The 114,927-nt window shown below is 66.9% G+C and carries 99 protein-coding genes and 1 pseudogene (2 of these 100 running past the window's edge); 55 read left to right on the forward strand and 45 right to left on the reverse strand.

Annotated elements, in window-relative coordinates; all coding sequences use genetic code 11:
* Window positions 1–899, forward strand: the 3' portion of a protein-coding gene (gene argC / locus C507_RS0100820; RefSeq protein ID WP_018697744.1) for an N-acetyl-gamma-glutamyl-phosphate reductase. It extends 154 nt beyond the left edge of the window; only the last 899 of its 1,053 coding nucleotides appear in the window; its start codon lies beyond the left edge, outside the window; it ends in the stop codon at window positions 897–899.
* A 63-nt stretch (window positions 900–962) separates the two neighbouring features.
* Here argC and C507_RS0100825 read toward each other — a convergent pair whose 3' ends face one another.
* Window positions 963–1,511, reverse strand: a complete 549-nt coding sequence (locus C507_RS0100825) for a DUF2165 family protein (protein ID WP_245559629.1) — start codon at window positions 1,509–1,511, stop codon at window positions 963–965.
* A gap of 143 nt (window positions 1,512–1,654) precedes the next feature.
* Entirely contained in the window at window positions 1,655–3,463 is a 1,809-nt protein-coding gene (locus tag C507_RS0100830; protein ID WP_018697746.1) for a PHA/PHB synthase family protein, read from the reverse strand.
* Window positions 3,464–3,650: 187 nt separating this feature from the next.
* Between C507_RS0100830 and C507_RS0100835 the strand changes: the two genes are divergently transcribed.
* The 9 genes from C507_RS0100835 to C507_RS0100875 all read left to right on the forward strand — a co-directional run bounded on the left by C507_RS0100835 (window position 3,651) and on the right by C507_RS0100875 (window position 14,366).
* Window positions 3,651–3,950: a hypothetical protein gene (locus C507_RS0100835; protein WP_018697747.1), complete on the forward strand. Its 300-nt coding sequence runs from the start codon at window positions 3,651–3,653 to the stop codon at window positions 3,948–3,950.
* A 168-nt stretch (window positions 3,951–4,118) separates the two neighbouring features.
* Window positions 4,119–5,339 (forward strand): LL-diaminopimelate aminotransferase, encoded by a 1,221-nt coding sequence (locus tag C507_RS0100840; RefSeq protein ID WP_018697748.1) that lies wholly within the window; start codon window positions 4,119–4,121, stop codon window positions 5,337–5,339.
* Window positions 5,340–5,363: 24 nt separating this feature from the next.
* Complete coding sequence (locus C507_RS19945) at window positions 5,364–6,731, forward strand: homoserine dehydrogenase (protein ID WP_040400420.1); 1,368 nt, start codon at window positions 5,364–5,366, stop codon at window positions 6,729–6,731.
* The gene (glpX, locus tag C507_RS0100850) at window positions 6,721–7,722 is read left to right on the forward strand and encodes a class II fructose-bisphosphatase (RefSeq protein ID WP_018697750.1); all 1,002 of its coding nucleotides are present in this window, start codon (window positions 6,721–6,723) and stop codon (window positions 7,720–7,722) included. Before C507_RS19945 ends, glpX begins: the two co-directional genes overlap by 11 nt.
* A gap of 31 nt (window positions 7,723–7,753) precedes the next feature.
* Window positions 7,754–9,568 carry a single-stranded-DNA-specific exonuclease RecJ gene (recJ, locus tag C507_RS0100855; protein WP_018697751.1) on the forward strand — a complete coding sequence of 605 codons (1,815 nt, stop codon included), beginning with the start codon at window positions 7,754–7,756 and terminating at the stop codon, window positions 9,566–9,568.
* Between the two features lie 180 nt (window positions 9,569–9,748).
* Window positions 9,749–10,954, forward strand: a complete 1,206-nt coding sequence (locus tag C507_RS0100860) for an ABC transporter substrate-binding protein (RefSeq protein ID WP_018697752.1) — start codon at window positions 9,749–9,751, stop codon at window positions 10,952–10,954.
* 36 nt (window positions 10,955–10,990) lie between these two features.
* The gene (locus C507_RS0100865; RefSeq protein ID WP_018697753.1) at window positions 10,991–12,880 is read left to right on the forward strand and encodes an ABC transporter permease; all 1,890 of its coding nucleotides are present in this window, start codon (window positions 10,991–10,993) and stop codon (window positions 12,878–12,880) included.
* Window positions 12,877–13,638 carry an ABC transporter ATP-binding protein gene (locus C507_RS0100870; protein WP_018697754.1) on the forward strand — a complete coding sequence of 254 codons (762 nt, stop codon included), beginning with the start codon at window positions 12,877–12,879 and terminating at the stop codon, window positions 13,636–13,638. The genes C507_RS0100865 and C507_RS0100870 overlap by 4 nt, the downstream gene beginning before the upstream one ends.
* Complete coding sequence (locus tag C507_RS0100875) at window positions 13,635–14,366, forward strand: ABC transporter ATP-binding protein (RefSeq protein ID WP_018697755.1); 732 nt, start codon at window positions 13,635–13,637, stop codon at window positions 14,364–14,366. Before C507_RS0100870 ends, C507_RS0100875 begins: the two co-directional genes overlap by 4 nt.
* A gap of 21 nt (window positions 14,367–14,387) precedes the next feature.
* On the opposite strand, the gene C507_RS19950 is transcribed toward C507_RS0100875, so the two are convergent.
* From C507_RS19950 to C507_RS0100915, 8 genes are all read right to left on the reverse strand, one after another.
* Entirely contained in the window at window positions 14,388–16,694 is a 2,307-nt protein-coding gene (locus C507_RS19950; RefSeq protein ID WP_018697756.1) for a xanthine dehydrogenase family protein molybdopterin-binding subunit, read from the reverse strand.
* Window positions 16,694–17,176, reverse strand: a complete 483-nt coding sequence (locus C507_RS0100885) for a (2Fe-2S)-binding protein (RefSeq protein WP_018697757.1) — start codon at window positions 17,174–17,176, stop codon at window positions 16,694–16,696. The genes C507_RS19950 and C507_RS0100885 overlap by 1 nt, the downstream gene beginning before the upstream one ends.
* Window positions 17,173–18,030 (reverse strand): FAD binding domain-containing protein, encoded by an 858-nt coding sequence (locus tag C507_RS0100890; protein WP_018697758.1) that lies wholly within the window; start codon window positions 18,028–18,030, stop codon window positions 17,173–17,175. The genes C507_RS0100885 and C507_RS0100890 overlap by 4 nt, the downstream gene beginning before the upstream one ends.
* Before the next feature lie 155 nt (window positions 18,031–18,185).
* Window positions 18,186–18,407 (reverse strand): formate dehydrogenase subunit delta, encoded by a 222-nt coding sequence (locus C507_RS0100895; protein WP_018697759.1) that lies wholly within the window; start codon window positions 18,405–18,407, stop codon window positions 18,186–18,188.
* Between the two features lie 22 nt (window positions 18,408–18,429).
* Entirely contained in the window at window positions 18,430–19,248 is an 819-nt protein-coding gene (gene fdhD / locus C507_RS0100900; protein WP_018697760.1) for a formate dehydrogenase accessory sulfurtransferase FdhD, read from the reverse strand.
* Window positions 19,249–19,250: 2 nt separating this feature from the next.
* Entirely contained in the window at window positions 19,251–22,088 is a 2,838-nt protein-coding gene (fdhF, locus tag C507_RS0100905) for a formate dehydrogenase subunit alpha (protein WP_018697761.1), read from the reverse strand.
* A 31-nt stretch (window positions 22,089–22,119) separates the two neighbouring features.
* Window positions 22,120–23,685, reverse strand: coding sequence for a formate dehydrogenase beta subunit (locus C507_RS0100910; RefSeq protein ID WP_018697762.1), 1,566 nt, complete (start codon window positions 23,683–23,685; stop codon window positions 22,120–22,122).
* Between the two features lie 4 nt (window positions 23,686–23,689).
* Window positions 23,690–24,166 carry an NAD(P)H-dependent oxidoreductase subunit E gene (locus C507_RS0100915; protein WP_040400490.1) on the reverse strand — a complete coding sequence of 159 codons (477 nt, stop codon included), beginning with the start codon at window positions 24,164–24,166 and terminating at the stop codon, window positions 23,690–23,692.
* A gap of 274 nt (window positions 24,167–24,440) precedes the next feature.
* Here C507_RS0100915 and C507_RS0100920 point away from each other — a divergent pair, with 274 nt between their 5' ends.
* Window positions 24,441–25,715 carry a GGDEF domain-containing protein gene (locus tag C507_RS0100920; RefSeq protein WP_083923321.1) on the forward strand — a complete coding sequence of 425 codons (1,275 nt, stop codon included), beginning with the start codon at window positions 24,441–24,443 and terminating at the stop codon, window positions 25,713–25,715.
* Between the two features lie 18 nt (window positions 25,716–25,733).
* Here the strand turns inward: C507_RS0100920 and C507_RS0100925 are convergent, their stop codons facing one another.
* The 3 genes from C507_RS0100925 to ribA form a co-directional block, all read right to left on the reverse strand.
* On the reverse strand, window positions 25,734–26,645 hold the full coding sequence (locus C507_RS0100925) for a LysR family transcriptional regulator (protein WP_018697765.1): 912 nt from the start codon (window positions 26,643–26,645) through the stop codon (window positions 25,734–25,736).
* Between the two features lie 145 nt (window positions 26,646–26,790).
* Window positions 26,791–27,330, reverse strand: a complete 540-nt coding sequence (locus tag C507_RS0100930; RefSeq protein ID WP_018697766.1) for a cytochrome b — start codon at window positions 27,328–27,330, stop codon at window positions 26,791–26,793.
* 49 nt (window positions 27,331–27,379) lie between these two features.
* Window positions 27,380–28,564 (reverse strand): GTP cyclohydrolase II RibA, encoded by a 1,185-nt coding sequence (gene ribA / locus C507_RS19955; protein ID WP_018697767.1) that lies wholly within the window; start codon window positions 28,562–28,564, stop codon window positions 27,380–27,382.
* A 62-nt stretch (window positions 28,565–28,626) separates the two neighbouring features.
* On the opposite strand from ribA, the gene C507_RS0100940 reads away from it, so the two are divergent.
* Complete coding sequence (locus C507_RS0100940; protein ID WP_018697768.1) at window positions 28,627–29,394, forward strand: RibD family protein; 768 nt, start codon at window positions 28,627–28,629, stop codon at window positions 29,392–29,394.
* Window positions 29,395–29,408: 14 nt separating this feature from the next.
* Here the strand turns inward: C507_RS0100940 and C507_RS0100945 are convergent, their stop codons facing one another.
* From C507_RS0100945 to C507_RS0100960, 4 genes are read right to left on the reverse strand one after another with little or no spacing between them, the layout of a single operon-like run.
* Window positions 29,409–30,197, reverse strand: a complete 789-nt coding sequence (locus tag C507_RS0100945; RefSeq protein WP_026318732.1) for a class I SAM-dependent methyltransferase — start codon at window positions 30,195–30,197, stop codon at window positions 29,409–29,411.
* Window positions 30,194–31,249: a glycosyltransferase family 4 protein gene (locus tag C507_RS0100950; protein WP_018697770.1), complete on the reverse strand. Its 1,056-nt coding sequence runs from the start codon at window positions 31,247–31,249 to the stop codon at window positions 30,194–30,196. The genes C507_RS0100945 and C507_RS0100950 overlap by 4 nt, the downstream gene beginning before the upstream one ends.
* Window positions 31,246–31,650 carry a 6-pyruvoyl trahydropterin synthase family protein gene (locus C507_RS0100955; RefSeq protein WP_018697771.1) on the reverse strand — a complete coding sequence of 135 codons (405 nt, stop codon included), beginning with the start codon at window positions 31,648–31,650 and terminating at the stop codon, window positions 31,246–31,248. Before C507_RS0100955 ends, C507_RS0100950 begins: the two co-directional genes overlap by 4 nt.
* Before the next feature lie 11 nt (window positions 31,651–31,661).
* Window positions 31,662–32,654: a zinc-dependent alcohol dehydrogenase gene (locus C507_RS0100960; protein ID WP_018697772.1), complete on the reverse strand. Its 993-nt coding sequence runs from the start codon at window positions 32,652–32,654 to the stop codon at window positions 31,662–31,664.
* A gap of 296 nt (window positions 32,655–32,950) precedes the next feature.
* On the opposite strand from C507_RS0100960, the gene mdoH reads away from it, so the two are divergent.
* From mdoH to C507_RS0100980, 4 genes are all read left to right on the forward strand, one after another.
* On the forward strand, window positions 32,951–34,786 hold the full coding sequence (mdoH, locus tag C507_RS0100965) for a glucans biosynthesis glucosyltransferase MdoH (RefSeq protein WP_040400423.1): 1,836 nt from the start codon (window positions 32,951–32,953) through the stop codon (window positions 34,784–34,786).
* Between the two features lie 11 nt (window positions 34,787–34,797).
* Entirely contained in the window at window positions 34,798–35,655 is an 858-nt protein-coding gene (locus C507_RS19960) for a CE1 family esterase (RefSeq protein WP_018697774.1), read from the forward strand.
* 72 nt (window positions 35,656–35,727) lie between these two features.
* Window positions 35,728–37,011 carry a CaiB/BaiF CoA transferase family protein gene (locus C507_RS0100975; RefSeq protein ID WP_018697775.1) on the forward strand — a complete coding sequence of 428 codons (1,284 nt, stop codon included), beginning with the start codon at window positions 35,728–35,730 and terminating at the stop codon, window positions 37,009–37,011.
* On the forward strand, window positions 37,008–38,618 hold the full coding sequence (locus tag C507_RS0100980) for a thiamine pyrophosphate-binding protein (RefSeq protein ID WP_018697776.1): 1,611 nt from the start codon (window positions 37,008–37,010) through the stop codon (window positions 38,616–38,618). Before C507_RS0100975 ends, C507_RS0100980 begins: the two co-directional genes overlap by 4 nt.
* Window positions 38,619–38,716: 98 nt before the next feature.
* On the opposite strand, the gene C507_RS0100985 is transcribed toward C507_RS0100980, so the two are convergent.
* From C507_RS0100985 to C507_RS19965, 5 genes are all read right to left on the reverse strand, one after another.
* Window positions 38,717–39,682, reverse strand: a complete 966-nt coding sequence (locus C507_RS0100985; RefSeq protein WP_018697777.1) for a bifunctional enoyl-CoA hydratase/phosphate acetyltransferase — start codon at window positions 39,680–39,682, stop codon at window positions 38,717–38,719.
* Between the two features lie 119 nt (window positions 39,683–39,801).
* Window positions 39,802–40,584 (reverse strand): HpcH/HpaI aldolase family protein, encoded by a 783-nt coding sequence (locus C507_RS0100990; protein ID WP_018697778.1) that lies wholly within the window; start codon window positions 40,582–40,584, stop codon window positions 39,802–39,804.
* Window positions 40,585–40,698: 114 nt separating this feature from the next.
* The gene (locus C507_RS0100995) at window positions 40,699–41,841 is read right to left on the reverse strand and encodes an alpha-hydroxy acid oxidase (protein ID WP_018697779.1); all 1,143 of its coding nucleotides are present in this window, start codon (window positions 41,839–41,841) and stop codon (window positions 40,699–40,701) included.
* The gene (locus tag C507_RS0101000; protein WP_018697780.1) at window positions 41,838–42,734 is read right to left on the reverse strand and encodes an NAD(P)-dependent oxidoreductase; all 897 of its coding nucleotides are present in this window, start codon (window positions 42,732–42,734) and stop codon (window positions 41,838–41,840) included. Before C507_RS0101000 ends, C507_RS0100995 begins: the two co-directional genes overlap by 4 nt.
* Before the next feature lie 77 nt (window positions 42,735–42,811).
* A complete protein-coding gene (locus C507_RS19965) occupies window positions 42,812–43,975 on the reverse strand; it encodes a GGDEF domain-containing protein (protein WP_018697781.1) in 1,164 nt (387 codons plus the stop codon).
* Window positions 43,976–44,427: 452 nt separating this feature from the next.
* On the opposite strand from C507_RS19965, the gene C507_RS19970 reads away from it, so the two are divergent.
* Window positions 44,428–45,567: an acyltransferase family protein gene (locus C507_RS19970; RefSeq protein ID WP_018697782.1), complete on the forward strand. Its 1,140-nt coding sequence runs from the start codon at window positions 44,428–44,430 to the stop codon at window positions 45,565–45,567.
* Between the two features lie 52 nt (window positions 45,568–45,619).
* Window positions 45,620–45,937, forward strand: a complete 318-nt coding sequence (locus C507_RS0101015; protein ID WP_018697783.1) for a hypothetical protein — start codon at window positions 45,620–45,622, stop codon at window positions 45,935–45,937.
* Window positions 45,938–46,591: 654 nt separating this feature from the next.
* Here C507_RS0101015 and C507_RS0101020 read toward each other — a convergent pair.
* The 5 genes from C507_RS0101020 to C507_RS0101040 all read right to left on the reverse strand — a co-directional run bounded on the left by C507_RS0101020 (window position 46,592) and on the right by C507_RS0101040 (window position 51,899).
* Complete coding sequence (locus tag C507_RS0101020; protein ID WP_018697784.1) at window positions 46,592–47,347, reverse strand: ABC transporter ATP-binding protein; 756 nt, start codon at window positions 47,345–47,347, stop codon at window positions 46,592–46,594.
* Window positions 47,344–48,102 (reverse strand): ABC transporter ATP-binding protein, encoded by a 759-nt coding sequence (locus C507_RS0101025; RefSeq protein WP_018697785.1) that lies wholly within the window; start codon window positions 48,100–48,102, stop codon window positions 47,344–47,346. Before C507_RS0101025 ends, C507_RS0101020 begins: the two co-directional genes overlap by 4 nt.
* A gap of 117 nt (window positions 48,103–48,219) precedes the next feature.
* Complete coding sequence (locus tag C507_RS0101030) at window positions 48,220–49,377, reverse strand: branched-chain amino acid ABC transporter permease (RefSeq protein ID WP_018697786.1); 1,158 nt, start codon at window positions 49,375–49,377, stop codon at window positions 48,220–48,222.
* A 4-nt stretch (window positions 49,378–49,381) separates the two neighbouring features.
* Window positions 49,382–50,410, reverse strand: coding sequence for a branched-chain amino acid ABC transporter permease (locus tag C507_RS0101035; protein ID WP_018697787.1), 1,029 nt, complete (start codon window positions 50,408–50,410; stop codon window positions 49,382–49,384).
* 88 nt (window positions 50,411–50,498) lie between these two features.
* On the reverse strand, window positions 50,499–51,899 hold the full coding sequence (locus C507_RS0101040; protein WP_018697788.1) for a substrate-binding protein: 1,401 nt from the start codon (window positions 51,897–51,899) through the stop codon (window positions 50,499–50,501).
* Between the two features lie 209 nt (window positions 51,900–52,108).
* Here C507_RS0101040 and C507_RS19975 point away from each other — a divergent pair, with 209 nt between their 5' ends.
* Genes C507_RS19975 through C507_RS0101060 form a run of 4 tightly spaced genes read left to right on the forward strand, consistent with a single transcriptional unit; the run spans window position 52,109 to window position 57,136 of the window.
* Window positions 52,109–53,737, forward strand: coding sequence for a helix-turn-helix domain-containing protein (locus tag C507_RS19975; RefSeq protein WP_083923323.1), 1,629 nt, complete (start codon window positions 52,109–52,111; stop codon window positions 53,735–53,737).
* The gene (locus C507_RS0101050; protein WP_018697790.1) at window positions 53,724–54,131 is read left to right on the forward strand and encodes a response regulator transcription factor; all 408 of its coding nucleotides are present in this window, start codon (window positions 53,724–53,726) and stop codon (window positions 54,129–54,131) included. The genes C507_RS19975 and C507_RS0101050 overlap by 14 nt, the downstream gene beginning before the upstream one ends.
* Window positions 54,128–54,376, forward strand: a complete 249-nt coding sequence (locus tag C507_RS0101055; RefSeq protein ID WP_018697791.1) for a hypothetical protein — start codon at window positions 54,128–54,130, stop codon at window positions 54,374–54,376. The genes C507_RS0101050 and C507_RS0101055 overlap by 4 nt, the downstream gene beginning before the upstream one ends.
* A 3-nt stretch (window positions 54,377–54,379) precedes the next feature.
* Entirely contained in the window at window positions 54,380–57,136 is a 2,757-nt protein-coding gene (locus C507_RS0101060) for a sensor histidine kinase (RefSeq protein WP_018697792.1), read from the forward strand.
* A gap of 43 nt (window positions 57,137–57,179) precedes the next feature.
* Here C507_RS0101060 and C507_RS0101065 read toward each other — a convergent pair whose 3' ends face one another.
* Window positions 57,180–57,857, reverse strand: coding sequence for an HAD family hydrolase (locus C507_RS0101065; protein ID WP_018697793.1), 678 nt, complete (start codon window positions 57,855–57,857; stop codon window positions 57,180–57,182).
* A 203-nt stretch (window positions 57,858–58,060) separates the two neighbouring features.
* On the opposite strand from C507_RS0101065, the gene rpiA reads away from it, so the two are divergent.
* From rpiA to C507_RS19980, 4 genes are all read left to right on the forward strand, one after another.
* Window positions 58,061–58,771 carry a ribose-5-phosphate isomerase RpiA gene (gene rpiA / locus C507_RS0101070; RefSeq protein WP_018697794.1) on the forward strand — a complete coding sequence of 237 codons (711 nt, stop codon included), beginning with the start codon at window positions 58,061–58,063 and terminating at the stop codon, window positions 58,769–58,771.
* Window positions 58,772–58,817: 46 nt separating this feature from the next.
* Complete coding sequence (locus C507_RS0101075; protein ID WP_018697795.1) at window positions 58,818–59,360, forward strand: DUF2059 domain-containing protein; 543 nt, start codon at window positions 58,818–58,820, stop codon at window positions 59,358–59,360.
* A 104-nt stretch (window positions 59,361–59,464) separates the two neighbouring features.
* Window positions 59,465–60,853, forward strand: a complete 1,389-nt coding sequence (gene gor, locus C507_RS0101080) for a glutathione-disulfide reductase (protein ID WP_018697796.1) — start codon at window positions 59,465–59,467, stop codon at window positions 60,851–60,853.
* The gene (locus tag C507_RS19980) at window positions 60,850–61,476 is read left to right on the forward strand and encodes a gamma-glutamylcyclotransferase family protein (RefSeq protein WP_018697797.1); all 627 of its coding nucleotides are present in this window, start codon (window positions 60,850–60,852) and stop codon (window positions 61,474–61,476) included. Before gor ends, C507_RS19980 begins: the two co-directional genes overlap by 4 nt.
* Window positions 61,477–61,507: 31 nt before the next feature.
* Here the strand turns inward: C507_RS19980 and C507_RS0101090 are convergent, their stop codons facing one another.
* On the reverse strand, window positions 61,508–62,227 hold the full coding sequence (locus C507_RS0101090; RefSeq protein ID WP_018697798.1) for a VIT1/CCC1 transporter family protein: 720 nt from the start codon (window positions 62,225–62,227) through the stop codon (window positions 61,508–61,510).
* 140 nt (window positions 62,228–62,367) lie between these two features.
* Here C507_RS0101090 and C507_RS0101095 point away from each other — a divergent pair, with 140 nt between their 5' ends.
* The 4 genes from C507_RS0101095 to C507_RS0101110 all read left to right on the forward strand — a co-directional run bounded on the left by C507_RS0101095 (window position 62,368) and on the right by C507_RS0101110 (window position 67,983).
* Entirely contained in the window at window positions 62,368–63,753 is a 1,386-nt protein-coding gene (locus C507_RS0101095) for a class II 3-deoxy-7-phosphoheptulonate synthase (protein ID WP_018697799.1), read from the forward strand.
* A 155-nt stretch (window positions 63,754–63,908) separates the two neighbouring features.
* The gene (locus C507_RS0101100; RefSeq protein ID WP_018697800.1) at window positions 63,909–64,697 is read left to right on the forward strand and encodes a DODA-type extradiol aromatic ring-opening family dioxygenase; all 789 of its coding nucleotides are present in this window, start codon (window positions 63,909–63,911) and stop codon (window positions 64,695–64,697) included.
* A 239-nt stretch (window positions 64,698–64,936) separates the two neighbouring features.
* Entirely contained in the window at window positions 64,937–66,604 is a 1,668-nt protein-coding gene (locus C507_RS0101105; protein ID WP_018697801.1) for an NAD+ synthase, read from the forward strand.
* Window positions 66,601–67,983, forward strand: coding sequence for a glutamate--tRNA ligase (locus tag C507_RS0101110; RefSeq protein WP_018697802.1), 1,383 nt, complete (start codon window positions 66,601–66,603; stop codon window positions 67,981–67,983). Before C507_RS0101105 ends, C507_RS0101110 begins: the two co-directional genes overlap by 4 nt.
* Here C507_RS0101110 and C507_RS0101115 read toward each other — a convergent pair.
* Window positions 67,880–69,316, reverse strand: coding sequence for a DUF2865 domain-containing protein (locus tag C507_RS0101115; RefSeq protein ID WP_026318737.1), 1,437 nt, complete (start codon window positions 69,314–69,316; stop codon window positions 67,880–67,882). The two genes, C507_RS0101110 and C507_RS0101115, sit on opposite strands and share 104 nt — an antisense overlap.
* A gap of 306 nt (window positions 69,317–69,622) precedes the next feature.
* A complete protein-coding gene (locus C507_RS0101120; RefSeq protein ID WP_018697804.1) occupies window positions 69,623–70,147 on the reverse strand; it encodes a MarR family winged helix-turn-helix transcriptional regulator in 525 nt (174 codons plus the stop codon).
* Between the two features lie 281 nt (window positions 70,148–70,428).
* Between C507_RS0101120 and C507_RS0101125 the strand changes: the two genes are divergently transcribed.
* The 6 genes from C507_RS0101125 (at window position 70,429) to pyrB (ending at window position 81,673) form a co-directional block, all read left to right on the forward strand.
* Complete coding sequence (locus tag C507_RS0101125) at window positions 70,429–72,054, forward strand: FAD-dependent oxidoreductase (protein ID WP_018697805.1); 1,626 nt, start codon at window positions 70,429–70,431, stop codon at window positions 72,052–72,054.
* An 11-nt stretch (window positions 72,055–72,065) separates the two neighbouring features.
* Window positions 72,066–72,287 (forward strand): DUF2783 domain-containing protein, encoded by a 222-nt coding sequence (locus C507_RS0101130; RefSeq protein WP_018697806.1) that lies wholly within the window; start codon window positions 72,066–72,068, stop codon window positions 72,285–72,287.
* A 599-nt stretch (window positions 72,288–72,886) separates the two neighbouring features.
* Window positions 72,887–74,659 (forward strand): type I secretion system permease/ATPase, encoded by a 1,773-nt coding sequence (locus tag C507_RS0101135; RefSeq protein WP_018697807.1) that lies wholly within the window; start codon window positions 72,887–72,889, stop codon window positions 74,657–74,659.
* Window positions 74,659–75,972, forward strand: coding sequence for an HlyD family type I secretion periplasmic adaptor subunit (locus tag C507_RS0101140; protein WP_018697808.1), 1,314 nt, complete (start codon window positions 74,659–74,661; stop codon window positions 75,970–75,972). Before C507_RS0101135 ends, C507_RS0101140 begins: the two co-directional genes overlap by 1 nt.
* 483 nt (window positions 75,973–76,455) lie before the next feature.
* Complete coding sequence (locus C507_RS22205) at window positions 76,456–80,523, forward strand: Calx-beta domain-containing protein (protein WP_018697809.1); 4,068 nt, start codon at window positions 76,456–76,458, stop codon at window positions 80,521–80,523.
* A 133-nt stretch (window positions 80,524–80,656) separates the two neighbouring features.
* A complete protein-coding gene (pyrB, locus tag C507_RS0101150; RefSeq protein WP_018697810.1) occupies window positions 80,657–81,673 on the forward strand; it encodes an aspartate carbamoyltransferase in 1,017 nt (338 codons plus the stop codon).
* A 27-nt stretch (window positions 81,674–81,700) separates the two neighbouring features.
* On the opposite strand, the gene C507_RS0101155 is transcribed toward pyrB, so the two are convergent.
* The 4 genes from C507_RS0101155 to C507_RS22945 form a co-directional block, all read right to left on the reverse strand.
* Entirely contained in the window at window positions 81,701–84,829 is a 3,129-nt protein-coding gene (locus tag C507_RS0101155; RefSeq protein WP_018697811.1) for an efflux RND transporter permease subunit, read from the reverse strand.
* Entirely contained in the window at window positions 84,829–85,935 is a 1,107-nt protein-coding gene (locus tag C507_RS0101160) for an efflux RND transporter periplasmic adaptor subunit (protein ID WP_018697812.1), read from the reverse strand. The genes C507_RS0101155 and C507_RS0101160 overlap by 1 nt, the downstream gene beginning before the upstream one ends.
* 209 nt (window positions 85,936–86,144) lie before the next feature.
* On the reverse strand, window positions 86,145–86,693 hold the full coding sequence (locus C507_RS0101165; RefSeq protein WP_018697813.1) for a disulfide bond formation protein B: 549 nt from the start codon (window positions 86,691–86,693) through the stop codon (window positions 86,145–86,147).
* Window positions 86,694–86,700: 7 nt separating this feature from the next.
* On the reverse strand, window positions 86,701–86,856 hold the full coding sequence (locus C507_RS22945; RefSeq protein WP_018697814.1) for a DUF5993 family protein: 156 nt from the start codon (window positions 86,854–86,856) through the stop codon (window positions 86,701–86,703).
* Between the two features lie 145 nt (window positions 86,857–87,001).
* On the opposite strand from C507_RS22945, the gene C507_RS0101175 reads away from it, so the two are divergent.
* A complete protein-coding gene (locus C507_RS0101175) occupies window positions 87,002–87,568 on the forward strand; it encodes a hemerythrin domain-containing protein (protein WP_169508933.1) in 567 nt (188 codons plus the stop codon).
* Between the two features lie 34 nt (window positions 87,569–87,602).
* Here C507_RS0101175 and C507_RS0101180 read toward each other — a convergent pair whose 3' ends face one another.
* The 5 genes from C507_RS0101180 to C507_RS23215 all read right to left on the reverse strand — a co-directional run bounded on the left by C507_RS0101180 (window position 87,603) and on the right by C507_RS23215 (window position 92,186).
* Window positions 87,603–88,160 carry a TlpA family protein disulfide reductase gene (locus tag C507_RS0101180; protein WP_018697816.1) on the reverse strand — a complete coding sequence of 186 codons (558 nt, stop codon included), beginning with the start codon at window positions 88,158–88,160 and terminating at the stop codon, window positions 87,603–87,605.
* A gap of 236 nt (window positions 88,161–88,396) precedes the next feature.
* The gene (locus C507_RS0101185) at window positions 88,397–90,010 is read right to left on the reverse strand and encodes an FAD-dependent monooxygenase (protein WP_018697817.1); all 1,614 of its coding nucleotides are present in this window, start codon (window positions 90,008–90,010) and stop codon (window positions 88,397–88,399) included.
* Window positions 90,011–90,020: 10 nt separating this feature from the next.
* Window positions 90,021–91,034: an amidohydrolase family protein gene (locus C507_RS0101190; RefSeq protein WP_018697818.1), complete on the reverse strand. Its 1,014-nt coding sequence runs from the start codon at window positions 91,032–91,034 to the stop codon at window positions 90,021–90,023.
* Window positions 91,035–91,158: 124 nt separating this feature from the next.
* The gene (locus tag C507_RS19990) at window positions 91,159–91,734 is read right to left on the reverse strand and encodes a hypothetical protein (protein WP_018697819.1); all 576 of its coding nucleotides are present in this window, start codon (window positions 91,732–91,734) and stop codon (window positions 91,159–91,161) included.
* Window positions 91,731–92,186, reverse strand: coding sequence for a permease (locus C507_RS23215; protein WP_018697820.1), 456 nt, complete (start codon window positions 92,184–92,186; stop codon window positions 91,731–91,733). Before C507_RS23215 ends, C507_RS19990 begins: the two co-directional genes overlap by 4 nt.
* A 407-nt stretch (window positions 92,187–92,593) precedes the next feature.
* On the opposite strand from C507_RS23215, the gene C507_RS20000 reads away from it, so the two are divergent.
* The 6 genes from C507_RS20000 to C507_RS20005 all read left to right on the forward strand — a co-directional run bounded on the left by C507_RS20000 (window position 92,594) and on the right by C507_RS20005 (window position 99,145).
* Window positions 92,594–93,316: an IclR family transcriptional regulator gene (locus tag C507_RS20000; protein WP_018697821.1), complete on the forward strand. Its 723-nt coding sequence runs from the start codon at window positions 92,594–92,596 to the stop codon at window positions 93,314–93,316.
* A 175-nt stretch (window positions 93,317–93,491) separates the two neighbouring features.
* Window positions 93,492–94,427, forward strand: coding sequence for a cytochrome c oxidase subunit II (gene coxB, locus C507_RS0101210; protein WP_018697822.1), 936 nt, complete (start codon window positions 93,492–93,494; stop codon window positions 94,425–94,427).
* Window positions 94,427–96,961 carry a cytochrome c oxidase subunit I gene (ctaD, locus tag C507_RS0101215; RefSeq protein ID WP_018697823.1) on the forward strand — a complete coding sequence of 845 codons (2,535 nt, stop codon included), beginning with the start codon at window positions 94,427–94,429 and terminating at the stop codon, window positions 96,959–96,961. Before coxB ends, ctaD begins: the two co-directional genes overlap by 1 nt.
* Entirely contained in the window at window positions 96,958–97,359 is a 402-nt protein-coding gene (locus C507_RS0101220; protein ID WP_018697824.1) for a hypothetical protein, read from the forward strand. The genes ctaD and C507_RS0101220 overlap by 4 nt, the downstream gene beginning before the upstream one ends.
* The gene (locus C507_RS0101225; protein WP_040400510.1) at window positions 97,359–98,003 is read left to right on the forward strand and encodes a cytochrome c oxidase assembly protein; all 645 of its coding nucleotides are present in this window, start codon (window positions 97,359–97,361) and stop codon (window positions 98,001–98,003) included. Before C507_RS0101220 ends, C507_RS0101225 begins: the two co-directional genes overlap by 1 nt.
* Window positions 98,000–99,145 (forward strand): c-type cytochrome, encoded by a 1,146-nt coding sequence (locus tag C507_RS20005; protein WP_018697826.1) that lies wholly within the window; start codon window positions 98,000–98,002, stop codon window positions 99,143–99,145. The genes C507_RS0101225 and C507_RS20005 overlap by 4 nt, the downstream gene beginning before the upstream one ends.
* 22 nt (window positions 99,146–99,167) lie before the next feature.
* On the opposite strand, the gene C507_RS0101235 is transcribed toward C507_RS20005, so the two are convergent.
* From C507_RS0101235 to C507_RS0101250, 4 genes are read right to left on the reverse strand one after another with little or no spacing between them, the layout of a single operon-like run.
* A complete protein-coding gene (locus C507_RS0101235) occupies window positions 99,168–99,938 on the reverse strand; it encodes a VOC family protein (protein WP_018697827.1) in 771 nt (256 codons plus the stop codon).
* 54 nt (window positions 99,939–99,992) lie between these two features.
* The gene (locus tag C507_RS0101240) at window positions 99,993–100,460 is read right to left on the reverse strand and encodes a DUF1579 domain-containing protein (protein ID WP_018697828.1); all 468 of its coding nucleotides are present in this window, start codon (window positions 100,458–100,460) and stop codon (window positions 99,993–99,995) included.
* On the reverse strand, window positions 100,457–100,846 hold the full coding sequence (locus C507_RS20010) for a VOC family protein (protein WP_018697829.1): 390 nt from the start codon (window positions 100,844–100,846) through the stop codon (window positions 100,457–100,459). Before C507_RS20010 ends, C507_RS0101240 begins: the two co-directional genes overlap by 4 nt.
* 7 nt (window positions 100,847–100,853) lie before the next feature.
* Window positions 100,854–101,594, reverse strand: coding sequence for a DUF899 domain-containing protein (locus C507_RS0101250; RefSeq protein ID WP_018697830.1), 741 nt, complete (start codon window positions 101,592–101,594; stop codon window positions 100,854–100,856).
* 68 nt (window positions 101,595–101,662) lie between these two features.
* Here C507_RS0101250 and C507_RS0101255 point away from each other — a divergent pair, with 68 nt between their 5' ends.
* The 11 genes and pseudogenes from C507_RS0101255 (at window position 101,663) to C507_RS0101300 (ending at window position 113,094) form a co-directional block, all read left to right on the forward strand.
* Window positions 101,663–102,130, forward strand: a complete 468-nt coding sequence (locus C507_RS0101255; RefSeq protein WP_018697831.1) for a MarR family winged helix-turn-helix transcriptional regulator — start codon at window positions 101,663–101,665, stop codon at window positions 102,128–102,130.
* 101 nt (window positions 102,131–102,231) lie between these two features.
* A pseudogene (locus C507_RS23640) lies at window positions 102,232–102,408 on the forward strand (helix-turn-helix domain-containing protein); the annotation flags it as partial.
* Between the two features lie 51 nt (window positions 102,409–102,459).
* Window positions 102,460–103,128, forward strand: coding sequence for a substrate-binding domain-containing protein (locus C507_RS0101260; RefSeq protein WP_245559632.1), 669 nt, complete (start codon window positions 102,460–102,462; stop codon window positions 103,126–103,128).
* A gap of 84 nt (window positions 103,129–103,212) precedes the next feature.
* Window positions 103,213–105,273 carry an ABC transporter substrate-binding protein gene (locus C507_RS0101265; protein ID WP_156829117.1) on the forward strand — a complete coding sequence of 687 codons (2,061 nt, stop codon included), beginning with the start codon at window positions 103,213–103,215 and terminating at the stop codon, window positions 105,271–105,273.
* Between the two features lie 63 nt (window positions 105,274–105,336).
* Complete coding sequence (locus C507_RS0101270; RefSeq protein WP_018697834.1) at window positions 105,337–106,332, forward strand: ABC transporter permease; 996 nt, start codon at window positions 105,337–105,339, stop codon at window positions 106,330–106,332.
* On the forward strand, window positions 106,332–107,498 hold the full coding sequence (locus C507_RS0101275; protein ID WP_018697835.1) for an ABC transporter permease: 1,167 nt from the start codon (window positions 106,332–106,334) through the stop codon (window positions 107,496–107,498). Before C507_RS0101270 ends, C507_RS0101275 begins: the two co-directional genes overlap by 1 nt.
* Before the next feature lie 10 nt (window positions 107,499–107,508).
* Window positions 107,509–108,519, forward strand: coding sequence for an ABC transporter ATP-binding protein (locus C507_RS0101280; protein ID WP_210162069.1), 1,011 nt, complete (start codon window positions 107,509–107,511; stop codon window positions 108,517–108,519).
* A complete protein-coding gene (locus C507_RS0101285; RefSeq protein WP_018697837.1) occupies window positions 108,516–109,610 on the forward strand; it encodes an ABC transporter ATP-binding protein in 1,095 nt (364 codons plus the stop codon). Before C507_RS0101280 ends, C507_RS0101285 begins: the two co-directional genes overlap by 4 nt.
* Window positions 109,594–110,760 carry a TIGR03364 family FAD-dependent oxidoreductase gene (locus C507_RS0101290; RefSeq protein WP_018697838.1) on the forward strand — a complete coding sequence of 389 codons (1,167 nt, stop codon included), beginning with the start codon at window positions 109,594–109,596 and terminating at the stop codon, window positions 110,758–110,760. Before C507_RS0101285 ends, C507_RS0101290 begins: the two co-directional genes overlap by 17 nt.
* 13 nt (window positions 110,761–110,773) lie before the next feature.
* Complete coding sequence (phnX, locus tag C507_RS0101295) at window positions 110,774–111,571, forward strand: phosphonoacetaldehyde hydrolase (protein WP_018697839.1); 798 nt, start codon at window positions 110,774–110,776, stop codon at window positions 111,569–111,571.
* Window positions 111,568–113,094: an alkaline phosphatase family protein gene (locus C507_RS0101300; RefSeq protein ID WP_018697840.1), complete on the forward strand. Its 1,527-nt coding sequence runs from the start codon at window positions 111,568–111,570 to the stop codon at window positions 113,092–113,094. The genes phnX and C507_RS0101300 overlap by 4 nt, the downstream gene beginning before the upstream one ends.
* Before the next feature lie 12 nt (window positions 113,095–113,106).
* Here C507_RS0101300 and C507_RS0101305 read toward each other — a convergent pair whose 3' ends face one another.
* Window positions 113,107–114,321 (reverse strand): polyhydroxyalkanoate depolymerase, encoded by a 1,215-nt coding sequence (locus C507_RS0101305; protein WP_018697841.1) that lies wholly within the window; start codon window positions 114,319–114,321, stop codon window positions 113,107–113,109.
* A 214-nt stretch (window positions 114,322–114,535) separates the two neighbouring features.
* On the opposite strand from C507_RS0101305, the gene C507_RS0101310 reads away from it, so the two are divergent.
* Window positions 114,536–114,927, forward strand: partial view of a glutathione S-transferase gene (locus C507_RS0101310; RefSeq protein WP_018697842.1) — the 5' portion only. It continues 265 nt past the right edge of the window; 392 of the gene's 657 nt are visible here — the first part of the coding sequence; it begins with the start codon at window positions 114,536–114,538; its stop codon lies off the right edge, out of view.

Consider the following 114,927-nt stretch of genomic DNA (forward strand, 5'->3'; position numbering starts at 1 on the left):
TCGCCGGCGTCGACCTGCCGGTGTTGAAGAAAATTGGCGAAATCGATCTCGGTGGTATCGACGCCGTCTTCGGCGCGCTTCCGCACGGCACCACCCAGGAGGTCATCTCCGACCTTCTGGCGCGCAAGCCGGACCTGAAGATCGTCGATCTCTCAGCCGACTTCCGGCTCGCCGATCTGGACGCCTATGCCGAATGGTACGGTCATCCGCACAAGGCGCCGGCGCTCCAGGAGGAGGCCGTCTACGGTCTCGTCGAGGTGCACCGGGAAAAGATCCGCGGCGCTCGGCTGGTGGCAAACCCGGGTTGCTACACAACGACGGCCGAACTGCCCGTCATTGGCCTTCTGGAGGCCGGTGCCATCGATCCCGACGAGATCGTCATCGACGCCAAGACCGGCATGACCGGTGCCGGCCGGGCGGCCAAGGAAGGCATGCTCTTCTCCGAAGTCTCGGAGGGCATCCACGCTTACGGCGTCGGCAAGCATCGGCATATGGCGGAGCTCGACCAGGAGTTCGGCGTGGCAGCGGGCAAGCCGGTTTCGGCGACCTTCACGCCGCATCTCGCGCCCATGAACCGGGGCATCTATGCGACGATCTACGTGCGCACCATGGGTGGCGGCGACGCCGAGGGGCTGCACGATATCCTGGCACGTCGCTACGCCGACGAGCCCTTCGTCACCGTGCTGCCCTTCGGCCAGGTGCCGCAGTCGCGCCACGTGCGCGGCTCCAACATGGTGCAGATCGGTGTCGTCGCCGATCGGCGGCCGGGGCGCGCCATCGTCATCTCGACGCTGGACAACCTGGTGAAGGGGGCGTCCGGTCAGGCGCTGCAGAACATGAACCTTCTGTTCGACCTGCCGGAGACCGCGGGCCTGGAGCAGGGCGCCCTGTTCCCGTAAGCCGACAGGGCAGGGGCGGCCCGTTGCCGCCCCTCACCGGTATTTTGGCCTGCGCTGCCGGCTTCACAGATGCTGGGCGCGCTCGCCGTCATTGTCCATCAGCACGTAGATGCCCACCGCCAGAATGGTCATGTAGAAACGGAATGCCGGCTGCTGCCCGTTCCAGCTGTGCGATTGCCACATGGCGAACCATTCTCCGCCGATCGCCGTGAACCCGACGAACCAGGTCAGAAAGCCGAGCGTCACGCCCACTGCCGTGTAGGACTTGGCGCGCTGAAAGGCGGCCCGGGAGGACGTCAGCGCCCGCGCCATCGCGAGCGTCGCCACCACGAAGGCCAGGCAGGTGAGGCCCTCTGCAATGATGATCAGCGCATAGGCCGTGCGCTGCGCTTCCTCGCTGCGGATGGCCCGCCAGGTCAGGTTGGAGTCTGGCGGTACCGTGTCCATGGCCAGTACGTGGTGCACGAACATCCAGTTGCTGCCGTAATCGGTCAGGTTTCCGAACGTGGCCAGGAAGGCGAAGACCGCCAGTCCGCCGGTCAGAACGATCTTGGACAGCCTGATCAGGATCATGGGCCCACCCCGGTCGATGGTCTGTTCGCTGCGTCGCACGGCCACTCCGTGCGCGCTCGTCCGGCGCAATACAGCAAACCGTGTGCCAGCCGGCTGCAACGTGCGTCACAGCGAAGACGCTCCGCGTCAAGCACCGCTACGATGCGACGGTCGGTCGGGCGCAATCAATTCCGGGGCAGGGCCTAATAGCGGACCCGAACGAAACTGCCCGGCGCCTCTTCGATGGGATTGAAAGCATCGCCGCCCGGCTTGCGCGCCGGCACCTCCTCGCCCACGGCGTGCTCTTCCATCCAGGCCTCCCAGTCCGGCCACCAGGAGCCTGCCGTCTCACCGGCCTTTTCCACCCAGTCCTCATAGGCGCCGTCCACTTTCGGGCCGGACCAGAACTGGTACTTGCCTTTGGCCGGCGGGTTCACCACGCCCGCGATATGGCCCGACCCGGCCATCACGTAGCGCACATCGCCGCCGAAATGGCGCGAGCCCTCGTACACCGAGCGGGCCGGGGCGATATGGTCCTCGCGGGTGGCGAGGTTGTAGATCGGGATCTTGACGTCTTTCAGGTTCAGGCGCTTGCCGACGATCTCCAGCTCGCCCTTGGTGAACTTGTTCTCCAGGTAGAACTCTCGGAGATAGAAGGAATGGTTGGCAGCCGGCATCCGCGTGGAATCGGAATTCCAGTAAAGCAGGTCGAAGGGGAACGGCTCCTGACCCTTGATGTAGTTGTTGACCACGTAGGGCCAGATCAGGTCGTTGGAGCGCAGCATGTTGAAGGCAGAGGCCATCCGCTCGCCCTCCAGGTAGCCCTTCTCGCGCATGCGCTCTTCCAGCGCGAGCAGCTGTTCGGGATCCACGAACACCTTCAGGTCGCCGGCGTGGGTGAAATCCACCTGCGTCGCCAGGAAGGTCGCCGTGTCGACGCGGTCGTCGCCGGTGGCGGCCATGTAGGCCAGGGTGACCGCCGTTAGGGTGCCGCCGACGCAGTAGCCGATGACGTCGACCTTTCGCTCGCCGGTGGCCTTCTCCACCAGGTCGAAGGTCTCAAGGACGCCCTCGCGCATATAGTCCTCGAAGGTCTTCGCAGCGAGCCTCTCATCCGGGTTCACCCATGAGACCACGAACACCGTGAAGCCCTGGTCGACCATGTACTTGATGAACGACTTCTCCGGGTTCAGGTCGAGAATGTAGAACTTGTTGATCCAGGGCGGCACGATCACCAGCGGCTTCTTCTTCACCGTCTTGGTGGTCGGCTCGTACTGGATCAGCTGGCGCACATCGTTCTCGGCGATCACCTTGCCCGGTGTCATCGCCATCGTTTCGCCGACCTCGAAGCCGCCGATCGTGGTCTGGCGAATCCGCAGCGTCCCGTGGCCGCGCTCGATGTCTTCGGCCAGCATCTTCATGCCGCGCACGAGGTTCTCGCCATTCGAGGTGGCGGTGGCGCGCAGCAGCTCGGGATTGGTCAGGATGAAGTTCGAGGGAGACAGGGCGTTCGCCAGCTGCCGCATGTAGAACTCCGCCTTGTGGCGGGTGTGCTCGTCGATGTCCTCGGCGCCCTCGACGAGGTTCTCCGCCCACCGGCTGGTCACGAGGTAGAGCTGCTTCAGGAAGTCGAAGAAATTGTTCTCCGACCATTCCGGATCCTTGAAGCGCTTGTCCTGGGCATCCGGCGCGACGGCGGGGTCGGCTTCTTCGCCGGCCATGCGCTGCAGGGTGGAGTTCCAGACCGACATATAGCCCGTCCAGAGCTTCGTCTGGGCTTCCATGGCGCGCTGGGGATCGGACATCCAGTACTGGCCCACCCGCGACAGCGTCTTGACCCAGTCGTTGATCTCGTCCCCATAGTCGGGCTTCACCTCGCCCTTCTCGATGGGCTCGAGATAGGCGGCGAGCGCCTTGCCACCCTGTTCGAGAACGCGCGCGAGATTTTCCGCGAAGGTCTCGGGGTTGTTGACGATGTACTGCAGGATCGGGTCGGGTCTCTTGTCGTCCATCGGCCGTCTCCTCCCCGGCGTGTTCGAAAGGATCGTTCATCGATAAGGTCGGGGTATGGCCCCGGCGTGACAAGCACCCTACGATTCGAGCCTGGGGGTCCGGCTCGCCAACCCATCCGTTTGAAACCTGATCCTACGACAGATCCCTGTGATCTGCGCAACACGAGGCGATTGAAAAGCCTGCGCCATGGTGACCATTTTTTCCAACGTCAGAACCGTCTCGTCGTTCGCTCTTGCCGCCACCCTGGCCGCTCTGGCGCTCTCCGGCTGTTCCAGTCAGCCCGGCGCGCCGCTGCTTGGCGCCAAGTCGGCGCCGCCGATTCCGGCTCCGGCGACCGACAATCCCGTCCGCGCCGACGGCTATCCGAACCCGCTGGTCGATCCCGTCACGATTGACGGCACGCCGCTCACGGCCGCCGAGCAGGCGCAGTTGCAGACCGACCTGGAGACGCAGCGGGTCTCGGCGCAGGCACGGTCGAGCTTCTGACCGGTTTCCGGTCCCCTCGGCGGGCCGCAACGCCGAGAACGCGACTTCGGCGCGGGCATGAGGTTTCGGGTGCATCCGCACCCGTTGCGCATTATGGTGCCCGCCCCACGAACCATTAACCATCCGATGGTAGGGTGAGACTCCTCTATTCGGGCCAGGGTCCTTGCGATGACGAACGATTTTCACAAGATCAGGCGGCTGCCGCCTTACGTCTTCGAACAGGTGAATCGTCTCAAGGCCGCCGCCCGCGCTGAGGGTGCCGACATCATCGATCTCGGCATGGGCAATCCCGACCTTCCGACTCCCCAGTTCGTTGTCGACAAGCTGGTCGAAACGGTCTCCAGGCCACGCACCAACCGCTATTCCGCCTCCAAGGGCATCGGCGGGCTGCGTCGCGCGCAGGCGGCCTACTATGGCCGACGGTTCGGAGTGCGGCTCGACCCCGACACCCAGGTCGTCGCGACGCTCGGCTCCAAGGAAGGGTTCGCCAATATGGCCCAGGCGATCACCGCGCCGGGCGACGTCGTGCTGACCCCGAACCCGAGCTACCCGATCCACGCGTTCGGTTTCCTGATGGCAGGCGGCGCGATTCGGTCCGTGCCCGCCGAGCCGGGACCGGAATTCTTCCACGCGCTGGAGCGCGCCGTCGTCCACTCGATCCCGAAGCCGATCGCGGTGATCCTCTGCTACCCGTCGAACCCGACGGCCTGCATCGCCTCGCTGGATTTCTACAAGGACGTCATCGCCTTCGCGAAGAAGCACGAGATCTTCGTGCTGTCGGATCTCGCCTACGCGGAGATCTATTTCGATTCGCCTCCTCCGCCCTCGGTGCTGCAGGTGCCGGGCGCCATGGACGTCGCCGTCGAGTTCACCTCGATGTCGAAGACCTATTCCATGCCCGGCTGGCGCATGGGGTTCGCGGTGGGCAACGAGCGCCTCATCGCCGCGCTGGCGCGGGTGAAGTCCTATCTGGACTACGGTGCCTTCACCCCGATCCAGGTGGCGGCCGCGGCCGCGCTGAACGGTGGCGAGGAGCCCATCGACGAGGTTCGCTCGATCTACCGCAAGCGCCGGGACGCGCTGGTCGACAGCTTCTGCCGCGCCGGCTGGGATGTGCCGCCGCCGGCGGCCTCCATGTTCGCCTGGGCGCCGGTCCCCGAGCCGTTCCGCGAGCTCGGCAGTCTCGGTTTCGCGAAGCTGCTTCTGGAGCATGCCGACGTCGCGGTCGCTCCGGGCATCGGGTTCGGCGAGCACGGCGACGACTATGTGCGCATCGCGCTGGTGGAGAACGAGCAGCGGATTCGTCAGGCGGCTCGCAACGTACGACGCTTCCTTGAAACGGCTGGGGAAACGTTGCACAACGTCATCCCGATCGGCATGCGCCGTTAAGTTTTCCCAGAACACCGGGCTTTCATGGAACCTGTATTGAAAGTCGGCGTCGCCGGCCTCGGCACCGTCGGGGCATCGGTCCTGCGCCTACTTGATCACCGCCGCGACGAACTGAAGGCCGCCTGTGGTCGCTCGATCGAGGTCGTGGCGGTCTGCGCCCGCGACAAGACGAAGGACCGCGGCGTCGATCTCTCCACAGTGACTTGGTACGACGACCCCGTGGCGCTCGCCCGCGACGAGGATATCGATGTCTTCGTCGAGCTGATGGGTGGGGAGGACGACCCCGCCGCTGCCGCCGTGCGTGCTGCGCTCGGCGAAAAGCGCTCCGTCGTCACCGCCAACAAGGCGCTGCTTGCCAAACACGGCACCGAGCTTGCCCGCCTGGCCGAAGCCAGCGACGTGTCGCTTTCCTTCGAGGCGGCGGTTGCGGGCGGTATACCGGTGGTCAAGACGATGCGCGAGGGCATGCTCGCCAGCCGCGTCGATCGCGTCTACGGGATCCTCAACGGCACCTGCAACTACATCCTGACCCGGATGGAGCGCGACCAGCTCGATTTCGCCACGTGCCTGGCCGAGGCGCAGAGGCTGGGATACGCCGAGGCCGATCCGACCTTCGATATCGATGGCTACGATGCCGCCCATAAGCTTGCCATCCTGACGAGCCTCGCCTTCGGAACAGAGATCGACGGCGAGGCGGTGTATGTGGAAGGCATCCGCTCCATCGAGACCGCCGATCTGAAGGCGGCGGACGAACTCGGTTTCCGGATCAAGCTTCTCGGCGTCGCCCTTCGGACGGACGGTGGCATCGAGTGCCGCGTCCACCCGACCATGGTGCCGAAATCGTCGTCCATCGCGCGCATCGACGGTGTGCTCAACGCCGTGGCCATCGATGGCGACGCGTTGGGCGAGCTTATCCTCGTGGGCCCGGGTGCGGGCGGCGACGCGACTGCGTCGGCGGTCATCGCGGACCTCGCCGACGTGGCGCGCGGCAACGTCGTGCCGCCCATGGGCATCGCCGCGCACCGGCTGGAGCCCTATCCGCGAGCCCGCATGCGTCGCCATTCCGGCAGCTACTATATCCGCCTGTCCGTGGCGGACCGGCCGGGTGCCTTTGCCTCCATTGCCGGGCGCATGGCGGAAAAGGGGATTTCGCTGCAGTCTATCGTGCAGCGCCGCCAGCCGGTCGGAGAGAATGGCCGGGCCGACGAAAACGAGCCATCGGTTCAGCCGGTTGTCCTCGTTACCCATCAAACCACCGAGGAAGACGTGCGCGAGGCCCTTGCGGCCATTGCGGCGGACTCGGTAATTGCATCCGAGCCGCAGGTCATCCGCATCGAGCGGCTCGACGACACCACGCCTTCGGCGCGACGGGAGAAGAATGATGTCAGCTGATAAATCCGGACAGCACGGGGAAGGTGTTCTCGACCGCGTTCTGACGCTCGAAGTCGTGCGCGTCACCGAGCGCGCCGCCGTTGCCGCCGCGCGCCTGCGTGGCCATGGCGACGAGAAGGCCGCCGACCAGGCCGCCGTGGACGCCATGCGCCGCGAGCTCAACCATCTCGCGATCGACGGCAAGGTCGTCATCGGTGAGGGGGAGCGCGACGAGGCGCCGATGCTCTATATCGGTGAGGAAGTCGGAACCAAGCAGGGTCCGAAGGTCGATATCGCTCTCGATCCGCTGGAAGGCACGACGATCTGCGCCAAGAACCTTCCGAACTCGCTCGCCGTGCTGGCGCTTGCGGAAGGCGGCAGCCTGCTCAACGCCCCCGACGTCTACATGGAGAAGATCGCCGTTGGTCCCGGCTATCCGGAAGGCCTCGTCGATCTCGACACGCCGCCGGCCGAGATGATGGCCAAGGTCGCCAAGGCGAAGGGTTGCAAGGTCAACGAAGTCACCGCCTGCATCCTCGACCGGCCGCGTCACGCCAAGCTCATCGAGGAAGTCCGGGCCACGGGCGCCGCCATCCGCCTTATCGGCGACGGTGACATCGCCGGCGTGATCCACACGACCAACCCGGAAGACACCGGGATCGACATCTACATGGGTATCGGCGGTGCGCCCGAGGGCGTGCTGGCGGCGGCCGCACTGCGCTGCATCGGCGGTCAGATGCAGGGCCGGCTCGTCACCAACAAGGACGAGCAGCGCGAGCGTGCCGAGCGCATGGGCGTTACCGACATCAACAAGAAGTACTCGATGGAGGAGATGGCCTCCGGCGACGTGTACTTCGCGGCCACCGGCGTGACCGACGGCAACCTCCTGCAGGGCGTCCGCTTCGGCCGCAACACCATCACCACCCATACGGTCGTGATGCGCTCCTCCACCAAGACGGTCCGTTGGATCAAGGCGGAGCACGCGAATTTCGAGAAGTTCAAGCTCGATTGACCGAATCGCCCCCGTTTGCGATTCGAATGAAATGGCAAACGGGATCGATCTGATCGATGGTGGCGGCGCGACACCCGCGCCGCTTCTTGGCGTGCGCGCCTCGGCAACGGGACGCGTCTGGCGGGCGCGGCTCGACGCGCGCCAGGAGAACGAGGCGCGGGCGATCGCCCAGCAGCACGGCCTGCCGGAGATCGTCGGTCGCGTCCTGGCGGGCAGGGGAGTCGATACGGACGGCACGGCCGCCTTCCTCGATCCCAGCCTGAAGGCGCTGCTGCCCGACCCCTCAACGCTGACCGATTGCGAGTCCGCCGCCGAGCGCATCGCCGATGCCGTGATCCGTGGCGAGCGGGTCACCGTCTTCGCCGACTACGATGTCGATGGGGCCACCTCTGCCGCCCTGATGGTCCGGGCCCTGCGGGCCTTCGGCCTCGATCCCAGGATCTACGTGCCGGACCGGGTCACAGAAGGTTACGGGCCCTCCGTGGATGCCGTCCGTCGGCTCTGCGCGGATGCCGATCTTCTGATCGCGGTGGATTGCGGCAGTGCCGCCCATGACCCGCTGGACGAAGCCCGCAAGGCCGGCGTCGAGGTCGTGGTCATCGACCACCACCCCGTCGGCGAGACGCTCGCGCCGGCCCGGGCCATCGTCAATCCGAACCGCCAGGACGATCTCTCTGGCCAGGGCATCCTCGCTGCCGCCGGCGTCACCTTCGTCGTGCTCGTTGCGTTGAACAGGGCCGTACGCAGGCGCGGCGGGGCCGCAGCTGCCCGGTGTCCGGACCTGCTCGGCCTGCTCGATCTCGTGGCGCTTGGCACCGTCTGCGATGTCGTGCCGCTCGCCGGGCTGAACCGGGCCTTCGTCGTGAAGGGTCTCAAGCTCATGCGCAGCCGGGTGAACCCCGGCCTGACCGCGCTCTGCGACTGCGCGCGGCTCTCCGCGCCGCCCGCCGCCTATCACCTCGGCTTTCTGCTCGGCCCACGCATCAACGCTGGCGGTCGTATTGGAGACGCCGGTCTCGGGGCACGGCTTCTCACCACGGATGACCCGGCCGAGGCCGGCCGTATCGCCGTTGAGCTGGATCGGCTGAACCGGGAGCGCCAGACGCTGGAGACCGCCGCCCTGAAGGAGGCGGAGGCCATGCTCCTGCCCCAGGAGCTGGAGGGCGGTCTGCCCCCGGTCGTCTGCGTGTCCGCACCGGGCTGGCATGTCGGCGTCGTCGGGCTGGTGGCGTCGCGCCTCAAGGAGCGCCATCGCCGGCCGGCTCTGGCGATCGCCTTCGACGAGGCCGGCATCGGTGTCGGGTCGGCGCGCTCGGTGCCTGGGGTCGATCTCGGCGCCGCGATCCGCGCGGCTGCGGAGGAGGGGCTGCTGATCAAGGGCGGCGGCCACGCCATGGCGGCCGGCTTCACGGTCGCCCAGGACCGGCTCGAGGCCCTCAACGCCTTCCTGTGCGAGCGCCTGGGCGACGACGTCCTCGCGGCGCGGGCTTCCGACGGGCTTGCCATCGACGGAGTGCTCTTTGCCGGTGGCGCGAACGAAAGCCTTGTCGGTCTGCTGGAGCGTGCCGGACCGTTTGGGGCGAAGCATCCCGAGCCGACCTTCGCCTTCGCCAACCTCCTTGTCGACACCGTCACCGAGGTGGGAGAAACGCATTTCAGGGTCGGGCTGAAGGCGGAAGACGGCGCAAAGCTCGATGCCATGGCCTTCCGCGCCCGGGGCACCGCGCTCGGCAACCGGCTGGTTGCGGCAAAGGGCGGCCCGGTCCACGTCGCCGGCGGCCTGATGCTGGACACGTTCCGCGGCATCCCGAAGGTCCGACTGAAGCTTTCCGACGTATCCGCCTGAGGGGCCCCCGGGAATGGGTCGTATTGCTGCGTTGCACCCGCGGCCTTGCGTCCGTGCCCGCCCGGAGGGATGGTGCCGCTCGAGGCGCTGGGACGCAGGGTCCGGCGAGAGGGATGACGGCCCGGAGAGGGCGGGAACCGGTGCGCGGGACCGCACGGGTTCGCCAGGGAGACGCACGACATGAACGCACGCTTTGCACGGGTGGCGGCCGCCGCCGCGCTGGCCGGCACGCTCGGTATTGGCGCGGCTTCGGCCCAGGACACCATCACCATCGGCGAGCTGAACAGCTACAAGGCGATCCCGGCTTTCCTGGAGCCCTACCAGAAGGGCATGGAGCTTGCCGTCGCCGAGGTGAACGAGGCGGGTGGGGTGCTCGGTCGGGAACTGCGCATTGTGACCCGCGACGACGGCGCCAATCCGGGTGATGCGGTCCGCGCCGCGGAAGAGCTGGTCACCCGCGAGGGCGCCGATGTCATCGCCGGCACCTTTCTTTCCAACATCGGTCTTGCGGTGTCGGAATATGCCAAGCGTCGCAAGGTCTTCTTCCTGGCCTCCGAGCCTCTGACGGACAAGCTGACCTGGGACAACGGCAACCGCTACACCTTCCGCCTGCGGCCCTCCACCTACATGCAGGTGGCCATGCTCATGGATGCGGCCGAGGCTTCGGGCGCTAAGCGCTGGGCGCTGGTCTATCCCAACTACGAGTACGGCACGTCTGCCGCCGAGACCTTCAAGCAGCTTCTGAAGGAGCGCGTTCCGGACGCCGAGATCGTGACGGAACAGGCGCCGCCGCTGCGCGGCATCGACGCCGGCTCGGTCGTCCAGGCGATTGCCGACAGCCAGCCGGACGGCATCTTCAACGCGCTGTTCGCCGGCGATCTTTCCCAGTTCGTCCGCGAGGGCCAAACGCGCGGCCTGTTCGACGAGACCGCCGTCGTCAGCCTGCTCACCGGCGAGCCGGAATATCTCGATCCGCTCGGCGCCGACACGCCCACCGGCTGGGTGGTGACCGGGTATCCGTGGTCGGCCATCGACACGCCCGAGCACGCGGCGTTCCTTGCCGCCTATCAGGATCGCTTCGACACCTATCCCCGGCTTGGCTCGGTGGTGGGTTACGCCACCATCAAGTCGCTTGCCGCCGGCATCGAGAAGGCCGGCTCCACCGATCCGGAAGCGCTGGTGGACGCCTTTGAGGGGCTCGATGTCGAAACGCCATTTGGACCCATCACCTATCGGCCGAGCGACCACCAGTCGACCATGGGCGCCTTCGTCGGCCATCTCGATCTCGTCGACGGCAAGGGGCAGATGGTCGACTTCCGCTACGTCGCCGGCGAGGACGTGCTGCCGGCCGAGGACGTGGTGAAGGCGCTGCGTCCGGCCGACTGACGCCGGCGCAACCTTCCGCAGGGACCGCAGCGCGCCATGAGCCTCGAAGCGCTCCTCTTTCAGGGGCTCAACGGTCTCGCCCAGGCCTCGACCCTGTTCATGGTGGCGGCGGGCCTGTCGCTGGTCTTCGGCGTCACGCGTATCGTCAACCTGGCCCACGGCTCTTTCATGATGCTGGGGCTTTACGCGGCGTGGACGCTGGCCACCAGCCTCGGCGGCGCGCTCGGCTTCTGGGGCGGCATCGTCGTGGCGGCGCTCGGCGTCGGCCTCCTGGGTGCCGTTCTGGAAGTCGCCATCCTGCGCCGCCTCTATCGCGCGCCGGAGCTGTTCCAGCTCCTGTCGACCTTCGCCATCTTGCTGGTCCTCAACGACCTGGCGCTCTTCCTGTGGGGGCCGGAAGACCTGCTCGGCCCCCGCGCGCCGGGCTTGTCGGGTGCCGTCACGATTCTGGACCGCCGCTTCCCGAGCTACGACCTCTTCCTCATCGCCGCCGGGCCGCTGGTGCTTCTTGCCCTGCACCTGGTCGTCACCCGCAGCCGCTTCGGCCGCCTGATCCGTGCCGCCACGGAGGATCGCGAAATGGTCGGCGCGCTCGGCGTCAACCAGGCGCTCCTCTTCACCGCCGTCTTCGCGCTTGCGGCAGCGCTTGCCGGCCTCGGCGGAGCGCTTCAGCTTCCCCGTCAGCCGGCGACGCTGACCCTTGATCTCGAGGTCATCGCCGACGCCTTCGTCGTCACCGTGGTCGGCGGCATGGGCTCGCTGCCTGGTGCCTTCCTCGCCGCCATCCTGATCGCCGAGATCAAGGCGCTGTGCATTGCCATCGGCCAGGTCTCGGTCTTCGGCGTGGCACTCAACCTCTCAAAGTTTACCCTGGTCGCCGAGTTCGTGGTGATGGCCGTGGTGCTTATCGTCCGGCCCTACGGCCTGCTCGGGCGGCCGCCGGTCCACGTCCGCGAAGGCGGCGAGCCGGAGGCGCCGCTGCGCCCCGCTGGCACCCCGGCCCGGATCGCCGCAGTCGCCGTGCTGGCGTGTCTTGCCGCACTGCCGCTGGCGGCCACTGGCTCGCCCTACACGCTGGTTCTGGCCACCGACATCCTGATCGCCGTGCTCTTCGCCGCGAGCCTTCATTTCATCATGGGGCCGGCCGGCCTGCATTCCTTCGGCCACGCGGCCTATTTCGGCCTCGGCGCCTACGCCACGGCCATCGCCGTCACCCGGCTTGGCCTGCCGATGGGGCCGGCCATGCTCATTGCGCCGACCGCCGGTGGGGCAGGGGCGGCACTCTTCGGTTGGTTCTCGGTGCGGCTCTCCGGCGTCTACCTCGCCATGCTGACGCTGGCCTTCGCGCAGATCGTCTGGTCGATCCTCTACCAGTGGGAGGGCCTGACCGGCGGCTCCAACGGCATCTTCGGGGCGTGGCCTGCCGCCCCGTTCGACAGCCGGGCCGGCTTCTACCTCCTGGCGCTCGGCGTTACCGTTGCGGGCCTTCTGGCGCTCAGGACCGCGCTCTTCTCGCCCTTCGGCTATGCCATGCGGGCCGGTCGGGATTCGCCGCTCCGGGCCGAGGCGATCGGCATCGGCGTCTTCCGGGTCCACTGGCTTGCCTTCATCCTGGCCGGTGTCTTCGCCGGGCTCGCCGGCGCGCTGTTTGCCTTCGCCAAGGGCTCCGTCTCGCCGGAGATCGCCTCCATCGCGGAATCGGTGGACGGCCTCGCCATGGTGCTCCTCGGCGGCGTTCACTCGCTGCTGGGCCCCATCGTCGGGGCCAGCGTCTTCACCTGGCTCTCCGACACCGTGTCACGCACGACCGATTACTGGCGCGCCGCGCTCGGCGGCATCATCCTGCTCATCGTGCTGGTTCAGCCCGGCGGCATCATGGGCGGTGTCGGTGCACTCGGGCGGCACCTGCGGAGGGCGCGGCCATGAGCCTCCTCCACGTTGCGGGCCTGACGAAACACTTCGGCGGTGTCGTCGCGCTCGATGGCGTCGGCTTCACAGTCGAGGCCGGCGAGGTCGTCGCGCTCATCGGTCCGAACGGTGCCGGCAAGTCGACCTGCTTCAATCTTATCAACGGCCAACTCGCGCCGGATGCAGGCGGCATCTCCTTTGATGGCGCCAGCATTGTCGGCATCGGCCCGCGCCGTCTGTTCCGCATGGGCATCGGGCGCACGTTCCAGATCGCGGCCGTCTTCCAGAGCATGACCGTGGTGGAGAACGTCCAGATGGCGCTTCTCTCGGCGAACCGCGAGATCTTCCGCTTCCTGCGAGGCGTGCCTCGCCGCCGCCGGGGCGAGGCGCTGGCGCTGCTGGATCGCGTCGGTCTTGCCGGTGAGGCCGATCGGGCGGCGCGCACGCTCGCTTATGGCGACCTGAAGCGCCTGGAGCTCGCCGTGGCATTGGCCAACCGGCCACGGCTTCTCCTGATGGACGAGCCGGCCGCCGGCATGGCACCGCAGGAGCGCGCCGATCTCGTCAGCCTGACCCGGCGGGTGGTGGACGCGGACGGCACGGCCGTTCTCTTCACCGAGCATTCCATGGACGTGGTCTTCGCTTTCGCCGATCGGATCCTGGTGCTCGCCGAGGGACGGCTGATCGCGCAAGGCGCGCCCGAGGCGGTCCGCGCCGATCCGCTCGTCCAGGCGCACTATCTCGGCACGACGACGGACACGGAGGACGGCCCATGAACGGCGATCCGGTCCTGCAGGTGACGGGCCTCGAAGCCTCCTACGGCGCGGCGCAGGTGCTGTACGGCCTGGATCTCGCCGTGGGTCGCGGCGAGGTCGTCGCCCTCATGGGCCGCAACGGCGCCGGCAAGTCCACGACGCTGAAATCCGTCATGGGCCTGATGGGGACGGTCAAAGGCGACGTGCGCCTGTTCGGTCACTCCATCCTCGGGCTTTCGCCGCACCGCATCGCCCGGGCCGGTGTCGGTTACGTGCCGGAGGACCGGCGCATCTTCGCCGGCCTGACCCTGGAGGAAAATCTCGACGTCGGCCGCCATCCGCCGCGCACCTGGCCGGACGGCACGCCGGCTCCGAGCTGGACGCCGGAGCGGCTCTACGACCTCTTTCCGAATCTCGGCCGGATGCCGGGCCGCGCGGGCGGCCAGATGTCGGGCGGCGAGCAGCAGATGCTCACCGTTGCCCGCACGCTCATGGGCAATCCGCTGCTTCTGCTCCTGGACGAACCGTCCGAAGGCGTCGCGCCCCTGATCGTGCGCGAGATGGCGCGCACGGTCCGGGAGATGAAGGAGGCGGGGCTGTCGGTGCTGGTCTCGGAGCAGAATCTCGGCTTCGCGACCGAGGTCGCCGACCGGGTCTATGTCCTCGAAAAGGGCGAGGTCCGCTACACCGGCCCCATGGCCGATCTCGCTGCCGATGCGGATGCGCAGGCCCGGTATTTAGGCGTCTAATCGATGGCGTGATGCCGGCAGTCAGCTCACGCCGCGCAGAACCGCGCGCAGCCGGGCCGGCGTCACCGGCAGGTGCGTGACCGCGCCCGGCGTACCGATGGCCTCGTCGATGGCCGCCGCAATCGCCGCACCCGCACCGTTGATACCGAGTTCGCCGGCCCCCTTGAGACCGAGCGGCGTCAGGGGCGAGGGGGCGTCGTCGGTGATCAGGCACTCGATGTCCGGTACCTGGTCGGCGGTGGGCAGAGCATAGTCGGCAAAGCTGATGGCGACGGGCTCGCCGGTTGCGGTGAACAGAAGCTCTTCCGACAGCGCGCCGCCGATCCCCTGGACCGCGCCGCCGGCAAGCTGGCTCTCGACGAGTTTCGGATTGACGGCGTTGCCCACGTCGGCGGCGACGAAGAAGCGCTCGACCGTCGCCGCTCCGGTCTCCTCGTCGACGGCAACCACGGCGGCGGCGAGCCCGTAAGGATAGGTCGGGCTGTCGAGCGACACCCAGGCTTCGGCGGACAGGCCGGCGCTGTCCGGCGAATGCGGCAGGGCCAGGGCCGCGGCGCGGTCGGGCCTGAGGGCGTGGGCGATGGCACCGATGGGCAGGCCCGGAGCGTCGGAATGCTCGATGGGGCGCACCTCTCCCTCGTCCAGCATCAACCGGTCGGCCGACACGCCGATCAGGGCGGCGGCGGCGGCAAGTGCCTTTTCGCGGACCTTTTCGGCCGCCTGCTGGGCTGCCGTGCCGGTCATCACCGTGCTGCGCGAAGCCTCTGCCCCCTGGCCGAAGCCGATGGCATCGGTGCGGCCGTGGACCACACGCACGTCGGTGTAGGGAACCGCAAGAATGTCGGCGACGATCTGGGCCACCGCAGTTTCCAGCCCCTGGCCGAGATCGGCAGCGCCGGTGACGACCTCCACCGTGCCGGTATCGTCGACGGAAATGCGCACGCCGTCGCCGCTGCCGCCGCCCGACCGGTCCACGAAAAAGGCCAGTCCGAAGCCGACGGCTTCCCCCTTGGAGCGCCGCGTCCGGGTGCGCTTGCGCAGCCGTTCCAGAGCGAAGGTCTGTTCGGCCCGCTTGAGAAGCAGCGCATAGTCGCCGGAATCGTAGACCACGGGGACCTCGCCCAGCGTCACGCCCCGCGCTGCCGGCATCTCCTCGGCGGCGACCAGGTTGCGCCGTCGCACGGCAACGGGATCTAGGCCCAGCCGGTCGGCCACGGCATCGACAAGACGTTCGCGCACGAAGGTGCCCTCGACCCGTCCGGCGCCGCGATAGGGGCCCGCCGGTGTCTTGTTGGTCAGCCGTACGTCTCCGAGCGCGCGGAAGGCATCGAGCCGGTAGGGGCCCTGCAGCATCGCGGCGGTCAGTTCGGCGATGCGCAGCCCGTCAGGCCTCAGATAGGCGCCCTGGTCGATCATGAACGTCACGTCCATGGCCACCAGCCGGCCGTCGTCCTGTGCCGCGACGCGGGCGATATGGCGCTGGCCGCGCGCCTGCGGGGCGGCGGTCATGTGCTCGCGCCGGTCCTCGAGCCAGGCGACCGGCCGCCCGAGCCGCAGGGCGCCGAGACAGGCGAGAACGTCCTCCGGGCCGATCTCGCCGCGTGCGCCGAAACCACCGCCGACATGACCTTCCGCCAGCACGATACGAGAAGCAGGTCGCCCGATCTGGTCGGCCAGGAGATCGCGGTCGATGTGCGGGATCTTGGCCGCGCCCGTGATCTCCAGAAGATTGCGCGCGCCGTCCCACCGCGCGATGAGGCCACGTGGTTCCAGGGGCATGGCGGCCTGACGGCCGACTTCCAGCTCCAGTTCCACGACGATGTCGGCGCTGGCGATGGCGTGCTCGACGTCGCCGAAACCCTGCTCGACGAGCGCTACCGTTGCGTGGTCGCTGCTACCGCCCAGCGCGCTCGTCACCGGATGGATGAAGGCGTCGAGAAGCTCTGCGCGGAAGTCCACCTGGTCCGCCGCATCCTCGGCAGTGGCCGGATCCTCGGCAAAGACCACGGCGATGGGTTCGCCGACATAGCGGACGAGGTCGCTTGCCAGAACGGGTTGGCGGAAGCCGTCGAGGCGGCCGGTATCGCCAGTGCGGTAGCTGATCGGCGGCAGGTCGCCGAGGTCCGACCAGCTCCAGGCGGCGACCACGCCCGGCAGGGCCAGCGCACCCGACACATCGACGCTTGTGACCCGGGCATGAGCGAAGGGCGAGCGCACGAGCCGCATGGCGAGATGGTCGCCGGCCTGCATCGAGCCGGTGAACAGGCCACGGCCGGATACCAGCGGACTGGCCTCGAGGCGGGGAAGGGGGCGTCCGAGATGGCGCATCAGGTGGCCCGCCGCGTCGTCTTGGCCGCCTTGCGCACGGCGCGGCGGATCGGGCCGTAGCCGGTGCAGCGGCACAGGTTTGCGGAAACCAGCGCATCGATCGCCTCATCCTCGATGAAGGGATCGCTCTCCAGTGCCGCTGCTGCCAGCACCAGAAACCCGGACGTGCAGAAGCCGCACTGGACCGCGTCCTCCTCCACGAAGGCTTCCTGCAGCGCCTGGATGCTGCCGTCGCGCGCGAGGCCCTCGATGGTGCGCAGTTCGCGGCCCTCCAGCTGAACGGCGAACAGAGTACAGGCGCGCACCGGTTCGCCGTCCACGATCACCGTGCAGGAGCCGCAGGAGCCCTGTTCGCAGCCGACGGTCGTGCCGGAAAGCCGCAGGTCGCTGCGCAGCATCTCCGCCACGGTGCGGCGCGGTTCGACGGTCACGCTGGTGTCGACGCCGTTGAGGCGGAAGCTGAGCGGTCGTATCTGGCTCATCGTGTCGACCGCTGCAGGGCTCGAAGCACCATTTCCCGCACCAGTTCGCGTCGGTGCAGGGCATCGGACAGCGGATCCTCCAGCGGTTCTACGATCTCCGAGGCGATTTCGGCGGCCTGTTCGAAGCGCACCTTGCTCGGCGCGGCCCCTTCCAGCGCCTCTTCCGCCGGACCGAGCCGACGCGGCACGTCCTCCACCCCACCCACGGCAATGCGAACGCCGGTCATCCGTCCGCCCTTCAGCTCGTGCACCACGAGGGCCAGCACGGTGGCGAAGTCGCCGGTGCGGCGGCCGAATTCCGCGAAGCCCCAGCGCGCGGTTGCGGGCAGCGCCGGTATGGTTACCGCGGTCAGCATCTCTTCCTCGCGCGCCGCCGTCATCTGCATGCCGGCGAAAAACTCCGACGCGGGAACCGAACGGGGTCCGTCCGAGGCGCTTTCCAGCGTCAGGTTGGCGTCGAGGGCCACCACCGCCAGGCCCCATTCGGATGCGGGATCTGCGTGGGCGAGGCTGCCGCAGAAGGTGCCGCGCGTGCGCACCGGCCAGGTGCCGATATGGTCGGCCAGGTGGGCAAGCACCTCCCCGAGCGGTGTGCGCGACGGCATCCGGCGCAGCGTCTCATGGCGCACCAGCGGGCCGATTTCCAGCCGGTCGCTTTCCTCCACCAGACCCGGCGCGTCGGTGAGCCGGTTGATATCAACCAGCACGGACGGCTGCGCCAGCCGGAACGCCATGGCAGGCACGAGGCTCTGCCCGCCGGCCAGGATGCGGGCGTCGCCGCCGGCCTGAGCCAGCAGGCCGAGCGCCTCGTCGATGGTCCTGGGCGCGTGATGATCGAAGGAAGCCGGGGTCAATTCACCCGTGTCCGGTCAGCGGTCGAACGGCGCCTGCGCGAATCGCAGGAGCGCGGAAACCCTCCGATTTTGAGGCTGGAGCCCCCGATGGCAATGCGGAAATGTTGCACCGGGGAGGCGGACGCCGCATCGAGAGCCCGGATGGGCGCTCCGGATCAGGCGTCGGCGGGCATGGTGAGCTGGCGCGCGGCTTCCATCACCAGCGGGTCGAGCTCGGCCCCGCCGGCCTCGATGTGGGCCAGCAGCCCCCGGCGCATGCGCGGATCCCAGAATTTCTGGATGTGATCGGCAATGCCGTCCACGGCTTCCGCGTGGGTGTAGGCGGAAAAGTAGTCGGCGATCTGGTTCGCCATGCGGACGAGGTCTTCAGTGTCCATCGCTTGGTCCTCCTGTCCGGCGTCAGTCGATTACCACGACACTGTCGTCCGGCCCGGCGGCGGCAAGCTTCACGCCGGCCTGGCGTGCGCAGTCGAGCGCCAGCGTCGTCGGTGCCGATACCGACGCGATCAGCGGCGCACCGGCGACGGCTGCCTTCAGCACCATTTCGAAGCTCGCCCGGCTGGACAGCACGATGAAACCATGCACCGGAAGCCGTCCGTCGCGCGCCAGCGCGCCGATCAGCTTGTCGAGGGCGTTGTGCCGGCCGACATCCTCGCGTGCCTCGACGATGGTCCCGTCGGGCGAAGCGAGGGCGGCGGCGTGCACGGAATGGTTCACCCGGTTCAGCGGCTGGTGACCCGAGAGCGCGGCAAAGGCGGCCGCGATGGCCCCGGGTGCGATCGCCGGGCGCGCCGACACCGGCTTTGGCGCGCGCACCGCATCGCCCAGTGCCGTGACGCCGCAGACGCCGCAGCCCGAGCGGCCGGCGAGACCGCGGCCGCGCTCGATGCCGGCAGACAGCGCCGTTTCGGGGATCGTCAGCCGGGCGATCATGCCGTCGGTCTCGCTCGTGATGGCAATGTTTTCGATCGCGGCCACGTCATCGACGATGGCCTCCGTCAGCGCGAAGCCGATGGCGAAGTCCTCCAGGTCCGCCGGCGTCACCATCATCACCGCGTGCGGCGTGTCGTTGACGCGGACCTCCAGCGGGATTTCCTCCGCGAGCGCCCACACGCCCTCGGTGGTGGTTCCATCCGGGCGCGACACCCGCGTCTTCACGCGCGCGCCGGCGGATCGCGCGCCGGTCATCGGCGAAAGCGGCCGGGCAGGGACGGCCATCCTCACTCCGCCGCCTCGATGACGACGGTCTCGGACCTGCGCCGGTCATGCTCCAGCTGCCAGTCCGACGGCTGGTTGGACAGCGTCACCTGCACCGCCGTCACCTTGTATTCCGGGCAGTTGGTGGCCCAGTCGGAGTTCTCCGTGGTGATGACGTTGGCGCCGCTCACCGGGTGGTGGAAGGTCGTGTAGACCACGCCCTGCGGCATCCGGTCGGTGATCTTCGCGCGCAGCGTCGTGGCGCCCTTGCGCGAGGCGATGGAGACCATCGCCCCGTCCTCGATGCCACGCACCTCCGCGTCATGCGGGTGCAGCTCCAGCATGTCCTCCGGGTGCCAGACCGAGTTCGCCGTGCGCCGCGTCTGGGCGCCGACATTGTACTGCGACAGGATGCGGCCGGTGGTCAGGATCAGCGGGTAGAAGCGGTTGGTGCGCTCCTCCGTCGGCACGAACTTGGTCAGCGAGAACTGGCCGCGCCCGCGCGAGAACCCGTCCACGTGCATGGTCGGCGTGCCGTCCGGCGCATTCTCGTTGCATGGCCACTGCAGCGATCCGGCCGCGTCGAGGCGCTCGAACGAAACCCCGGCGAAAGTCGGCGTCACGGCGGCGATCTCGTCCATGATCTCCGCGCCGGACGCGTAGCTCATGTCATAGCCCATGGCGCGCGCGATGCGGGCGATCACCTCCCACTCCTGCAGGCCGGTCTTGGACGCCATCACCGGCCGCACCCGGTTGATGCGGCGTTCTGCGTTGGTGAACGTTCCATCCTTTTCCAGGAATGAGGTCCCGGGCAGGAAGACGTGGGCGTAGGCGGCTGTTTCGTTCAGGAACAGGTCCTGCACGACCACGCACTCCATTGCCTCCAGCCCAGCCGTCACGTGCTGGGTGTCGGGATCCGACTGGGCGATATCCTCGCCCTGGACCAGAAGCCCCTTGAAGGAACCGTCGAGCGCTGCCGCCAGCATGTTGGGAATGCGCAGGCCCGGCTCGGCATCGAGGGCCACGCCCCAACGCGCCTCGAACAGATCGCGCACCGCCGTCTCGCCGACATGGCGGTAGCCCGGAAACTCGTGCGGGAAGGAGCCCATGTCGCACGAGCCCTGCACATTGTTCTGGCCACGCAGCGGGTTCACGCCGACGCCTTCGCGGCCGAGATTGCCGGTGGCCATCGCCAGGTTCGCCATGGCCATCACCATGGTGGAGCCTTGGCTGTGTTCGGTGACGCCCAGCCCGTAATAGATCGCGCCGTTGCCGCCGGTGGCATAGAGCCGGGCGGCGGCGCGCAAATCTTCCGCCGGTACGCCGGTGGTCTCCTCCACGGCCTCCGGGCTGTTCTCCGGACCGGCGATGAACGCCTCCCAGCGGCCGAAGGAGACCGGGTCGCAGCGCTCCTCCACGAAGGCGCGGTCGACGAGGCCTTCCGTCACGATGACGTGGCCGATGGCGTTCATCACCGCCACGTTGGTGCTGGGACGCAGCTGCAGGTGATGCGCGGCGCTGATGTGCGGCGAGCGCACCAGGTCGATCCGGCGCGGGTCGACGACGATGAGCTTCGCACCCTCGCGCAGGCGCTTCTTCATCCGCGAGGCGAACACCGGGTGCCCGTCGGTGGGGTTCGCGCCGATCACCATCACCACGTCGGTCGTCTCCACCGACTTGAAGTTCTGGGTGCCGGCGGAGGTGCCGAAGGCCGTCTTCAGCCCGTAGCCCGTCGGCGAGTGGCAGACCCGGGCGCAGGTGTCGACGTTGTTGTTGTGGAAGGCGGCGCGCACCAGCTTCTGGACGACGTAGACTTCCTCGTTGGTGCAGCGCGAGGAGGTGATCGCGCCGATGGCGCCACGCCCGTGCCTGTCCTGAAGCGCCTTGAACCGGTCGGCGGTGAAGGCGATCGCCTCGTCCCAGGAGACCGGTCGCCACGGATCCTGGATCGTGTCGCGCACCATCGGCGTGGTGACCCGGTCCTTGTGGGTGGCGTAGCCGAAAGCGAAGCGGCCCTTCACGCAGGAATGGCCCTCGTTGGCGCCGCCGTCATTGTACGGCACCATGCGGATGACCTCCTCGCCCTTCAGCTCGGCCTTGAAGGAGCAGCCGACGCCGCAATAGGCGCAGGTGGTGAGAACGGTACGGTTCGGTACGCCGTGGTCGACCACGGCCTTCTCCTGCAGCGTCGCGGTCGGACAAGCCTGGACGCAGGCGCCGCAGGAGACGCACTCCGACGACAGGAAGTCGTCGAACGCGGCGCCGGGGGAGACCTTCGATTCGAAGCCGCGCCCCTCGATGGTCAGCGCAAAGGTGCCCTGGACCTCCTCGCAGGCGCGCACGCAGCGCGAGCAGACGATGCACTTGGACGGATCGAACTGGAAGTAGGGGTTGGAGACGTCCTTGTCCTGGCCGAGATGATTGTCGCCCTCGTAACCGTAGCGCACCTCGCGCAGGCCGACGTCGCCGGCCATGTCCTGCAGTTCGCAGTCGCCGTTGGCGGAACAGGTCAGGCAGTCGAGCGGGTGGTCGGAGATGTAGAGCTCCATCACCCCCTTGCGCAGCGCCTCCAGGCGCGGTGTCTGGGTCTTCACCACCATGCCGTCCGCCACCGGCGTCGTGCAGGAGGCGGGCGTACCGCGCCGGCCCTCCACCTCGACCAGGCAGAGGCGGCAGGAGCCGAACGGCTCGACGGAATCGGTTGCGCAGAGCTTCGGGATAGAGATCCCGGCCTCCACGGCCGCCCGCATCACTGAGGTGCCTTCCGGCACGGTGATCTCGTGGCTGTCGATGCGCAGCGTGACCGTCGTCCCGGTGTCCTTGGCCGGCGTCCCGTAGTCGGTTTCCTTGAGGAGCGTCATCGGGGTCTCCCGTCCTTGCTGCCGGCGCGCGTCATTCGGCTGCGGCCTGCGCGGCGGCGGCCCGGTCGAAGTCTTCTGGAAAATGGGTGAGGGCGCTCATCACCGGCATCGGCGTGAGGCCGCCCATGGCGCACATGGAGGCGTCGGTCATCAGCGTGCAGAGATCTTCCACGATGGCCACGTTGGCGGCGACGTCCTCGCCGGCCAGGATCTTCTCCACCGTCTCGCGGCCGCGCACCGCGCCGATGCGGCAGGGCGTGCACTTGCCGCAGGATTCGATGGCGCAGAATTCAAAGGCGAAGCGCGCCTGCTCGGCCATGTCGACGCTTTCGTCGAACACCACCAGCCCGCCGTGGCCCAGCATGAAGCCGGCCTCGGCGAAGGCCTCGTAGTCCATCGGCAGGTCCATCCGCCAGGCCGGCACGTAGGCGCCAAGCGGGCCGCCCACCTGCACCGCGCGCACCGGTCGGCCTGAGAGGGTGCCGCCACCAAAGTCTTCGACCAGCTCCTTCAGCGTGATGCCGAACGGCAGCTCTACCAGTCCGCCGCGGGCGATGTTGCCGGCCAGCTGGAACGGCATGGTGCCGCGGGAACGGCCTGTGCCGAAGGCCTCGTAGCGATCCGGACCGTCGGCCAGGATGGATGGCACGGCGGCGAAGGACAGCACGTTGTTGACCACGGTGGGCTGGCCGAACAGGCCGGCGATCGCCGGGATCGGCGGCTTGGCGCGCACGATGCCGCGCTTGCCTTCGAGGCTGTCGAGCATCGCCGACTCCTCGCCGCACACATAGGAGCCGGCGCCGACGCGCACGGCGAGCCGGAAGCGGCGGCCCGAGCCGAGGATGTCGTCGCCCAACGTCCCGTCGGCCTCGCAGGCTTTAATCGCCGTGCGCATCGCAGCGACCGCGTCGGGATATTCGGACCGGATGTAGACGAAGCCGGTATCGGCGCCGACGGCGAGGCCGGCAATCGTCATGCCCTCGATCAGCAGGAACGGGTCGCCTTCCATCAGGATGCGGTCGGCGAAGGTTCCGGAATCGCCCTCGTCGGCGTTGCAGCAGACATATTTCTGCGTCGCCTCGATGCCGGCGACAGTGTGCCACTTGATGCCGGTCGGGAACCCCGCGCCACCCCGGCCGCGGAGGCCGGAGGCCACCACGTCCTCGATCACGTCCGCTGCCGGCCTCGCCAGTGCCGCCTGCAGGCCGCGGAAGCCACCGTGGGCCCGGTAATCGGCAACGCTCGTCGGATCGATCACGCCGCAGCGGCCGAACGTCACCCGCTCCTGGCGCGCGAAATAGGGGATTTCCTCCACCGGACCGAGATGAAGCGGGTGGCCGGTTGCGTTAGGAAAGCCGGAGCCGAACAGGGTCGGCACGTCCTCGGCGCTAACCGGCCCGTAGGCGACGCGGCCCGCCTCGGTCTCCACCTCCACCAGCGGCTCCAGGAACAGCAAGCCGCGCGTTCCGGTGCGCTTCACGACGATGTCGATGGCACGCGCCTGCGCCTGCGCGGCGATGGCGGAGGCGACCTCGTCGGCGCCCACCGAGCGGGCGGCGGCATCCTTCGGGACGGTGACGATTACGGGGTCGCTCATGGCCTCACTCCGCTGCCTGCGGCGCGTCGGCGCGGGCGCCTGCCGCGATGGCGTCGATCCGCTCCCGGGTCAGCCGAGCGACGAGGCGGCCGTCGACCAGGGCGGCCGGGCCCAGCGCGCAGTTGCCGAGGCAGTAGGCCGCTTCGACGGTCAAGGCTCCGTCCGTGGTCGTGCCGCCGGTCCCGATACCCTCACTCGCGCAAATGTGATCGTAGAGCGCCTGCGCGCCGACGGCCTGGCAGGCCTCCGCTCGGCACAGCTTCACGACGTGCCGGCCCTGAGGCGCGGTATGAAAGTCGTGGTAGTAGCTGACCACGCCATGGACCTCGGCGCGCGACAGGTTCAGGGCCGCGGCGATGGTCGCAAGCGCCTCCGGGGGGACGTAGCCAACGCGTTGCTGCACAGCGTGGAGGATCTCAAGGAGCGCATCCGGCCGATTTTCGTGGCACGCACACAGGGCTTGGATGCCATGCGGATCCACGTCAGCCCGGCTCGCATGAGCGCCGCGACCACTGTGATCGTCGCCGTTCACCGAGCCCGGCATGCTATCCTCCACGCACGAAACGCGGGGCATGCGCCGTCCCAAACCGGTCGCTACCCCATCCTGCTACCGAGGGTTTCGCCTTTTCTGGAAGGGTTCAAATTGATTCTGCGGATGGCGTCATAGGGGCCGCCTATCAATCGGCGTTTGTTTTTCGGCGGATCGTCGAACGTCAGTAAACCTCCCATGGAACAGCTCCCGAATTTGGTGTTTGATGCCCGATCGTTTACGGGGACTGACCGATTCCATGGGCCTGGATCTGGGCTACGCGCTTGCGCAGGCCGGCGTGTACTACGCCATCATGCTTGCCCTGTTCTGGTACCGCCGGTCGCTGGGCATCGGGACCTTCTTCTGTGCCCTGTGCGCGCTGACCTTTGCCGAGAACTACCTCGCGATCACCGTGTTCGTGGCCATCGGGCCGATGACCTACACGCCCGGCTCGGTGATCCTGTTCACCGGCAAGCTGCTGCTGCTTCTGCTCGCCTACATCCGCGAGGATGCGGAGTCGGTCCGTCAGCCGATCTACGGCCTGCTGATCGGCAACTTCGTCATCATCTTCGTGGTGCTCCTGGTCAGTCACCAGACGCGGATCGATTCCAACGCGGCTGGATTCGCCATCGACATGGTCGCGGAATCCACCTGGCTGTCGGTCTGGGGCACGGTGCTGCTCTTTGTCGATTCCGTCGCAATCATCCTGCTTTACGAGCGACTGACGGCCGTCCGCTGGCTGAATCTCTATTCGCGGATGTGGCTCAGCGCCGTCGTGGTGCTGATCTTCGATCAGGTGGCCTTCTTTGCAGCGCTCTACACCTTCTTCGGCGTTCCGTTCTCCGCCGGTGCGGGCGGGCTTGCCGGCAAGATCGTGGCCGCCGGCGTCTACAGCCTCGTGCTCTGGGCCTATCTCCGCCTTCTCGAGCACCATCGCGACGCCGCCGAGCGCCCACACCGGGTGGCCGACGTGTTCGATATCCTCACCTACCGGCAGCGCTTCGAAGCCATGCAGGAAACGGCGCGTCTGGACGAACTCACCGGGGCCCGCAACAGGCGTGCCCTTTTCGATCTCGGACCCGGGATGGTCGAAGCCAGCCTGGCCCGGCAAGAGCCGGTAAGCCTGTTCATGATCGATCTGAACGGCTTCAAGAAGGTCAACGACGAGTTTGGGCATGCCGCCGGCGACCGGCTTCTGCGCGAGTTCGTCGAGGCGATCCGGAAATCGGGGCGCGAGAGTGATCCGGTGTTCCGGTATGGCGGCGATGAATTCGTCGTCATCGCTGCAGGCGCGGGCCGTCTTCCGGCCGAGCGTCTGGGGCGGGCGTTCCGGGATGCCGCGTCCGGGCTGGAAGTCGGCGGAACGGCCGGGCACATCTCTGTCAGCGTCGGCCTTGCGATCGGCGGCGAGGATGGCAGGACGCTCGCGGACCTTCTCGAAGCAGCTGACCGATCCATGTACGCCAGCCGCGGTGGCCGGCTCGATCCCGAACCGGCCTGACCCGGCGCATGCGCGGCGTCACGATGCGGCGAATTGGGTGAACGGTTCCGCGTCGATGTCGAGGGCCGCCCGGTAGACGGCTTCGACCAGCGGCGAAAGCGGGTCACGATTGGGAACCACCAACCCGACTGCGTGATCGACATGCGGCTCCTCGAGATCGATCACGGTGATGCCGTCGAGCGGCCCGAATGCGGCGAGGGACAGTTCCGGCAGGACGGCGGCGAGCTGGCCGTCGCGCACGTGAGTGACCAGCGCGATGATCGAGTTCGTCTCGATGCGGACGATCGGTGTCGCTCCGGCCGCGACGAAGGCGGCGTTGACGATGCGCCGGTTCTGCATGTCCGGTGTGAGGAGGGCAAGCGGATAGGCGGCAGCCTCCGCCCATGTGACCGTGCCGCGTTCGGCGAGCGGGTGGTCCCGGGGCGTGATCAGGCGGGAGCGCTCCCGGTAGAGGGGGGCTTTTCGCACCTGGCTGAGCGGCTCGTTGTCGAGATAGGTGATGCCGGCGTCCAGCTGGAAATTGTCCAGGCCGAGCCGGATGTCCTCCGACGACATGGACAGGATCGAAAAGCCGATTTCCGGAAACGCCTCGCCGATTCGCCGGGTCAGGAGCGCGACCCGGGGCAGGGCGGAAGGGATGACGCCGAGGGTCACCTGGCCGCTCAGCTGGCCCTTCATCCGCGCCAGGTCCTGCTGCATCGCCTCCCAGTCTTCCAGGATGGAGCTGGCCCGGCTGACGATCTGTTCGCCCTCTGGCGTCAGCCCGTGGAAGCGATGTCCGCGCTTGACGATCGGGATGCCAAGCTCGTCCTCCAGCTGACGGATGCGGCCCGATAGCGTTGGCTGGGTCACGCCACACAATGCGGCGGCGCGCGTGAAGTGTTTTTCGCGTGCCAGAACCACCAGGTAGTTGAGTTGTCGGATGTCCAAGGTGGCTTCCTTCCGGCGGTTCCGGCTCCGGTCCTGGCCGTCCGGGCCGGCGTCGCGGAGGCAACCGCGAATCCGTTCCCGCGAACCGTTGCGGGTACAAGCATCGCGGAATCGCCGCCCTCGCGCTACCCGCGCGGCGGCAGCCTCAGCCCGTCACCATCCGCGACAGGATTCCGTCGCGGCGCACCACGCCGTGATAGAGCGCGGCGCCGACATGGGCGGCGATGGCCGCGATCATCGTGAAGCCGAGCACGATATGAACGCTGGACAACTGATCGAACAGCGCCCGGTTCTTGTCGATCGCTGGCGGCAGGTCGACGATCCAGAAATAGGTGACGGGACCGCCGAAGGCCGACTTGGTGAGGTAGCCCAGAACCGGGTTCACCAGCAGGATGGCATAGAGAACCCAGTGGTTGGCATGGGCTGCCAGGCGCTGCCAGCCGGGCATGTCAGCCGGAAGCGGGGGTGCGGGTCGGGAGAAACGGATGGCGAGACGCGCGAGCACCAGCGGGAATACGGTCACGCCAAGCGACCAGTGCACCACGTAGAGCCGATTCATGAGGGGACCCGGACCGACCGAATTCATGGCCAGTCCGGCAGCCAGCAGTGCAATCACGGCGAGTGCCGTGATCCAGTGCAGCGCCCGTTGCGTCGACGTGTAGGCCACCGTGGTCGACCGGTCCATGCGGCACCTCCAGGCTGTTTCAGCCGGCCGCATGGGACGCGGCGGATGGTCAGTCGTCTCCGCCTGCCACCTGATCGAGATAGTGGCCGGCGCGCAAGGCCTTTGCTTCGAGATAGCGCCGGTTTCCGGAATGAACAGGGGCAAGCACCGGTATTCGGCCGGCGACATCGAGGCCGGCCGCCTTGAGCGCGTCGATCTTGGTCGGATTGTTGGTGAGAAGCACGATCTTCTCCCATCCGAGTTCCGAGATCATCCGGCCCGCAGCGGCGTAGTCGCGCTCGTCCTCGTGATAGCCGAGGGCGGTGTTGGCATCGACGGTGTCCAACCCCCGGTCCTGGAGGTTGTAGGCGCGAAGCTTGTTGGCGAGCCCCAGCCCGCGACCTTCCTGGTCGAGATAGATGACGCAGCCGCCACCCAGCTGGTCGATACGCTCGATGGCCAGGCGAAGCTGGTCGCCGCAGTCGCAACGCTTGGATCCGAAGATGTCGCCGGTGGCGCAGGCCGAGTGCACCCGCACGCGCAGCGGCTGGTTCCGATCCGGGTTGCCAACCACCACGGCCACGGCCGTGCCGCCCATCATGTCGCGGAACACGATGAAGCGGGTCGGGATATCGCCACGCAGCGGAACCGGCGCTTCGGCAACCTTCTTGAGTGTCCGGGCGACGCGCTCGCGGTAGTCCACGGCGATGTCGGCGGCAATCGTCAGAACACCCTCGTGGTCCCCCTCCGAAGCGGCCACTGCAACAACGGCGGGCAGCAGTTCGGCGCACTTGGCGATGGCCATCGCTGCCAGTCCGGGTGCCCCGGCGTCGCAGCTGGTGTGTCCGACCCGCACCTCGTAGCCGGCCGCCAGCGTCAGCAGGTCCTGCGGCGTCGCGCCCTCGGGGATCGACACCGCGGTTGGATCGTAGGCGGTGAGGCCGATGGCGCTGGCCCGACGGTCGGTGATCACGAGATAGGGATCGCCGGCGGCGAAGCGATCGCGGAACAGCGCGAACTTGGCAGCGTTGAGACCGTCGACGGCGATCACGGCCGTCCTCGCTCCCTTGTCATCGATCAGGAGCGGGCGTCCGGCGCGCAGTTCCGCGCAAGCCCGGTGCACCTCGACGAGTGCCGGATCGCCGAAGGAGGCACCCGCAGCTGTCGCGTTGTCGGTGGGGGCGTCGTCCTTGGAGGAGACGGAATGGGTGCGGGATGCGGTGTCCGGATGGCCGCGAAGCGGATGCTGTGTCAATACGGTACTCCTTCGCACTTCCAGTCCGGGCAGGTTCCGACCCGATCGACAATGAGGGCCCAGTGACAGTTTCCGATGCGCCTGCGGCCGAGCAGACCGAGGGCTGGCAATCCGTCCTGCGGGCCGCGCAGGAGGGAGGGCCGATCCCGCCGCATTGGGACGCCCTCTACGGTCCGCTCGTCAACACGGACGCACGGAACTCGCTGCTGCTCGCGCAGCTCGGCCAGTCCCTCGATGGGCGCATCGCCACGTCCACCGGCAAGTCCCGTTACATAAACGGGCGCGATTGTCTCGTTCATCTGCACCGTCTGCGTGCCCTTGTCGACATCGTGATCGTCGGAGTCGGCACCGTTGTCGCCGACGATCCCCAGCTCAACGTGCGGTTCGTCGAGGGCAGCAGCCCCGCCCGCGCGGTCATCGATCCGACGGGCCGAATGCCGGCCACGTCGCGTATGATCACTTCTACGCAGCAGCGCACGATCCTGATCACCGGCGAGGCGACAAAAGTCGATCTGCCCGCCCACGTCGACCTGGTGCGCCTGCCGCTCGACGGCAACGGCCGCCTCGATCCGGCCGCCATCCGCGCGGCGGTCGCGGAGCGGGGATATCGCCGGATGCTGCTGGAGGGCGGCGCCGCCACGGTCTCCGCCTTTCTCCAGGCCCGCTGCCTGGATCGTCTGCATCTGCTGGTGGCGCCGATCATCATCGGTGCGGGCCGCGCGGGCATCAGCCTGCCGTTCGTTGATAGCCTCGATGAGGCGGTGCGGCCGAAGACCACCGCCTGCCGGCTGGGCGCGGAGATCGTCTACGATTGCGATTTCAGGGGCTGAGCTCGTGGCGGCGCTCAGGGCCGGGCGAACACGTCGACATGGCCGACCCGGATCTCCAGGGTCCCGGCCTCGATGGCGGCAAAGCGGGCGGCGCGCCACTCCTCGATGTCCGTTGGCGACAGCGCGCCCAGCTCCGCAGCGGCCTCGGCCCACCCGGTCACGAGCGCCTTCTGCAGCGCCGCCTCGTCGGGCTCAAGCACCCAGTCCGAGCGGCCGCTTTCCACCGAGAATCCGACTGCCTCGAGCTGCTCGATGGCCGCGGCGGCGCCGTCGGGACCAAGCGCCGGACCGAAGCCCTTGTCGGTGTGCTGGTGCTGGTTGACGGCGTCGATCAGCGCCGCGTCGAGAGGGTGCCGCGAGGTCAGGTCGGCGCGTCCGTCGTAGGTGAGCGCGGCGTAAAAGGGCAGTTCGCGTGCCTTCAGAGCCTGTGCGAGGCCCGTCATCCAGTCGAGTGAGACGAGGTCGAGCAGGGCGGAGCAGGAGACCAGGTCGACCGCCCCGTCCAGTGCCGTGTCCAGCTCCGCCGCCAGATCCAGAACCCGCGTCTCCACCCGGTCTTCCGGCAACTCCCAGGAGGCCCGTGCCAGCAGGCTCGCATCTGCGTCCACGAGCCGCCAGCCGGTCCGCTCCGGCAGCTGGGGCGCCAGCGCGCGAACGGTGGAGCCGGTGCCGGCGCCGAGGTCGGTCACCGTCGGCGCGTCCGTTCCCACCAGCATCGCGGCCACGTGGGCGAGAAGCACGCGGTTGCGCGCATCCAGGTCGGCAGGCTCGCGCAGCGCCAGCCACTCGCTCGAAAAACTCATCGCATCCTGTCCTCGATCGCCGCCCGGATCGTCATGGCGCAGCCGCGCCATGTGGGCAAGTCCGTCGCGGCCGCGCGGGCGCCTTTGGTGAGCCGGTCGCGCAGCGTGGAATCGGAAATTGCACGGCGCAGGGCCGCATGAAGTGCATCGGCGTCGTCGGCCGCAACTTTCAGCGCTGCTGCATGGGGCACGGTCTCGGCCAGCGCCCCGCCATTGGTGGTGACCATCGCAAGCCCATGCACCAGCGCCTCCGCCGCAACCATGCCGTAGCCTTCGTAACGCGATGAGAGCACGAAGAGATCGGCGTCGCGATAGGCCGCGGCCAGGTCGGTGTCGTCGAGCCGCCCATCGAAATGCACGCGATCCGTCAGCCCGAGCGCGTCGCGCTGCGCAGCGAGGGCCGCAGATGTCCCGGGCGACCGGTCGGGATCGCCGACGATCCGCAGCGTCCAGTCGAGATCGCCAAGGCCGGCAAGGGCGGTCAACAGCACGTCATACCCCTTGCGAGGCACCAGCGCCCCGACGGACAGCAGCCGAACCGGACCGGCCGATGGGGCGCGTGTTACCGTGTCCGGCCGGTCGACGCCCGGCTCGGCAACGGTGATGCGGTCACCGGCCACGTCGAACGCCTCCACCAGCGTGCGTGCCGTCATCCGGCTCGTCACGACCACGTGGCGAACCGCCGCCAGTGCGGCGCGCTCGCTGGTCATGAGCCGGCTTTGCACCTCGGTCGCAAGCCCCGATTCCAGCGCCAGAGGGTGATGCACGAGGGCAAACAGCGGCAGACGAACGGCAAGCGCTTCGGCCTCGTTCGGCAGCACGCCCAGCGCGAGTCCGTCGATTAGGGTCGGCGTGCCGTCGGGGATGGCGGCAAAGGCATCGCGGACCGCCTGCCGGTCGATGGCGTCGGGGTCCGGAAAACCATCCCACAGCGCCACCAGGTCGATGCGGTCACCCGTTGCCCTTAGCTCCGCGATCACCCGTCGGTCATAGGCATATCCGCCGGTGGCGGTGGCCAGATCGCCGGGTATCGCGAAGGCGATCCGGGTCATGTGCGGATCGGGGCCTCGTACCAGGCGCGGGCCACATGCGATTCCGAGATGGTCACCCGGATCGACGCGATCTCCTCGGGACGGCGGCCCAGATTGCCGGCTGTCACTGAAGCCTGCATCCGGTCGAAGATGTGCTTGGTGAGAAACTCGGTGGTCGTGTTGAAGCCTGCAAATTCAGGGACTTCGTCGAGGTTCTTGTAGTTGAGCGGAGCCAGCGTTTCCTTCAGCGCCTCGTGCGCCTGGCCGATGTCCACCACCACGCCATTCTCGTCGAGCGCTTCCGCGAGAAAGGCGACGTCGATGACGAAGGTGGCGCCATGCAGCGCCTGGGCGGGGCCGAACATCTCGCCCTTGAAGGAATGGGCGATCATCACGTGGTCGCGGACTTCGACGGCGAACATGGGTCAGAACCTCAATCGGCGGGATAGTGGATGACGGGGCAGCGGAAACCGGCCCCAAGGGCGAGCATGTTCGGCAACCGGGCGGGCAGGTCGGCGAACGGCACGGGTTCGTCGATCAGGGCGTCCAGGGCCGGGTCGCGCAGCAGATCGAGCGCTTTCGCAAGCCGCCGCGCATGGCTCCACCGGGCCCGCCGGTTGGCCGGAAGGCTGCCGACCTGGCTCGACTGAACGGTCAGCCTGCGGCTGTGAAAGGCGCCGCCGAGCGAGGCGAGCACCGGCCGCGTGCCATACCAAGACAGCTCCACAAGCCGCGCCTCCATGGCACATAGCGAGACCGCCGTGTCGAACCCGGTGCCGGAGGCGCTGGTGTGGAAGACGAGGTCGCGTTCGCCTTCCGCATCGCCGGGCAGCGCGAAGCCGGCGCCGAAGCGCTCGGCCATTGCGTAGCGTTCGGGATCGGCATCGACGACCGTCACGTCGGTGCCCGGCATGAGGGCCGCGAGCCGGGCGACCAGGAGTCCCAGCACACCGCCGCCAACCACGGTCACCCGGTCACCGGCGCTGAGGCCGGAGTCCCAGATCGCGTTGAGCGCCGTTTCCATGTTGGCGCCCAGGACCGCGCGCTCCGGAGGCACGTCCGCCGGCACCGACGCGACCATGTCGGCAGGCACATCGAAGACGGTCTGGTGCGGATGCAGAGAAAAGACGGTGGCGCCGACGAGATGATCCGCCCCGGCCTCGACACGGCCGACGCTGGCATATCCGTATTTCACGGGATGCGGGAAGTCGCCGGCCTGGAAAGGAGCGCGCATGCGCTCGTGCTCGCTCTCCGGCACGTCGCCGTTCAGCACCAGGCGTTCCGTTCCCCGGCTGATGCCGCTGGTGAGGGTGCGCACGCGCACGGCTCCGGGCTCCAGTGCGCCCAGGTCTTCCGTGCGGATTTCGACCCGGCCAGGCTCAACGTACCAGAGGGCGTCGGCGGTCTCGGCACTTGCGATCGTCATGCGTTCCGTCGTGCAAAGGAGGAGAGAGGGGCGTCGGTGGCATCACCTAGAGCATGTAGGGGAAGATCGAAAGGGATGGTCCGTTCCCGCGTTTGCCTCGTATCTCCTTTCGATGCCTGGTCAACGGGTTGCGGGAGGCCGTGGAATGTCAGGATCGCAGGAAGTTGATTCTTCCTGACACGCGTTCGACGTCATTTCCCCGCAATCTTGATGATGAAATCCTGCCTGACCCGCATAGCTTGCGTGCGTCGTTCAGAGTTCTTCCGCATGTCTGCGGACCTTCCCGGGGAGCCTCGATGACTGTTTTGCCGGCGACCGACCAGCGCGACCAGACGCGCGTTCACCGTCCGATCAGGCTGCGCCGCTGGTTCATGGGTGCGGCAGTGACCCTCACGGTTGCGGCGCTGCTGTCCTTGATGGTGATCACGCTCAGCCCCGGCGGGATCGGCCCGGTGGACATCGTCATGATCGTCTTCTTCGCGATCACGCTGCCCTACACGGCCGTCGGCTTCTGGAACGCGACCATCGGGCTGGCGCTGATGCGCTTCGCGAAGGATCCGCTCCGCCTTACGTGCCCGGCGGCGGCGACGGACGATCCGGAGATGCCGATCACGGAAAAGACGGCGCTTCTCCTGTGCATCCGCAACGAGGAAATCGCGCCGGTCGTGCGCAACCTGGAGGCCATGATCGCTGGCCTGTCAGATCGCGGCGTGGCCGATCGCTTCGATGTCTTCGTGCTCTCCGACACAAGCTGGATCGACATGGTGGCTGCCGAAGAGCGGGCCATCGCTTCGGTGGCGGAACGCCACGCCGGTCGCATCTCCGTCACCTACCGCCGCCGCGACGACAATCCGGCTTACAAGGCCGGAAACATTCGCGATTTCTGCGAACGCTGGGGCGAGAACTATCCCTTCGCCATCGTGCTCGACGCCGACAGCTACATGTCGGCGGCTTCCATGAGCCGGCTCGTTCGCGTCATGCAGGCCAATCCCAGGATCGGCATCCTGCAGAGCCTTGTCGTCGGTCTGCCGACGGAAAGCTTCTTCGCCCGCCTCTTCCAGTTCGGCATGCGCCTCGGCATGCGGTCGCACACCATCGGTGCCGCCTGGTGGCAGGCCGATTGCGGTCCGTACTGGGGGCACAACGCCATCATCCGGCTGGCGCCCTTCATGGCCGACTGCCATTTGCCCACGCTGTCCGGCAAGCCGCCGCTGGGCGGCTGGATCCTCAGCCACGATCAGGTCGAGGCGGCGCTGATGCGCCGGGCCGGCTACGAGGTTCGCGTCATCCCGGAAGAGTTCGAGAGTTACGAGGAAAATCCTCCGACGCTCACCGAGTTCGTCCGGCGCGATCTGCGCTGGTGCCAGGGCAACATGCAGTACGGCCCGCTGATCGGCATGCCGGGGCTGAAATTTCTCAGCCGCGTGCAGCTTGTTCTTGCCATGCTGATGTTCCTGGGCTCGTTCGCCTGGATCGGCTTCATGACGGTCACCGCACTGCGCGCGACGCTTGCCAGCCAGCCGGAGACGATCTTCCGGCCGGACACGGGCCTGGTCCTGTTCGTCACCATCCTCACCATGATTTTTGCCCCGAAGGCCGCCACGGTTCTGGATGTCGTATCGCGAAGTGCGCCACGCCGGTCCTTCGGCGGCGTGGTGCGCTTTTCCGCCAGCATTGTCGGTGAGGTGCTGTTCTTCATGCTGCTCGCCCCGGTCGCGGCGTTCGCGCACACCGTTTTTCTCGCCGGCCTGCCGTTCGGCGCCAAGATCGGCTGGAGCTCGCAGCGCCGCAGCGGCCACACCGTGAGCCTGGGCGAGGCGGTGCGCCGCTTCTGGCCGCAGACGCTGCTCGGGCTGGCCGGTGTGGTCGGCTTCGTCTCCGTGTCCTCCACGGCGCTCTACGCCGCCTTGCCGGTGCTTGCCGGACTGGTGATGGCGGTCCCGCTGGCCGTCGTCACGTCAAGCGGCGCGCTCGGACGGGCTGCCGTGCGCCTTGGCCTCTGGCGGATCCCGGAGGAAACCGACCGACCGCAGGAGCTCGCACCGCTGCGCCTTCCGGCCCTGGCTCCGCACCCGGAACCGGCCGCCGGAGATGCGCCGCTGCCGGCGCTGCCCGAAGCCGTCAACGGCTAGGGAGAGGCCAGATGCACGCAGCCACCAGATTTGTGGCCGGTCGTCTCGCCGCCGGTACCGCCCTTGCCATGCTCGCCATGACGGGCGGGGCGATGGCCGCCGATCCGCCATGCGGCGTCGACGCTCTTTGTGAAGTGGAGGGCGGTGCCTACCGTGTCCATCTTCCCTCCGGATGGGACGGCAAGACACCGCTTCGCGGCGTCGTCTACTTTCACGGTTGGCAGGGCAGTGCCGACGGCGTCATGGCAAACGCCGGCCTCACCGGTGCCGCGGACGAACTCGGCGTGCTCCTGATCGTGCCCGACGGCATGGAAAAGACCTGGTCCTATCCGGGCTCGCCGGCCAAGCACCGCGACGAGATCGCCTTCCTGGATACAGTCCTCGACGATGCCGAGGCCCGCTACCCGATCGAAACCGACACGCTCGTGGGAACCGGCTTCTCCATGGGTGGCTCGATGGCTTGGTTCGCGGCGTGCTCGCTCGGCGACCGCTTCGCCGGCTTCGTTCCGGTGGCCGGTGCGTACTGGGATCCGATTCCCACCGACTGCCCGTCGCCCGCGCCGAACCTCGTCCACGTGCACGGCACCAGCGACACTGTCGTTCCGATGGAAGGTCGGCCGATCCGCCAGATCTATCGCCAGTCCGACGTGGGTGACAGCCTTGCCAGCTGGACCGGTCGTGCCGGCTGCGAGGCCACGCCGGAGCCGGCCGAACTCGGCGATCTCGCCTGCGAGCGCTGGGTCGGGTGCGGCGGCACGTTGATTGAGCTGTGCACCCATGCCGGCGGCCACATGATCAAGCCGGAGTGGGTCGTCGACGGTTACCGCCGGCTGATGCGGCATCTCGGACGGGACGGACAGGCCGGCTGAGCGTCGCGTCTGCTTGTGCGGTCGCGGCGGCTGTGCGATGGCGGATGACACTCGCCATTTCGGGGAACGTTCATGACATCGACCGGTCCGGCCGCCGCCGACCCTTCCATCTTCGCCACCGTCGGCCCGCTGGCCGATCTCAAGGTCGTCGATCTGACGCGCATCCTGGCCGGGCCGTCCGCCGCTCAGCTACTGGGCGATCTCGGTGCCGATGTGGTCAAGATCGAGCGGCCCGGAAAAGGCGACGACACCCGCGGCTGGGGCCCCCCCTTCGTCAAGGACGCCGACGGAAACGACACCCGCGAAAGCGCCTATTTCCTTTGCGCCAACCGCAACAAGCGCTCGGTCGCCGTGGATCTGGCGTCGCCCGAAGGCCAGGAGATCATCCACAAGCTGGTCGCCGACGCCGATATCGTGCTGGAGAACTTTAAGGCCGGCCACCTGGCCCGCTACCGGCTCGACTACACTTCTCTCGCCGCGATCAACCCGCGCCTCGTCTACTGCTCGATCACCGGCTTCGGCCAGACCGGGCCGTATTCCGCCTTCGCCGGCTACGACTTCATGATCCAGGGCATGGGCGGCATTATGAGCCTGACCGGCTTCCCCGAGGAGGAGGGCGGCCGGCCGGTGAAGGTCGGCGTCGGCATCGCCGACCTGATGTGCGGCATGTACGCCGTATCCGGCATCCTCTCCGCCATTCACGTGCGTGAGAAGACCGGTCGCGGCCAGCACATCGACATGGCGCTGTTCGATTCCCAGATCGCCTGGCTCGCCAATCAGGGCCTGTCCTACCTGACGACAGGGGAGGTGCCCGGCCGGCTCGGCAACGCCCATCCCACCATCGTCCCCTATGAGACCTTCGAGGCATCCGACGGCGATTTCATCATCGCCTGCGGCAACGACGGCCAGTTCCGCAAGCTGTGCCGGATCGCCGATCACGAGGAGCTCGCCGACGATCCGCGCTTTGCCACCAACCAGGACCGGATCGCCAACCGGGCAGAGCTGATCCCGCTTCTCAACGCCTACACGCGCAAGCGCCCCGCCGCCGACTGGATCGCCGATCTGGAGCAGGCCGGCGTGCCGTGCGGGCCGATCCACACCCTCGACCAAGTGTTTTCCGATCCGCAGGCCGTCCATCGCGGTGCCCGCATCACCATGCCGCATTCCGCCTCCGGGACCGGCACCGTCGACCTGATCGGCAATCCCATCAAGATGAGCGACACGCCGGTTTCCTATCGCCATGCGCCACCGCAGGTGGGCGAGCACACCCGCGAGGTGCTGCGCGACGAGCTGGGCCTGTCGGAAGAGGACTTCGCCCGGCTCGTGGAAGCCGGTATTGTGGGAGGCGAGGCATGAGCACGACCGGCGCGGAACTCATCGCGGCGAAGCTGGCGGCGGCCGGTGCCCGCATGGCTTACGGCATTCCCGGCGGCGAGGTGCTCGCCATCGTCGACGCCCTCGATCGGGCCGGCGTCCGCTTCGTCCTCACCAAGCACGAGACCGCCGCCGGCTTCTTCGCGGAAGGCGGCTGGCACGCCACCGGCGCCCCCGGCATCCTCGTCGCGACGCTCGGTCCGGGCCTCGCAAACGCCGTCAACGCCATCGCCAACGCCCATCAGGACCGGGTGCCTCTGATCGTGCTCACTGGCTGCGTCGATGCCGCCGATGCGGAGACCTACACCCACCAGGTCTTCGATCATCAGGCGCTGCTCGCCCCCATCGTCAAGGCGAGCTTCCGGGCGACCCGGGGAAGCCTCGACCGGATGCTCGACAAGGCGCTGACGGCGCTCTGGGACGGTCAGCCCGGTCCCATTCACATCGACGTGCCCATCGGCGTCGCGGAAGGCGATACCGACGAGACGGCGGGGCCGGTTCCGGCCCATCCCGCGCCGTCGGTGCCGGCGCCCGGCGCCGATCTCGACACCGCCCGCGGCTGGCTGGCGGGCAGCCACCAGCCGCTGGCCATCGCCGGCGTCGATGCGGTCAACGACGCCGCCGGCGAGGCGATCCGCGCCTTCTGCGAGGCGCACGGTGTGCCGCTCGTCACCACCTACAAGGGCAAGGGGCTGATCGACGAGGACCATCCGCTGGCGCTCGGCGGTGCGGGCCTGTCGCCGAAGGCCGATGCGCTCCTCAAACCCCTGGTCGACGCGGCCGACCTCGTGCTGCTCCTCGGCTACGACCCGATCGAGATGCGCATCGGCTGGCGCGAACCCTGGCCGGCCGGCAAGCACGTGGTCGAGATCGCGCCCGCCGCCCGCTACCACGGCATGCACGCCACCTCCGTCCTGCTGCGCGGCGCGGTCGGGCCGACGCTGGAAGCGCTGGCCCGCGACGTTCCCGCCCGCGAGACGTGGCCCGACGGGGAACCTGCCTCGGTGCGCAGCGCCCTGCGCGAGCAGTTCACGGCGGGTGAGGCGTGGGGTCCGGCCCAGGTGTTCGCCACCGTGCGCGCCGGTCTGCCGAAGGAGGCGGTCGCCACCGCCGATTCCGGTGCCCACCGCATCCTGTTCAGCCAGATGTGGACCACCCACCATCCGCGCACCGTGCTGCAGTCCACCGCGCTCTGCACCATGGGCTGCGCGGTGCCCATCGCCGCCGGCTACAAGCTGCAGCACCCGAATGCGCCAGTGGTTGCCTTCGTCGGGGACGCCGGCCTGGAGATGGCGCTGGGCGAGCTTGCCACCATCCGCGATCTCGGCCTCGGTCTGGTCATCGTGGTGCTGGTCGACGAGAGTCTTGCCCTGATCGAGCTGAAGCAGCGCGGCCAGCAGCGCCCGTCGGTCGGGGTGGAATTCGGCGCCACTGATTTCCCGGCAGTGGCCAGGGCGCTCGGCGGCCACGGCGTCTGGATCGACGATGCCGAGACGCTCGCCGTCGAGCTCGACGCCGCCCTCGGCCGGGACACCTTTACGGTGCTTGCCGCCCGCATCGACCGGCGCGCCTATGACGGGACGTTCTGAGCTCGGCTAAGAGCGTTCGTTTACGCCAAATTCGCTCGCGCTCACCGGCTGCACGGGCGCGGCCTCCGGCCGGCGCGCGGTCGCGCGCTGGCTGCCCCTCAGTCGCCAAGCGGCCCGTGGGTCTTGCACCAATGGTCGTAGAGGAGGGCGAGCGAGGCCGAGGCGACCCGCGCCCGGTCGTCGTCGGCCCGGCTGGTGAGCATGATCGGCACGCTGGCGCCCATGACCAGACCCGCCGATTCCGCTCCACCGAGGAAGGTCAGCCCCTTGAACAGGATGTTGCCGGCCTCGATGGACGGCACCACCAGCACTTCCGCCTGACCGGCCACCGGCGAGTGCAGGTCCTTTGTCTTCGCCGCCTGGGCGTCGATGGCGTTGTCCATGGCGAACGGGCCGTCGACGATGCCGCCCTTGATCTGGCCGCGGTCCGACATCTTGGCAAGAATCGCGGCGTCGACGCTTGACGGGATCGCCTCGTTGACGGTCTCCACGGCCGACAGGATTGCCACCTTCGGCCGCTCGATCCCCAGGGATACGGCCAGATCGATGCCGTTCTTGACGATGTCGGCCTTGGTGGCGAGGTCCGGCGCGATGTTGATCGCCGCGTCGGTGATGAGCAGCGGTGCCGGGTGGTAGGGCAGGTCCATGACGAAGACGTGGGAGAGCCGCCGACCGGCCCTCAGGCCTCCGCTGCGCGACACGATTGGGTGCAGGAAGGTGTCGGTGTGCAGGTGGCCCTTCATCAGGCACCGCGCCCGGTGCTCATGCACCAGCGAGACGGCGGCACCAGCCGCCTCGGCGTCGTCGGAGGCCTCGACGATCTCGATGCCGTGCAGGCTGCGGCCGATCTTCCCGGCGGCGAACTCGATGGTTTCGCGGTGGCCCACCAGCAGCGGGACGATCAGCTCCTTGTCGGCCGCCTGCAGCGCGCCGCTCAGGGACACGTCGTCATAGGGGCAGACCACGGCGGTGGGCACCGGGTCGACGGGCGCGGCCCGTCCCTCGAAGATCTGGAAATGGATGCGTTCTCCAGAGGTGCGCGCCGCTGCGGCGGTGTCTGCCATGACGGGGTTCTCGCTCCGGAGGGGGTGATCCATGCTCGACATCTAGTGGGAGCAGGTGACGATAGTGCAACGCACACCCGCCCGGCGCCAGTCCCGTCCGGGCGGGTGTGCGCGTCCGGTCAGTCGGCCAGGCCGGCGGTCTTGCGCACCTCGGCGCCCAGTGCCCGGCCGCCCTTGGCCAGCAGGCCGAGATCGGTGCCGCAGGCCACGAAGCGCATTCCGGTCTTCAGCCAGTGAGCCGACTGGGCCACGTCGCTGACCAGAATGCCGGCTGGCTTGCCGGCGGCGCGCACCGCCTTGCAGCCACGCTCGATCGCCGCCGTCACGTCAGGATGGCCAAGCTGGCCGATCAGGCCCATGTCGGCGGAGAGGTCGGCGGGGCCGAAGAACACGCCCGTCACGCCTTCGACGGCGGCGATCTCCTCCACCCGGTCCAGCGCCGACATGGTCTCGATCTGCACCAGGATCGCGAGTTCGTCGTCGAAACGCTCCAGGTAGTCGGTTGCGAGGCCATAGCGGTTGCCGCGATGGGTGAGGGACACGCCGCGCACGCCGTGCGGCGGATAGCGGCAGGCGCGAACCGCGGCCTCGGCCTCCTCCGGCGTCTGCACCATCGGGAAGAGCAGCGAAAAACAGCCGAGATCGAGCAGGCGCTTGACCATGACCGGCTCGTTCCAGGGCGGGCGCACCACCGGGGTGGTGCCGCTGCCGGTATAGGCCTGCAACTGCGACAGCACGCTCGAAAGGTCGTTAGGCGAGTGCTCCATATCGATGAGCACCCAGTCGTAGCCGGTCGTCGAGATCACCTCGGCGGCGAGGTTGGAGCACAGCGAGCTCCAGATGCCGACCTGCGGCTGGTCGGAGGTGATGGCCGCCTTGAAACGGTTGGTCTCGAGCTTCATCGGGATTGTCCTTGGTCGTTCTTGCAATAGCGGGCCGGGCGATTGGCCCGGATCTCCGGCGAGAGTGTTAAGGCCTTTTCGGCCGGGACGGAAACACGGAAGGCTGTGGCAGGCTTAACGGAGCGCCGTAGCGATCGCCGATTGGCCGAGGTCCTCCGCCTTCGGGACGCCGAGCAGGGCAAGGGCCCGCGCCAGGTCGTCCTTCACGATGGCGAAGGCTGTTTCCAGCGCTTCGCCGCCGCCGGCAGCGATCGCCATCATCGGCAGCCGGCCCATCAGCACGAAGTCCGCGCCCAGCGCTAGCGCCTTGGCCACGTGCTCGCCGTTGCGGACTCCACTGTCGAGCAGCACCGGGAAGTCCGCACCGACTGCCGCGCGCACGCTGGGTAGGGCGTCGATGGACGCGATCGTGCTGGCAAGCTGCCGGCCGCCATGGGTGGAGACGACCAGCCCGTCTGCGCCGGCGTCGCGCGCTCGCACGGCGTCGTCCGGCGACACGATCCCCTTCACGACAAGCTTGCGCGGCCAGCGGTCGCGGATATGACGAAGCACGTCCCAGTCCAGACGGCCCGAGCTCTGGGTCGCCATGAAGGCGGCGAGCTGACCGGCCGTGGCCCCGGGATCAGCATAACGCTCGATGTTGGCGAGCCGCGGTGAGCCGCTCCGTGCCAGCGCCAGGCACCAGGCCGGATGGGTCGCCAGGTCAACGGCAAGCCGCGGCGAGGGGCGCAGGGGCAGGGCCAGCCCGTTTCGGATGTCGCGCAGCCGGCGGCCCGGGACCGGCACATCCACGGTCACGAAGAGCACCTCGACACCGAGGGCATTCGCCCGGTCGACGAGGTCGTCGGCCACGGCCTCGTCCTTTGCCACGTAGAGCTGGAACCAGGCCTTGCCGCCGGTGCCTTCGACCGCCTGTTCCAGCGGCGTGGTCGCAGCGGTGGACATCACGTAGGGCATGTCGCCCTTGATCGCGGCTTCCCACAGCATCCGGTCGGCGCCCGGCCAGATCAGCCCGCCGAGACCGACCGGGGCGATGCCGAATGGTACCGCGTAACGGCGGCCGAATAGTTCCTTCGTGACGTCAATGCGGTCGACGTTGACCAGTGCGCGGGGCATGAACCGCACCCGGTCGATGGCGTCCACGGATTCCCGTGCGGCGACTTCGTCGCCGGAGCCGCCGTCCAGATAGTCGAAGGCGAGCCGCGGGATCCGCCTGCGGGCCCGCGACCGGAAATCCTCGTAACAGGTAAAGCTCATTCCCCCCGGCCTTCGTCGAACAGCTCGACGAGGGAGGAGATGTCGTCGTCGAGGCTCATGCCGGCGCGCTCGGCCACGCTGCGGTAGAGCGCGATCGTGTGGCTCGAAGTGGGCGTCGGTGCACCCGCGTCCTGGGCGGCCTTCTCCGCCATCACCAGGTCCTTCAGCATCACGCCGATGCCGCCGAGCTTCGGCTCGTAGGTGTGACTGGCCATGCGCGGGCCGAAGATCTGGAAGGGCAGGGAGTCTGCAAAGCCGCCCTTCAGCGCGTCAGCCAGGTGGGTGACGTCGACGCCGGCGCGGCGGCCGAACGCGATGGTTTCCGCAATCACCATCATTGAGTTGGCGACGATCATCTGGTTGCACAGTTTGGCCATCTGTCCCGCGCCGCTGGGACCGAGGTGCGTCATTCGGGCAGAAACCTTGTCGATCAGGGGCCGGGCCTTCTCGACATGCTCCTCTGTGCCGCCGGCCAGCACGATGAGGCTTGCCTTCTCGGCCGCGGGCACGCCGCCGGACACCGGTGCGTCGACCCAGCCGATCCCGTGCTTCGCCAGTTCTGCGGCTATCTCCCGGGCCTCGTCCGGCGCGATGGTCGAGAAGTCGACGATCACCTTGCCGGCCTTGTCGGAGGCGGAGGCGAAGCCGTTCTCGCCGAGCGCGATCTCGCGCACCGCCTTGCCGTCCAGAACGCAGATGCCGACGATGTCGGCCGCATCCAGCACCTCAGCGGGGCTCGCGGCCCGTTGCGCCCCCTCCGCGACAAGCGGGTCGCAGCGGCTTGCCGTCCGGTTCCAGACCGTGAGCGTGCCGGCAGCCAGAAGGTGGCGCGACATCGGAACGCCCATCACGCCGAGACCGGCGAAACCGAAACGGGGGGCTGCTGTCGTCATGAAGGTCTCCGCGCGGGGGGATTCGGCAAGGCCGATATCAAAGACGCGGACGGCTACGCGGCGCAAGCCGCAGGGTCTCAGCCGATGCGGGCGCGGCTGTTGTCCACCACCAGTCCGCGGATCCCCGGCTTGATCTCGTTTTCGCCGGCTTCCCCGAGGGCCGTGTCGATGATGACGCCGTTACGACCCAGCCGCTTGGCCTCGTAGAGCGCGCGGTCGGCTCCGGACAGACACTTCGAGATGTTGGCGTAGTTCTCGACGTCGGCGCTGACGCCGAGGCTGACGGTGAAATGGATCCGTTCGCCGTCCACGACGATCTCTTCGCGCTCAACCCGCGCGCGGATGCGTTCGGCCACGATGTAGGCACTGGCGCTTGATGTGTAGGGCAAGAGCATGCCGAACTCTTCGCCACCCATCCGGGCGACGACATCGGCCCCGCGCGATTCCTCGATCATGAGCTCGCCGAGCCGTCGGATCACCTGGTCCCCCGTGGGGTGGCCGAAGGTGTCGTTGATCACCTTGAACCGATCGATGTCGAGAACCACCACGGAAAAGGCTTCGCCGTAGCGTTCCCAGCGTTTCCACTCCCGGTTCAGGTATCCGGAGAAGGCGCGCCGGTTGGCCAGCCCGCTGAGCTCGTCGACATAGGCCATGCGCCTGATCCGGGCTTCGGCGCGACTGCGGTTCTGTTCGCCGACCATGACCAGGCCGAGAAAGACCACACCGATGATCCGCACCGCCACCACGGGAAGCGCGGATGTGGCAAGGATCTGCAGGGCCAGCTCGCTTGGGAGCACGAGGAGGCTCAGCATTGTCAGTGGGGAAACCGCCGCAAGCAGGAAGATGTGGCGTTTGCGCACCTTGTAGGCGTCGGCGTGGAACAGGTAGTGGCCGGCAAGCCCAATGGCCATGGCGATGAACAGGGCGAGGCTGCCGGCCAGGACGCCCTGGCCGCCCATGTAAATGCGGTAGGCGATGGTGATTGCGGCGGAAAGGAGCGCCGCCAGCGGCCCCCCGAAGAAGCTTGACAGGATCACCATCGTGGCGCGCGAGTCCACGAAGATCCCCGGCATCAATTCCACCGGGGCCATCATGGAAAGGACGGCGCCACAACCGAAGAGAACGCCGAGCAGCAGATCGCCCGCGGCCCCGCCTATGCGCGCGACGAACACGCCGTAGGCAATGGCGGCGAGCGCCAGCATTCCCGTGTTCTGCAGAAGATGGACGAATAGGTCGAGCACGCGCGGTCCTGGAGTGTGACTACAGCGGTCAGCAGCGTAGGGGCAGGCGTATCCGGCACCGGCCCCGAGGACTGCGAACCCTCGCCATCGCTGGCGTTTGGATGTGGGATACACTCGGTGAACGCGTCAGATCGCAAAAGGTCGCATCCCGTTCCTGCACATGCGACAAATTTTATCGATCCGCAAGCCGATGCTCATCTTGAGAAAAGTGAGATCTAGTGAACCATTTACCAGAGGTTGCCAAGTCGCTGCGCTTTTGGTTTCCCAGTTCACCGTTGGCGAAGAAGAATTCGGTGTGCGAAAACCCGAACGGGCTTTGAGCGTCGACGAATGCTTGGGGGGCATGACCATTGGGCGCGGGATCTGAGCCGGACCGTGGCGGGGTCGGCAGCAAGGGCAGGGCGGGGCATGGGCCCGCGTTTTCGTGCGACGGCGCGATCTATCGTCGGCGCGTGCGCGGAGCGGTCGGCCTGCCGGACTACATCCCCGGCCTGGACGGCCTTCGCGCCCTGTCGGTCATGCTGGTTATCGTCGGCCATGGCGGCTTCGAGCACATCGTTCCCGGCGGGCTCGGCGTCACCATCTTCTTCTTCATCAGCGGCTTTCTCATCACCAACCTGCTGATCAGCGAGGCGGTTCGGCACGGCGGCAACGCCATCGGCAAGTTCTATGTCCGCCGCTATCTGCGGCTGACGCCGGAGCTTTACGCCTATGTCCTCGTTTGCCTGATCGCCTCGGCCGTCTTCTTCCACGTAGAGATCGGGCGCTTTCTCGCCTCCTTCCTCTACGTGATGAACTATTTCTCGCTGTTCTCGGGCGAGGCGGGGGATCCGCAAAACCCGTTCGTGCTCGGCCATCTCTGGTCGCTCGCCGTCGAGGAACACTTCTATCTCGGCTTTCCGCTGCTCTTCGCGGTCCTGTTCAGGCGACTGCGCGCTTTCGTGGCGGTTCTTGTCGCCATCTGCGTTGCGGCGGTCGCGGTGCGCGCGGTGGCGGTCTTCGTGTTTCACGATCCCGCCTATGCGCACTTCGCGTCGGATGCGCGCATCGATTCCATCATATACGGCTGCCTGCTTGCGCTGGCCATGCGCCATCCCGCGAGCCTAGGTCTGCTCAGCCGGTTCGGTTCCAGCGGTGCCCTGATCGCCGCGCTAGGGCTGATGCTACTGACCCTTCTCTACCGCGACGAGGCCTTCCGCAACGTGCTCCGCTTCAGCCTCCAGGGCGTTGCGCTCTTCATCGGCGTGGCCTGTCTCTACACCAGCGCGCTGGGCACCTTCGCCGTCAGGGTGCTGGAGATCGGGGTGCTGCGCTTCCTCGGCCGCATCTCCTACGGCATGTATCTGTGGCACTTCCTGCCGGCGCGCGCGGTGTTCCTGTGGTTCGGCGTCGATCCGAACCACGCGACGGCCGCGCCTGTCACGGTGAAGATCGTCGCCATCATCGCCTCCACGGCAGGCGCGGTGCTGATGGGCTATCTTGGCCAAAGGCTCTTGCTGCGGCCGCTGGCCGGCCTACGTCATCGGTTTGGGTCGCACACGGCGGGCGCGTTGAGTTCCGAGACGGACAGGTCGGCGACATCCGGCAGGTGACCGAGAAACGGGCCGCCGGTGGCCGGTTGTGGAAGAAAGAAAGGGTCTGGCAATGACAACGCTGAAGATCGCGGCCGGCGCGGCCGCCGCACTGGGCTTCCTCGTCGCCGGCGCGCCGGGGGCGTCGGCCAACACCCAGTACGAGATCACCCAGATCCAGAAGGCGACGCCGTCCTGCCGGGCGCATCCCGACGCGCCCTGGATCGGCCGCGTGTCCGGCAGCGTCGAGGACGACGTCACCGATTTCATCATCCCGGTGTCGTTCGTCGGCTGCTTCGACAGCCAGCCGGGCTGCGAGCGCTGGAAGGAAAAGACCAGCGGCTTCATCACCGGCCCGATCATCCAGTACAGCTGCAAGCCACGGCGCTAAAGCGCTTCCAGGAAAAGTGGGCACCGGTTTTCCGTTAGGAAGCGCGCTGGGAGAGAGCGCTTCCAGGAAAAGTGGGCACCGGTTTTCCGTCCGGAAGCGCGGTGTGAAGAGTCTTTTTATCCCTCGCGCCGAGTGCGCTTTGCGCACCGGCACCGGGTGGGCGCCATGGCTTCTTGAGACGCAATCGCGGGCGGAAAACCGCAAGAGCACTTTTCCTGCGATTGCTCGGGCGGCGCGCGGTCGCGCGCTGGTGGGAGTGGTCCGGTAAAGCGGAAGTAGGCTCGGAAGGAGCCCCCAATCTCCGCTCATCCCCGCGCAGGCGGGGATCCAGGGCCCCAGGCCGCAGCCTGTCCCTAACCCCCTCGCGCCGAGTGCGCTGACGCGCACCGGCTCCGGGTGGGCGCCCTGGCTTCTTGAGACGCAATCGCGGGCGGAAAACCGCAAGAGCACTTTTCCTGCGATTGCTCGGGCGGCGCGCGGTCGCGCGCTGGTGGGAGTGGTCCGGTAAAGCGGAAGCTGGCTCGGAAGGAGCCCCCAATCTCCGCTCATCCCCGCGCAGGCGGGGATCCAGGGCCCCAGGCCGGACCACGTCCTATTCCGGGTCCACGAAGAGCGCGGGCGGAATACCGCAAGAACCCTTTTCCTGCGCTCGCTTTAGACGGCCAGGTACTGCTCGCGCAGTTCCGCGTTGTCGAGCACCTCGCGCGCCGTGCCGTCGAACACGACCTGGCCCATGTCGAGGATCAGCGCCCGGTCGGCGAGGTGCAGCGCCGCGATGGCGTTCTGCTCCACGATGATCGTCGTCAGCCCGATCGCCTTGATCTGCTCCAGCGTGCGCTCGATCTCCTGCACGATGACCGGCGCGAGGCCCTCGTAGGGCTCGTCCAGCAGGAACAGTTCCACGTCACGGGCGAGCGCCCGGGCAACCGCCAGCATCTGCTGCTCGCCGCCCGACAGGGTCACGCCCTCCTGGCGGCGGCGTTCGCCGAGCCTTGGGAACAGCTCGAAAATGCGCTCCTTCGACCAGCCGATAGGGGGCGCGATCTGGGCGAGGTCGAGATTCTCCTCCACCGTCAGGCCCTGGATGATGCGCCGATCCTCCGGCACCAGCGCAATGCCCTTGCGCGCCGCCTCGTGGGCCTTGAGCTTGTGCACGGGCAGGTCGGCGAGCCAGATCTCGCCCTTCTTCAGGTCTGGCGTGCCGACCCGGGCGAGCGAGCGCAGCGTCGAGGTCTTGCCGGCGCCGTTGCGCCCCAGGAGCGCGAGGATCTCGCCCTTCCTGAGCTCGAACGAGACGCCCTGTACGATGTAGCTCTCGCCGTAATAGGCGTGGATGTCGTCCACCTTGAGGAAGCGCTCTCCCTCCGCGGTGGTATCGGCGGGCAGGGTGGCGGTATCGGTCGTGCTCACAGGTGCGCTCCTCCGAGATAGGCTTCCTGCACCTTCGGGTTGCCTTTGATGTTTTCGGGCCGGTCCTCGACGATCACCCCGCCCTGGGCCATGACCGTCACGTAGTGGGCCAGCGAGAAGACCACGTGCATGTCGTGCTCGATGACGACCATGGTCTGGCCGCGCCGCTCGCTGATCTCCTTGAGAAGATCGATGGTGCGGTTGGTGTCGTGGCGCGCCATGCCGGCGGTGGGCTCGTCGAGAAGCAGCAGCTTCGGATCCTGGGAGAGGCACATGGCCAGCTCCAGGCGCCGCTTGTCGCCGCGCGACAGGCTGTCGGCGATGATTTCCGACTTCTCCGCCAGCCCCACGTCGGCGAGGTTGGACATGGCGTGATCGCGGATCTCCGCCTCGCCGTCCATCCGGTGCCACGGGTTCAGCTTGAACGTGCCGTCCCGGTGCGCCAGGGACGGGATCATCACGTTGTCGATCAGCGACAGCTCGCCGAAGATTTCCGGCGTCTGGAACACGCGGCTGACGCCGATCTGGTTGATCTCGTAGGGGCGCACGCCGATCAGCGAGCGGCCGCCGAAGGTCACCGTTCCGGAATCGGGGATCAGCCGTCCGATCAGGCAGTTGAGCAGCGTCGACTTGCCGGCCCCGTTCGGCCCGATGATGGCGTGGACGCTGCCCTCCTTGACGGACAGGTTGATGTGGTTGAGCGCCTTGAGGCCGCCGAAGGCCTTGTTGACGTCGTTGACTTCGAGAAGACTCATCTCGCAGCTCTCCCTGGATGCATCCGGCGCCGGCTGGGCGCTGTCTTCGGACGCCTCCCGTGTTCGAAGGGGCCGTCGGCCCGGGCCTTCGAGGCTGCCCGGGCCGCAAGCACGGCTCTAGTGACCGGTCGGCGCGGTGTCGCCGCCGCGCTGCGGCGTGTCGTCCGCCCGCTTGCGCCCGAACACGGCCTTGGCCAGGCGTCTCAGGCCCTCGATGATGCCGCCGGGCAGGAAGATCACCACGATCATGAACATCAGGCCCAGCGTCAGGTGCCAGCCTTCGCCGACGAACAGCCCGGCAACGGAAATCGCCGCCTCGCGCATCCCTTCCGGCAGGAAGTGGAACACGCTTTCCAGCGTGCTTTCGTTGAACGAGGAGAAGATGTTCTCGAAGTACTTGATCAGCCCCGCGCCCAGCATCGGCCCCATCAGGGTGCCGGCACCGCCCAGGATGGTCATCAGCACGACCTCGCCCGACGCCGTCCACTGCATGCGCTCCGCGCCCGCCAGCGGGTCGGTGATGCACATCAGGGCGCCCGCCAGACCGGCATACATGCCGGAGATGATGAACGCCGCCAGCGCGTAGGGCCGGGTGTTCAGGCCGGTGTAGCCCATCCGGTTCTGGTTGGTCTTCACCGCCTTCAGCATGAGGCCGAAGGGCGAGCGGAAGATCATGATCGCGAACCACGAGACCAGGATCAGCACGACCGCGCAGAAATAGAAGCCTGACAGCCCGGTCATCTCGATGCCGAACAGGTTGGCCACCAGCGGGCCGGTCTCGCTGCCGTTTCCGTCGAAGATGCGCGGATCGGAGCGCAGCACGCGCAGGCCGGTCTCGCCGTTGGTGATCGGGGTGAGCACCGAGTAGGCGAGATTGTAGGACATCTGGGCGAAGGCGAGCGTCAGGATCGAGAAGTAGATGCCTGTTCGCCTGAGCGACAGATACCCGATGGCCAGGGCGAAGATGCCGGCGGCGATGACCGCCAGGACCAGCGCCGGCAGCGGGTTCATGCCGAGCAGCTTGAAGCTCCACACCGCGGTGTAGGAGCCCACGCCGAGGAACGCGGCGTGGCCGAACGAGAGGTAGCCGGTGAGCCCGAACAGGATGTTGAAGCCGGTGGCGAAGATGCCGAAGATCGCGAACTTCTGCATCAGGTCGGGATAGGCGGCCCCGAAGGGCTGCAGCCAGATCGGCATCGTCAGGATCGCGATCGTGAAGATCACGATCAGGACGATGTCACTCTGCAAATTGTCCTTGTCGAGAAAGTTCATCATCGCGTCAGCCCTCCATCACGCCCTTGCGGCCCATCAGACCGCGCGGCCGGACCAGGAGGATCACGACGGCCACGAGATAAATGATGATCTGGTCGATGCCCGGGAAGATCGACTTGACCTCCGTCATCGACGCGAACGACTGCAGGATGCCGAGCAGGAACCCGGCGGCCACGGCTCCGCCCAGCGAGCCCATTCCGCCCACCACGACCACGACGAACGACAGGACAAGGAAGTCCATGCCCATGTGGTAGTCGGGCGGCAGGATCGGCGTGTACATCACGCCGGCCAGACCCGCGACGACCGCGGCGATGCCGAACATGATGGTGAAGCGCTTGCCGATATTGATGCCCAGCAGGCCCACCGTTTCCCGGTCGGCCATGCCCGCGCGCACAACCATTCCGAAGGTGGTGAACTGCAGGAAGGCGAACACCGCGCCGATGACCGCGAGGGAGAAGGCCAGGTAGACCAGACGCCACCACGGGTAGGAGATGGCGTTCTCGGCAAAGCCGAACGCCGCGCCGATGTCGGCGGATCCGGAGAAGAGCGCCGGCGCCGGGATCGGGATCGGATTGGCGCCGAACCAGACCTTGATGATTTCCTGGATGACGATGGCGAGGCCGAAGGTCACCAGGATCTGCTCGGCGTGCGGGCGCCGGTAGAAATGCTTGATGAGGCCGCGCTCCATGGTGATGCCGATCACCAGCATCACCGGGATGGCCACCAGGATCGACAGCGGAACCGCGAAATTCAGGATCGCCGCGCCGGTTTCACCGAACCAGCTCTCGATATAGGGGACGCGGATCTCCATGGGGGTGCCCCACGGGGTCAGGTTGTCCGGATCGAGCGTCACCTGTTCCAGGTTCAGGAACTGGTAGACGGCGACCGCACAGAACGCGCCCAGCATGAACAGAGCGCCGTGAGCGAAGTTCACGACGCCGAGCGTGCCGAAAATGAGGGTCAGCCCGAGGGCGATCAGCGCGTAGGCCCCGCCCTTGTCGAGGCCGTTGAGGATCTGCAGAAGGATCTGATCCATTGAGACGGTCTTCTCCCAGGCCGCGGACGAAACCGCGGGCGACGGCCGGTCGCTGGGACCGGCCGTCTGTTGTCAATCTACCGTCGGCTCAGACGCCGTTGTTGCACTCGCCGAGTTCGCCGCCGGCGAACATCGGGTTGTCCGGCTCGTACCAGACGTCCTTCGCCGGCACCTCGTCGACGACCTCGAGCAGGTCGTACTTGTCCTTCGGGCTTTCCTTTCCGCGCACCACCAGGACCGGCTTGAAGCACTGGTGATCGGCAGCCCGGTAGAGGGTCTGGCCGTTGCCCATGCCGTCGAAGACGAAGCCCTTGTTGGAGGCGGAGTCGATGCCGTCGAGCGAGTCGCTGCCCTGGAAGGCGTCAACGATCGCGCACGGCGCGAAGGAGCCGGCGCGCTCGGCAGCGTCGGCATAGAGGAGGGCCTGCACGTAGCAGGTCTGGGCGGCCTGCGACGGCGGCTGGCCGTACTTCTGACCGAACGACTTCACGAAGGCCTGGGTGCCGGCGTTCTGCAGCTTCCAGTCCCAGTTGGCGGAGCCGAGGATGCCCTTCACGTTCTCGCCGGCGCCCTGCGCCATGAGCTCGGAGTAGAGCGGCACGACCATCTCGAACTGCTTGCCGTTCACCTGCTTGTCGCGCAGGCCGAACTGAACCGCCTGGGTCAGCGAGTTCACCATGTCCTTGCCGTAGTGGTTCAGGATCAGGACGTCGGCGCCGGAGTTGAGAACCGGGGTGATGTACTGCGAGAAGTCGCCCGCGCCGAGCGGCGTGCGGACGGTGGCGACCGTCTCCCAGCCCATGTTCTCGGTGGCGGCCTTGATCGACTCCTCCTGGGTCCAGCCCCAGGTGTAATCGGCGGTGAGGTGGTAGGCCTTGCGGTCGGTGCCGTACTCGCTCTTCAGCACCGGGGCCAGCGCGGCGGCCGACATGTAGGCGTCGAAGAAGTGGCGGAAGCCGTTCGCCCGCTTGTCCTTGCCGGTGGTGTCGTTGGAGTGGGTCAGGCCGGCCATGAAGATGACGCCCATCTCCTGGCAGAGCGACTGCACCGCCACGGCCACGCCCGACGACGAGCCGCCGGTGATCATCACGGCACCGTCCTTCTCGATCATCCGCTTGGCGGACGCGCGGGCGGCGTCGGACTTGGTCTGCGTGTCGCCGGTGACGAACTCGACCTTCTTGCCGAGGACGCCGTTCCCCTTGAGGGCGGTCGGCTTCATCGTGTTCAGCATGCCGCCGTCGCCTTCACCGTTGAGGTGTTCGACAGCGAGCTGGTAGGCGCGCAGCTCGTCCGCGCCTTCGTCGGCATACGGGCCGGTCTGCGGCACGTTGAAGCCGAACGTGACGGTCGAGCCGGTCGGGGCGTTCAGGTAGTCCGCGGCATAGGCGCGGCGAATGAAGAGGTGAGGCGCAGCCAGCGCGGTACCGCCGAGGATGGCGCCACCCTTGAGGATCGTCCGGCGGGACGTTCCGGTCTTCGAAATGCTCATCGTTTCCTCCCGGTGAGTGTTCGGAGCGGACGCGTTGGTGTGTCTGAATCCCGCTCGTCTAAAATGGCTACGACAAGCCTCACACAACCGGCAATGGCGAAGCGAGGGGGTTGCAAAGTTCTGTAAATTCCGGTCGCATGGCCCCTGACGGCTGTTAATGTCTTTACAGAGCCCAAAAAGGGCCGGGCCGTCCTTCTGGGGAGGAATGCATGGTCCGGGTACCCATCGGGCAGCGCATACGCGAGCGCCGACGGCGCGCCGGCATGGCTCAGGCGGCGCTGGCGAAAATGGTCGATATTTCGCCGGCCTATCTGAGCCTCATCGAACACGACAAGCGCTATATCGGCGGCAAGCTACTGCGTCGCATCGCCGACGCGCTGGAGCTCGACCTCGACTATCTGACCGCCGATCAGGACACGCGTCTGGTCGAGACGATGATGGAACTGTCCGCCGCCAGCGGCATCGAGGGCCTAGACACCGAAAGCGCGGCGAGCCTGGTCGGCCGCTATCCGGAGTGGGCACGGGCCTTCATCAAGCTGCACCGCAACCTCCAGGATGCCACCGAAACAGCGCTCGCCCTGTCGGAGCGGCTGAGCCGCGACCCTGAGCTGATGGCGCTCAGCCACCAGATGCTCACTCAGATCACCTCGGTGCGCTCCTTCTCCGAAATCCTCGCCGAGCACCAGGACCTCGGCAGCGACGAGCGCCGCCGGTTCGCTGGCATCATCGCCAGCGAGAGCGACGCGCTGACCTCCAGCGCCCGCGCCGTCATCGACACGCTGGAACACTCCGGCGACGCCTTCCGGCCCACCTCGCCGGCGCGGGAGGTGGACGACTTCATCATCGACAACCGGAACTACTTCGCCTCCATCGAGGAGGCCGCGGCGGTGCTGCGCCGCGACCTTGGCGACGAGCGCTACCTGTCCGATGCCGCATTGGCGCAGCGCCTGTTCTCCCGCCACGGCGTGGAGGTGGTCTTCGGGCCGCTGCACTGCGCCCGCGACGTGATGGCGCCGCGGCTGGAAATCGCCGAGGGCGCCGCCCCGTCGACCATCCGCTTCCGGCTGGCCCAGCGTCTCTGCGCGCTGGAGTTCGCCGACCTGTTCGAGGAGATCGTCGCGACCGCGCGCGTCTCCAGCGCCGAAACCCACGACCGGGTGCTGCGGGCGCTGGCGCGCTACGCTGCCGGAGCCCTTCTGCTGCCCTACATGCCGTTCCTGGAGAGCGCCGAGGCGCTGCGCTACGATCTCGACGCGCTCGGCTCCCGCTTCGGGGCGAGCTTCGAGCAGGTGGCCCACCGGCTGGTCACCCTGCGCGAGCCGGACAACGAGGGCGTGCCGTTTGCCTTCCTGCGTGCAGACCCCGCCGGCAACATCTCCAAGCGCTTCTCCATCCCGGGGTTAAGGATGCCGGAATATGGCGGCGCCTGTCCGCGCTGGCCCATCTACACCGCGTTCGCGTCCCCGGATCAGGTGGTCAGCCAGCTCGCGGCGATCCCCGGCGGCGCGCAATATCTGTTCGTCGCCCGGCGGGTGATCAAGCCGGCCGTCATCCATGGCCGCCCTGCGACCGTGTTCAGCGTCATGCTCGGCTGCGAGGCCCACTACGCCGATCGCATCGTCTACGGCGACGCCTATGCCTCGCGCCGGGACAGCGTCATCTCTCGGGTCGGCTTCGAGTGCCGCTCGTGCCGACGCGAGGACTGCGGCCAGCGGGTCCATCCGCCGGTTTTCCGCCAGGGCCTGCGCGAGCGCGGGGAGGGGGCGGGCGACGGCCCGGACCGGTCGCCGGTCCAGCCGGCCCTCGTTCTGGAGGGCGTCACCGATGGACGCCCGTGAGGTCGGGGAGGGCCGCCGGCAGATCCTCATCGCCGAGGACGAGCCCTTCATCGTGGAATCGCTGACCTTCCTCCTTGAACGCCAGGGTTATGACGTCCGCTCGGTCCGTGACGGGGCGGTGGCGCTGGAGGAGCTGTCGTCGGAGCCGCCGGACCTGCTGATCCTCGACACCATGATCCCGAGCGAGAACGGATTCGACGTGCTCCGCCAGCTGCGCCAGATGCCGCATGGCGGTGCGGTCCCGGTGCTCGTGCTCACCGCGAAGGGGCAGGAAAGCGACCGGCGCCAGATGCTGTCGCTGGGCGCCGACGAGTTCGTCACCAAGCCGTTCTCCAACCAGGATCTGCTGGCGCGCGTGGACCGGCTTCTGGGCGACGCCGGGAGGCGGCCGTGAGCCGGCGGCCCGAGCGCGATCCGGAGAGCGTGACGGACCTGAAGTGGGCCTTGCCGCTGGCGATGGTGCTGCTTCTGATGCCGCCGATCCTCACCGTCTTCGACCACCCGGTGCTGGTGGCCGGCATCCCGCTCCTCCACGTCTACCTGTTCGCGGTCTGGATCCTCGGTATCGCCGCCACCGCCTGGCTGTCGCGCCGGCTGCGCCGCGCCACCGACCACGCGCCGCCGCGCGACGGGGGCTGAGCCATGCTCGAGCCCGGCGTCATCGTTGCCGTCGCCGGCCTCTATCTGGGCGGACTGTTCCTGCTCGCCTTCGTCTCCGACCGGCGCGCGGAGCGCGGTGCCGCCGGCATCATTTCCTCGCCGGTGGTCTACACCCTGTCGCTGGCCGTCTACTGCACCTCCTGGACCTTCTACGGCGCGGTGGGATCGGCAGCGCGCAACGGCATCGAGTTCGCGACCATCTACATCGGACCGACCTTCGTCTTCGTCGGCTGGTGGCTGCTGCTGCGCAAGCTGGTGCGCATTTCCCGGGCCCAGCAGATCACCTCCATCGCCGACTTCATCTCCGCCCGCTACGGCAAGAGCTCGGCGATCTCCGCGGTGGTCACGCTGATCGCCATCATTGCCATCTCGCCCTACATCGCGCTGCAACTGAAGGCGGTCGCCACCAGCTTCGAAGCGATCGCCAAGCCCACCCCGTTCGCCGACGGCACCGGCCCGCCGCCCGGCCTTCTCAGTGACACGGGCTTCTGGGTGGCGGCCTGCATGGCCGCCTTCGTGATCCTGTTCGGCACCCGCAAGATCGGCGCCGACGAGAGCCATCCAGGCGTCGTGGCGGCCATCGCCTTCGAATCCATGGTCAAGCTCTGCGCGCTGGTCGCCGTCGGCCTGCTGGTGGTGTTCGGCTTCGCCGGCGAGGATGTGCCGGGCGTGCTCACCGGCGAGTGGAGCCCCAAGGTCGCGCACCTGGCGACGCTCTCCCAGTCCGACGGCAGCCGCTGGGTGGCGATCAGCTTCCTCTCCGCCGCGGCCATCCTGTGCCTGCCGCGCCAGTTCCAGGTCGCCATCGTGGAGAACCAGGACGAGCGCCATCTGCACACCGCCGCCTGGATGTTTCCGCTCTACCTGATGCTGATCAGCCTGTTCGTGGTGCCCATCGCGATCGCCGGCATGGCGCTCCTGCCGGAGGGCGCCAACCCCGACCTTTACGTCCTGACGGTGCCGCTTGCCGCCGGCTACGAGGAGTTGGCGATCTTCGCCTTCATCGGCGGCCTGTCGGCCTCCACCTCGATGGTGATCCTGTCGTCCATCGCGCTGTCGATCATGATCTCCAACCATTTGGTGACGCCGCTGATGCTGCGCACCCGGCTGATCGAGAGCCATTCCCACGGCGACCTGTCGCGCACCGTCCTGTTCAGCCGCCGCGTCTCCATCGTCGCCATCCTTGGCCTCGGCTACCTCTACTATCGCACCACCGCCGGTTCGAGCGGGCTCGCCTCCATCGGCCTGATCTCCTTCGTCGGCGTCGCCCAGTTCCTGCCGGCGCTGGTGGGCGGCGTGTTCTGGCGGCGTGCCACCCGCGCCGGGGCGCTCTCCGGCCTCGTCATCGGCTTCGTGGTGTGGGCGTACACGCTGCTGATCCCAAGCTTCGCGGCCGGCGGCTGGGACCTCGCCTGGCTGCAGGGCACGGGCCTCTTCTCCACCGGGCTCCTGAGCCCCACCGCCTTCCTCGGGCTCTCCGGCTGGGACCCGCTGGTCCACGCCATGTTCTGGAGCCTGACCCTCAATCTCGGCGCCTACGTCTTCATCTCCATCGCCACCGTCCAGTCGCCCATCGAGCGGCTGCAGAGCGCGCTCTTCGTCGACGTGTTCTCGCGCTCACCCGCTGCGGAGGAACCGGTGCTGCCGCGCTCGGCCCGGGCGGAGGACCTCTACCGGCTGTCGGAACGCATCCTCGGCGCCGACCGCACCGCCTCCGTCTTCGAGGCGCAAGCCGCGCGCCAGGGCCGGCCCGGGCGGCTGCCGTTGCCCGACCCGCAGTTCATCGCACTGGTGGAGCGCCAGCTCGCCTCCGGCATCGGTGCGTCGTCGGCCGGCCTGATGGTGTCGCGGATCGCCAAGGGAGAGCCCATCGCCGTCGACACCGTCATGGCGCTCCTCGACGAGACCCGAGAGGCGATCCGTTACTCGCGCGAACTGGAGCGCAAGTCGGTGGAGCTGGAGCGGATTGCCGGCGAGCTGCGCGACGCCAACGAGAAGCTGACCCAGCTCGACCGGATGAAGGACGACTTCCTCAGCCGGGTCAGCCACGAACTGCGGACCCCAATGACGTCGATCCGCTCCTTCGCCGAGCTGCTCGTCCAGGCTGACGGGCTCGACGAGGCCCGTGCACAACGCTTCGTCGCCATCATCGACCAGGAAAGCCGGCGCCTGACCCGGCTTCTCGACGAGATCCTCGACCTCAACCGGATGGAAAGCGGCCAGGTCAACTGGACGATGGAGACCATCGACGCCGCCGCCGTCCTGCGCCAGGCGATGGCGGTGATGAGCGGGCTGGCCGAACGCAGGGGCGTGCGCCTCGTCATGGTGCCGCAGACCTGGCCGGCGCTGGTCGATGTCGATCCCGACCGCCTGAAGCAGGTCTTCGTCAACCTCCTGTCCAACGCCATCAAGTTCAACACGTCGCCGGACCCGGAGGTGCGTCTGACCTTCTCCGTCACCGAAGGCAGCGTCGAGATCCGTATCGCGGACAACGGCCCCGGTATTCCGTCGGAAGAGCAGGGCCACCTCTTCACCAAGTTCTCGCGGGCCTGGAACGAGCGGGCGGGCGACGCCAAGGGCAGCGGTCTCGGCCTGGCGATTTCGCTTCAGATCATGCGGGTTCTGGGCGGCGACATCCGGCTGGTGGCGACCGGGGCGCAGGGCTCCGTCTTCTCCGTGACCTTGCCGCTGTCACGGCGTGACGCGGCCGCAACGTCGCCCGTCGAGGCGGCGAAGTAGGCCGGCCCCGTCTTGGCTTGCAGGGCCCGCGCGACGGCGTCGGTCAGAAACCGGCCGACAGCCGCTCCACCGCGTCCACGATCTCGTCGTAGTGGCTGATCAGCGCGTCCGGCCCGATCTCCGCCATCGGCGTGTCGGTGTAACCGAAATCCACTCCGATCACCGGCGTGGCCGCGGCCCGGGCGGTGTCCACGTCGGTGCGGGAATCCCCCACCATGATGGCCGCAGACGCGTCGCCGCTTGCCGCCTGGATGGTGCGCAGCAGGTGTGCGGGGTCCGGCTTTGCCATGCCGAACGTGTCCGGACCGGCGATCGCGCGGAAACGGCGGCTCAGGTCCAGCGCATCGAGCAGGGCGTTGGCCAGCGGTGCCCGCTTGTTGGTGCACACCGCGAATTGCCAGCCGTCTTTTTCCAGCCGGTCCAGCGCGTCGATCAGGCCGGGGTAGGGATGGCTCTCGTCGGCGATGTGGGCGACGTAGTAGTCGAGGAATTCGGCCAGCAGCCGGTCCAGCCGGGCATCGTCCGCCGGCTCGGAAATGTCCTCCAAAGCCCGTTTGATCATCGCCCGGGCGCCGTGGCCAATGGCGTTGCGGGCCCGAATCGGGTCGGCGCGCGGCAGCCCTTCCAGCGCCAGCACCGTGTTGAGGGCGGCGGTCAGGTCCGGCGCGGTTTCGACAAGGGTGCCGTCGAGATCGAAGACGAGGGTGCGCACGTGCGGCATCGGAAAGGGGCCTCCGGCGGTGATTGGGTCGCGCGTCGCATAGCAGGAAGCGTGGGCTCGCGACACCGGAGGGGTGGTCGACGAGTGGCCGACGCTGCGGACAATGGCCGCAGACGATGGCCCCGGCGTTTCCCCTTCGCCTGAAAATGCTCTAAGTCGTCCTCAGGAATTCACGTCCCACGAACGGATCGACGGACGACGCGATGAGCGATCAGGCAAACGCGGCAAGCATGAAGGAGAAGGCGGCGGCGGCGGCACTGAGCCATGTCGAGCGCGGCATGCGGCTCGGGCTCGGCACCGGCTCGACGGCCGAAGCCTTCGTGCGCCAGCTCGGCGAACGTGTCGCGGAAGGCCTCACGGTCGTCGGCGTGCCTACCTCCGAGCGCACCGCGGAGCTGGCCCGCTCGCTGCACATTCCGCTGACGACGCTGGACGAGACGCCGGAGCTGGATCTGACCATCGACGGCGCCGACGAGCTCGACGACCGGCTGCGGCTGGTCAAGGGCGGCGGCGGTGCGCTGCTGCGTGAGAAGATCGTCGCGGCTGCCTCGAAGGACATGATCGTCATTGCCGACGCCTCCAAGCGGGTCGCCACCCTCGGCCGCTTCCCGCTGCCCATCGAGGTCGTGCCCTTCGGGCTCGGCTCCACCCTCAACGCGATTGCGGCCGGTAGCCGTGCCCTCGGCCTTGACGGGTCGCTCACGGTGAGGCAAGCGGCAGACGGGGGGAGCTACATGACCGACGGTGGACACCTGATCGTCGATGCGGCCTTCGGGCAGATTGCGGAGCCCGAAGCTCTGTCCGATGCGCTTCATGCCATTCCGGGTGTGGTGGAGCACGGATTGTTCATTGGGCTTGCGAGTGCGGCGCTGATAGCCGACACCGATGCCGTCATTCATCTCACGTCGGCCTGACACGATCGGCCGGCGAAACCGTCGAACCAACAATCGGAGATCGTTTATGCGCTTTATCTCCTGGAGCCGGACGGCAGGCGTGGCACTGGCCGCGATGCTGGTCGTTGCCGGTGCGCCGAGCCTTCACGCCCAGTCGAACGATCCGAACGCCCAGGGCGAGCAGGAGACCTTCACGCCCGAGCATCTTCGCGCCGCGCAGCGTGCCATCGACGCGTCGCGGGCCACCGAAGGCTTCGACGAGATCCTGCCGACGCTCGCCGAACAGACCCAGGGTCTGTTCATGCGCAGCTATCCCGCGCTTGCCGGCCAGATCGAGGAAGTGACCACCCAGGTCGCCATCGAGATGGCGCAGCGCCGTCCGCAGCTGAACCGCACCATTCAGGAAATCTGGGCGCGGCGCTTCACCGTGGAAGAGCTCAACGGCATCGCCGACTTCTACACCTCGCCGCTCGGCGAGAAGGTGGCGCAGCTCAGCCCGAGCATTTCCGCGCTGTCTGTCGGTGCCTCGAAGCAGTGGGCCGATGCCATTTCCACCGAGATGGTGGAAGAGGTGCGCTCGCGCATGCAGGCCCAGGGCGCCCCGCTCTGAGGCGGCACGCCCGGAGCGCCTGCGGCGGTCGACCCCGTCCGGACGCGAACGAACGCTGACGTCGGCGGCTCCGTGCGGGCCGCCGCGCCCGCTGCGAGGATCAGATGGCGGAATTCGACTACGATCTCTTCGTGATCGGTGGCGGTTCGGGCGGCGTCCGCGCCGCGCGCATCGCCTCGCAGCACGGCGCGAAGGTGGGGCTGGCGGAGGAATATCGCTACGGCGGCACCTGCGTCATCCGCGGCTGCGTGCCGAAGAAGCTGCTGGTTTACGCGTCCACCTTCTCCGAGACGTTCGAGGACGCGGCCGGCTACGGCTGGAGCGGAGTCGACAACGCTTCCTTCGACTGGCCGACCCTGATCGCCAACAAGGATCGCGAGCTTGACCGGCTCGAGGGCGCCTATCTGCGCAACCTCGAGGGTGCCGGCGTCACCGCCATCCGCTCCCGCGCCGTTCTGGAAAGCGCGCACCGCGTCTTCCTCGAAGCGGAGGACCGCCACGTCACGGCGAAGACGGTCCTGATCGCCACCGGCGGCACGCCCAACGTGGATGCCACGCTGCCGGGTGTCGAACACGTCATCACCTCCAACGAGGCTTTCCATCTCGAGCGCTTTCCGGAGCGCATCGCGATTGCGGGCGGCGGCTACATCGCCGTCGAGTTTGCCTGCATTTTCAATGGCCTCGGCGCGGAAACCACGCTCATCTATCGCGGCGACGAGATCCTGCGCGGCTTCGACGACGACATGCGCACGGCGCTGCATGCGGAGATGGAACGCAAGGGCATCAAGATCATCTGCGGCGACGTCTTCTCGAAGATCGAGAAGACCGATGCCTGCCTGATGGGCCATACTCGCGCCGGCCACGTGCTTGCCGCCGACCAGATCATGTTCGCCATCGGACGCCGTCCCAACACCGACGGGCTCGGGCTTGAAGCGGTGGGCGTGGAGTTCGATGCCAGCGGCGCCATCAAGGTCGACGAGTGGTCGCAGACCAGCGTGCCGTCCATCTATGCGGTGGGCGACGTGACCAACCGGATCAACCTGACGCCGGTGGCGATCCGCGAGGGTCACGCCTTCGCCGACACCGTGTTCGGAGGCCGTCCGGTAAAGGTCGATCACCGAACGGTCGCCAGCGCGGTCTTCTCGCAGCCGGAGATCGGAACCGTCGGCCTGACCGAAGCCGAGGCCCGCGCGGCGGTTCGGGTGGTCGATGTCTACAAGACCGCTTTCCGGCCCATGTTCCACACGCTGTCCGGCCGCGAGGAGCGGATGGTGATGAAGCTCGTGGTCGACGGCGAGAGCGATCAGGTTCTCGGCGTGCACATCCTCGGTCATGCCGCCGCCGAGATGGCCCAGATCCTCGGGATCCTTCTGAAGAAGGGCGTGACCAAAGCCGAATTCGACGCCACCATCGCGGTGCACCCAACCGCGGCGGAGGAACTGGTGACGATGCGCCAGGCGCCGGTGCGGTACGTTCGCGAAGCGGCGGAATGAGCCTGACGGACGCGGCGCAGGCTGCGCCGGACGATCTCTTCCATTATTTCGGCTACGGCTCGCTGGTGAACGCGGCGACCCGGCCGCAGAGCCTCGAGGTGATCCCGGCACGGCTGCACGGCTACCGGCGCGCCTGGCGTGTCTCCACCCGCCGGTCGCTGCTTTCGGGCGCCTGCTCGCTGACCATCGTTGAAGGCGAGGCGAGCGACGTCGTTCGCGGCGTCCTGGCGCGCGAGAGCCGGGTCAGCCTGCCGACGCTGGATCGCCGGGAGCGCCATTACGATCGGCTCACGGTCGGCCGCGGCAAGGTCGAGCCGGAAACGGAGACACCGCATCCGGGCGAGGCCTACGTCTACCGTGTGAAACGCGCCCATGACCGCTTCGGCACGCGCCGTTTTCCGGTCCTGCTTTCCTACGTGGACTGCGTGATCCAGGGCTACCTGAAAGTCTTCGGCGAGGAGGGGGTGGCGGAGTTCATGGCCACCACCGACGGCTGGCACGTGCCCATTCTCGACGACCGGGCCACGCCGCTCTATCCGCGCGCCCAGACCCTCAGCGATCGCGAGCGGACCCTGGTCGACGATGCGCTGGCCACCGCCGGTGCGAGCCGCTTCAAACGGTAGGCCGGCGCGGTCTTCCGCCCGTCATCCGATCTTAGAACAGCGACGCCAGTCCCACGCCGACGCCGTAGGCGACGGCCGCCGCGGCAATCCCGATGCCGAAGGTTTCCAGCCCGCAGCCGAGCCAGCTCCGGGTCGACCAGCGGCTGCGGATCGACCCGATGGCGAAGAACACCGCGCCGGTCAGACCGGTGGCGACGGCGGGCGCGGCCGGCAGGCCAAGCACGAAGGGCGCGAGCGGCAGGCTGCCGCAGACGACGAACGAGGCGAAGGTGGCAGCCGCCGTCTTGCGCGGATCGGCCTGAACCGTCGAGCGGCCGTATTCCTCCGCCAGCATGGTGTCGATCCAGACGTCCTGGCGCTCGGTGATCAACGCCACCATCTCCTCCAGCGCTTTGCCCTCGTAGCCCTTGTTCTTGAAGATCTGGCGGATTTCCTGGCGCTCGCCATCCGGTTCGGTGCGCACATGGCGCAACTCCACCGCTCGCAGTCGGCGATAGTCCTCCTGGTCTGCGCGGCTGGCGGAGTAGTTCGCCGCCGCCATGGAGAAGCCGTCGGCCAGCAGGTTTGCGACGCCCAGAATCAGCATCACCCGCGCGGAGAAGTCCGCACCGAGAGAGCCCGCCACCACTGCGAAGGTGGTGACCGTGCCGTCGATGCCGCCATAGACCCAATCGCGCAGATAGGAGACACTCGGTCCGTCGGCGAGGCGGCGCTCGATCGCCTCGGGGGAGTGGCTGTGCTCGGTATCCATGGCGTGCTCCCGGCCGGCCGGACCGTGGTGGGTGGCCAATGCGCCGCCCGCGCGTGTATAACGGCGTCCCCGTTGGACGGACGGGCTAAGGTTGTGCCCGAATGGCGCCCGTCGCGCCGTCTTTGTTTGGAATGATTACAATGAACGAGCAGTGGACACCAGCTTCCTGGCGCTCGAAGCCGATCGCGCAGGTTCCCGAGTATCCCGACGAGGCGGCGCTGGCCGCCGCCGAGGACCGTCTCGCGACGTATCCGCCGCTCGTGTTTGCAGGCGAGGCGCGTCGGCTCAAGACGGAGCTGGCCGGCGTCGCCGCAGGCAACGGTTTCCTGCTCCAGGGCGGTGACTGCGCGGAATCCTTCGCCGAGCACCATCCCGACCAGATCCGCGACTTCTTCCGCGTCTTCCTGCAGATGGCGGTGGTGCTGACCTATGCCGCTGCGTCGCCGGTGACGAAGGTCGGCCGGATCGCCGGCCAGTTCGCCAAGCCGCGCTCCTCGTCGGTGGAGAAGCAGGGCGACGTGGAGCTTCCGAGCTACCGCGGCGACATCATCAACGGCATCGAGTTCACGCCGGAGAGCCGCACGCCGGATCCCGCGCGGCTGGAAATGGCCTACCGCCAGTCGGCGGCGACGCTGAACCTGCTGCGCGCCTTCGCCCAGGGCGGCTTCGCCAATCTCGACAACGTCCATGAGTGGATGCTGGGCTTCGTCACCGACAGCCCGCAGAGCCATCGCTACCGCACCATCGCGGACCGGATCTCCGAGACGCTGTCGTTCATGCGCGCCTGCGGCATCGATCCGACGAACTCGCCGCAGCTGCGCTCCACCGATCTCTACACCAGCCACGAGGCGCTGCTGCTCGGCTACGAGCAGGCGATGGCGCGCGTCGATTCCACCTCCGGCGACTGGTACGCCACCTCCGGCCACATGCTGTGGATCGGCGACCGGACCCGCCAGGCCGATCACGCCCATCTGGAGTTCTGCCGGGGCGTCAAGAACCCGATCGGCCTCAAGTGCGGCCCGTCGATGGACGGCGAGGACCTGATCCGGCTGATCGACCTCCTCAACCCGGAGAACGAGCCCGGCCGGCTGACGCTCATCGTCCGCCAGGGTGCCGACAAGGTCGCGGAGAACCTTCCGGGCCTGATCCGCGCGGTGTCGCGGGAAGGTCGCTCCGTGGTCTGGTCCTGCGACCCGATGCACGGCAACACCGTCTCCATGAACGGCTACAAGACGCGGCCGTTCGAGCGGATTTTGCGCGAGGTGGAGGCCTTCTTCTCCATCCACCGCGCCGAGGGCACCCATGCCGGCGGCATCCACATCGAGATGACCGGCAAGAACGTCACGGAGTGCACCGGTGGCGCCCGCGCCATCACGGCGGAGAGCCTGTCGGATCGCTACCACACCCATTGCGATCCGCGCCTCAACGCCGAGCAGGCCATCGAGCTGGCCTTCCTCGTCGCGGAGAATCTCCGCAAGGAACGCCTCGACCAGGGCTATTCCGCGCCCTTCGTCGCCGCCGAGTAGGGGCGGCCCGGCCACGCGGCGGTCGCCGATCGGTGAACGCTGCGTCTTCGCCAGCCACCCTGACGGGCCGGGCGGGGGATCCCTATAGTCCGGGATGACGCTCGCGGCCGGTGCGGACCCATCCGCGCCGGCTGCCACCGACCCGGAGTTCCCCCATGCTGCCGTCGCTGTTCATCTCCCATGGTTCGCCGATGCTGGTCCTGTCGGACACGCCGGCTCGCCACTTCCTCGAGCGCTACGCGGCGGAGCTGCCGCGTCCCGACGCCATCGTCATCGTTTCCGCCCACTACGAAACCGCCCGTCCGGCGGTGCTCGGCGATCCGGCGCCCAGGATGATCTACGATTTCGGCGGCTTCGATCCGAAGCTGCGCGAGATGGTCTACGCCGCGCCCGGCGATCCGGCCCTGGCGGAGATCGTCGCCGGGCTCCTCGATTCCGCCGCACTCGATGCCACCGTCGATGCCGACTGGGGCTACGACCACGGCACCTGGGTGCCGCTCCGGCTGCTTTACCCGGATGCCGACATTCCGGTCGTGCCCGTCTCCGTCCAGCCCGGCGCCAGCGCGCGGCACCATTTCGAGGTCGGCAGGGCGCTCGCGCCGCTGCGCGCGCGTAATGTGCTGGTCATCGGCTCCGGCTCGCTCACCCACAATCTGCGCGCCATCCGCACCGAACTCGGCCGCAACCCGGTCGATGCCGAGGCGCCGGACTGGGTGGTGGCCTTTTCCGAGTGGATGCAGGCGCGCATCACCGCCGGCGACACCGAAGCGCTCCTGGACTATCGCGACCTGGCCCCCCATGCCGCAGACAATCACCCGACAGACGAGCACCTGATGCCGCTCTACGCGGCCATGGGGGCGGGGGGAGACGCACCGCGCGGCGAGCGGATCCACGCCTCGCACGAGTACGGCGCGCTGATGATGGACGCCTACGCGTTCACCTAAGCGTTTGCAGGCGAAGTGGGTACCGGTTCGCCGTCTGCAAACGCGATCAGGCAACTTCTTCCGTTTGCAGGCGAAGTGGGCACCGGTTCGCCGTCCGCCGGCCGCGCCCCGATTGCGGATGACCGGGCCGCGGGTTAAGAGCAGGGATTGCCGTGCGACGCCGCTGTCGCCGGCCGGCCGGCGGACTGCCGGACCGCGCGCCGCCTTCCTCTCGCGACCCGGGTGCATCGACGATTTCCATGGCCGATTCCACGCTCCGTATCGCCGTCGCGCAGCTCAATCCCGTTCTCGGCGACATCGACGGCAACCTCGCGCTCGCCCGCGAGGCGCTGAAGACGGCCGCTGGCCAGCGTGCCGACGTCCTGGTCTTCTCCGAGCTGTTCATCTCCGGCTATCCGCCCGAGGACCTGGTCCTCAAGTCCGCCTTTACCGAGGCCTGCCGGCGCGCCGTCGAGGAGCTGGCCACCGACGTCACGGCGGACGGCCCCGCCGTCCTGATCGGTACGCCATGGGTGGAGGACGGGTCGCTCTACAATGCCGTTGCCCATCTCGACGAGGGGGCGGTGAAGGGGCTGCGCTTCAAGGTGGCGCTGCCCAACTACGGCGTCTTCGACGAGATGCGCGTCTTCGCCTCCGGCCCGCTGCCCGGTCCGCTCTCCGTGCGCGGCGTGCGCATCGGCGTGCCTATCTGCGAGGACATCTGGGTCGAGGACGTGGTCGAATGCCTGGCCGAAACCGGCGCGGAGATCCTGGTCGTCCCCAACGGCTCGCCCTACGAGCGGGAGAAGGCCGACACGCGCATGCAGGTGGCCGTCGCCCGTGTCGTGGAGAGCGGCCTGCCGCTGGTCTACGTCAATCAGCTTGGCGGCCAGGACGAGCTCGTCTTCGACGGCGCGTCCTTCGGCCTCAACGCCGATCGCTCGCTCGGCTTCCAGCTCGCCCAGTTCGACCCGGTCATCGCGACTGTCGAGTGGACCCGCGAGGGCGAGGACTGGCGCTGCGCTGCCGACGCCCCGAAACACGCGCTGCCCGGCATCGACGAGGCGGACTGGCGCGCCTGCGTCCTCGGGCTGAAGGACTACGTGGACAAGAACGGCTTCCCCGGCGTCGTGCTGGGCCTGTCAGGCGGCATCGATTCCGCCATCTGCGCAGCCATGGCGGTGGATGCGCTCGGCGCGGAGCGGGTCCACGCCATCATGCTGCCCTACCGCTACACCTCCGGCGAGAGCATCGCCGATGCGGCGGAAGTCGCCGAGGCGCTTGGCCTGCGCTACGACACGGTGCCCATCGCGACCGCCGTCGAGGGCGTGGGCGCGGCGTTGGAGCCGCTCTTTGCCGGGCGCGAGCCGGACGTGACGGAGGAGAACATCCAGTCGCGCGTGCGCGGCACGATCCTCATGGCGGTTTCCAACAAGTTCGGCGCCATGGTCGTCACCACCGGCAACAAGTCGGAGGTCTCGGTCGGCTACTCGACGCTCTACGGCGACATGAACGGCGGCTTCAACCCGATCAAGGATCTCTACAAGACCGAGGTCTACCGGCTTTCGCGCTGGCGCAACACGCACCGGCCGGAGGGGGTGCTCGGGCCGGAGGGCGCCGTCATGCCGGACCGCGTCATCACCAAGGCGCCGACGGCGGAGCTGCGCGAGAACCAGACCGACCAGGACTCGCTGCCCCCCTACGATGAGCTTGACGCCATCCTGGCGGGGCTGGTGGAGGAGGACCTCGGCGTTGCGGCCATCGTGGCGCGCGGCTTCGACGAAGCCGTGGTCCGGCGGATCGAGCGGCTTCTCTACATCGCGGAGTACAAGCGCCGCCAGGCGGCGCCGGGCGTCAAGATCGGTCGCCGCAACTTCGGACGCGATCGGCGCTACCCGATCACCAACAAGTTCCGCGACCGGCCATGAGCATCCGGCTCCGCTTTGCGCCGTCGCCCACCGGCTTCCTGCATATCGGCAACGCGCGCACCGCCCTGATGAACGCGCTTCTGGCCCGTCGGGAAGGTGGCGCCTTCGTGCTGCGCCTCGACGACACCGACACGGCCCGTTCCGAAGAGCGTTTCGCTACGGCCATCGTCGAGGACCTGGAGTGGCTCGGCATCCCGCCGGACGAGGTGGCTCGGCAATCGGAGCGCTTCGAGCGCTACAGCGCCGCCATTGCGCGCCTGACCGAGGCCGGCCTTCTCTACGCCTGCTACGAGACGGCAGAGGACCTCGACCGCAAGCGCAAGCGCCGTCTCGCACGTCGGCTGCCGCCGATCTACGACCGCGCAGGGCTGATGCTGGATGAGGCGGAGCGGGCGCGGCTGGAAGACGAGGGGCGGCGTCCGCACTGGCGGTTCCTGCTGCCGAACTTCGACAGCGATCCGGCCGAGATCCGCTCCACGCCCATCACCTGGACCGATCTATGCCGCGGCGAGCAGACCGTCGACCTCGGCTCGCTCTCCGATCCGGTGCTGGTCCGCGAGGACGGCAGCTTCCTCTATACGCTGCCGTCGGTGATCGACGATATCGAGCTCGGCATCACCCACGTGCTTCGCGGCGACGATCACGTCACCAACACCGGCGCACAGATCCCGATCTTCCAGGCACTGGGCGCTGCGCCGCCGGCCTTCGGTCATCACAACCTGCTCGTCCGCGCCGATGGCGAGGCACTCTCCAAGCGCTCGGGTGCGCTTTCCCTGCGTTCGCTTCGGGATGAGGGCTATGAGCCTCAGTCGGTTGCATCCCTGGCCGTCCTGACCGGAACGTCCCAGGCGATCGAGGCGGTGTCGGACCTCGACGCCCTTGCCGCACGCCTCGACCTGTCCGGCATCTCGCGCTCGCCGGCCTCCTTCGATCCGGCTGACCTCGACGCTCTCAACGCCCAGATCCTGCGTGGCTTCGACTATGCCGCGGTGGCCGACCGGCTCGAAGTGCTCGGTGTCGGCGGTGGAGAGGCGTTCTGGGTGGCGATCCGGGACAATATCAGCCGGCTGTCCGACGCGGCCGACTGGTGGCGCGTGGTCACGGGGCCGGTCGAGGCGGATCTGTCGGACGAGGATCGTGCGTTCGCAGCCGAGGCCGCCCGGCATCTGCCCGAGGAACCTTGGGACGACACGACGTTCAAGGCATGGACGAAGGCCGTTCAGGCAGCGACCGGCCGGAAGGGCAAATCGCTCTTCCAGCCGCTTCGTATCGCCCTTACCGGGCGGCCTGACGGGCCTGAGATGCGTTCGCTGATGCCGCTATTTGGTCGGCGTAGTACGTTGGACCGACTTTCCGGACCTGGAGATCGGCCTCGGTGATGGGTCGCGCCTGCGAGACGCCGACCTCATCCGCGGAGGGGCGGGCCACTGTGTCGATGACGACCTTTTCCTCTGCGCGGGTTTCCTTGCCAGCCAGGCTGTTCCCGTCGGCGTAGGCCGTAACCGCACTCGTCTTGGGCGTGTTGTCGACGTTCGTGCCGGTGGTGTTCAGCTCTCCGCTTGGCGGGTTGGACGCGAGATCGGCCGCCGCGTTTTCCGCCTGGTCGGCGTTGCTTTCCTGAGAGGCTGCCACGTCCGCCGACACGGAGGCCATTTCGACCTCCCTGGCGGCTCCGTCGTCAGGCTGGGAGACGGTTTGCATGTCGGCTGCCGCCCTGGTCGCGTCCGCTTCGGTCCCCGGATCCTTCGTCTCGCTCCCGTCGGCCTTGGCGCTCTTCACGTCCGGCGCGGTCATTTCGCACGAGCAGTTGTCGGTGACCTTGGTGCGATAGGCGAACGCGGTCGGCAGCTGGGTGTAGCGCTCGCCGCTGATCGCGGAGACCATGTTTTCCGGATTGAGATGGCCGGGATGGGAGTAGAGAGAGACGTCCGCGCCGGGGCAGCGGTGCTGGCAGATGGCCAGGTCGCGCTGGTAGGCGCTCGACGACGTGCGATAGCTGACCGGGAAGTAGAAGCCATCGCACAGGCGCACGCACCAGGTCTTCATGCCGCCGCCGCGATAGATACCATGCACGCCTTTGACCCCGCCGCTGACCGCGGCCTGCTTGGCCTTGCGAGCGTCCTCCGCCGGATCGATCGACACCGTCTCGACGTTCGGATCGTCGCGCCGGGGGGCGGAGCGTCGGGTGCCGCCGAACAGCGTCCCGAAGAAGCCCGTCGTCTGTTTTGCTTCGGAGCCGAGAAAATTGTCGGGGCGCGTGCCGTGAATGATCACGCTGCCGTGTGTGGTCATCCGGTCGGGATTGTAGCCACCGGTGTTCCGCGTCTGCTGCTCCGGGGCCTGCTTCTGCTGGCTGCGCCGGACTTGGCGCTCGGGCTTCGGCTGTGAGCAATTGCGCGCAATCGCGCGCTGCAACTGGCGCACACGCCCCGGGTTCGAGACGCTACCCTGGCGCTTGAGCTGTGAGATTCGCGCATCGATGCCTGCACAGGCCCGCGGCCGGCCCCAGCCCGACGTGGTTCGGCAGCCATTCGCCTTGGCCTGGCGCTCGAGAGCGGCGATCTGGGATTTTGCAGCGCCGCTGCCGCCACCGCTCAGGCGGGCCAGTTCGGAGCGCATGGCATTGCAGCTTTGAGCCGCCGCATCCCCGACTCCGAACACCAGCACGGCGGCCGTGAGCGCGGCGATTGCGAAACTCGAACGGAACTGCATTCCCATGTCGGCGCCTTTCGCGACCTGGCAAACATTCGGGAAGCGGCGTCGCGCGCTTCTTCCACGAACCCCTTCGTTAAGTCCCCGACCGCCGAGGGATCAAATCAAATCCCCGCGCGCTGACATCGGATTGCGGAATGTGCCCGTCCTGCAACATGGTCGAGCCGGGCTGCGAGCAGTCGCCTGCCGGCGCCTCTCCACGCGATCCAACACCGCAGCGCCGCGCAGGTTCCTTCCCCGGAAATCGACGGCGAAGATTGCTGGGGACAACTGAGGAAAGCGCCCCAATCGCTTGGATTGGAACGCTTAAAGGCGATCTTCCTCGATTGCGCGGACGAGGTCTCGGGAGCGGGAGGTCAGCCGCTCCAGCGCGGTACGCAGAACGGTCCGCTCTGTTTCGTTCAACATCGATTCAAGTGCGGTGTTGAACGCCTTCGCCGAAGGAACGAGATCGGCGTAGACCGCGCGCCCCTCGGGCGTGAGCTGCAGCAGCGCCTCGCGCTGGTCGGCCCGGTTGCGCTCGCGGATCACATAGCCCCGGTCCACGAGGCCGGAGACCGCGCGCGAGACCTTCGTCTTGTGCATCTGGGCGTGGCCGCCGATTTCCGTGGCCGTCATCGTTCCACGCTGGCCCAGGTTGGCGATGACGCGCCACTCCGGGATGCCGAGCCCATGGCGCTCGCTGTAGAGGCGGGAGAGGGACTGGCTCATCGTGTCGGCCAGGACGGAGAGTTGATAGGGCAGGAATTCCTCAAGAAGCAGGAGCGCCTCGCCGTCCGTGGCGTCGGCCGCCTTTGGGGTGGTGTCGAGTTTGGTTGCGTTTGTAACCAATATGACCTACCAACAAATCGTCTCGAATGCCGCCGCGCCGTCTTAGGCGACCGGTCCCACCGGCGTTTCGCAAGCGTGGGAATCCGGATCGCCTCCGACATGTAACACACGCGGACGGTGACGGGAGACGGCGGCCTTCGGCCCACGCTATGCGGCATCGCGCGTGTTGCGCGGGTGGGCCGTTCCGTGGTTTCCCGATGGGCAGGTCGACAAGGATCGCATCAAGAGGCCTCAAGGCCCGGTCGGACGCGCGACGCGTCCCAATCAGGTGGAGGAATGACATGGCCGAGGGTGGTGGCAGCCACGGCGTGGAGACCCGGCACGGCATTTTCCAGTTCTCCTACGCGCGCTCGCCGGATCAGGACGCGGCTGCGCCGGTGGAGAGGCCGGTGGTGGTCGTCGGCGCGGGACCGGTGGGGCTGACGACGGCGATCGATCTCGCCCGACGCGGCATCTCCGTTGTGCTTCTGGATGATGCCAACCGGATCGGCGAGGGCTCGCGGGCCATCTGCTTTTCCAAGCGCACGCTGGAAGTCTGGGATCGTCTCGGCGTCGGCCAGCGGATGGTCGACCAGGGCGTCACCTGGAAGATCGGCAAGGTCTTTCTGGAAGACGACATGGTCTATCAGTTCGATCTGCTCCCGGAGGACGGCCACCGGATGCCGGCCTTCATCAACCTTCAGCAATATTACGCCGAATGCTTCCTGGTTGAGCGCGCGCTGGAGATGCCGGACATCGATCTGCGCTGGTCCAACAAGGTGACGGCCGTGGAGCCGCGCTCCGACGGTGTGCTCGTGACCATCGACACGCCGGACGGGCCGTACCGGATCGACGCCCAGTGGCTGGTCGCCTGTGACGGAGCCCGTTCTCCGATCCGTACCATGATGAACATCGGCTTCACCGGCCATGTCTTCGAGGACCGGTTCCTCATCGCCGACGTGAAGATGAAGGCGGACTTCCCGACCGAGCGGTGGTTCTGGTTCGACCCGAGCTTCCATTCCGGCCAATCGGCGCTCTTGCACAAACAGCCCGACGATGTCTGGCGCATCGACCTGCAGCTCGGCTGGGATGCCGATCCCGAGGCGGAGAAGCGCCCGGAGCGCGTGATCCCGCGCATCGAGCAGATGCTCGGCCACAGCAACTTCGATCTGGAGTGGGTGTCGGTCTACACCTTCCAGTGCTGCCGCATTCCGCATTTCGTCGAGGGACGGGTGGTCTTCGCGGGCGACAGCGCCCACCAGGTCTCTCCGTTCGGGGCCCGCGGCGCCAACTCGGGCGTCCAGGACGCGGAGAACATCGCCTGGAAGCTGGCGCTGGTGCTCAACGGCCAAGCGCCGGAGAGCCTGATCGAGACCTATCACGACGAGCGGTCGGCGGCGGCGGACGAGAACATCGCCCATTCCACGCGCTCAACCGACTTCATCTCGCCGCGGTCGCCATTCGAGAAGCGGCTGCGCAATGCCGTGCTCGATCTGGCGCGGGAGCAGCCTTTTGCCCGCCGCATGGTGAACTCGGGCCGTCTGTCCATCGCCACCGTCTACGACAGCGCGCTCTCCACCCCGGACAGCGACGCCTTCGCCGGGTCCGCCCATCTGGGCGCGCCATTGCCGGACTGCCCCATGCGGACGCCGGCCGGGGAGGACGTCCATCTCCTCAACACGCTCGGGGACGGCTTCACCGTGCTTTACATGCGCGACGGCGGACGGCCCAACTCGGTTGAAGGCGCCGATCTCCTCGTCATCGGCGACGATCTGCTCGACAGCCACGGCCTGTTCCAACGGCGCATGGACGCCACGCCGGGGGCCACCTTTGTGGTGCGCCCGGACCAGCACCTGGCGGCGCGCTTCCGGACGTTCGACGGCGAGCGGGTCGCGGCAGCGATTGCCCGCGCCAGCGGCCGGAATTGAGGAGGACGGACATGAGCGGACTGGTGACCGAATCCCGCTTCCCGAATCCGGACGCGGCCTATCACGCGCTGGTGGATGCCCATCGCGGCCTCTCGGAGGAGGAGAGCGCCGACCTCAACGTTCGCCTGGTGCTGATCCTCGCCAATCATGTTGGCGACCTGTCGGTTCTGCAGGAGGCGCTGGACGCTGCTCGCAAGGCGACCTTCGCCCGTCGGCCCGACGCGGCCGAGTAGGGCGGACACGCTCCGTCTGCATCTGCCGGACGGGTGATGGCCCCCGCGCAAACGCGCGGGTGCGCGGCGTTGGCTGTCGGGCTGCGCGGTCCTGCGCAAGTCTGCGCACGACTGCGCACGTTCGCGCGGGCAATGCCTGCGCAGATCTGCGCAGGCGCGGGCCGGCACTTCCTTACCGTTCTGTCATGATTAAATCTTCTTCATATAGATGATTTCGGCTCGCGCCCGGCAATGGTTCGTGGCATTTATGTATTCGCACGGTAGTGATGGGGCGACATCCCGCCTTCCTGTGTGTCTTGTTCGGTCTTCGGATTCGACTCTCTGAGTCGTCTCGCAGCGTTTGCTGGTGCGTGCGTATTTCTGTGATGGCTTCGGCTCGGCTGTTGGCCTGGTCTGGCAGCTGTTCTGGAAGCGCTCGTGTCATTTTGCGCAGCCGCATCCGAAGGCCGGTGATGTCAACCATTCGTAGTCTTGTTGGCGGATAGGTTGGCGTTGCAGTCGAGAAGCTCTTCCGGAGGGCGGTCCGGAGCGAGTTGATCGGACACCTGTCGATCAACACGACCTGGTGCGGAGATCTCGTGCCGGGGAGGGAGGCCATAGTGAACCTTCGTTCGCCCCACTCCGCATTCTATGGGCTGCGCCAGTCCTTCATTGGCGTTGCGGTCTTCAGCGCCGTCGTGAACGTGCTGATGCTGGCCGGGCCGCTCTACATGCTTCAGATCTACGATCGGGTCCTGACCAGCCGCAGCGTGCCGACGCTGGTGGCGTTGTCGGTCCTGGTCGCGTTCCTCTACCTGATGATGGGCGTGCTCGACGCGATCCGGCAGCGGGTGCTGGTGAAAATCGGCCACCGTATCGACGAGAAGGCCGCGCCGGCCGTGTTCGAACGGGTGCTCCGCGATCCGCTGACCGGCAGTCCGGACGCTGCCCGCCAGCGCCCGCTGGCGGATCTCGATCAGATTCGACAGTTCTTTTCCGGCCCCGGCCTGTCCGCGCTGTTCGATCTCCCGTGGATCCCCGTCTATCTGGCCATCGTCTACCTGATCCACCCGGTCCTCGGCCTGGTGGCCACCGTGGGCGCCCTGGTGCTGCTGGTCATTGCAATCGTCACCAACAAGCGGGCGCGTCTGCTGGCCGCCGAGGCGAATGCCGCCGGCGCCGAGCGCTCCGCGATGGCGGAAGCCGCGCGGCGCAATGCCGACGTGGTGGCCGGGCTCGGCATGGAGCGGGCGCTTGGCCAGCGGTTTGCGGATGTGAACGATCGGTTCCTGGGATCAAGCGCGCGGGCCGGTGAGGTCGTCGCGACATCGGGCACCATGACGCGCGTGGTCCGGCTGGGCCTGCAGTCGGCGGTCCTGGGTGTCGGTGCCTACCTCGCCATCCTGGAGCAGATCACCGGCGGCGCCATGATCGCGGCTGCTATCATCATGGCCCGGGGGCTGCAGCCGGTCGAAGTCGTTGTGCAGAACTGGCGCGGAATGCTGTCCGCGCGCACGGCCTATCGGAATCTGAAAGAACAGCTCTTCGGTGAGCCCGAGCCTGCCCGAATGGCGTTGCCGGCACCAACAAAGACCTTCTCCGTCGAGCGTGCGACTGTGATGGCCCCCCGGGGGCGGTCCCCGATCCTCATCGATGTCACCATGACGATGCCTGCGGGCTCGGTGATCGGCGTCATCGGCGCGAGTGGCAGCGGCAAGTCGACCCTTGCGCGCACCATGGTGGGGGCCTGGCAGCCGATCCGGGGCAAGGTCACGCTCGATGGCGCGCCCCTCGATCAATGGCCGCGCACGGATCTGGGCCGCTATATTGGCTACCTTCCCCAGGACGTCGAACTCTTCGATGGCACGGTTGCGGACAACATCGCCCGCTTCGAGGAGGAGCCGAGTTCCGCGGCCATCATCGAGGCGGCGCGCGGTGCCGGCATCCACGAACGGATTCTCTCGCTGCCCAAGGGCTACCGCACGGTGATCGGCGAGCGCGGCGTCATGCTGTCGGCCGGCCAACGCCAGCGCCTGGCGCTCGCCAGGGCCCTCTACCGGGATCCATTCGTGGTGGTGCTCGACGAGCCTAACGCCAATCTCGATGCGGAAGGCGAAGCGGCGCTTTCCAGGGCTCTCGCCGGCGTGCGGGAACGGGGCGGGATCGCTGTCGTGGTGGCGCACCGGCCCGGAGCGCTGGTGAACGCGGACCTGATCGCCATCATGGAGGCGGGCCGCATTGCCCGCTACGGGCCCAGCGAAGAGGTGTTCGGAAAGAACGTTCCCCGCATCACGCCGCAAACGCCCACCGCCCGTCAGCCGAAGAAGGGCGAGCCACAGACACCCGACCAGCCCAGATCCATTCAGCAGCCGGTTGGCAAGGAGATCCAGTGATGGCCGATGGAAACGGGTTCGTGACGACCTCCAAGCGGATGGGCCGCGACCTTGCGATCGGCGGGCTGGTTTGTGTCTTCGTCGTCGGCGGTGCCGGGGGGTGGGCAGCCACAGCCAAGATCGGCGGAGCCGTCATTGCTCCTGGTCAGGTCGTGGTGTCGTCCAACGTGAAGACCGTTCAGCACCGCGATGGCGGGATCGTGGGCGAGATCCATGTGGAGAACGGAAGCCCGGTGTCCCCCGGCGATCTCCTGATCCGGCTGGACGCCACCGCGGCGCGGGCCCGCAAAGCGATTCTGGACGCCGAATTGGTCGCCCTGGAGGCACGTTCGGCCAGGCTCGACGCCGAACGTGAGGAGAGGGAGGAACTGCTGATTCCGGCTGGCCTCATCGATCGGATCGACGAGCCTCACGTTGCGGAGGCGATTGCGGGCGAACGCCGTGTCCTGGCCGCGGTTCGCGAGACCCTGGCCGGCCAGATCGAGCAGCTCGACGAGCGCAAGGCGCAGCTTGCGGAAGAAATCGTTGGCCTGTCCGCCCAGCGCGATGCCAAAGACCAGGAGATCGCGCTCATCGGAGAAGAGCTCGTGGGGCTCCGCTCGCTTCTGGCGAACGGGCACGTGCCGAAGACCCGTGTGATGGCGCTGGAGCGGAACGCCGTGCGACTGAAGGGCGAGTATGGCGAACTGATCGCCCGGATCGCCATGACGGAAGGCCGGATCAGCGAGACCGAACTGCAGATCCTGCAGCTGTCGCGCGACACGCGGGAGGAGGCGCTCGGAGAAATCCGCGAGGTGGCCACGCGCATCTCCGACCTTCGCGAGCGCCTGATCGCGGCCGAGGACGATCTCAGGCGTATCGACATTCGCGCCCCGGCGGAAGGTGTGGTGCACGAACTGGCAGTTCACACCGTCGGCGGGGTCATCGCGCCGGGCGCCGCAGTCCTGCAGCTCGTGCCCCACGACGATCGCCTGGTCATCGATGCCCGGGTCGCTCCGACGGATATCGAGCAGCTTCATGTCGGCCAGTCGGCAACCGTGAGCCTCAACGCCTTCGACATGCGTCAGACGCCCCAGCTGAACGGGAGTGTGCTGCGGGTTTCGCCCGACCTGAGTGAGGACGAACGGACGGGCGCCTCCTACTATACCGTGCGTATCTCCTTGAGCGACGCCGAAATCGAGCGGCTGGACGGAAAGCAACTCGTTCCCGGCATGCCGGCGGAGGTCTTCATTCAGACGCGCGAGCGGACCGTCATGGCCTACCTGCTGGAGCCGCTCGAGACGCAGATCCGGCGCACATTCCGCGAAAGTTAGCCGTCGGTGGCGCGGTCATCTGCACCGCGCCACCGTCCACCGTCCCCCGCGGGGGGCTGGGGGACCCGAGGCCTCGGATGGCGCCGCCCGACATCGGGCACGGCTGCCGACCGGGGCCTCGGGAGCAACCCGCGATGCGCGGCTGGGGCCGACCGGTTTGGCCCCAATTGCGCCACGTTACTGCAGCGATAGATTGTAAGTTTTTGAAACACATAGAGAAAGGATCCGGTCGGTGTCGCCCAATTCGGACCAAGTTTGGTCCGTGCAATGGGTGCACCGAGGGGACAGACCGAATCCCGGGCGGGGGCATCGTCCCCAGGAGAAGCGTCCGGGATGCGGTCGATCGGGCTCCGAAACCGCTCAGAAGGCGGCTTCGGTAAGACGCGGGGTGGTCCGGTGGGCGGATCGGAACGACGCCGCAAGAGCGCCTGTTCAATGGATCGAGCAGGCTTTTGACGGGAATGTGAGGAGCTTGACGCTGTCATGGCTGACGTCAATTGGAGTGACTACGAGGGTGACCGCCCCGCCTATTTCAACCCCTATGGCCTCGGGTACCCGGTGGCCCCGGAATCCGAGTGGGCCTCGGGAGGCAATGCCGAATGGCCGGCCGGCAGTGGCCCGGACATCGGCGAGATCTACGTTTTCGGATCGGATGACCTGAGCGGTTACGACCCGGCCACCGATATCCTGGTCTTCGGTTTCCGCAGCGGCGATGCCGTAACGGAGATGAACGCCCACAATTATTGTGTTCTCTGGGAAGAGCAGGCGGACGGCAATTACACGCTCTCCGTCTGGCCGGTCAGCATCTGGGAGGCTCAGGAGCCGGTCGCCAGTATCGCCGACATCGATCCGGCGGCGCTCCCGACCCTGATCCAGAGCTGGGCAGCAACCAACAATCACTTCCAGGACGACCTGGTCGCCTCGGTCTATGCGATCGATCCCGCGAACACCTTTCCCGACACCCACATCGTCATGAAGACAGGTGTCGCCGGTGAGGTGACCACCTATGACTTTGCCGCGCTCTACGCCGAACACGGCGACGATCTCGTGCTCAACTTCACGACCTTCACCGGTCGCGAGATGAAGATCGAGTACGACGACGCCTCGAACACGCTGACGCTGTCCCACTTCGGCGACAGCTGGGGCGGCTATAACGATGCCTGGGGCAAGACCGTCATCACCAACGTCGAGCCCGGCGACCTGGATGGCCTGAACCAGCTTTGGCGCTATGACTCCGCACTGGAAGACGGCCGTCTCCTGAAGGACCGCTTCAACGACGCCATCGACGATCTCGCCGACATGGATGGCGGGACGACGACCGATCCCGACCTGGTTCTCGTCATCGACGATACCAACACCGGCATGGACCACATCCACCTGCACGGCGAGGATGACTATATCCGCGTCGACGTGGCGGCCGAGGATCTCAGCGTCTTCGTCGACGAGGACGGTTATCTGAACCTGCAGGTCGATTCCACCGGCTTCGTTGCGATGATCATGATGCCGACGGCCGAAGACCTGGCGGACACGCTGTCCGACCGGATCGCGTTCTCCGATGCCGATGCCCGAGGCGAGGTGGAACAGGCGCTCGCCGCGCTTTCCGACACCGGTGGCGAGACCGGCGGGGAAACTGGAGGCGAGACGGGTGGGGACACCGGTGGAGAAGCCGGGACGCCGCCGGATCCCACGGACGGCGAAATTCTCTACTCGGCCAACAACGCCGACCTTGGCTACGAGGTTCGCTCGTCCTGGAGCGGCGGCTTCGTGGCCGATCTCGCCTTCACACCGGACGGTGCGACGAGCGGCTGGCAGATCGCGTTCACTCTCGACGCCGAGATCACCAACATCTGGAACGCCCGGATCGTCTCGCACACGGGCAATCAGTACGTGGTGGAAAATGTCAGCTACAACGGCTCTGTGGGAGCCGGTCAGACCACGTCGTTCGGCTTCCAGGCATCGGGGTCCGCGGACGCCCTGACATCGGTCACGCTGAACGGTGAAGCGGCCCCCTATGACGGCGAAGGCACCGTGGACCCGGTTGTCCCGGAGGTCACCATCGCCGACACCGTGATCGACGAGGACGCCGGTACCGCGACCTTCACGGTCAGCCTGTCGGAAGCGGCTGACAGCGACGTGACCGTGAACTTCGCCACCGCCAACGGCACGGCTGTTGCCGGCGAGGATTACGTCGCCGCCAACGGCACGCTGACCTTTGCCGCCGGCCAGACGCAGGCGATCGTCACTGTCGACCTCATCGATGACAATGACGTCGAGGGCAGCGAGAGCTTCTCCGTTGACCTCTCCAACGCCGATGGTGCCACGATCGCCGACGGCTCTGCGACCGGCACGATCCTGAGCGAGGACGTCGCGCCAGTGGTGCCCGAGGCGTCGATCCTCGATACGACGGTGGACGAGGACGCCGGGACAGCGACGTTTACGGTGCGCCTGTCGGAGGCAGCGTCCGAGGACGTGACGCTCAGCTTCCAGACCGTGTCGGGAACGGCGGTGGCCGGCGAGGACTTTGCCGCCACGTCCGGCAACCTTGTGATCGCCGCGGGCCAGACGGAAGGCACCGTGACCGTCGCCATCATCGATGACACGGCAGTGGAAGGTGACGAAGCCTTCCAGGTCGAACTCACCGGCGCTACCGGCGCGACGCTCGGCGATGCCGTGGCGACGGCCACGATCCAGAGCGACGACACGGCCGCGCCGACGGATCCGCAGGTGACGGTTTCGTCGGGCCACAGCGCTTCGGAAGCCGCCGAGGGCGGCAGAGGTGGCGCCTCCAGCTTCGCCGACGGTCCGCTGTCTACCGAGGGCAACCAGATTGTTGATTCCGAGGGCAATGCGGTCGAGATCCGCGCGGTCAACTGGTTCGGGCTGGAGACCGACACGTCCGCTCCACATGGCCTGTGGGCGCGCAACTGGCAGGACATGATGGAGCAGATGAAGGAGGAGGGCTTCAACGCCATCCGCCTTCCGTTCTCCGGCGAACTGGTGGCGACAGGCGGAACCCCGTCGTCCATCGACTATTCCAAAAACCCGGATCTCGCCGGCCTGTCGGGCCTGGAGATCATGGACGCGATCGTCGCCTATGCCGACGAGATCGACATGAAGATCATCCTTGATCATCACCGTGTCGATGCCGGCAACTCCGCCCAGGAGAACGGGCTCTGGTACACCAGCGAGTACAGCGAACAGGACTGGATCGATCACTGGGTCGAACTGGCCGAACGCTATGAGGGCAATGACGCCATCATCGCCGCTGACCTGCACAACGAGCCGCACGGCCCCGCGACCTGGGGCGACGGCGGGGCGACGGACTGGGCCCGGGCGGCCGAGGCTGCGGGCAACGCAATTCACGAGGTGAACCCGGACTGGCTCATCGTTGTCGAAGGCATCGGCTCCTACAACGGTGACAACTACTGGTGGGGTGGCAACCTGCAGGGAGTGGCCGACCGTCCGGTCGAGCTGGAGCAGGACGGCAAGCTCGTCTATTCGCCCCATGACTATCCGGCGTCGGTGTACGCCCAGCCGTGGTTCTCTGACGGGTCGGACCTGGCCGACGTGTTCTCCGAGCACTGGGGCTTCATCCACGAGGAGGACATCGCGCCGATCCTCATCGGCGAGTTCGGCTCGAAGCTGGAGACCGAGGTCGACAAGGCCTGGGCCGAGGCGATCGTCCAGTATCTGGGTGGCGACTACGACCTGGATGGCGTCAACGACCTGGAACCGGGTGCTTCGGGCATGAGCTGGGCCTGGTGGTCGTGGAATCCGAATTCCGGCGACACCGGCGGCATTCTCAACGACGACTGGACCACGGTGCGCCAGAACGCCATCGAGCTCCTCGAGCCGCTGATGCAGGACGAGGCCGGCGACGGCGAGACAGGTCCGTCGACGGTGACGTTCACCGTGTCCCTCGACCAGGCCTACAGCGAGGACGTGACGGTCGCCTACCAGACCGTGGACGGCACCGCGGAAGCCGGTTCCGACTACGAGGCGGTCTCCGGCGAACTGGTCTTCCTGGCCGGCGAGACGGAAAAAACGGTGACCGTCACGCTCATCGATGACGGTGAGAGCGAAGGCGACGAAACCTTCCAGCTGGCGGCCACGACCGGCGACAGCCAGTCGGTGGGAACGGCCACGATCGTCGATGACGAGGACAGTGGCAGCGGCGGGTCGGGTGGATCCGGCGGCAGCGGCGGGTCTGGCGGCACGGGAGGAACAGGCGGCGAGGACGCCCTGACCTTCGAGCTGTCGGTGGTCAACGACTGGGGCTCCGGAGCCCAGTACGAGATCGCCATCGCCAACGAGGGCGACAGCACCGTCGACGGCTGGCAGCTCGGCATCGACCTTCCGTTCGAGATCACCCAGCTGTGGAACGGCAATTTCGTGGAGGACGGAGACGGTCGCTACGCCATCGAGAATGCCGAATGGAACGGCTCGCTTGCGCCGGGCCAGGAGGTCTCGTTCGGCTTCATCGCCGACGAAGGCAACTTCGACCTCGACGCTCTGCTGCGGGACGCCGACGCGGAACTCTTCGCCGCGTAGGTCATGAACCCGGGACGCGGTGGGGAAAAGCCCGCCGCGTCCCGACACGCGATTGATCGCCGGTGCGTTTCGCTGCACTGTGCGCCCCCGATCGGCCGTGGCAGCCCGCCACGCATTGCCATCGGGAGATCCCATGCTCGAAATCGGCCACGACGTGCTGACCGCGCGTCAGTTCGACCGCTCCGACCTGATCCGGCTCGCCGACGTGGCCTCAAGGCTGGAGCCGATTGCGCGAGGCGAGAAGGTCTGCCGCGTGCTGGAAGGTGCGGTTATGGCAAATCTCTTCTTCGAGCCGAGCACCCGCACCCGCATCTCCTTCGGCACGGCGTTCGCGCGGCTCGGCGGCTCTGGCCTGGATACCACCGGCCTGGCGATGACGTCGCTGGTGAAGGGGGAATCGCTGGCCGACACGGCCCGTGTCATTTCCGGATATGCCGACGTGATCGTGGTCCGCCACCCGACGCCGGAAGCGGCGAAGATCATTGCCGGCGGCGCACTGGTTCCGGTCATCAACGGCGGTGACGGCGAGGCAGAACATCCGACCCAGGCGCTCACCGACTTCTACACGATCTCGCGTGAACTGAAGGCGCTTGGCAAGGAGATCGACGGCTCGACCATCGTGATCCTCGGCGACCTGCGCTACGGGCGTACCACGCACTCGCTGATCGCGCTGATGTCGGTGTTCGAGAACATCACCTTCCAGCTGGTCTCGCCCGAGGCGCTGTCGATGCCGGATGCCTATTCCGACATCGCCCGCGAGCGAGGGCATCGCGTGAACGTCTTCCGGACGCTGGAAGAGGGGCTCGCCGGGGCCGATGTGATCTACGCGACCCGCTATCAGAGCGAGCGCTTCCAGATCGATCCCTCGGTGCGCGAGGCGGCCGAGCGCCTGCGGCTCGACGCGACCGCGTTCCGGGCCCATGCGCCGGAGGATGCGGTGATCCTGCACCCGCTGCCGCGCGACGAGGTCTTCGGCGAACTTGGCACGGATCTCGACCGGCTGCCGAACCTGGCCGTTTTCCGCCAGACCGACAACGGCGTGCCGATACGCATGGCGCTGTTCGCCACCATCCTGGGCGTGGCCGACACCTTCGAGCAATGGGTGACGGAGCCCGCCTGGCCGCTCAGGCGGCGTTCGGCGAACCCGTAAGTCAGGCGCTCGCGGCGCTGTCGCAGATCAGGTGCCCGCCGGCGTTTCCGGACCGGGGCCCGGGCTCCGCACGGCAGCAAGCTCGGCCTCGAGTGCCTTCTCAACCGCTGAGCGCGGCTTGGTAAAGCGGGCGAGCAGGTCGTAGAGGACCGGGGTCAGGAAAAGGGTGAGGGCGCTCGACAGAAGCAGGCCGCCCACGATCACCGTCCCGATGGCGATGCGGCTTTCCGCTCCGGCCCCCGAGGCCAACACCAGCGGCACCGCGCCGAGCACGGTTGAGACCACGGTCATCACGATGGGACGCAGGCGCAGCACGGTTGCGTCCACTACGGCGTCGCGCACGCTGCGCCCCTCGTCGCGCAGCTGGTTGGCGAATTCCACGATCAGAATACCGTTCTTCGCCATCAGACCGATGAGCAGGATCATCCCGATCTGGCTGTAGATGTTGAGCGAAAGCCCCGCCAGGGAGAGGGAAAACACCGCTCCTGCAACGCCGAGTGGGACTGTCAGCATGATCACGAGCGGGTGGACGAAGCTCTCGAACTGGGCGGCGAGCACCAGGAAGACGATCAGCAGCGCGAGGCTGAAGGTAAGCATCACGCCACTCGCCGTCTCCTTGAACTGCAGCGACTGGCCGGACAGACCTATGCGCGCCTCCGCGGGAAGGGATTCCGCCGCGGCCTGCTCCATGAACGCGATGGCGTCGCCGAGCGCATAGCCGTCGGCGAGCGAGCCCTCGACCTGAATGGATGGCAGGCGGTCGTAGCGGCGCAGCTCGCCGGCCGCTGCGCCCTCGTTGACGGTGACCAGCGCCGAGAGCGGGACAAGCGAACTTCCGTCGCCGGACCGGATGAAGATGAAATCGATGTCTGAGGCCGAGGCGCGATCGTCCTCGGCAGCCTGGAGAAGCACCGGATATTCACGCCCGCGGTCGATGAAGGACGTCGCTTCCCGCGATGCCAGCAGCGTCTGCAGGGTCGACGCGATGGTTTCCACGGAAATGCCGAGATCGTCGGCACGCGTGCGGTCGACCGACACGTCGAACTGCGGCTGGTTCTCCTCGTAGTCCAGCTCGACATTGCGCAGGCCCGGATTCTCGCGCGCCTTCTGCAGAAGCGTGTTGGCCCACTCCTTCACGCTTTCGAAGTCGGGACCACTGACAACCACCCTGAGCGGCGTGCTCGATCCGCGCAGGCCGAGGCCGGCCGGGCTCACGGGGAAGCCGCGGGCGGCGGTGACCGAGCCCATGCTCCTCGACATCTCCGCGATGATGTCGCGGTGAGACTTTTCGCGGTTCTCCCAATCGGCGAGCCGCAGCACGACGAAGGCGCGATGCGGCCGGTTGAAGGAGCCGGTGAAGGTGAAGACCGTTTCGATGTCGCCCGATTCCTGCAGCGGCGCCGCGATCTCCTCGATTTGCCGTGCAGCCTGATCGGTGAATTCGACGGTGCTGCCCTGCGGAGCGGTGAGGGGCACGAAGACCACGCCGCGGTCTTCGCTGGGCGTGAGTTCCTGGGGGAGGGTGACGAAAATCATCGCCCCGGCGAAGGCCACGGCCAGTGCGGCTGCCAGGACCACCAGCGGCATGCGCACGGCCCCGGCCAGGATCTTGCGGAACCGGCGCAGCAGGAAGCCCTCGCGGGATGCGGGGTCGGCCTCGCCCGCGACGGGTGTGGACTCGCGCGAGCGCAGCACCTTGGAAGCAAGCGCCGGGCAGGCGGTGAGGGCCACGAAGGTTGAGATAACGACCGCGCCCGCCATTACGAGCCCGAACTCGACGAACAGCTTGCCGACCTGTCCCTGGAGGAAGGACAGCGGAACGAACACGGCGACGAGGGTGAACGAGGTGGCAATGACGGCGAACGTGACCTGGCGGGTGCCGAGGGTGGCTGCGACCAGCGGCGTCTCGCCGAGATCGATGCGCCGCTGGATGTTCTCCAGGACGACGATCGCGTCATCGACGACCAGACCGATGGCGAGCAGCAGCGCCAGCAGCGTCAGGACGTTGATGGAGAAGCCCAGGGCGCCGATCAGGATGAAGGTGCCGATGAGGGCGATGGGGATGGTGATCGCCGGAACCAGCGTCGCGCGCCACGACATCAGGAAGAACAGAATGACCAGCACGACGAGGACAAGCGAGATCGCGAGCGCGGTCACCACCTCCTCGATGGATGCGGCCACGAAGATGGCATCGTCGGAGGACACCTCGATCGTCATGCCATCCGGTAGCGTTCGCGAGAGCGACTCGATTTCGGCCCGCACCGCGTTGGAAATGGCGATGGTGTTCGACTGACTCTGGCGGATGACGGCGATGCCGACGGCCACTTCGCCATTGTTTCGAACGATCGTGTCGGACTCCTCCACGCCGCCTACCACCTTCGCGACGTCCGACAGGCGAATGGGATAGCCGGCGACCCGGTCGATGACGACGTCGCGAAAGGCCTCGACCGATGGTATGCGGCTGTCGAGGCGAACCGTGAACTGGCGGGCGGCGGTCTCGATCTCGCCTGCGGGCAGCTCGACATTGGCCTGTTTGAGGCCGGCCTCCACATCGGCGACGGTGAGGTTGCGCGCGGCAAGCGCCCTGCGGTCCAGCCAGACCCGAACGGCGAACGGTCGCGCGCCGTAGATCTCCACACTGGCGACGCCGCTGACCGTAGCGAGCCGGTCAACCACATAGCGGTCGATGTAGTCGGTGATTTCCGCCGCGCTCATCCGGTCGCTGGTCACGCCCAGGCGCATCACGGGGTCGGCATCGGAGTCGTTCTTGATGACCTGCGGCTCTTCGGCATCCGCAGGCAGATCGGCACGGACCCGGGCAACGGCATCCCGGACATCGTTCGCCGCCTCGTCGATGGGGCGGTCGACCTCGAACTCGATGACGACCCGGCTGCGCCCGCGGCGGCTGGTGGACGAAATTGTCTTCACCCCCGCAATGCCGGCCACGGAGCCTTCCACGATCTCGGTGATGTCGGTGTCGATGATCTCCGGAGACGCGCCGACATAGTCGGTGGACACCGTCACCACAGCGGTATCGATGTTCGGCAGTTCGCGGATCGGGATGCGGCTCAGGGCGCCGATGCCGAACACGATGATGAGGAGACTGGCGACGGCTGCCAGAACGGGACGTCGGATCGCAAGATCGGAGAGCGACATCAGCTCCGACGCTCCTCCGCTGCGGAAGATTCCGCGCTTGGCCCCGTGGCTCCCGACGCGGGCGCGTTCAGGATTTTCACTGGAGCGCCGTCACGGGCGGATTGGATGCCCCGGGAGACGATGACATCGCCTTCCGACACGCCCTCGACGATCTCGACCCGACCCTCGACACGTTGGCCGGTCTCGACCCGGCGCTGGACCGATTTTCCATCCTCAACGACGTAGAGATAGGTGGCGGGCCCCTGCACGAGCAGCGCTTCCTCCGGCACGACGACGCCGGTTCGCGACGCGAGATTCAGATCAAGGCGCATGAACATGCCGACAGGCAGCGCGCGATCGGGGTTCGGCAAGCGGGCACGGACCCGGAACGAGCGAGACGACTGGTCGATGCGGCTATCGATGGCCTCCACCTGTCCGGTGAAGCGGCGGCCCGGGAAGGCCGCACTCGTGGCCTCGATGGCCTGGCCACGGCTGATCTGGCCGTAGACCGTTTCAGGCAGACGGAACTCGATCTCGACCTCGGAGAGATCATCCAGCGTGGTGAGCACCGTGCCGGTATCGACGCGCGCGCCGAGATCGATGGAGGTGATGCCGAGAACGCCGTCGAATGGCGCGCGGATGGTGCGGTCGGCCAGCTGACGTTGGGCGCGGGCGACAGCGGCTTCCGCCACGGCGTTTCCGGAGCGGAGCTGTTCCAGGCTCGCCTGGCTTATGGTGTTGGACTGGATGAGCGTCTGGGCGCGGGAAAGCGCGCTCTTCTTTTCCTCGAGGGTCGCCTTCGCCTCTTCGAGCGTTGCGGTTTCGATCTCGTCGTCGAGCCGGGCGAGGACCGTACCAGCCTTCACCTCGGCGCCGGGAACGATGTCGAACTCGGTGATGCGCCCCTCGACCGAGGGAACGATGTCGACGGACTGAAGCGCGCGGGTGGTGCCGACAGCTTCGACCTTGCGCTCGAGAGTGGCGACCTCGGCGGTCTCCACTTCAACCGTTACGGGGCGGGAGCCCCGTTGAGGGCGGCCATCGGCGGCCTCGTCGGGTTGCGGCGCATAGGTCCGATAGAGCTCGTAACCGCCGAAGCCGAGACCCGCGATGATCAGAACGATCAAGAGTTGTCGAAAGAATCCCATCCGCCTCTGCCGTGATGACGGTGCGGACAGTCTGGCCGGACGTCAGCGTCCTCTGCGCAGCCAGGGCCGACCGATCGGGCGCGAGTTTCTGCCCACGTCCGATCTAGCATATGTCCTGCCATGCATCGCGGAGAAAACGCCAACGCACAGAAATGTGTATGGCGCTTCGTTCATCCCCGCGCGGGCTGTCAGCCTCCGCTGAAGGCGTCGAGAAGCTGGTAGCTGGTCGGGTTGTCCGGGCAGAGGCCGCCACCGCACTCGAGGACCGTCGAAATCCCGTTGGCCAACGCGACGAGTGCGAACAGACCAACGGCGAAACCGGCCAGCTTGCTGCGATCGCGGCCACCGGAAAACTGGCTTTCGATCAGGAGCATCAGACCGGAGCCGATCACCACGAGTGCGAACACGACAAACGCCCACGTGTAGAGATGCAAGCCGAGGATCGGGGAACCGTAGCCGCCGGTACCCGGCACCACATGGAGTGCAATCTGGCGCAGCGCCACGGCGGCACCGGTGACGGCACCCAGCAGCATCAGGCCGTAATGGCTCGGACGCGGGCCACAGAGGACGTTCAGGGTGAGTCCCGCCCCGACGATAACGAAACCGGCCCGCTGCAGCAGGCAAAGCGGGCAGGGAATCTCGCCGAACACGAGCTGTTCGAAGAAGGCTCCGAGCAGCACGCCGGAAATGGCAAGCAGGGCGAGCGCGTTCAGCGGGCGAGCAAGAGATCCGATCATGATCGCCTCACAGGTCGATGTTGATGGCGTCGGAGGCGTGGATGCGGAACAGGACGAGCGTCAGGACGATCGTCGCCACCACGACCCACACGGCCGGAAGCCGCGCGTGCATCCAGGCCAGGATGCAGGCCAGAAAAATTCCGAAGAATGGCAGAGCCATCATGGGCTTATCCCACCCCGTTCTTATGTTGCCCCAGCAGCGGTCAGTTCCCGAGGACGCGTCGGACAGAGTCCGGCACAAACGGGAATCGCCAAGCGAAAACATTAGTCTCTGGTGGTAGATAGCTGCAACTGACGGAGTGGATATGATGGACGATGCTCTGGAAACTCGGAACGGCCTGCCGGATGCATTGCGCGTCCTGCTCGACAAGCACCCGCGCAGCGCCTGGCAAGGTGGAGCGGGGCTGGGCGGGCTCACGCAGTTCTGGCTGGAGCGGCACCTGATGTTTCGCCAACTGTCGGGGCAGATCAGCGAAGACACGAAGGCCCTCGTGACCGGGGATGCGGAGCCGCTGGAGTACGGACAACGGCTGGCGCGTTTTGGCGGCGTCCTGGTTCAGCAGCTACATGAACACCGCGGCGTCGAGGACGCTCACTACTTTCCCATGCTGGCCCGCCTGGAACCGCGTCTTGCGGCGGGCTTCGACCTGCTCGACCGGGATCACGTGGCGCTCGACGGTCACCTTGCGACGTTTGCCGAGGACGCCAACGGGCTGCTGAAGGCTCTTCAATCGGGCGCCCTCAGTGGCGGCGAAGACGAACGGTTCGCCGAGACGATGGCGCGGCTTGAGCGGTTCCTCGATCGTCATCTCATCGACGAGGAAGAGATCGTCGTTCCCGTGCTGATGGAACATGGCGAAGGATCGCTGGGTTAGATCCCCAATTCGAAGGGGAACTGGTACCAACGGATCAGTAGGATGCGGCGGTGATCGGGTTTCCGGTAATCGCGTTCAGTAGCTCTGCGCGGACCTCGGGATCGGTCCACTTCATGGCGCCCGACCTGAGGGCGACCATCCGGTGACTGGTATCGAGAAGAACGGTGCTTGGTACCCCTCGCAATCGGAACACGCGCGGCGACCAGCCCTCTGCGTCCTGCCAGATCGGGAAGCCGGCGACGCCAAACTTCGAGCGGAGCGTTCGCGCAACGTGGTCATACGACATGCGGTCCACGGAGATGACCACCAGATGCCTGCCGAGGCCGCGGCGCTTCAACTCTATGGCGAAGTCGGCAATTTCCGGAAGCTCGCGCCGGCAGGGCGCGCACCAGGTTGCCCAGAAGTGAACAATGACCGGGCCGCGGGGAAGGACGGAAGACAGGGGGGCATGGCCATCAGCTCCCCTGAGGTCCACGCGATCGATCGTCAGGGAGCGCGGTGCGAACGATTTCAGGATCTCGGCATGAACGGGAGCAGCTGAAAGAATGAACACAAGGCAGACGAGCGCGCAGCAAGCACGAACGAGAATCATATTGGCCTTTCCTTGGGCGACGAGGGCTTCGAACCGTCCTGCGGACACCCCCAAACCGGCTGCGCACGGGGAGTAACCTCCATCCATGGCACCCAATTGTTTCAAATCAACGAACCGTCAGAGGGATACACTTCCTTGCGGCCGCTTGTGTGACGGATGCAGCTATCACGCACGCGGCTTGCGTGTGGATCGCACACGCCGATGTGAACACGGACATTCGGGGCAACAGCGCGGTGCTACAGGTGCCCCGTGACCCGCCGTGCAAGGTTTTGCGGCGCGTCCGGCAACGTGTTGCCACGCCAGACAATGTGCATGTCGGGCCGCAGGAGAAGCAGGTCGCGGCCATATATCGCGCGCGGAGCCCGGTCGGGGAGGGTTACCGCCTCGAACGGGGTGCCGAGATCGGCGAAGGCGGATGCCAGCGATCGCGCATCGGCATCGGCGCCGCCCAGTATCAGGAGCGTGTAGCAGCCTTCGCCGATGCGGTCCTGGATTGCCGTTCCGTCGTCCAGCCACGCGTGCGGCAGCCGGAAGCCCGGCCACGAGGAGGGCTCGTAGGCCATCAGTCCCGCATCGGGAGCTTCGCCCTCCTGGTCGATGATGAGTGGCGAGCCCGCGTAGCGGTAGCCAAGCTCGGCGCCGATCATCTCGTTGGTCTTGCGCTGCTCGATGTCTGCGACTGACGCGAGGTCGCGGCGCGCCTCTGCACCCGCCGGGGTGTGCTCGGTGATCTCCGGCCGCCAGGCGGCCCGCCACTTGCGGCGGCCGAGCGAGGCATGCCGAGATGCCCCGACATTGCGGGCTCCCACCGCCCGACGCTCGATCTCGTAGGAGGCGAGAAGCTCGGGGCCGCCCCAGCCGGCGAGCGTCGCGGCCAGCTTCCAGCCGAGGTCGACAGCATCTCCGACGCCGGTGTTCATGCCGAGCCCGCCGGTGGGGATCATCAGGTGGACCGCGTCGCCAGCGAGGAACACCCTGCCTTCGCGGTAGCGGTCGGCCAGGAGCAGGTTCTGCTTCCACTCGCCGACATAGAGCATTTCGTAGTCGACCGGCATGGCGACGGTGCGCTCGAACATCGTCGCCATGTCGGCGTCGGTCTCCACCACGGAGTGGAGAGTGAAGTGGCGGGTGTCGTCCTGAACGATGAGGAAGGTCGAGCGGTCGTCGGCGACGTGGTAGTGGCGGCCCTTGCCGATGGGGATGCGCTCGAAGAGATCGTCGGCACGGTAGAGGGCCTGGCGCAGGCGGAGGATGTCACCCTCGCCGGCAAGCGCGATGCCGAGCTTCTTGCGCACCAGGCTGCCGCCGCCGTCACAGCCGACCATGTAGCGGGCGTGGATGGTTTCCGTGGTGCCGGCGGAGGTGCGCAGGGTCGCGGTGACGCCTTCAGTGTCCTGGGTGAAGTCCTCCAGGGCGTGGCCATAGCGGACCGACAGACTCGGCAATTGCTCGCACGCCGCCTTGAGGAGTGGCTCCAGCGTATACTGGGAGATCAGCTGATAGGGTTCGAGCGGCTCCGAGCCATCGTTCGTTCCGCGGATCGCCTCTCTTGCCTCGTCGACGGAGGGGTAGGGCAGATGCAGCAGCGGCGGGTCGATAACGGTGGTGACGATGAAGACGTCCATCGACACGTCCGACGGGTAGCCGGCTGCCCGGATCGCGTCGGCCATGCCGAGGCGCCGGTAGATCTCCATGGTACGCGCGTTGCAGCGTTCCATCTTCGGCAGGAACTGGGGGGCCTCTTTCTGCTCCACCAGCGTGCAGCGCACGCCGCGCCGGCCGAGGTCGAGCGCCAGCGTCAGCCCGACCGGGCCGGCGCCGACGACGAGGACGTCGGTCTCCAGGGTCATGGCGGCCGCCTTAGGCCTTGAGCCCGAAGAGGGATTGCGCGTTGCGGAAGGAGATCTTCTCCCGGTCCTCCTGGCTCATCTCGATGGATTCCAGGACGGCGATGGTGTCGCGGATGTAGCCGGGTCCGCCCTCCGGATCGAACGGGCAATCGGAGGCGAAGACCGCGCGGTCCGGCCCGTAGAACTCCAGCCCGCAGACCGTCGCCGCGCGCGAGCCGAACACGGCGGTGTCCGCGTAGAAGTCCTTGAAATAGTCCAGCGGGCGCTTCTTGAGGCGATCGAGGACCAGGGTCAGGTCTTCGTCCGAGGTGCGCTTGCCGAGCTGATCCCAGCCGGGCCCGACCCGCCCCTCGAAATAGGGGACCATGGCGCCCAGATGATGGGCGACGATCTTCAGGTCCGGGATACGGTCCATGATGCCGGAGAAGACAAAGCGGGCCATGGCCGCGCTGGTCTCGTACGGCCAGCCGAAGGTCCACCAGATCTCGTATTGAGATTTGTCTTCCGTGGCGTAGTCCGGCATGCGCGCGTTGCGCGACGGGTGGAGGAGCAGCGGCCTGCCATGGCGCGCGCAGATCTCGTAGATCGGTTCGAACCGGGCCTCGTCGAGGGGGGCGCCATTGATGTTGGTGTGGATCTGAATGCCGTTGGCGCCCAGCTCGGTGAAGGCGCGCTCGGCCTCTCGGGCAGCGGCGTCCGGGTCGTTCATCGGCAGGGCGGCAACGTAGCCGGCGAAGCGGTCTGGATGGCGCGCGATCAGTTCGGCGAACCCGTCGTTGGCGAGCTTCGCCAGTTCCACGGAAACCTCGGGCGGCCCCATCGCCTCAAGCGGCGGCATGCCAAGTGAGATCACCTGGCTGTAGTCGGAGAACCGGTCCATCACCTTGAAGCGGGTGTCGAGATCGAAGATCGCCGGCACGTTCTGCATGCGCTTGCCGATGCCGGCGCCAGCACCCTCCAGCGTCTGGATCCGCTGCCAGAGGCTGTCGGGAAAGAAATGGCAGAAGGCATCGATGTAGCGCATGGGGGTCTCCTCGGGGCTGCAGGGGCCGTCTTAACGCGGCCATCCGGATGCAAGGTGATGATGAATCCTGTTTGCCTTCCCCTGCGCGCATTGTCCAGAATATTCTCACAATATGGGAATGACGCTAAGTCGGCATCGCGGCGATGGCCGGCGCATCGTGACCGGTCGGGACGGCCGCCGGGGGACGGTCAGCGCCATGCCACGCCAGCAGGATTGCTGCTGCAACAAGGCCGGCGGTGGCCGGCAGCATCCAGGCGGAGGCAAAGCGGACAATCACGAAGCGGGGACCGAGAAGCGGCAGCTCGTAGCTGATCATCCGGTGGAAGGCGAAGATCGACCAGGCAGCCAGAAAGGCGACCATCTGCGCCTGACCGGCGCCAAGCTGCCAGATCACCAGGGCCAGCGGAAAGGTGAGCATGGGTCCGCCGGGAACGAATGCGCCAAGGCCCGAGGCAACGAGTATTCCGGCGAAGCCACTGTCCGCGCCGATCCAGCTGGAGACATGCTCGGTGGGGATCAAATGAGCGAGGAAACTGGCCGCCAGGATCGCGAGCGGAATGCGGATGGCAAGAATGCGTCCCTGACGTCCGGCGATTTTAAGCGCAGGGACGATCTGGCCGGGATCACGGACTGCGAGCCAGGCGACGAGCGCCAGAAGGATGACGGCAAGGACCAGAACCGACGGATCGAGCGGCATCATCGCGCCTTTTCCCGGCGGACCGGCGCCGCGTCTGGCGCGGTCTCGCCCGGCTGGAGGCGCAGCCCGGGCCAGGTCCGGCAGACGGCCCGCGCCGAGAGGCCGGCTATGAGGGGCAGGGGAAGCGACGAGACGAAGCGCAACAGGCCGAACTCGAAGCCCATGAAAGGGATCTCCCAGACCAGCAGGCGATTCACGCTGATCGTGGCCCAGGCGATGAGAAAGGCCATCAGGCAGCCCATGTCGGCGCCGCTGCGGGCCAGGGCATAGACCAGCGGAAAAGAGGCAAATGGGCCGCCGGGCATCACCGCGCCGAAGACGCTGGCGAGTGCCAGCCCCCTGAGGCCGGACTGCTCACCGAGAAGACGGCCGACCTTATCGCGCGGCACCGCCACCTGTGCGAAGGCCGCTATGAGGATGCCGAGGGTGAGCTGCGGGATCACCGCGACGATCATCGTGCCTGCGTCCCGGGCCTCCCGCACCACCGCACTGGTCCCGTGAAGCCACCAGTTCAGCGCTCCGGACACAAGGCAGAGCGCGAGAAAGAAGAGGATCGACCAATCGAGCCTGCGCCTTCGGGCGGGTTGCACAGAGGCGTCGGGTGCATGGCCTGTAGCGGGGCATGCATCATGGTCGCGCCGTGCCGGCATATCAGGCTCGGTCATGATGGTGGGGGAGTAGAGCGTGCATGATGCGGGCAACGCTACTCCCCTTGCGGCGGAATCCCAATCCCGACATGCGGGATATCGATCATGGCCCTGGTCCCGAAAGACGGGATCGTTGTTGATCTCTCGAGACGGACTTCGCAGAGTGGCCGGCAGAACGGGTGAGCGGAGGCCGCGACGTGCAGAGCCATACGAGGATGCTGGCGATCCTCGATCTCTTTGACGAGCACTCGGTCTCCTGGAGTGTTGAAGATCTGCACGCCGAGCTCGGCTACACCCGCTCGACCCTCTACCGCTATCTGAAGGTCCTCACCGACGCCGGCTTTCTGACCTCGCTGCCTGGCCTCGGATACGCTTTGGGACCACGGATTATCGAACTGGATCGAAAGATCCGGATGACGGATCCGCTTCTGCAGGCCGCCCGGCCGGTCATGGCAGAGCTTGTGTTGGACATTCCCGCAGTTGCGCTCCTGTGCCGGCGCTACCGGCAGAAGGTGCTTTGCGTCCATCAGGAAGCCAGTACTTCGGCCTTCACCAGTGACTACGAACGGGGCCGGGCGCGGCCGCTGCTGCGGGGGGCGGCGTCGACCTCGATCCTGGCCTGGCTGCCGAACTATCAGGTGAGCAAGCTCTACAAGGCACGGCCAGAAGAGTTCGCGGAAGCGGGTCTGGGTGAGAACCTTGCGGAGGTGAAAGCCGGCCTCAAGGCGATCCGGCAGGCCCGGCATGTCATCAGCTACGGTATGGTCACCCCCGGCGTTATCGGCGTCGCCGCACCGCTCTTCGACGGGCGCCAGGAGGTGATCGGCTCACTGAGCCTAACCGTGTCCGATACGCCTGCCATGCGCGAGCGGCTTGAGGCGGTGACCGGACAGGTGGATTTCTGCGCCCGGGTGGTCAACACGGCGCTTGCAGGCTGACACGCACTCCGGTCGGCCTTGGGTCGAAGGCAGATTGGAACCTTTCCTCAGCTCAGCGATTTGGAATCGATGAACTGAGGGGGGACGTTCGCGCATGACCAACCGACCGGCTAAAGTCCGGCGGAGACCTTCCGGACCGGCCCGCCCGTCTCTCGTCGCACTCCCGATCCTGCTCATGATCGTTGCCGGTTGCGACGGGCCGCAGTCCGCCCTGAGCGGAGCCGGACGCGAAGCCACCGATGTCAGCCGGCTCTTCTGGGTAATGCTGGTTGGCGGCGCTGCCGTCTGGATCGTGGTGATGGGCACCGCGATCTTCGCCGTGCTGCAGCCGCCACGCGGTGCCCGGGTTGGAAACGCATTCATCATCGGTGGCGGGGTGGTGTTTCCCGTCGTGGTGCTGGCCGCGCTGCTCGCCTACGGCCTCTCGATGCTGCCGGACTGGGCTCAGAGCGGAACGCGACTGAAGGTTCACGTGACTGGCGAGCAATGGTGGTGGCGCGTCGCCTACGAGCTGCCGGATGGAACGTTGGTCCGCGATGCCAACGAGATCCACCTGCCCGCGGGGGAACCGGTCGAGTTCGTTCTGACCGCCGACGAGGTGATCCATTCCTTTTGGATCCCGGCCATTGGCGGCAAGATGGACATGATCCCCGGCCGCACAAACCGGCTGGTCCTGACGGCAGAAAAACCCGGCACCTATCGCGGCGTCTGCGCAGAGTATTGCGGCACATCGCACGCGCTGATGGCGTTCTCGGCGATCGTCCATGAGCGCGACGCGTTCGACGCGTGGCTCGCCGGCCAGGCCAAGCCGGCGGTCGTCGCCGACAGCGTCGGCGCGCGTCGTGGCCGGGACCAGTTCATCGCGGCTGGCTGCGGTGGTTGTCACATGATGCGCGGCGTCGTGGAGCTTGGGGATGTCGGGCCGGACCTGACCCATGTGGGAAGCCGCCGGACCCTCGGTTCCGGTATTCTTCCCAACGATCGCGAAACGCTGGAAGCCTGGGTCCGGAACCCCGATCACCTGAAGCCGGATGTCGCCATGCCTGGCTACGCCATGCTTCCAGATGCCGATATCGCAGCTATTGCGACCTTCCTGGAGGGGGCGAAGTGATGAGCGCTCCCCAGACATCCCTGTCACACGTCGACCAGGGCGATCCGGAAGTCCGGAGAGGCCAGGAAGAGCGCCTGTCTGCGGTCTGGGCGACGCCGAAGGGTTGGCGTTACTGGACGGCGGTGAACAATTCCGAGGTCGGGCTCTGGTACATCTGCACGGCCTTCGCCTTCATGATGTTCGCGGGCGTCCTGGGCCTCCTGATCCGCGTGCAGCTGGCCTTTCCCGACAACCAGTTCCTGTCCGCCGAGGCCTACAACCAGACCTTCACGCTGCACGGCACGGCGATGATGTTCCTGTTCGCCGTCCCGATCTTCGAGGCGGTGGCAATCATGATCTTGCCGGCGCTGCTCGGCGCCCGGGACCTGCCGTTCCCGAGGCTATCGGCGTTCGGCTACTGGTGCTTCCTGATCGGCGGCATTTTTGTCTGCGGCTCGATTTTCTTCGATGCCGCGCCACAGGGCGGCTGGTTCATGTATCCGCCGCTGTCCACCAAGCAGGGCGGCATCGGCGCCGACATCTGGCTTCTCGGCCTGTCGTTCATCGAGGTTGCCTCGATCGCGGCAGCGGTCGAGCTGATCGTGGGCGTCCTGAAATGCCGGCCGCCCGGCATGCACATGAACCTGACGCCGCTCTATGGCTGGTACGTGCTGATCGTAGGCGGGATGATCCTGTTCGCATTCCCGCCGCTGATCGCCGGCGACTTCTTGTTCGAGATGGAGCGGGCCTTCGACTGGCCTTTCTTCGATCCCGAACGTGGCGGCGATCCGCTGCTTTGGCAGCACCTTTTCTGGATTTTCGGCCACCCGGAAGTCTACATCATCTTCCTGCCGTCCATCGCGCTGCTCGCGATGATCGTCCCGACCTTCGCGCGCCGACCGATCTCGGGCTACTCGTGGATCGTGCTTTCGGCGATGGGCACCGGCTTCCTGAGCTTCGGGCTCTGGGTCCACCACATGTTCACGACGGGCCTGCCGTCGGTGTCGCTCGGCTTCTTCGCCGCGGCTTCAGAGGCCGTCGCGATTCCCACCGGCATCCAGATCTTCGTGTTCGTATCGACGCTCCTGATGGGGCGGGTGACGCGCTCTGTCCCGATGCTCTTCGCCATGGGCGCACTCGCAATTTTCGTCGCGGGTGGCCTGACCGGGGTGATGGTTGCCGTCGCGCCCTTCGATTTCCAGGTGCACGATACCTATTTCGTAGTGGCGCATCTGCACTACACGCTGTTCGGCGGCATGCTGTTCCCGCTGCTGGCAGGCATCCACTATTACTTCCCCATCGCCACCGGAAAGATGCTGTCGCGCCGTCTCGGCATCTGGTCGTTCTGGCTGATGTTTGCCGGCTTCAACATCTGCTTCCTGCCGATGCACCTGACCGGGCTTCTGGGCATGCCGCGCCGGGTGTTCACCTTCCCCGGCGGTCTCGGCTGGGACTGGCTGAACCTCATCTCGTCCGTTGGTGCGTTCGTCTTCGCGGCGGGCTTCCTCGTGTTCGTCTGGGACGTGGTGCGCCCGAAGCGCGAGACGGATGCCGCGACCAGGAATCCGTGGAAGGCGGGCACGGTGGAATGGATGCTGGAGATGCCGCCGAAGCCGTGGGGCTCGCGGACCATCCCCAAGATCGAGAGCCGCTACCCCCTCTGGGACGATCCGGAATTCCTGACCAAGTATGACGAGGGGCGCTTCTATCTGTCGGATGCGGAGGAGGGGAAGCGCGAAACCATCATCACCTCGGTGCTGGACGCCCAACCGATCCAGTGCCTGCGCGTGAGTGGTCCGGCGGTCATCACCATGATCGCCGCCGGGATGCTCGGCGCATCCTTCATCTTCGCCACCTTCCACTGGTGGTGGCTGACCATCATCGCTACGCTGGGCGCAATGGCGGCGATCATTTTCTGGCTCTGGACGGGCACTGCCCAGCATCCGGAGAAAGCAGAAAAGGACATCGGCCTGGGGTCCTTGGTGCCGCTCTACATCTCCGGGCCGAAATCCACCGGCTGGTGGGCCATGTTCATCACCATGACCGGAGACCTGACCGCCTTTCTCGGCGTGGTGTTCGGCTACTTCTTCTTCTGGACGGTGCACGAGCAGTTTCCGCCGGGCGGGACCACAGCGCCGGGCTGGCAGTGGCCGCTGGTTGCTGGCGTGCTGCTTCTGGCCGCTTGGGCCGCGACATGGGGCGCACGCGTGGTCAACGGCCGGGGCAGGGTGGGGCTGGCGCGGCTGCTGCTGGTTGCCGGGCCGGTTGCAGCGGCGGCTGGGATCGCGGCGCTGGTTGCTGGACCGTGGTTTTCGGGCCTCGATCCCACCGAACATGCTTACCCGGCCATCGTCTGGGCGCTGGTCCTGTGGACGGCACTGCACATCGCCGTGGGCATCGTGATGCAGGTCTACTGCCTGGCGCGCAGCGTCGTCGGCCACATGACGCCAGTCTATGACACCGACATCTGGAACGTGGCGCTCTACTGGCACTTTATGGCCTTCACGGCACTGGTCACCACCCTCGTGATCGGAGGCTTTCCGTACGTCTCATGAGCACCGACAAGGGACAGGTCGAACGCGCAACGGGAGAGGGAACGGACCTCTGGCGTCTCATCACGGCGCCGACGATCTGGGCCGTGCATTTTCTCGTCTGCTACGTCGGTGCCGCCATCTACTGCGAGAAGGCCGGGCGGGCATCAGCGCTCCTGCCTGTTACCTGGTTCGTCGCAGCGACGACGGCCGTGGCGCTGCTCGGACTCGGCCTGGTCTTCCTCTCGCTCTGGCGGGTGCGGGGGTTCTCGGTCGTCGGCGGCGACCTGAACTATCTCGGCAACACGCCGGAAGAGCGGCATCGCTTTCTCTCCCACGTCTCGATGATGCTGTGCGTGCTGTCCGCGATCGGCGTTGTTTTCGTGGCAATGCCGGCCTTCATGCTGGGGACGTGCCGATGATGTGCGATCCCCGCCTCGTTGCAGGAGTGGCCGTGCTGGCCTTCGGCTGGTTCGGGCCGTTGCCGGGAATGGTTGAGCATAGCTTCGCCGCGCACATGCTTTTGCATATGCTGGTCGTTGCGATCGCCGCTCCGCTGATTGCCGCTGCGTTGGCGCGCTCCCTGCGCGGTCGCGCCGTTGCGGACGCGATCCTGCCGCTGGCGCTGATTGCGAGCCTGCTCGACCTGTTCGTGATCTGGGCCTGGCATCTGCCGGCGTTGCACGAGGCGACGCGCACAGATGGCCGGATCTTCGCGCTAGAGCAGGCGATGTTCCTGGCGGTGGCGGTGTTCGTCTGGGTCACGGCGCTGACGGCGCCGGCGCGCTCGGAGCAGGCGGCGGCATTGGCGGGGGCCGGTGCGCTGTTCTTCACCTCAATGCACATGACGCTGCTCGGCGTTCTTCTTGCTCTCGCGCAGACGCCGATCTGCCGCGACGGAACCGGCGGGGCGCCACTCTATGGCCTGTCGCTGCTCGAGGACCAGCAGATCGGCGGGCTCCTGATGCTGGGGATCGGCGGCGCGGTTTACCTGATCGGCGGCCTTGTGCTGGTCGCCAGGGTGCTGCGTCTTCCGCGTCAGGCAGCAGAACAGGTGCGGCCGTGAGCATCCGGCTTCGCCATCTCCTTTACCTGTCGCTCGGAGCGGCCGGCGCCGTGGTCGCGGTTCTCTGGCTCGGTCTCATCCAGATTTCGGCGAGCAGCGGGCACTGGGGCGTCACGGACTGGGTTCTTCACAGCGTGATGCGTCAGTCGGTCAAATTCCATGCGCCGGCCAAGGAGCCTCCGCCGCTGGACGATCCGGCACTCGTTCGCCGCGGCGCCGGTCACTACGAGAGCGGCTGTGCGGCCTGCCATGGCAGCCCGGCCCGCCCGCGCGGCGCGGTGGTCATGCAGATGACGCCGCATCCGCCCGATCTCGCCGACCGCATCGACGACTGGCGGCCTGCGGAACTGTTCTGGATCGTCAAGCACGGGGTGAAGTTTACCGGGATGCCGGCCTGGCCCACCCAGGCGCGGGACGATGAGGTGTGGGCGATGGTCGCCTTCCTTCAGGCGATGCCGGAGATGAATGCCCGGGACTATCGGCAACTGGCGTTTGGTCCGGAAGAGGGGGAGGGCGACGCGGCCGACCTGTCGACGTCGGTGCGTCCGGCCGAGGCCGATTGTATCCGGTGTCATGGCACTGACGGGCTCGGCGAGGCGAACGGTGCCTTTCCGCGTCTCGATATCCAGCCGGAGCCGGTGCTTTACGCGGCGCTGAAAGCCTATGCAGACGGACACCGGGCCAGCGGCATCATGCAGTCCGCAGCATCCGGTCTGGTGGAAGCCGACCTGAGAGAGCTGGCCGCTTTCTACACGAAGGTTGTGCCGCTTGCCGGAGCGTCAGTCGCCGCCGATACCGTCGACGGTGACCTGCTGGCTCGCGGGGAGGCGATCGCGACGCATGGCATTCCCCGCCGCGACGTGGCGGCCTGCGACGGCTGCCATGGCGCGGAGGCTGCGGCTCGGCAGCCGGATTTCCCGCGCATCGCCGGCCAGTATCCCGGCTATCTGAGGAATCAGCTTGCCCTGTTCGCCGACGAGGAGGTCGAGCGTGGGGGCGGCCGGTTCAAGGACCTTATGACGCTCTCCGCGCACACGCTGGAGCCCGACGAAATCGAGGCGGTGGCTCTGTGGTACGCGTCGCGCGAACCGCTCGGCTACAGGCGGGGGGAAGAGGCAGGGGCGGTGCGGCCGGAAGAGTGATCCCGACCGCACCGGCGAACGACTATTTGTTCGCGGAGACCACCGCGAAGAAGGCGCCCTGCGGATCGAGGCCTTGGGAAATCCACATGCCGCCGGGGACCTCCATCGTCGGGGTCATGATCTGGCCCCCGGCTCCGGTGGCGCGGGCCATGGCGGCGTCCGCTGAATCCACAATGAAATAGCAGCTCCAGGCCGGGTTCGGCATTTCGGCCGGTTGCTTCATCATGCCGCCGAAAGCAATGCCGTTCTTTCCGAACAGCTGATAGACGCCCATCGGACCCATATCCATCGCGTCGAGTTTCTCCCAGCCGAAGTGCCTGGAATAGAAATCGAATCCGGCATCGAGGTCTTCGGTGTACAGCTCGTGCCAGCCAATAGTTCCAGGCGTGTCTTTCGCCGGGGCCTCCGGCGGCTCGCCGTCGCCGTGAAACAGGCAGACGACGGCACCCTGCGGGTCGCCGATGACGGCAAAGCGGCCGATGCCCGGAATGTCCTCCGGAGCGTGATGAATCGCGGCGCCGTCCTGCGCCATCCGCTCCGCCATCTCGTCGATGTCGTCGACCGCGACGTAGACGAGCCAGCCGGGCCGGCCACCCGACTCGACGACCTCGTCGGGCAGCTTCATCAGGCCGGCGACCGGCGCTTCGCCGACCTTGAAGAGAACATAGGTCATGCCTGGCATGCCGGCGTCGGCGGCAGTCCAGCCGATGGTCTGCGTATAGAAGCTCTCGGCCGCCTGCTGGTCGGAAGTCATCAACTCGTACCAGCAGAAGTCACCCTGGGACATCGGCATTCAACGGTCTCCTTGAAAAGAGGCAGTCCGGTCAGTGGATTGGGATTCACGGGTTCAGACGCGCCGGTAGCGGGCCGTCATGATCTCCGTCCAGGTACCGTCCTCGGCCTCCATGTAGGAGACGAAGGTGCGGGTATTCTCGTCGATGACCGTCATGATCTCGCGGTAGCTCGCGGATTCCGACGGCTCGGCGAAGTCCGGCCCCTCGCAATCGAGGGTGAGCGCGTTGGCAGCCGGGTCCAGCGTGCCTTCGTAGACGAACATGTACGGCATCATCGAGCCGACCCAACTGCCGGTGAAGCCGCCGAGGCGCGCGTCGTAGCCGATGGTGAGCAGGCTGGTTGCCGTACCTCCGCCAGGCATTTCGCCGGTGCCCTCGGCAACGATCCAGAAACCGCCGAGCGATCGCACGGTTTCCCGACCCGGCGGCATGTCTCCACAGCCTGGCGCGGAGGCGGTGAACTCCCACTCGCCGACGAGTTGCTTCAACCAGGTGTTCTCGGTGCGCGGCTCGAAGTTCATGTAGACCTCTGCGAAGTGGTCGGCCAGGCCGACGGGTTGATCTCGATGGTCATGGATTGCGCGAAAACAACGCGGTTGCCGTCCGGATCGCGGATGACCGCGCCGCGGGTGACGGCACCGTCGAAGGACCATTCGATGGCGTGACCGGTCTCCTGGAGGGTCTCGCGGAGGGCCCCTATGTCGTCCACCACAAGGGTGACGGAGGCCTGGCCGGCTCTACCCGGGTCGGCGAAGACCTGAACCCAGCCGCCGCCGGCAAACCGCCTCTCGACGAGCCCTTCCATTGGGGCGGCATCGCGCGCGCGGCCAAAGAGCGTGGCGTACCAGCGCTCGGAGGCCTCAAGATCGTGCACGGCGACGCCGGCCAGGACGTTGCTGATCTGCATGACAGGGCTAAACCGCGCCCGCGTGACAGCTGACTGTCGGACCTGCGCCATACTCGTCATGCCGGCGAACGAAATCCATCGTCGTGCCTTCGTTGCGGCCTTTTGGGGCGCGGTCGAGGATCATCAGCGTTCCGATGAGTTCCTCAGGACCCCGGGCATAACTTGAGTAGGTGTGAAAGACGCTACCGTCTTCGTCGCGGTAGAACGCGCTCAGGCCCGGCAACTCGGCGGACGCGCGCTCGCTCGGCGTGTGCCGGAAATTGTAGAAGACTGCTCCGCTGGCCAGTTCGTCTTCGGTGAAGGACACCGCGAAATCGCGGTTGAACGGGCTGGCGAAGGAAGACACCCAGGGAAAGCGCCAGCCCATGCGACTTCGGTAGGCCTCGATCTCGACGAGCGGGGCGCGGGACACAACAACCATCGTCACGTCGTGATTGTTGAGGTGGGGCAGGGCGCCATCGAAGTGATCGGCGAGAAAGGAGCACCCGGGGCATCCCGCTTCCCAGCCCGGCGCGAGCATGAAGTGATAGACGATCAGCTGGCTGCGGCCGGCGAACAGGTCGCCCAGGGTTTGCTGCCCTTCTGGCGTGTCGAAAAGGTAGCTGGTCTCGATCCGCACCCACGGCAGGGCTCTGCGCGCGGCGTTCACCTCGTCGCGGATCCGCGTTTCCGCTTTCTCCTTCTTGAGGAGTTCGCGGCGCGCTTCGAGCCAGTCCTCTCGCGAGACAACATTCTGACGGGGATCCATGACCGCACGCCTCCCTCTGTTCGCGCGTTCACCTTTGCTAAAAGAATTGATATCAATATAATTGTGCCATGTCAAAGGTTGACCACGTTCCCTTTTCCACAACCATTCATGTGCGCGACACATGCCTGTGTCTGCACGCGCAGCGCGCCGCGCGGGCGTTGGCGCGGCGCTTCGACGAGGAGCTCAAGCCATACGGCCTGACCAACGGTCAGTTCTCGCTGCTGATGGCCCTCAATCGGCCGGAGCCACCCCCCATGGGACCGGTCGCCGAGGTGCTTGCCATGGACCAGACCACCTTGACTGCGGCACTGAAGCCACTGGAGAGGCGGGGACTGGTCGAGCGCAAGTCACATCCGAAGGACAGGCGCATGCGGCTCCTGGCCCTCACTCCTGAAGGCATTCGGACGCTGGCGGCGGCCGTTCCCGTATGGCGCCGGGTGCACGGCGAGATCGAACGCTCGCTGTCCGATCCCGAAACCCTCCGGAGCGACCTCCGCGCGCTTTCCTTCGGTCCGCCGGATGCGGGCCCTGTCTGAGCGGAAGCGGCGGTTCGAGCCTCGCTGACTGTCATCCTCCCGTTGGCTTCAACAGCTAAAGTACCGCGTTTGAGCGAGAGCGATCGGGCGGTGCACGGTGAATGAAAGCAACAATTAGCCAGCTCAGGGTTTTGGAGGCCGTTGCGCGAACCGGAAGCTTCTCCCGGGCCGCCGCCGATCTCGGCATCACCCAGCCCTCAGTCTCAACCCAGCTTCGTGCGATCGAGGCGCAAAGCCGGCTAAGGCTTCTCTCGCGCGACGGACATACGATCAGGGTCACGCACTTCGGCGACACGGTGCTGCCTAAGGTGCGGGCGCTCCTGACCATCATGGACGAGATCGAAGGGCTGTTGGAGAACGAGCAGAACCTTCGGACCGGTCTTCTTCGCCTCGGCTACTCGACCGACCAGTTCGCCATGCCGGTGATCTCGCGCTTCATGCGGGTGTTCCCGGGCGTGAAGCTGGAAACGCGGTGCATGGCTTCCATGGATGTGGTGGAGCTGCTCAAGAAGGGCCAGATCGATGCAGCCTTCGTGACAGCCAAGACGGCTCCTGCGGATCTGAGCGCCGAGCGCCTGCGAACCGATCCGATTGTGCTGATGCTTCCCGCAAATCATTCACTTGCGGGCCGACAGTCCGTCGGCTGGGGCGACCTGGCCCAGCATACGATCCTGTGCCGGGAGACCACCTCGGGCACCCGCATTGTTTTCGACGAGGCGGCGCGCCGTTCCGATGTGAACCTGAAGCCGATCGTGACGCTGGGCTCGTGGGAGTCCATGCGCGCCGGCGTCATTGCCGGAATGGGCATCGGAGTGGCGCTGCTTGGCGAGGTGGATCCTGGCGACAGGGTGTGCACCGTACGCATCGATGATTCCGACCTGTGGGCTTCGCACTATCTTGTCTGCTCGCCGCCGATGCGGGAAGCGGCCGCAATTGAAGGGCTTTTCGGCATCGCCGCGGAATTTCGTGACGCCGCGATGACAAGAGAATTAATATAGGTATTATCTATATATTTGAAGATTTCATAAAGGTGTTACATCGAGGGCGCATCGCCTGAGGGGAGAGCCTCAGGGAGAACCTCAATGACCCGTTCGCTGCGACTTGCCCTTTACTCGAGTGCGTCCGTATTTCTCATGACCGCGGCGGCTCACGCCGCGTGCCCGACCGCCACCGTGGCGGACATGAAGGGCCTTTCCTCCAAATACCCGGCGCAGTTCGAGCTCGCCGAGTTCGAGAGTGCCGGTGACTGTGAGCTGGAGTTTTCCGAGAACCCGACCATCTCCGAGCTGAATGCGCGCATCGTCGGCAACGGTGAGCTGGCCGGCGTGGCCGCGCGGCTGCCGGAAGAGCCGCTCGTGGTTGCGCCTTACGACACGGTTGGCCAGTACGGCGGCGTTCTGACCGGGCTGTCGAAGGGAACCGAGTCGGGCACCTCCGATCTTCTCTCGGTGCGTCATGTGAACCTGGTTCGCTACTCTGACGATCTGCAGACCGTGGTCCCCAACGTCGCTAAGGCGTGGGACTGGAACGACGACTTCACCGAGCTGACCATCACCCTGCGCAAGGGGCACAAATGGTCCGACGGCGAGCCGTTCACCGCCGAAGACGTGGCCTTCTGGCACAACGACGTGATCCTCAATCCAGACGTCTACGAGAAGACACCCGACCGTTGGCTCTTTTCCGGCGAGCCGGCCAAGGTCGTGGCGCTCGACGATGTCACGGTGAAGTTCACCTTCCCGGCGCCGGCGCCGGGCATCATGAACCGCTTTGCCGTCGACTACGGCCAGGCCTTCCAGCCCAAGCACTTCCTCGGCCAGTTCATGCCCCGGCACAACGACCAGGCCGAAGAGTTGGCCAAGGAGGCCGGGTTCGAGAATGCGGCCGCTGCCGTTGATTTCTACTACGGCGGATCCGACTGGAAGGATGTGCCGTCGCCGCTTCTCAAGGACGTCGACAAGGCAAAGGCCATCGGCCGCGCCGTCCTGCCGACGCTAGAAAGCCACATCGTCGTCGACGAGACGGCCGAAGGCCGCAAGCTTGTCGCCAACCCGTACTTCCACATGGTGGACACGGCCGGCAACCAGCTGCCCTATATCAACGAGATCAGCGAGACCTACGTTTCCGACAAGGAAGTGCAGAATCTCAAGATCATGAACGGCGACGTCGTCTGGAAACAGCAGGCGGTGTTCCTCGAAGACTTCCCGCTCCTCAAGGAGAACGAGGACAAGGGCGACTACACCGTCAAGTTCGCGCCCGGCCTCGGCGAGAACGTCTTCTACGCCTTCAACCAGACCCACAATGATCCGGTGCTGCGCGAGATCTTTTCCGACAAGCGCTTCAGCAAGGCCATGTCGGTGGCGATGGACCGCGCCGAGATCAACGAGATCGTCTATCTCGGCCAGGGTACGCCGATGCAGGCCTTCCCGGCCGAACCGGCGACTGTGAGCTTCATCTCCGAGGAGATGCTGGCCCGCGATACCGACCACGATCCGGAGGCCGCGCGGGCGCTTCTCGCCGAGATGGGCCTGGAGGACAGCGACGGCGATGGAACGCTTGAGCGCCCCGACGGCAAGCCGCTGGTGGTGCGCCTGGTGTACTCCACCCAGGGTTCGCCGCAGAAGATGCAGGAGCTGATGCGCGACTACTGGAGCGCGGTGGGCGTCCGCGTCGATCTCAAGGAGGTCACCTCCGACGAGTACCGCGCCAGCGGCAACAACAACGACCTGGACGTGATGACCTGGAAGAATGACGGCGTGTCCGCGCCGGCGATCAGCCAGGATCCCACCGTCCTGGTGCCGCCCTTCGGCGATTATTTCAACCCGGGCAATGGTTTCGCCTGGGCGGCCTGGAAGACCTCGGGTGGGTCGGAAGGGCTGGAGCCGCCGGAGGACATCAAGAAGCTCTGGCCGCTGGCCGAAGCGTTCCTGCAGCAGGAGATGGGTTCGGACGAATCCAACCGGATCGGTCGGGAAATCGCCGAGACCCAGCTCTCCAACTACATCAAGATCGGTACCGTCGGCGATATCGTCGCGCCGTACGTCTACCGCAACGACCTGCAGAACGTGCGCGAGCAGACGGCCAAGGCCTACGACTTCTACTGGACCTACCCGTACCGCCCGCAGCAGTGGTGGCTGCAGCAGTAGGGCTCGCACCGACGACCGGCCGGGGCGGCTCAGCCCCGGCCGGTTTTCTCCGGGAGGCCGGTCATGCTCCGCTTCACCCTCGAACGCTTCGTCGGAATGGTCGTCACCATGGCGCTCGTATCGATGATGGTGTTCGTCATCATGGAGCTGCCGCCCGGCGACTACGCGGACCGCTACGCCTTTCGCAAATTTTCAGGTACCGGTGTCAGCGTGACGGAGGCGGACGTCGAGGCGATCCGAGCGGATTTCGGTCTCGATAAGCCGATGGTGCTGCGCTACGTCGACTGGATCGGCGGCATCGTGCTGCGCGGCGATTTCGGCCAGGCCTTTGCCTTCGAGACCTCCGTGGTGAAGGTGATCGGCGACAAGGTCTGGCTGACGCTCGGCATCCTGTTCGCCACGCTCATCATCACCTATGCCGTCTCCATCCCCATCGGGATCTATGCCGCTGTCCATCGCGGATCCACCGCCGATTACGGACTCACGGCCTTTTCCTATCTGGGCCTGGCGCTGCCGAATTTCCTGCTGGCGCTGATTCTTCTCTATTTCGCCAACCGCTGGTTCGATGTCGGCATCGGCGGCCTGTTCTCGCCGCGCTACGCCGAAGCGCCGTGGTCGCTGGGCAAGCTCTGGGATCTCTTCAAGCACCTTTGGCTGCCCGCCTTCGTGCTCGCGTGGTCGGCGGTCGCCTACCAGATCCAGACGGTCCGGGCGACGATGTCGGACGAGTTGAACAAGCTCTCCGTCACCGCGGCGCGCGCGCGCGGCGTTCCGGAGATGAAGCTCTTGGTGAAGTACCCGGCGCGGCTGGCCATCAATCCGGTGGTGTCCACCATTGGCTTCGACGTCAACCGCATCTTCTCAGAGCTGCCGATCGTCGCGGCCGTGCTGGGGCTGACGGAACTCGGTGAGTTGCTCCTGCGAGCCTATCTCGACCTCGACATGTATGTCGCGGGCGCGATCCTACTGCTCCTGACCTTCATCATCGTTTTCATGAATTTCGTCTCCGACCTGCTGCTGGCGTGGCTCGACCCGCGCATCAAGCTGGGGAGTCGCTGATGACCGTGGCCGATGGGATCGACCAGACCTCGCCAAAGGCGCAACGCCAGGCCGAACGCGAGCGCCAGCGCCTTCTGAAATACTACTCCGCCTCGCAGTGGACGCTGATCTGGTGGCGCTTCCGCCGCCACCGCTCGGCCATGCTGGCGGCGTCCATCCTGGGCTTCATGGCGCTGCTCGGCGTGTTCGCCGAGTTCGTCGCACCGTATGGCACGACCACGCGTGACGGCCAATACATAGATGGCCCGCCACAAATCCCGATGTTCTGCGACGCCAACGGATGCACGCTGACGCCGTTCATCCATGGCGTGAAGACCGAGCGCGATCCTGTCACGCTGCGCGCCAAGACGGTGCCGGATCCCGACACACGGGTCTACGTGTCGTTCTTCGCCAAGGGCGAACGGGTCACCGTGCTCGGCCTCTTTGAAACGGACCGGCACCTGTTCGGCCTCGATGATCCCGATGCGATGCTCCACATCTGGGGCGCCGACGATCTCGGCCGCGACGTGTTCTCCCGGACCATGTATGCGACCCGGAACTCGCTCACCATCGGCGTGCTCGGTGTCCTGATCTCCTTCGTGCTGGCGCTGATCATCGGGGGGATAGCGGGCTATGCGGGCGGCATGACCGATAACGTCATCCAGCGGGTGACGGAGGTGGTTCGGGTGGTGCCGATCATCCCGCTCTACATGGGCCTCGCGGCGGCCATGCCGAAGGAATGGTCGACCACCCAGGTCTATTTCGCAATGACGTTGATCCTCGGCCTTTTCGGCTGGCCGACGCTCGCCCGTCGCATCCGCTCCCAGCTCCTGTCGATCCGCAACGAGGATTATGTGGTGGCTGCGAAACTGGCGGGTGCGCGTTCCTCGCGGATCATCGGCCAGCACATGCTGCCGAGTTTCACGAGCTTCATCATCGTCGATCTGGTGATTTCCTTTCCTTACATGATCCTCGCCGAAACGGCGCTCTCCTTCGTGGGGCTGGGGCTGCGGCCGCCGACGGTAAGCTGGGGCGTGCTTCTGCAGCAGGCGCAGAGCGTGCGCGTCATCGAGCAGACGCCGTGGCTGTGCATCCCGGCCGGCTTCGTGGTGATCGCAGTGCTCGCCTTCACCGTTATCGGCGACGGGCTGCGCGACGCGGCCGATCCCTATTCCGGCGCGCGGTGAGGGGGTAGCGATGACAACGATGCTTTCCGTGCGCGATCTGACCATCTCCTTCCGGACCGACGAAGGCACCATCACGCCCGTGCAGAATGTCAGCTTCGAGCTGGATGCCGGTCGCACGCTGGGGCTTGTCGGCGAATCCGGCTCCGGCAAGTCGGTCTCGACCAAGGCCCTGATGCGGCTTCTGCCGGGAACGGCGACCATCGCGCCGGGCGCCGCGATGCACTACCGAACCAAGTCGGGCAAGCAGGTGGAGATCGAAGGGTTGCGCGCTGGCGGGCGCGAGCTGCGCCGGCTGAGGGGCGGGGAGATCGGCATGATCTTCCAGGAGCCGATGGCTTCGTTCAGTCCGGTCTACTCCATCGGCAACCAGATGATGGAGGCGTTCCGCCTGCATCGCGGCATTCGTGGCCGCGCGGCGCGGGAGCTTGCCATCGAGATGCTCGACAAGGTGCGGATCTCCAATCCGGCCGCGCGCCTCGATCAGTATTCGCACGAGATGTCGGGAGGGATGCGTCAGCGCGCGATGATCGCACTGGCGCTCTCGGCCGGACCGAACCTGCTGATCGCCGACGAACCCACCACCGCACTCGACGTGACGATCCAGGCCCAGGTGCTGGAGCTGATGCAAGGGCTTCAGGACGAGCTCGGCATGGCGATGATCTTCATCACCCACGACCTAGGCGTTATCGCGCAGATCGCTGACGACGTTGCCGTCATGTATCTCGGCACCATCATCGAGAAGGGACCGGCCCGCGAGGTGATCCGCGCGCCGCTGCACCCCTACACGGTGGGGCTGCTGGAAGCGATACCCAGCCTCGACCGGCTGGACGCGCGCCTGAAGCCCGTGCCCGGCGACATTCCGAGCCCCAACCAGCGCCCTTCCGGCTGCCCGTTCCATACGCGCTGTGGCCAGGCGATGGCGGGCCTTTGCGACCAGCGCATGCCTGCGGAAACGACCCCATCCACAGGGCGGTCGGTGCGCTGCTGGCTTCACGCGGAAGAGGGTAGGCACGCAGCATGAGCGACACTCTCATCGAGGTGAAGGACCTGGAGGTCCGCTTCCCGATCCGTTCCAAGAAGCTGTTCAAGTCGGAGACTGTCGAACTGCGGGCGGTGGACGGGGTCACCTTCGATATCAAGCGCGGCGAGACGGTTGGGCTGGTGGGCGAGTCCGGGTCCGGCAAGACGACGGTCGGACGGGCCATCCTGCGCGCCATCGATCCGACCGCTGGCGAGGTAATCTTCCACACCCGGCACGAGGACGTGGACGTCGCAAATCTCGAGGGCGAGGCGCTGAGGGCCTTTCGCCAGCACATGAATCTCGTCTTCAAGGCCGGCCCCGTGCAGCTCTCCTCGCTGACCGGGGACATGCTTCGACTGTTCAGGCCACGCATGAGCCTGGTGTTCCAGGATCCCTACTCCTCGCTGAACCCGCGGATGACGGTGCGCGACATCATTGCCGAACCACTGGTCGCCAGCGGCATGGTGACAAGCCGCGAAGAAGTTGACGTGCGGGTGCGCGAGATCGCCGGGCGCTGCAAACTGAACCTGGAGCACCTTCGGCGCTTTCCGCACGCTTTCTCAGGTGGGCAGCGCCAGCGCATCTGCATTGCCCGGGCCCTGGTCTCGCGCCCGGACTTCGTGGTCTGCGACGAATCCGTTTCCGCGCTCGACGTCTCGATCCAGGCGGAGATCATCAATCTCCTCAAGGATCTGCAGGAAGAGATGGGGGTCGCCTTCCTGTTCATCGCCCACGATCTCTCCGTCGTGGCTCAGATCTCCCACCGCGTGGCGGTGCTCTATGTCGGCAAGTTCGTCGAGTACGCGCCGACCGAGAAGCTCTTCTTCACCCCGCGCCATCCTTATACCCACGCGCTGCTCTCGGCCGTTCCCCGAGCCGACCCCGATGCTGCGTTCGACCCGATCAAGCTGTCCGGCGAGATCCCGAACCCGCTGTCGGCGCCGAGCGGTTGCCGGTTCCACACCCGCTGCCCCCTGGCTCGCGAGCGCTGCTCGACGGACGTGCCGGAGTGGCGCGAAATCGACGAGGATCATTTCGTTGCTTGCCACTTTGCGGAAGAGTTCGATTTCTCCCGTGTCCGCAGTCATTGACGCTCCGAAGCTTCGGCGTGCGGCGGGGGTTACCACCTACGACGTCGCCATCGTTGGAGCCGGGATCCTGGGGCTCGCCCATGCGCTCGCCGCCGTCCGGCGCGGCAAGCGGGTCGTCGTGATCGAGCGCGACATCCGGGCAAACGGGGCCTCGATCCGGAATTTCGGGTTCATCACGGTCACCGGCCAGGCCGCGGGTGACTGCTGGCGCCACGCTCGCAAGAGCCGCGACATCTGGCTCGAAGTTGCCGAAGCAGCAGGGATCTCCATCGAGCATCGCGGTCTGGTTTTGGCGGCGCGACGTCCGGAGGCGGAAGCCGTTATCGAGGCTTTCCTTGGCACCGACATGGGGCAGGAGTGCGAGCGGCTCAGCCCGTTCGAGGCAAGCCAGTACGTGCCGCCGCTGCGCACCGATACGGTGAAGACGGCGCTCTACTCGCCGCTGGAGCTTCGGGTGGAATCGAAGGACGCGCTGCCGCGGCTCGCCAACTGGCTGGAGAACGAGCACGGCGTCGCGTTCCGCTGGGGCACGCAGGTCCATGCGGCGGAAGCTCCACGGCTGGACACATCGGCCGGCCGCATCGAGGCGGAAACGGTCGTGATCTGTCCGGGAGACGACTTCACCGCCCTTTACCCGGGTCGGATCGCCGCCTACCGCCCGACGCGCTGCAAGCTCCAGATGCTCCGGGTCCGCCCCGCCGAGCGGTTCCTGCTCGGCGCCGGCGTCATGTCCGACCTCGGCCTTGCGCGCTATCGCGGCTACGCCGACCTGCCGGAGGCTGCGGCACTTGCCGAGCGGCTCGACCGCGAACAGGCCGATGAGCGCGCGAACGGTGTCCATCTGATCGCCGTCCAGTCAGAGGATGGCTCGCTGATCGTCGGCGACAGCCACCATTATGACGACATGCCGGACCCGTTCGCGCCGGTATCCGTCTCGGATCTGATCCTGGGCGAGCTCGATGCGGTGCTCGACATCCCGGGCCGAACGGTCGTGGAGCGCTGGATCGGTACGTACGCCAGCGCAAAGAACCGATGGCGCTTCACCGACAGGCCTGACGATGCCACACGCATCGTCGTCGTCACGGCCGGCTGCGGTGCCTCCACGGCCTTTGGTATCGGTGAAGAAACCATCGCCGACCTGTTTGGATAAAGGGAAAAGCCCAATGAGCCGCTTCAAAGCCGCCGTTTTTGACTGGGCGGGCACCACCATCGACTGCGGGTCCTTCGCCCCGATGGGTGTGTTCGTCGAGGTCTTCGCCAAGTTTGGCATCGCGGTCACCATCGAGGAGGCACGCGAGCCCATGGGCATGCCCAAGTGGAACCACATCGACGCGATGCTGAAGGCCCCGCGCATTGCGGCAGAATGGCAGCGGGTGCACGGACGCGCGGCAACCGGAGCCGATGTTGACGCCATCTACAAGGTGTTCGTGCCGATGAACGAGGAGGTCGTGGCGCGTTTCGCGACGCTGGTTCCTGGAACGAAGGAGGCCGTCGGCGGCCTGCGCGACCGGGGTCTGAAGATCGGCTCCACCACAGGCTACACGCGCTCGATCATGCGCCACGTCCTGCCGGTTGCCGCCGCCCAGGGCTATGAACCCGACAATCTCGTGTGTTCTGACGATCTCGTCGAGGGGCGGCCCGGTCCCCTCGGCATGTACAAGTGCTTCGTTGACCTGGGCGTCTATCCGTCGTCGGCGGTCATCAAGGTCGACGATACCGAGCCGGGGATCGCGGAAGGGGTGGCCGCGGGATGTGTGACCGTCGGGGTCTGCCTGTCCGGCAATTATGCCGGTCTGACGGTTGACGAACTCGCCGCCCTCGGCGAGGCGGAGAAGGCGGAGATCCGCGCACGCGTTTCTGCCAAGCTCGAGGCCGCAGGGGCCAACTACACCATCGACACCGTCGCGGACCTGCCGGCGCTGGTCGACCGGCTCGACAGCGAGCGCGAAGCGGCGGAATGAGGCCCAACGTCCTCTTCATCACCGCCGACCAGTGGCGCGGCGACTGTCTTGGCGCAGCTGGCCATCCGGTGGTGCGGACCCCGAATGTCGACCGCTTGGCGGCCGAAGGCGTCTTGTTCCGACGCCACTACGCCAATGCGGCCCCGTGCTCTCCGGCGCGGGCGGTGCTCTATACCGGCCTTTATCAGATGACCAACAGGGTGTGCCGGAACGGGACCCCGCTGGATGACCGGTTCGACACGGTGGCGAAGGCAGCGCGGCGCGCGGGCTATGTGCCGACTTTGTTCGGTTACACCGATACCGGTCCGGACCCGCGCGGGCGGGCACCCCGCGATCCGGCGCTGACCAGCTACGAGGGCGTACTGCCCGGCTTCGACGTTCGCCAGGCATTGCCGGAGGACGATCGGCCGTGGCTCTCCTGGCTGGCACGTCGCGGCGTGGACGTCTCCGATCCCGCGCGTATCCATCGACCGACCGATGAATTGGCTCCGGCCGTTTCGAGCCGGCCGCCCGCCTACGGAGCCGACCAGACCCAGACGGCCTTTCTTGCGGATGCCTTTCTCGACTGGCTCGCAGAGCAGGAGAGGGCGGGCCCATGGTTCGCCCACATCTCCTTTTTGCGACCGCACCCGCCGTTCATCGTGCCGGAGCCCTATGCCTCCCTGTATGAGGGCGTCGAAGCGCCGGACCCGGTGGGACTTGGGAGTGCGCAGGCGGAGGCAGACCTTCATCCGCTCGTCGCGTTCACCCTCGATCGGCTGGCGAAGTCGGACTTCATTCCGGGAGCGGCGGGGCGCGCGCGCGATTGGAGCGACGAAGAGCGGCGCACCATCCGACAGATCTACTGGGGCATGATCAGCGAGGTGGATGCCCACCTTGGCCGCGTTTTCGACGCGATCAAGGAGAGTGGCGCTTGGGATAACACGGTGATCGTGTTCACCTCCGATCATGCCGAGCTGATGGGGGATCATCATCTTCTCGGCAAGGGTGGCTTCTTCGACGGCGGCTACCATGTGCCGCTGGTCGTTAGGCTGCCCGGCGGTGCCGATGGCGCAGTGGTGGAGGCGTTCACCGAGGCCGCCGATGTCTTTCCGACAATCGCGGACCTGATCGGTGCCGTGCCGGCAAACGCGCCTGACGGTCGGTCACTGCGGCCGTTTCTGGAGGGACGGCGCCCCATCGCCTGGCGCGACCATGTTTTCTGGGAGTTCGATTTCCGAGACGTGGCGGGCCGGGCGGCGGAAATCCGGTTCGGGCTTTCGTCCCGGTCCTGCAATCTTGCCGTCATCCGGGACGCGACCACCAAATATGTCCACTTTGCCGGGCTGCCACCGCTGCTCTTCGACCTGGAGGCGGATCCAGGCGAGACGCGCAACCTGGCGCAGGAGCCTGCGTGGCGGGAGCGGAGGCTGGAACTTGCGGAACTCCTGCTCGCCCATCGTGCCGCCCATCTCGACCAGACCCTGGCTTTGACCGCGCTGACGGAGCGGGGCCCGGTGTCGGAGCTCCCCTGGCCGGAGTGAGAATGGCCGCTGCTACTCCATGGCAAGGATCATGTTGCGCACGACCGGATAGATCTCCCGTTGCCAGCGCTTGCCGTTGAACACGCCGTAATGGCCCACATTGGCCTGGAGGTGATGGCGCTTCAGGTGCGGCCTCAGCGAACGGCAGAGATCGTGGGCGGCGGCGGTCTGACCGAGAGCGCAGATGTCGTCGCGCCCGCCTTCCACGGTGAGCAGGGCGGTCTTGCGGATCGCTCCGGGATCGACAATCCGGTCGCGGTAGCCGAACTCGCCTTTGGCAAGCTCGTTGCGCTGGAACACCCGGTCGATGGTCTCGATGTAGAATTCCTCGGTGAGGTCGAGGACGGCGAAATATTCGTCGTAGAAGGTCTTGATTCTCTCCGCCTCGGCCGTCTCGCCCCTTGCCATGTGCTCATAGAGCCTGCGGTGCGCGGCCTGATGACGGTCCATGTTCATCGCCATGAAGGCGGTGAGCTGCAGGAAGCCCGGATAGACCCGCCGTCCACCGCCGGGATAGCGGCCGGGCACGCTGGCGATGACGGAGCGCTCGAACCAGGAGAGCGGCTTCGACATGGCGAGTTCGTTGACCGCCGTCGGGCTTTCCGACACGTCGATCGGGCCGGCCATCAGCGTCATGGAACGGGGGGTGGCCGGGTGGTCGTCCTCCGACATGATGGCCACGGCGGCGAGCGCCTGCACGCAGGGTTGGCAGACCGCCAGAATGTGGGCGCCGGGGCCGATCTCCTCCAGGAAACGGACGAGATAGTCGATGTAGTCGTCAATGGCGAAACGCCCGGCTTCCAGCGGTACGTCGCGGGCATTCACCCAATCTGTGATGTAGACCTCGTGGTCGCGCAGAAGCGTCTCCACGGTGCCGCGCAGCAGCGTGGAGAAGTGGCCGGACAGCGGTGCGACAACCAGCACCCGCGGCTGCTCGGTGTCGATGTCCTTCGAAAACTTCAGAAGCTGGCCGAAGGGGAGGTCGAGGGCGACTTCGGTGGTGACCGGCACATCGCGATTGCCGACGCGCACATGGTCGATGCCGAAATCGGGACGCGTGTGGGAGAGCTCGAAGCGCGACAGCATCGCCATCCCGGCTTCCAGGCGATTCCGGACGTCAGCCGCGAACCCCCATCCCAGCCAGTCGGGTACGGGCATCGAGTTTCGGGCAAGCGCCCGCAGCGGAGCAATGAGATCGTCCTGAAGCTGATAGGTCCGGTAGAGCATCGAAGGGTCCCGGCCGGGGGTGATATTGCACTGCAAAAAAATAGTGCGAATAGTCCTGCATTGCGAGACAATTGTCGGCGTGATGCCTGCGATCGGGCGATGGCCGGGATTGCAGGGAGCCGCCGACCGACACGAAGCAAGCACGAACCGGGCCATCGCCATCAGGGAGGGCCCGGATCAGGCAGGGACACAACAGGATCGAATGAAAGCTGACATGACAAAGGCGACGCTGACGATCTCCTCCAGGAACTATTCGTCCTGGTCGCTGCGCGGCTGGCTTCTCTGCCGCATGGCCGGGCTCGATTTCATGGAAGAGCATGTCGGTCTCGACGATCCGGATACGCGCCAGGAATTGCTGCTCCTGTCTCCCTCAGTTCTGGTGCCGCGGCTGACCGATGGCGCGGTGACCGTCTGGGACACGCTGGCGATTGCGGAATATCTGGCCGAGATCGCGCCGAAAGCCGGGCTCCTGCCGGGCGATCAGGCGGCCCGGGCCCACTGCCGGGCCGTCTCGGGTGAGATGCATTCCGGCTTTTACAATCTGCGCTCGGCGCTGCCCATGAACCTCAAGGCCCGGCACGATCAGTTCAAGATCTTCTCCGGGGC

Source organism: Amorphus coralli DSM 19760 (assembly GCF_000374525.1).
Classification (GTDB): domain Bacteria; phylum Pseudomonadota; class Alphaproteobacteria; order Rhizobiales; family Amorphaceae; genus Amorphus; species Amorphus coralli.

Excerpts from the sequence above, each read along its gene's own strand:
- C507_RS0100830 (WP_018697746.1), bottom strand. The coding sequence starts at position 3,463 with ATGGACGACAAGAGACCCGACCCGATCCTGCAGTACATCGTCAACAAC.
- C507_RS0100835 (WP_018697747.1), top strand. The coding sequence starts at position 3,651 with ATGGTGACCATTTTTTCCAACGTCAGAACCGTCTCGTCGTTCGCTCTT.
- C507_RS0100840 (WP_018697748.1), top strand. The coding sequence starts at position 4,119 with ATGACGAACGATTTTCACAAGATCAGGCGGCTGCCGCCTTACGTCTTC.
- C507_RS19945 (WP_040400420.1), top strand. The coding sequence starts at position 5,364 with ATGGAACCTGTATTGAAAGTCGGCGTCGCCGGCCTCGGCACCGTCGGG.
- glpX (WP_018697750.1), top strand. The coding sequence starts at position 6,721 with ATGTCAGCTGATAAATCCGGACAGCACGGGGAAGGTGTTCTCGACCGC.
- recJ (WP_018697751.1), top strand. The coding sequence starts at position 7,754 with ATGGCAAACGGGATCGATCTGATCGATGGTGGCGGCGCGACACCCGCG.
- C507_RS0100860 (WP_018697752.1), top strand. The coding sequence starts at position 9,749 with ATGAACGCACGCTTTGCACGGGTGGCGGCCGCCGCCGCGCTGGCCGGC.
- C507_RS0100865 (WP_018697753.1), top strand. The coding sequence starts at position 10,991 with ATGAGCCTCGAAGCGCTCCTCTTTCAGGGGCTCAACGGTCTCGCCCAG.
- C507_RS0100870 (WP_018697754.1), top strand. The coding sequence starts at position 12,877 with ATGAGCCTCCTCCACGTTGCGGGCCTGACGAAACACTTCGGCGGTGTC.
- C507_RS0100875 (WP_018697755.1), top strand. The coding sequence starts at position 13,635 with ATGAACGGCGATCCGGTCCTGCAGGTGACGGGCCTCGAAGCCTCCTAC.
- C507_RS19950 (WP_018697756.1), bottom strand. The coding sequence starts at position 16,694 with ATGCGCCATCTCGGACGCCCCCTTCCCCGCCTCGAGGCCAGTCCGCTG.
- C507_RS0100885 (WP_018697757.1), bottom strand. The coding sequence starts at position 17,176 with ATGAGCCAGATACGACCGCTCAGCTTCCGCCTCAACGGCGTCGACACC.
- C507_RS0100895 (WP_018697759.1), bottom strand. The coding sequence starts at position 18,407 with ATGGACACTGAAGACCTCGTCCGCATGGCGAACCAGATCGCCGACTAC.
- fdhD (WP_018697760.1), bottom strand. The coding sequence starts at position 19,248 with ATGGCCGTCCCTGCCCGGCCGCTTTCGCCGATGACCGGCGCGCGATCC.
- fdhF (WP_018697761.1), bottom strand. The coding sequence starts at position 22,088 with ATGACGCTCCTCAAGGAAACCGACTACGGGACGCCGGCCAAGGACACC.
- C507_RS0100910 (WP_018697762.1), bottom strand. The coding sequence starts at position 23,685 with ATGAGCGACCCCGTAATCGTCACCGTCCCGAAGGATGCCGCCGCCCGC.
- C507_RS0100920 (WP_083923321.1), top strand. The coding sequence starts at position 24,441 with ATGCCCGATCGTTTACGGGGACTGACCGATTCCATGGGCCTGGATCTG.
- C507_RS0100930 (WP_018697766.1), bottom strand. The coding sequence starts at position 27,330 with ATGGACCGGTCGACCACGGTGGCCTACACGTCGACGCAACGGGCGCTG.
- C507_RS0100945 (WP_026318732.1), bottom strand. The coding sequence starts at position 30,197 with ATGAGTTTTTCGAGCGAGTGGCTGGCGCTGCGCGAGCCTGCCGACCTG.
- C507_RS0100950 (WP_018697770.1), bottom strand. The coding sequence starts at position 31,249 with ATGACCCGGATCGCCTTCGCGATACCCGGCGATCTGGCCACCGCCACC.
- C507_RS0100955 (WP_018697771.1), bottom strand. The coding sequence starts at position 31,650 with ATGTTCGCCGTCGAAGTCCGCGACCACGTGATGATCGCCCATTCCTTC.
- C507_RS0100960 (WP_018697772.1), bottom strand. The coding sequence starts at position 32,654 with ATGACGATCGCAAGTGCCGAGACCGCCGACGCCCTCTGGTACGTTGAG.
- mdoH (WP_040400423.1), top strand. The coding sequence starts at position 32,951 with ATGACTGTTTTGCCGGCGACCGACCAGCGCGACCAGACGCGCGTTCAC.
- C507_RS19960 (WP_018697774.1), top strand. The coding sequence starts at position 34,798 with ATGCACGCAGCCACCAGATTTGTGGCCGGTCGTCTCGCCGCCGGTACC.
- C507_RS0100975 (WP_018697775.1), top strand. The coding sequence starts at position 35,728 with ATGACATCGACCGGTCCGGCCGCCGCCGACCCTTCCATCTTCGCCACC.
- C507_RS0100980 (WP_018697776.1), top strand. The coding sequence starts at position 37,008 with ATGAGCACGACCGGCGCGGAACTCATCGCGGCGAAGCTGGCGGCGGCC.
- C507_RS0100985 (WP_018697777.1), bottom strand. The coding sequence starts at position 39,682 with ATGGCAGACACCGCCGCAGCGGCGCGCACCTCTGGAGAACGCATCCAT.
- C507_RS0100990 (WP_018697778.1), bottom strand. The coding sequence starts at position 40,584 with ATGAAGCTCGAGACCAACCGTTTCAAGGCGGCCATCACCTCCGACCAG.
- C507_RS0100995 (WP_018697779.1), bottom strand. The coding sequence starts at position 41,841 with ATGAGCTTTACCTGTTACGAGGATTTCCGGTCGCGGGCCCGCAGGCGG.
- C507_RS0101000 (WP_018697780.1), bottom strand. The coding sequence starts at position 42,734 with ATGACGACAGCAGCCCCCCGTTTCGGTTTCGCCGGTCTCGGCGTGATG.
- C507_RS0101015 (WP_018697783.1), top strand. The coding sequence starts at position 45,620 with ATGACAACGCTGAAGATCGCGGCCGGCGCGGCCGCCGCACTGGGCTTC.
- C507_RS0101025 (WP_018697785.1), bottom strand. The coding sequence starts at position 48,102 with ATGAGTCTTCTCGAAGTCAACGACGTCAACAAGGCCTTCGGCGGCCTC.
- C507_RS0101030 (WP_018697786.1), bottom strand. The coding sequence starts at position 49,377 with ATGATGAACTTTCTCGACAAGGACAATTTGCAGAGTGACATCGTCCTG.
- C507_RS0101035 (WP_018697787.1), bottom strand. The coding sequence starts at position 50,410 with ATGGATCAGATCCTTCTGCAGATCCTCAACGGCCTCGACAAGGGCGGG.
- C507_RS0101040 (WP_018697788.1), bottom strand. The coding sequence starts at position 51,899 with ATGAGCATTTCGAAGACCGGAACGTCCCGCCGGACGATCCTCAAGGGT.
- C507_RS19975 (WP_083923323.1), top strand. The coding sequence starts at position 52,109 with ATGGTCCGGGTACCCATCGGGCAGCGCATACGCGAGCGCCGACGGCGC.
- C507_RS0101050 (WP_018697790.1), top strand. The coding sequence starts at position 53,724 with ATGGACGCCCGTGAGGTCGGGGAGGGCCGCCGGCAGATCCTCATCGCC.
- C507_RS0101060 (WP_018697792.1), top strand. The coding sequence starts at position 54,380 with ATGCTCGAGCCCGGCGTCATCGTTGCCGTCGCCGGCCTCTATCTGGGC.
- C507_RS0101065 (WP_018697793.1), bottom strand. The coding sequence starts at position 57,857 with ATGCCGCACGTGCGCACCCTCGTCTTCGATCTCGACGGCACCCTTGTC.
- rpiA (WP_018697794.1), top strand. The coding sequence starts at position 58,061 with ATGAGCGATCAGGCAAACGCGGCAAGCATGAAGGAGAAGGCGGCGGCG.
- C507_RS0101075 (WP_018697795.1), top strand. The coding sequence starts at position 58,818 with ATGCGCTTTATCTCCTGGAGCCGGACGGCAGGCGTGGCACTGGCCGCG.
- gor (WP_018697796.1), top strand. The coding sequence starts at position 59,465 with ATGGCGGAATTCGACTACGATCTCTTCGTGATCGGTGGCGGTTCGGGC.
- C507_RS19980 (WP_018697797.1), top strand. The coding sequence starts at position 60,850 with ATGAGCCTGACGGACGCGGCGCAGGCTGCGCCGGACGATCTCTTCCAT.
- C507_RS0101090 (WP_018697798.1), bottom strand. The coding sequence starts at position 62,227 with ATGGATACCGAGCACAGCCACTCCCCCGAGGCGATCGAGCGCCGCCTC.
- C507_RS0101095 (WP_018697799.1), top strand. The coding sequence starts at position 62,368 with ATGAACGAGCAGTGGACACCAGCTTCCTGGCGCTCGAAGCCGATCGCG.
- C507_RS0101100 (WP_018697800.1), top strand. The coding sequence starts at position 63,909 with ATGCTGCCGTCGCTGTTCATCTCCCATGGTTCGCCGATGCTGGTCCTG.
- C507_RS0101105 (WP_018697801.1), top strand. The coding sequence starts at position 64,937 with ATGGCCGATTCCACGCTCCGTATCGCCGTCGCGCAGCTCAATCCCGTT.
- C507_RS0101110 (WP_018697802.1), top strand. The coding sequence starts at position 66,601 with ATGAGCATCCGGCTCCGCTTTGCGCCGTCGCCCACCGGCTTCCTGCAT.
- C507_RS0101115 (WP_026318737.1), bottom strand. The coding sequence starts at position 69,316 with ATGCAGTTCCGTTCGAGTTTCGCAATCGCCGCGCTCACGGCCGCCGTG.
- C507_RS0101125 (WP_018697805.1), top strand. The coding sequence starts at position 70,429 with ATGGCCGAGGGTGGTGGCAGCCACGGCGTGGAGACCCGGCACGGCATT.
- C507_RS0101130 (WP_018697806.1), top strand. The coding sequence starts at position 72,066 with ATGAGCGGACTGGTGACCGAATCCCGCTTCCCGAATCCGGACGCGGCC.
- C507_RS0101140 (WP_018697808.1), top strand. The coding sequence starts at position 74,659 with ATGGCCGATGGAAACGGGTTCGTGACGACCTCCAAGCGGATGGGCCGC.
- C507_RS22205 (WP_018697809.1), top strand. The coding sequence starts at position 76,456 with ATGGCTGACGTCAATTGGAGTGACTACGAGGGTGACCGCCCCGCCTAT.
- pyrB (WP_018697810.1), top strand. The coding sequence starts at position 80,657 with ATGCTCGAAATCGGCCACGACGTGCTGACCGCGCGTCAGTTCGACCGC.
- C507_RS0101155 (WP_018697811.1), bottom strand. The coding sequence starts at position 84,829 with ATGTCGCTCTCCGATCTTGCGATCCGACGTCCCGTTCTGGCAGCCGTC.
- C507_RS0101165 (WP_018697813.1), bottom strand. The coding sequence starts at position 86,693 with ATGATCGGATCTCTTGCTCGCCCGCTGAACGCGCTCGCCCTGCTTGCC.
- C507_RS22945 (WP_018697814.1), bottom strand. The coding sequence starts at position 86,856 with ATGATGGCTCTGCCATTCTTCGGAATTTTTCTGGCCTGCATCCTGGCC.
- C507_RS0101175 (WP_169508933.1), top strand. The coding sequence starts at position 87,002 with ATGGACGATGCTCTGGAAACTCGGAACGGCCTGCCGGATGCATTGCGC.
- C507_RS0101180 (WP_018697816.1), bottom strand. The coding sequence starts at position 88,160 with ATGATTCTCGTTCGTGCTTGCTGCGCGCTCGTCTGCCTTGTGTTCATT.
- C507_RS0101185 (WP_018697817.1), bottom strand. The coding sequence starts at position 90,010 with ATGACCCTGGAGACCGACGTCCTCGTCGTCGGCGCCGGCCCGGTCGGG.
- C507_RS0101190 (WP_018697818.1), bottom strand. The coding sequence starts at position 91,034 with ATGCGCTACATCGATGCCTTCTGCCATTTCTTTCCCGACAGCCTCTGG.
- C507_RS19990 (WP_018697819.1), bottom strand. The coding sequence starts at position 91,734 with ATGATGCCGCTCGATCCGTCGGTTCTGGTCCTTGCCGTCATCCTTCTG.
- C507_RS23215 (WP_018697820.1), bottom strand. The coding sequence starts at position 92,186 with ATGATCGTCGCGGTGATCCCGCAGCTCACCCTCGGCATCCTCATAGCG.
- C507_RS20000 (WP_018697821.1), top strand. The coding sequence starts at position 92,594 with ATGCTGGCGATCCTCGATCTCTTTGACGAGCACTCGGTCTCCTGGAGT.
- coxB (WP_018697822.1), top strand. The coding sequence starts at position 93,492 with ATGATCGTTGCCGGTTGCGACGGGCCGCAGTCCGCCCTGAGCGGAGCC.
- ctaD (WP_018697823.1), top strand. The coding sequence starts at position 94,427 with ATGAGCGCTCCCCAGACATCCCTGTCACACGTCGACCAGGGCGATCCG.
- C507_RS0101220 (WP_018697824.1), top strand. The coding sequence starts at position 96,958 with ATGAGCACCGACAAGGGACAGGTCGAACGCGCAACGGGAGAGGGAACG.
- C507_RS0101225 (WP_040400510.1), top strand. The coding sequence starts at position 97,359 with ATGTGCGATCCCCGCCTCGTTGCAGGAGTGGCCGTGCTGGCCTTCGGC.
- C507_RS0101235 (WP_018697827.1), bottom strand. The coding sequence starts at position 99,938 with ATGCCGATGTCCCAGGGTGACTTCTGCTGGTACGAGTTGATGACTTCC.
- C507_RS0101240 (WP_018697828.1), bottom strand. The coding sequence starts at position 100,460 with ATGAACTTCGAGCCGCGCACCGAGAACACCTGGTTGAAGCAACTCGTC.
- C507_RS20010 (WP_018697829.1), bottom strand. The coding sequence starts at position 100,846 with ATGCAGATCAGCAACGTCCTGGCCGGCGTCGCCGTGCACGATCTTGAG.
- C507_RS0101250 (WP_018697830.1), bottom strand. The coding sequence starts at position 101,594 with ATGGATCCCCGTCAGAATGTTGTCTCGCGAGAGGACTGGCTCGAAGCG.
- C507_RS0101255 (WP_018697831.1), top strand. The coding sequence starts at position 101,663 with ATGTCAAAGGTTGACCACGTTCCCTTTTCCACAACCATTCATGTGCGC.
- C507_RS0101260 (WP_245559632.1), top strand. The coding sequence starts at position 102,460 with ATGGACGAGATCGAAGGGCTGTTGGAGAACGAGCAGAACCTTCGGACC.
- C507_RS0101265 (WP_156829117.1), top strand. The coding sequence starts at position 103,213 with ATGACCCGTTCGCTGCGACTTGCCCTTTACTCGAGTGCGTCCGTATTT.
- C507_RS0101270 (WP_018697834.1), top strand. The coding sequence starts at position 105,337 with ATGCTCCGCTTCACCCTCGAACGCTTCGTCGGAATGGTCGTCACCATG.
- C507_RS0101275 (WP_018697835.1), top strand. The coding sequence starts at position 106,332 with ATGACCGTGGCCGATGGGATCGACCAGACCTCGCCAAAGGCGCAACGC.
- C507_RS0101280 (WP_210162069.1), top strand. The coding sequence starts at position 107,509 with ATGACAACGATGCTTTCCGTGCGCGATCTGACCATCTCCTTCCGGACC.
- C507_RS0101285 (WP_018697837.1), top strand. The coding sequence starts at position 108,516 with ATGAGCGACACTCTCATCGAGGTGAAGGACCTGGAGGTCCGCTTCCCG.
- phnX (WP_018697839.1), top strand. The coding sequence starts at position 110,774 with ATGAGCCGCTTCAAAGCCGCCGTTTTTGACTGGGCGGGCACCACCATC.
- C507_RS0101300 (WP_018697840.1), top strand. The coding sequence starts at position 111,568 with ATGAGGCCCAACGTCCTCTTCATCACCGCCGACCAGTGGCGCGGCGAC.
- C507_RS0101305 (WP_018697841.1), bottom strand. The coding sequence starts at position 114,321 with ATGCTCTACCGGACCTATCAGCTTCAGGACGATCTCATTGCTCCGCTG.